The organism is Pseudarthrobacter sp. NamE2 (assembly GCF_005796205.1).
In the GTDB taxonomy this organism is placed as follows: Bacteria; Actinomycetota; Actinomycetes; order Actinomycetales; family Micrococcaceae; genus Arthrobacter.
The window spans coordinates 340,543-424,167 of sequence record NZ_VAHN01000002.1 but is presented as its reverse complement, the minus strand read 5'-3'; the positions used below and the strand labels follow the sequence as shown (position 1 = coordinate 424,167).

Genomic DNA, 83,625 nt, shown 5'->3' with positions numbered 1-83,625 from the left:
AGCGGCACCCGAAGATCCTGCAGCGGCGAGGGCGGCGTCCTCGGCATCAAGCCCGGCAAGGGCAGCAACGGTGGCATGAATAGCCTCCATACCTGTCCCCGTCCCCCCGCTGATTCCCATACCAACATCGTCCAACAGGGGTACGACATTCTTTGTCCCTGACTGCCCAAGGCGGCAGGCAGGAGAAAGCCGGCCCTCCGCCGTCGTAATCCAGGTGACCCAACTGGGGCACACGCCCCTTGCCGAGCGTGCCTGACCCCTATTGTCAGAGCCCCCTCGTAGTCTGGATGCACCTAGTTGAGGGGGTACGCCATGCACGTTCCGGTCTGTTCCATCGTCCCGCCGCATCTGCTGAGGCGCCTGGCCCGGCAGGATGCGCCAGAGTTTTCTGCAGCTGCAAGGGCTGCCAGGGAAGCCCTTGGACATGTTGCGTCAGTGCAGGCATCGCGGACCCAGGCGATGCCTGAGGTCCCCACAGGTGTGCGGCAGGCAAAGCCGGGGCCTTCCAACCGGACCATCTACGATGCGGCAGGCTCAGAGGTCCTTCCCGGAAAGCTTGTGCGCAAGGAGGGTGGGCCCGCAACAGGCGACACCGCAGCGGACGAAGCCTACGACGGCCTGGGGCATACCCACCGCCTGTACGCAGACGTCTTTGGCCGCAACTCCATTGACGGCCAGGGCCTGCGGCTGGATGCGACGGTGCACTTCGGGAAGCTGTACGACAACGCCTTCTGGGATGGCACGCAGATGGTCTTCGGTGACGGAGACGGCGAAGTTTTCGAGCGGTTCACCGCATCCCTGAGCGTCATCGGCCATGAACTCGCGCACGGCGTTACCCAGTTCTCCGCGGCACTCGCCTACCGCAACCAGGCCGGTGCCCTGAATGAATCGATGTCCGATGTGTTCGGCGCCCTGGTGGAACAGTATGTAAAGAACCAGTCCGTGACCGAAGCCAGCTGGCTCATCGGCGAAGGGCTCTTCACTGCAGAGGTTGAGGGCAACGCTTTGCGCTCCATGAAGGCGCCCGGAACAGCGTACGACGACGATGTGCTGGGTAAGGATCCGCAGCCGGACTCCATGGACTCGTACGTAAGGACCAGCGCGGACAACGGCGGGGTCCACATCAACTCCGGCATCCCCAACCGGGCGTTCTATCTGGTTGCCGAGTCCTTGGGAGGAAATGCCTGGGACTCCCCCGGCCTCATTTGGTACGAAACACTGACGGGTGGCTCCCTACCCACTACGGCAACCTTCAGCGTCTTCGCCCGTGCCACCGCCTCTGCCGCAATGGAGCTCTTCGGATCGGATTCGAAAGAGCATGACGCCGTGCGGCAGGCGTGGGAAACTGTGAAGGTCAAGCTATAGGTGACGCCTGGCTGCCGGATTCCACGCCGCCAGGCTGAATGGAAGCCCAGGAACCAGGCAATGAAGATCAGTGTGGAACGCACCGGCGGTATTGCCGCGATGACGCGGGTCTGGACAGTCGATGCCCGGTCAGAGACCGCCATCAGTCAATGGCAGCCAATCGTGGAAGCATGTCCTTGGGATGCTGTGCCAAGGACACCGCGGGCCGCCGCAGAGTTCGCGGGCAACCAGCCGGACCGCTTTATGTACTCCATCCGTGCCGGGGAACGCCGGGCAGCCCTCCCGGAACGGGCCGTGACCGGTCCCTGGCGCGTGCTGGTAGACCGGACCAGGGAGGCGGCCCAGCAGATGCGGTCCGCCCAGGGAGACGGCGGCAGTCCGGGCCACCCGGGCAGGAACGGCGGTCAGTAGCGCGGGCTGCGCGAACTGACACCGCCAGGCACGCAGGCAGGCAGGCAACCGGCCAGACCGAAGCGCCGGAGCTACCCCACTTCGGCCAGTTGGCCCCGGAATGCCCTGCGGTAGGACTGCGGGCTGGTGTCGAGGACCTTGGCAAAGTGGTGCCGCAGGAGGACGGTATGGCCGAATCCGGCTTCCCGGGCCACCTCATCGATATTGAGGTCCGTAGATTCAAGGAGTTCCTGCGCGCGGAGCACACGCTGCGAGTTGAGCCACGCGGCAGGTGTGGCTCCGGTCTCGGAACGGAATTTCCGGGCGAAGGTCCGGGGCGACATGTGCAACCGGGCGGCCAGGTCGTTGACCGAATGCTCGCGGTCCAGGTTCTGCACCATCCAGCGCAGCAGTTCCTCCATCGGCGCCGAGCCGCAGGTGGGCATGGGCCGGTCGATGAACTGGGCCTGGCCACCATCGCGGTGCGGCGGGACCACCATGTCCCGGGCGATGGCAGCGGCAACATGCGCCCCCAACTCGACCCGCACCAGGTGCAGGCAGGCGTCGATGCCGGCAGCGGTCCCGGCGGAGGAAATGATGTTGCCGTCCTGCACGTAGAGGACGTTCTCATCGACCTGGACCCCTGGATAGGCCTCGGCCAGCTCCCGGGAGTAGTGCCAGTGCGTGGTGCACCTGCGGCCGTCCAGCAGACCGGAGCGGGCAAGGGCAAAAGCCCCGGAGCAGATGGACATCAGCCATGCTCCCCTCGCATCGGCGGCACACAGTGCCTGGATCACTGACTCCGGCAGGTCGTCGTCGTGCCCGTACGGAGCCATGATCACAAGGTCCGCGTCCTCCGTGGCCTCCAGTCCAAGGCTGATGTTTATGGATAGCCCGGATTTCAGCTTGACGTCGCCCGGAATGGGGGTGCATACACGGAAATCAAAGGCCGGAACCCCGGTACCGCGGGTGGACCTGTCGATTCCGAAGACCTCGCAGGCAGTCCCGAATTCGAAGATGGAGAAGTTGGGGACCACAATCACGGCCACTGTTTTGAACATGCTTCCATTGTGGCAGGAATTTTAGCTTTTTGGTCATTTCTGCCACTGTTTGTCTGCGAGCGGCAGGAGAAGCATTGAGGCATGGAAATCTTCGCAGCCATCATCGTCATCCTGCTCCTCCTTGTCGGCGCCGCAACCGTCGCAGCGCTCCTTAACGACGGCCGGGGCCACACTCCCCGCGTCGATTCCCATGAGGAGTGGTCGGCGCTGGACCTTCCCAGCACCAGCTACACCTTCCGCATGTTCTAGCAATTCCAGGACCGCCGCAGGCAGTCGAACCGGGGGTGCCGGCCCCGCCGCAGTAGACTGTCTGCAGCCATGACTCTTCATATCTCCTATCCCGCAGAGCTGCCTGTCTCCGAGCGCCGCGAGGACCTGATGGCCGCCATTGCCGCCAACCAGGTGACCATCATTGCCGGCGAGACCGGCTCCGGGAAAACCACGCAGATTCCGAAAATGTGCCTGGAACTCGGCCTGGGCGAGAACGGGCTGATCGGCCACACCCAGCCACGACGGCTCGCAGCACGGACCGTGGCAGAGCGCATTGCCGAAGAACTCAACGTCGAGATCGGCCGGGAAGTCGGTTTCCAGGTCCGTTTCACCGGCGAAGTCAGCAGGGAAACCAAGGTCAAGCTGATGACGGACGGCATTTTGCTGGCTGAAATCCAGCGCGACAAGCTGCTCCGCAAGTACAACGCCATCATTATCGACGAGGCCCACGAGCGCAGCCTCAACATCGACTTCATCCTCGGCTACCTGAAGCGCATCCTGCCACAGCGGCCGGACCTGAAGGTCATCATCACCTCGGCCACCATCGACCCGGAGCGGTTCGCCAACCACTTCGGCACGCCGGACAACCCCGCCCCGATCATTGAAGTTTCGGGCCGGACCTATCCCGTGGAGATCCGCTACCGCCCGCTGACGCAACCGCGGGAAGACGACGAAGACCCCTCGGACGACGAACTCGAGGAAGACCGGGACCCGCTGGACGCTGTCTGCGACGCGGTCGACGAACTTGCGAACGAGGCCCCCGGCGACATCCTGGTCTTCTTCTCCGGCGAGCGAGAGATCCGTGACGCAGCGGACGCACTGCAGGCCCGCATCCAAAGCAACCGAAGGCTCGCCGGCACGGAAGTCCTTCCCCTGTTCGCGCGCCTCAGCCTGCAGGAACAGCACAAAGTCTTCCACCCGGGCAACAAGCGCCGGATCGTGCTCGCCACCAATGTGGCGGAAACGTCGCTCACGGTGCCCGGAATCAAGTACGTCATCGATACCGGCACCGCCCGCATCTCCCGGTACTCGCACCGCACCAAGGTCCAGCGGCTGCCCATTGAGCGCGTGTCCCAGGCATCGGCAAACCAGCGGTCCGGGCGCTGCGGCCGCGTATCTGACGGCATTGCCATCCGGCTCTACTCCGAGGAGGACTTCGAGTCCCGCCCCCAGTTCACGGACCCGGAAATCCTCCGCACCAACCTTGCAGCGGTCATCCTGCAGATGACCGCCATGGGTGTTGCCCGCGGCCCCAAGGACGTGGAGAATTTCCCGTTCGTGGAGCCGCCGGAGACGCGGGCCATCAACGACGGCGTCACGCTTCTCCGCGAACTCGGCGCCCTCTCCGCGCCCAAGGCAGAGAAAAGCGACGGCGACCGGGGGAATGGCAGCGGCCTCACCGCCGTCGGGCAGAAACTTGCGCAGCTGCCGGTGGACCCGCGCCTGGGCCGGATGATCGTGGAGGCCGGGAAGCGCAACTGCGTGCGCGAGGTCATGATCCTCGCGGCAGCGCTCACCATCCAGGACCCCCGCGAACGCCCCACGGACAAGCAGCAGCTGGCCGCCGAGAAGCACAACAGGTTCAAGGACGAGAACTCGGACTTCACGGGCTACCTGAACCTGTGGAACTACCTGCAGGAGAAGCAGCAGGAGCTGTCGTCGTCGGCGTTCCGGCGCCTGTGCCGGGCCGAATTCATCAACTACCTCCGCGTCCGGGAGTGGCAGGACCTGTTCACCCAGCTGCGCCAGCTCGCCAGGCCGCTCGGCATCACCCTGGACAACAAGCGCCTGGCAGACCCGGTGGGGAACCATGAAGGCATCCACATCAGCCTGCTCTCCGGGCTGCTGAGCCACATTGGCATCCTTGACGAGCGCAAGCGCGAGTACGCCGGCGCACGGGGCAGCCGGTTCGCGATCTTCCCCGGCTCCGCCCTGTTCAAGAAATCCCCCACCTTCGTGATGGCCGCCGAACTGGTGGAGACCAGCCGGTTGTGGGCACGGGTGGCGGCGAAATTCGATCCCGTGTGGGCGGAGCAGGTGGCGCCGCACCTGGTGAAGCGCAACTACAGTGAACCGCACTGGTCCACCCGGCAGGGTGCGGTGATGGCCTACGAGAAGGTGACCCTCTACGGGGTTCCCATCATCGCCCAGCGGCGGATCAATTACGGCAGGGTGGACCCCGTCGTGGCCCGCGAACTCTTCATCCGGCATGCCCTGGTGGAGGGTGACTGGCGGACGCACCACAAGTTCTTCCACCGCAACCGCGCGCTGCTGCAGGAAGTGGAAGAGCTCGAGGCGCGGATGCGCCGCCGCGACCTTTTGGTGGATGACGAAACCCTGTTCGAGTTCTACGACGCCCGCATCGGCCCGGACGTTGTTTCGGAGCGCCACTTCGACAAGTGGTGGAAGGACGCCCGGAAGCAGGGCCCAGACCTCCTGGATTATGACAAGTCACTGCTGCTTAGCGATGATGCCGAAGGCCTGGACGAATCGGCTTACCCCAAAACATGGCTGCACAAGGGCTTTGAACTCCCACTGAGCTACGAATTTCATCCGGTGGCCCCGGGATCCCCGCCCAATCCCTCGGACGGCGTTACCGCGGAAGTTCCCGTCCTCTTCCTCAACCAGCTCGAGGACGCCCCGTTCCGCTGGCAGATCCCCGGCCAGCGCGTGGAGCTGGTGACCGCGCTGATCAAGTCGCTGCCGAAGCAGATCCGGAAAAATTTCGTTCCGGCCCCGGACGTTGCACGCCATGCGGTGGCCGTCCTCGAGTCCGATTTTGATCCTGCCATCGACGAGCTCGAACCGTCGCTGGAGCTGGCTCTGCGCCGGATCCGCGGTGCCATCATCCCGCCCGGGTCCTGGAACTGGGATGCCGTGCCCCCGCACCTGCGCGTGAGTTTCAAGGTGGTGGACAGCAAGGGCAAGGTCCTGGACGAAGGCAAGGACCTCGCGGCCCTGCAGGAAAAGCTGGCGCCCGCCACGCGCCGGGCCATCGCAGAATCTCTGGGTGCCACGCCGTCATCGGCTGGCCCCGGCAGCCGGGCAGTGAAGGGCCAGGGGCCCAGGGACCAACGGGCCGGGAGGACCGACGACGGCGGGGCGCCACGGGCGGGGACACCCGCCCAAGAGCCGGGGGCCTCCGCCGCTGCCGGCTTTGTGGAGCGGGACGGCCTGACGGAGTGGAACTTCGGCACCATCGAACGCCAGGTCAGCAGCATGGTCAAGGGACACACCGTGACCGGTTATCCCGCCCTGCTGGACCAGGGCAAGTCCGTGTCGCTGCGGGTTTTCCAGAGCCAGGACGAGCAACTGGATGCCATGCGCGGCGGTGTCATCAGGATGCTGGCGCTGCGGGTTCCCTCTCCGGACCGCTATGTGCTGGAGCACCTGAGCAACACGGAGAAGCTGACGTTCAGCCAGAATCCGCACGGCTCGGTCTCCGCCCTCATCGCCGACTGTGTGCTGGCCGCCATCGACAAGCTCACCCCGGCTGAACTGCCCTGGGACCGGCAGTCCTTTGACGCGCTCTACGAGGTGGTCCGGGCGGAACTGATCGACACGGTGTTCAGCGTGACAGCCGTCGTTGAACGCATCCTGGCCGCTACCCGCCGGATCGAAAAGCAGTTGAAGGGTACCACCACCAGCCTGGCCCTCATCAGCGCGCTCAATGACATCAGGAGCCAGCTGGAGCAGCTGGTCTATCCCGGTTTCGTTGCCCGCACGGGCTACACCCAGCTCAGCCAGCTGCCGCGGTACCTTGCAGCCATCGAGAAGCGGCTCGAGCGGCTGCCCGGCAACGTACAGCGTGACGCCCTCAACATGGCCGTGGTGCAGCGGCTGGAGGACGACTACGACGACGCGGTGGCGGCACTGTTGCCCGGCAGGCGCGTTGGCCGTGAGTTGTCCCAGGTGCGCTGGATGATCGAGGAACTCCGGGTGAGCCTGTTCGCCGTCGAACTGGGAACGGCCTATTCGGTCTCGGAAAAACGGATCCGCGCCGTGCTCAACAAGGCCCTCGCGCCCGCCTAGTTTTACAAATCCTTCGAAAGGTACAAATGAGGATCACACTTGCCCAGGGACCGGCAGGGACTGAAATAGCAGGCCTCGGCCATGCCCAGCCGGTACGGGTCATGGACAACCATGAGCTCGAGGGCATGATGGAGACCAGCGACGAATGGATCCGGCAGCGAACCGGCATTGTCACCCGGCACATCGCCGCGGAGGGCGAGACCGTGGTGGACCTCGCTGTTCCTGCCGCCCGAATGGCACTGGCCGACTCGGGCATCCCGGCTACGGACATCGACCTCGTGGTGGTGGCCACGACGACGGCCGCCGAACGCTCCCCCAACACCGCCGGTCGTGTGGCGGACGCACTCGGGCTGGGATGCGACGGCCGCGGGCCGGCCATCATGGACGTCAACACGGCGTGTTCGGGCTTTGAGTACGCCCTCGGCGTTGCCGACCAGGCCATCCGCAGCGGAAGCGCCACCAACGCGATCGTGGTGGGGGCGGAAACCCTCTCAGCCGTTACTGACTGGACGGACCGCGCGACGGCGGTACTCGCAGCAGACGGTGCCGGGGCCGCCGTCGTCCGCCCCTCCGCCACGCCGCGGATTGGACCGGTGGTGTGGGGATCAGAACTTGGCATGGCCGATGCCGTCCGGATTTCCCCGCCTTCAGGGAGGTTCTGGCAAAACGGCCGCGAAGTGCTGCGCTGGGCCCTCACCAGGGCGCCGGAGCGTGCCCGCGAAACCGTGGCCCGCGCCGGCCTCGCTCTCGATGACATCCAGGTTCTCGCAGCGCACCAGGCCAACCTGCGCATCATTGAACCGCTGGCGGATGCCCTGGGAATGTCTGACCGGATTATCGTTACCGACGTCATCCAATCCGGCAACACGTCGGCGGCCAGCGTGCCCCTTGGACTGAGCAAGTGGTGGCACAGCGGCAGGATCCCGGCTGGCGTCCCTGCCCTGCTTTTCGGGTTCGGCGGCGGCTTTACCTACGCGGGCATGGTGGCGATGACACCGGGCCGGCGCTCCCTATGATGCGGGGACGAAGTCTCCCCAGCCCGCGTCCCGCAGGCCCTGCCGGAGCTTCTCGGCATTAGCGTCGAGGACTTCCGGGTCAGGGTTCTGGTCTGCCGAGGCAAAGTTGTAGTCCGCCATGCTCCTGGAGGGCCAGACGTGGACGTGCAGGTGGTTGATCTCGTAGCCCGCCACGATCAGTCCGGCCCGCGGCGCGTCGTAAATGTCCACCTGGACCGCACCGATCCGGCGGGCCACCTCCATCACCCTGGCCAGGGTCTCCGGCGAGGCGTCGGTCCAGCGGTCCACTTCCTCGGTGGGCACCACGAGGGTGTGGCCGTCCGCGAGGGGTCCGGTGGTGAGGAAGGCGGACACGTCGTCCTGCCGCCAGACAAAGCGGCCGGGAATCTCCCCGTTGAGGATCCTGGTAAAGAGCGTGGTCATGCGTCTGCCTCCTTGGCGGGTGCCTGCAAAGTTCTGGTGTCCAGCACGAACCGGTATTTCACGTCCCCTGCCACCATCCGGTCGTAAGCCTCGTTCAGCCGGCCGGCGCCAACCACTTCGATATCGGCCACAACACCGTGTTCGGCGCAGAAGTCCAGCATCTCCTGGGTTTCGGCAATTCCGCCGATAAGGGAGCCGGCGTAGGCCAACCGGCGGCGGATAAGCGAACGGGGGTTGACAGGAGGCATGTCCTCCGAGGGCAGCCCCAGCTGGAACAGCACACCGTCCACCCGCAGGGTGCGGAACAGCGGGTTCAGGTCGTGCGGGGCCGCAACTGTATCGATGATGACGTCAATGGTGCGGTTCGCGGCGGCCATCGCGTCCTCGTCCCGCGACAGCACCACTTCGTCGGCTCCGAGCTCCAGCGCGGCGGGCACCTTGGATTCGGACGTCGTAAACACGACCACCTTGGCCCCCATGGCTTTGGCCAGCTTCACGGCCATGTGGCCGAGCCCGCCCAGGCCCACCACACCCACAACGTCGCCTTCTTCGACGTCGAAGTGCCGCAGCGGGGAGAACGTGGTGACGCCGGCGCACAGCAGGGGCGCGACGGCGGCCGGGTCAAGGGAGTCCGGGACCCGCACCACATAGCGGTGGTCCACCACGATGGACGAGGAATAGCCGCCTTGGGTGATGGCGTCGCCGTTGCGGCGGTCCGTGGATCCGTACGTGCCGGTCATCCCGTTTTCGCAATACTGCTCCAGGCCGTCAAGGCAGCTTTCGCATTCGCGGCAGGAATCCACCATGCAGCCCACGCCTACCCGGTCGCCCACGGCGAAGGCTGTGACGCCGGAACCAACCCTGCTGACGGTGCCCACGATTTCGTGGCCCGGCACCAGCGGGTACGCCTGGGTGCCCCACTCGCCCCGGGCGGCATGCACATCCGAGTGGCAGAGCCCGCAGAACTCGATGGCGATTTCGACGTCGTCCGGTTTCGGTTCCCGCCTGGCAACGGTCAGCGGTACCAGGCCGCTGTCGGCAGAGGCGGCACCGTAGGCGGCCGCAAGGGTGCCGGCATCGGACACGGGAAGAATTGGCCTGGCGAGGGGCGGCGGCACGGGACGTCCTGGGGTCATAGTGCGACGCTACCCTTGCCCCCGGCATAGTTTCCACCCGGGGGGTGTGCCCCACCGGGTTCAGCACCCGTTGCCACGGGCAGGTCCGGGTTGTTGGACCACTGCGAGAACGAACCCGGGTACAGGGCTGCCCTGAACCCGGCAGCTTCCAGCGCCGCCACCTCATGGGCGGCCGTCACCCCTGACCCGCAGTACACGGCCACCGGAACGCCGTCACTAACTCCGAGCGCTTCGAACCTGCGCCGCAGCTCTTCCAGGGGCAGGAAACGGCCGGCGCTGTCCACGTTGTCTGACGTCGGCGCACTCACCGCGCCGGGGATGTGGCCGGCGCGCGGGTCGACGGGCTCCACCTCGCCGCGGTAGCGCTCCCCGGCGCGGGCGTCCAGCAGCAGGCCGGTCTCCGGCCAGGCGGCGGCAGCACCGGCGTCGAGCACTGGCATCTTCCCCTCTCCCAGGGTGACATTCCCCGGCTCGGCCGTGACCGCGCCCGCTTCCACCGGCAGGCCCCCGGCACGCCAGGCGGCCAGGCCGCCGTCGAGCAGGTAAACCTCTGGAAGCCCGGCATTCCGCAACATCCACCACACCCTGGCCGCAGCCATGCTGCCTGTGTCGTCGTACGCCACCACCGCATCGCCGTCGTTGATACCCCAGCGCCTGGCCACCGCCTGCAGGGCGCCCGGCTCCGGCAGCGGATGGCGCCCCCTTTCGGGCGACGCCGGCGCGGCGAGCTCGGTGTCGAGGTCCACGAAGACTGCTCCCGGCAGGTGTCCCGCGAGGTAGTGCCCGTGCCCGTCCGGATCCCCCAGGGCCCAGCGGACATCCAGCACAGCTGTCCGCTGCTGCCCGGCCAGGCGGGTGCGCAGGGTGGTCACGTCCATCAGGGGGTTCATCCGGCTCCTTCGCTCGTCAAAAGTCCAGCGGGTTCCACTCTAGGCCGGTCGCCGTCCCGCCGCCGGTAGGCTGGTTCGGTGATAATCGACGGCAGCGGCGGAAGTATTGACTGGGCAGGCCGCGCATGGCCGGACCGGGAGTGGGCGGACCAGGCAATCCGCACAATCAGGGCGGAGAACAACCGCTCGGCGGACACCCACCTCTACTCCGTCCCGCTGCCGGAGCACTGGGGCGTCCAGCTGTACCTCAAGGACGAATCGACACACCGCTCCGGCAGCCTCAAGCACCGGCTGGCCAGATCGCTGTTCCTGTTCGGTCTCGTCAACGGCTGGATCCGCGCCGATACCACCATCGTGGAGGCCTCCAGCGGCAGCACGGCGGTCTCCGAAGCCTACTTCGCACAGCTGCTGGGCCTTCCGTTCATCGCCGTCATGGCACGGACAACCAGCCGGGAGAAAATTGCGCTGATCGAACAGTTCGGCGGTTCCTGCCTGCTGGTGGACCACGCGTCAGATGTCTATGCGACGGCCGAGGAAGTGGCTGCCACAAGCAACGGGCACTACATGGACCAGTTCACCTACGCCGAACGGGCCACTGACTGGCGCGGCAACAACAACATTGCCGAGTCGATTTTCGGCCAGCTGGAGTTGGAAGATCACCCTGTTCCGGACTGGATTGTGGTGGGCGCCGGCACGGGCGGAACCAGCGCCACGATCGGCCGGTATCTGCGTTACCACAGCCACCCCACGCGGCTGCTGGTAGTGGACCCGGAAAACTCGGCCTTCTATCCAGGCTGGCTTGGCACCGAAAGCGCACCTGCGGGGCTGCCCTCCCGGATCGAGGGCATCGGCCGGCCGCGGATGGAACCAAGCTTCGTGCCGTCCGTCATCGACCGCATGGTCCAGGTCCCCGATGCCGCGTCGGTGGCCGCCATGCGGCACCTGCAGGACCTTGCAGGCCTTCACGCCGGCCCCTCCACCGGCACCAACCTGTGGGGCGTCTGGCAACTGGTTGCGGCCATGGTCGCGGAAGGGCGCCGCGGCAGCGTCGTCACCCTGATGTGCGACGGCGGCGAACGCTATGCAGGCAATTACTACAACGAGGCCTGGCTGGCTTCCCAAAGCCTGGACCCGCGGCCCTACCAGGGAGTGATCACGAAGTTTTTCGATACCGGGACGTGGGATTCGGACGCTTCTTAGACTTCCACCGACTCCCCGGGACGGACATGCACGTACTCCGTCCCGTACTTCGCACCGATCCTCTTGACGTGGCCCTCGACGATCTTGAGCCCGTTGTCATTGAGGAGTCCGTCATGGATCTGGAAGGCCCGCGGCGCCCGCACGCCGATGACGAAATCCAGCACTTCCGCCGACTTGCTCCAGGGCGCGTGGAGCGGAACCAGCAGGGTCTTGACGCTGATGCCATCGGGAATAATGAACGAGTCACCGGGGTGGTAGACGTTGTCGTCGATCAGGTAGCCGATGTTCGCCACCACGGGGATCTGCGGATGAATCAGGGCGTGCTGGCCGCCGAAGCTTCGGACCGCGAACCCCGCCACCTCGAGGGTGCTTCCCGGCTCCACGGCGTTGATCCGGGCAACGGCCTCCGGCGCCTCCGTCCGCAACTGGTCGGCGACTCCGGCAGGGGCAAACACCGCAAACTCCGCAGTGGTGCGGAGGGCACCCACCACGGCTTCGACGTCGATATGGTCGGCGTGTTCGTGGGTGATCAGCGCCGCCTCCGCGCCGGCCAGCGCTTCCGCTGTTTCCGAGAGGTTCCCCGGGTCCAGCGCCAGTACCCGGCCGTCCTTCTGCAGCCGCACGCAGGAGTGGGTGTATTTCGTCAGCTTCATAGCGCCAGCCTAGGGTCCGGCCCGGAACAGTGTCCACGAGGCCGGGGCTGGTAACCTGTATCTTTGCCACAATCCCACGGAAGCGAGGTCGCCCATGCCGCTCGGCGCCAAGGCTGACACCACCCCGCCACCCCGGGCCGGCGGTAAGGAACAACGCGTCACCAAGCAGCGCCGCGCCGTCAGCGCTGCCCTGGATGAGCTCAATGACTTTGTCAGCACGCAGGAGCTGTACCGGATCCTGCAGAACCAGGGCGTGTCGGTTTCGCTCGCCACCGCCTACCGCATCCTCCAGTCACTGGCCGACGAGGGCCTGGTCGATGTGCTGCGCAACGGCGAAGGCGAAGCAGTCTACCGGCGTTGCGCCGTCACCGGCCACCACCACCACCTGCTCTGCAGGAACTGCGGCAAAGCCGTGGAAGTGGAGGCCCCTGCCGTCGAAACCTGGGCAGCCCGCACAGCTTCCGAACACGGCTTTACCGAGGTGGCCCACACCGTGGAGATCTTTGGCCTCTGCCCTGACTGCACGGCTCTCAAGGCTGCCGGCAAGCTGTAGGCCCGGGCTATTGCGGCTGCAGGACCCGCCCGTTGATACCCCTGTCTGCCCGTACGGAGCCGATCACCCGGCACACCACGTAGATCAGGAAGGACAGGGTGGTGACGTAGGGGCTGATCGGAATGCGGCCGCCCAAGGCAAGCAGGATCCCGCCCACAGTTGCGGTAACGGCAAATACGACACTTAGAACAACCACCGCCACGGGAGAAGACGTTACCCGCAATGCCGCTGCCGCGGGCGTGATCAGCAGGGCAAGCACCAGGAGGGCGCCCACCACCTGGATCGAGAGCGCAACACTGATGCCCAGCAGCACCATAAAGGCGATGCCCAGTCGGCGCACCGGTACACCGCGGGCCTCTGCAAGTTCCGGATCCACGCTGGCGAAGTTCAGCGGCCGCCAGATAACCACCAGGGCTGCCATCACCACCAGGGCGGTACCCGCGAGGGCCTGAAGCTGCACGGTGTCCACGGAAACAATTTGTCCGGTGAGCAGGCCGAACTTGTTGGCGGCGCGGCCCTCGTACAGGGACAGGAACAGGATGCCCAGTCCCAGGCCGAACGGCATGATGACACCGATGATGGAGTTCTTGTCCCTGGCCTTGACGCCCATCACGCCCAGAAGCAGAGCCGCCGCCACGGATCCCACCAGTGACCCCATCACGATGTCCGCGCCGATCAGCAGCGCGAAGGCTGCGCCGGCAAAGGAGAGTTCGGAGATGCCGTGCACTGCGAAGGCCAGGTCCCGCTTCATGACGAACGTGCCCACCAGGCCGCCCAGCAGGCCGAGGACAGCGCCGGCCCAGACGGAATTCTGTACCAGGACCAGTAGCTCGCCATAGTTTTCGAAGTTGAAGATCGCCCCGAGGATGCCGTCCGCGTCCATCAGGCCGCTTCCCCTGCCAGCTCGTGCTGTTCGGCGTGATGGTGTGTGGTCGCGTCCGGAAGCCCCACCACAACTATCCGCCCATTGGCGTGGATGACTTCCACATGGCTGCCGTAAAGGTCGGACAGTACTTCGGTGGTCATGACTTCTTCCGGTGTCCCCACCTTGAACCTGCCGCCGGCCAGGTAAAGCACCCGGTCCACGTAGTCGATGATGGGATTGATTTCGTGGGTCACGAACACGACTGCGCTGTTCTGTTCGCGGCACTGCCTGTTGATCAGCGCGCTGACCGCCTGCTGGTGGTGCAGGTCCAAAGACAACAGCGGTTCATCGCAGAGGAGAACCTGCGGGTCGGTGGCAAGCGCCTGGGCAATCCGGAGCCGCTGCTGCTCGCCGCCCGACAACTGCCCTACGGGAACCTTCGCGTAGTCCGTGGCGCCCACCAGTTCGAGGAGTTCGTCAATCCTGCGGTTCGCCCTGGAAGAGGACAAACGCATTCCCCAGCGGTGGCCGTCCACGCCAAGTCCCACCAGGTCGCGGGCGCGCATCGGGGTGTCCGGGGCGAACGATTTCTGCTGCGGGATGTAGCCGATCAGGCTGCTGCCCCGCTCGACCGGCCGGCCACCGAGCTCGACACTCCCCGCGTGCAGTTCCTGCAGCCCCAGCAGGACCTTGAGGAAGCTGGTCTTGCCGCTGCCGTTTGGACCAAGCACAGCGAAGAACTCGCCCGGCTTGATGTCCAGGTCCAGGTTGTCCCAGAGCGTCCGCTTGCCGAACTTCAGGGACGCCCCGGTGAGGCTGACGACGGGTTTCAACTATTTGTTCTCCAGAACCTTGCTGATCTTGTCCACATTCTCCGTCATCCACTGCATGTACGTCTTGCCCTCGGGCAGCGTCTCGTTGAAATCCACCACGGGAACTCCCGCCGTTTCAGCCGCCTTTTTCAGCGCCTCGGTCTGGGGACCCTCGGTTTGCCGGTTGTAGGCCAGCAGGCGGACCGATCCGGATGCAACGAGGTCGGTGGCGGCCTTGAGCACAGCCGGCGGCACGTCGGAGCCTTCCTCGATCGCAGCAGTGTAGTCCCCCGGTGTGGCGTTAACCAGGCCTGCATCTTCCAGCAGGTAGAGCGGGACCGGTTCCGTCACAGCCACCGAAGCCCCCGCTGCCGTCCCCTTCAGCGCGTCGAGCCGTCCGTGCAGGCCCTCAAGGGCGGCCTTGAAATCCGCAGCGTTGGCGTCGAACGTCTGTGCGGAGGCGGGATCCAGCTCCCCCAGCCTGGCCGCAATATCTTCGGTGAGCTGCTCCATGGCGTGCAGGCTGTACCAGACGTGCTCGTTGAATTCGCCGTGGTCGTGGGCGTGCGCTTCCTCCGCAGCGGACTCGGTGGTGGCGGCTTCGGCGGAGGCCGCTTCCTCCTCCGGGTGGGCCAGCCCGGACAGCTCAACGGAGTTCAGGACCTTGCCGCCGTCGAGGTTGCTGTCCTCCGCGAGGGTATGCAGGAAGTCGTCGTAGCCGCCCCCGTTTTCGATCAGCAGGTCGGCCTTGGACACGGCAAGCCGGTCCTGGGCGGTCGCTTCGTAGGAGTGCGGGTCCTGGCTGGTCTTGGTGATGATGGCGGTGACGGTGACCTTGTCCCCTCCGATGGTCTTGGCGATATCGCCATAGACGTTGGTGGAAGCTACGACGTTAATGCCGTCAGCAGCAGGCGTCGACTCCGCCTGGGGGCTGCACGCGCTGAGCAGGAGGCCAAGCCCGGCGAGGGCGGCCACGGACGAACGGACAACGGCGGGACGGCGCACGTAGGAACCTCAGTTCACTGGGGAGGAAAAGCGACCCTCCAAGTTTATACGCAAATAGGAATCATTCCTATTTTGGTGCGCCTAAAAAGCGGTTTTCCTGCCGCCCACAGCCAGGAGAACCGTACTCACGCCCCGTTCGAATGCCCCAGGCGGCGGATCCCGGTGGCCTGGGTGGCGTCCCGGATCTCGCCCACGAGCTGCTCGATGACATCCTCGAGGAAAAGCACGCCCTGGGTGTTGCCGTCGGGGCCGATGACCCTCGCCAGATGCGAACCCGACCGCTGCATGACGGACATCGCCTTTTCGATTTCGTCATCCAGCGCGAGGTTGGCCAGCGACCTGATACGGCTCTCGGCGATGGGCCGCTCATAGGCCTGTTCCGGAATGGACAGCACGTCCTTGACGTGAAGGTAGCCGTAGAGCATGTCCTCGTCATCCAGCATGGGAAACCGGGAAAAACCGGTGCGGCTCACGGCTTTTTCGAACTCCACGGGGGTGGTTGCCGCTTTGAGCATCACAAGGTTGTCCAGCGGAACCATGATGTCCGCGGCGGTATGCTCGGAAAATTCCAGTGCGCCGGTGATCAGGCCGGCGTTGTCGTCCACCAGGCCGTGGCGCGTGGACTCCTGGACGATGGACTGGACCTCCTCCAGCGTGAACGAGGAATTCACCTCATCCTTCGGCTCGATCCGCAACAGCTTCAGGATGTGGTTCGCCGACCAGTTCAGGACGGAAATCACCGGATGGACAATGCGGGAGACGAATACCAGCGGCGGCGCCAGCAGCAGTGCCGCCTTGTCCGCCACGGACACCGAAATGTTCTTGGGAACCATCTCCCCGAATGTCACGTGGAGGAACGTCACCACCATCAGCGCGACCGCGAACGCCGCCACATCGGCAATTTCCATCGGCAGGCCCAACGACTTCAGCGGGACGGCCAGCAGGTGGTGGATAGCCGGCTCCGCCACGAGCAGGATCAGCAGGGAACACACCGTAATGCCCAGCTGGGCGCATGCCAGCATCAGGGACACGTTTTCCATGGCCTTCAGCGTGGTTTGCGCCCGCTTGGAACCGGCCTCCGCCAGGGGCTCGATCTGGCTGCGCCGGGCAGACATCACGGCAAATTCGGCCCCGACGAAGAACGCATTGCCCAGCAGGAGGACGCAAAGCCACAGGATTCCGGCCCAGTCGCTCATTGTTCGATCCTTTCGCCGGATGCGATGGCTTCGCTTGCTGTACCGGCCTCCACTTCCGGCCGCGCCGGCCGGAAACAGATCCTGTCGATGCGCCGGCCGTCCATGCGGGTGACGCTCAAGGTTCCGCCGCCTACCGGGACGGTGTCGCCCACAGCCCCAATCCGGCCGAGTTTGCTCATCACGTATCCGCCTACCGTTTCGTAGGCTGCCTCGTCGGGAACGGTCAGCCCGGGAATTTGTTCGGAGAGTTCGTCCGGACGGAGCAGCCCCGGGAAATACCAGTCTCCGGACGCGCTTTGCAGGAGTCCGGGGCGCACCCTGTCATGTTCGTCCGCGACCTCGCCCACGATCTCCTCCACCAGGTCTTCCAAGGTGGCGATTCCGGCGGTGCCGCCGTATTCGTCAAGGACGACGGCGAGCTGCAGGTTCCCATCGCGGAGTTCAGCCAGCAGGGCATCCAGGTGGATGGTCTCGGGGACGCGGAGCACCTCCGTCATGATGGCGCCGGCCTCCAGGTTCTGGCGGCGCTCCCACGGCACCGCCACCGCTTTCTTCACGTGGACCAGACCGCGGATGTCGTCCGCCGAGTCGCCAATGACCGGGAACCGTGAATAGCCCGTTCGCCGCGCCGCGGCAACGACGTCCGCAACGGGCTGGTCCGCGTCGATGGTCTCCACCCGGATTCGCGGGGTCATCACGTCTGCCGCCGTCCTGCCGGAGAAGTTCAGCGTGCGGGCGATAAAGTTGGCCGTACCGGGGTCCAGCGTTCCCATGGCCGCAGACCGGCGGACCAGCGAAGCGAGTTCCGCCGGCGTCCGGGCACCTGAAATCTCTTCCTTGGCTTCCAACCCGAAGACGTGCAGCACCTTGTTGGAGAAGCCGTTGAGCAGCACAATGGCCGGTTTGAAGACAGCCGTGAAGATCAGCTGGGGCCGGGCCAGTGCCCTGCCCACGGGGAAGGCCAGTGCAATGGCCATGTTCTTGGGCACCAGTTCGCCCAGCAGCATCGAAAGCAGCGTGGCAAGCACCATTGCCAGGGCCAACGAGATGGAGGCGACGGCAACGCCGGGAAGTCCGACGGCGGCCAGCGGGGCTTCCAGGAGTTGGGCCACCGAGGGTTCCATCACGTAACCGGTGAGGAGCGTGGTCAGAGTGATGCCCAGCTGGCAGCTTGAGAGCTGGGTTGAGAGGGATTTGAGGCACGTGAGCAGCGGGATTGCGCCCGTGTCTCCGTCGTCGACGGCGCGCTGGACGGTTGGCTGGTCCAAGGCAATAAGGGAGAATTCGACGGCAACGAAGAAGCCCGTTCCGGCGATGAGCAGCAGGCCCGCTGCAAGGAAAAGCCACTCCATTCAGCGTCCCGCCCGGTGAGTACGGCGCAGGCGGTGCTGCAGTCTGGGGTATCGGTCCGGCGGAGGATGGTCGGCGGAAACCGGCGTTCTTTTATTGCGGGCCGCAGCCGGACGGGCCGCAGGCTGGTGATGGGCGCGTGTTCGGGGTTTGCCGGCTCTGCGGGTGGACTGCGCGGCGCTGCTCTTTGCGCTCCGCTGACAGCCCCCAGGCCGGCACCTAGATTTACTGTCCATAAGGATTCCAGTCTACAGGAGCAGGTGCCGCGCCCCCGGCCGTTCACGGCGCCCCGAAACCCCTTGTTTTCCTGTCCTGGGACACTCCGGTTCCAGACGCTTCAAACCGCCATATTTGGCGGTTTGAACGTCACTTCATGATTTGGGTCACCCTTATTGGCAGTTGGCACAACATGGTTACTAGACTTGCAAAGGTCTGGGTTCAGAGGACGCAGAGACTGGTTCGAACGTAGTGCTGAGGCACCGTGGGGCCGGAGAGAAATCAAACTCATGGAAGAGGCGTATTTCAAGTGCCAGAGCAGCCAAGCCACCGTCTACCAGAGGAATTTGGCGGAAACGAGTGGCTCGTTGACGAACTGTACGAGCAGTACCAGCAGGACAAGAACGCTGTGGATGCCAAGTGGTGGCCGCTGTTCGAATCGTTCGACTCGGGCAGCAGTTCTTCTTCCAATGGAACGTCGGGACAGACCGCAGCCAATCCTCCCACCAAGGAGATCCCGGTCGTGAATGCGGCTCCTGCAGCCCCGGCACCGGCGCCGGCGGCAGCTCCTGCCGCTCCCCCGGCCGCGCCGGCTCCCGCACCGGCTGCAGCCCCGGCCCCCGTGAAGAAGGCTCCCGCGACTGTCGCCAAGGACGGCGGCAGGAAGACCGAGGCCGCAACGGGATCACAGCCGATCCCCGCGCAGCTGCCGAAGAACGTCAAGGCACCCACCGCACCGGAAGAGGACGTGGTGTCCGTCCTTCGCGGACCTGCCAAGGCCATCGCCACCAACATGGTCACCAGCCTCGAGGTCCCCACGGCCACCAGCGTCCGCGCCATCCCCGCAAAGCTGCTGATCGACAACCGCGTGGTCATCAACTCCAACCTCGCCCGCGCCCGCGGCGGCAAGGTCTCCTTCACGCACCTCATCGGCTACGCTGTCATCCGCGCGCTCTCCCAGTTCCCGTCCATGAACGTGTACTACGACGAGGTGGACGGGAAGCCCGTTGCCGTGCAGCCCGCACACGTGAACTTCGGCATTGCCATCGACATGCCCAAGCCGGACGGCACCCGCCTGTTGATGGTTCCGAACATCAAGAAGGCCGAGACCCTTAACTTTGCCGAGTTCTGGCACACCTACGAGGACCTGATCAAGCGCGCCCGCAACGGCAAGCTGACCCCGGAGGACCACCAGGGCACCACCGTCTCCCTGACCAACCCGGGCGGCATCGGCACCGTCCATTCGGTGCCCCGCCTGTCCAAGGGCCAGGCCGCCATCATCGGTGTCGGCGCCCTCGACTACCCTGCCGAATTCCAGGGCGCCAGCGAGAAGATCATCGCCCAGAACGCCATCAGCAAGGTCCTCACCCTGACCTCGACGTACGACCACCGCGTCATCCAGGGCGCCGGCAGCGGCGAGTTCCTCAAGCTGGTCCACTCGCTCCTGCTGGGCGCGCAAAACTTCTACGATGAGATCTTCGAAGCCCTCCGCATCCCGTACGAGCCGGTCCGCTGGAGCGCCGACAAGCAGGTGGACCCGGCCGACGAGATTAACAAGGTGGCCCGGATCCAGCAGTTGATCCACTCCTACCGCGTCCGCGGACACCTGATGGCGGACACGGATCCGCTCGAGTACGTCCAGCGCAAGCACCCGGACCTCGACGTCCTGACCTACGGCCTGACCCTGTGGGACCTGGACCGCGAATGGCCCACGGGCGGCTTCGGTGGCAAGCCGATGCTGAAGTTCCGCGACATCCTCGGGGTCCTGCGTGATGCCTACTGCCGCACCACCGGCATTGAGTACATGCACATCCAGGAACCAGCCGAGCGCAAGTGGTTCCAGGACCAGCTGGAGCACCCGTACTCCAAGCCCAGCCGGGAAGAGCAGCTTCGGATCGTCTCCAAGCTGAACGCCGCCGAGGCCTTCGAAACGTTCCTCCAGACCAAGTTCGTGGGCCAGAAGCGCTTCTCCCTTGAAGGCGGCGAGTCCCTGATTCCGCTGCTCGACGCGATCATGTCCGACGCCGCCGACGACGGCTTGGACGAGGTTGCCATCGGCATGGCCCACCGCGGCCGGCTGAACGTGCTCACCAACATCGCCGGCAAGACCTACGCACAGGTCTTCCGCGAGTTCGAGGGCACCCAGGACCCCCGCTCCGTCCAGGGCTCCGGCGACGTGAAGTACCACCTGGGCACCGAGGGCACTTTCACCTCGGACACGGGCAAGGAAACCAAGGTCTACCTGGCGGCCAACCCATCCCACTTGGAAGCCGTGGACCCGGTGCTCGAGGGCATCGTCCGCGCAAAGCAGGACCGCCTGGACCAGGGCGCGTCGTTCCCCGTCCTGCCCATCGTGGTCCACGGCGACGCTGCCTTCGCCGGCCAGGGCGTGGTTGCTGAAACCCTCAACCTGTCCCAGCTGCGCGGCTACCGCACCGGCGGAACCATCCACATCGTGGTCAACAACCAGGTGGGCTTCACCACGGCACCGTCCTCCTCGCGTTCCTCCACGTACTCCACGGATGTGGCCAAGATGATCCAGGCGCCCGTGTTCCACGTGAACGGCGACGACCCCGAAGCAGTGGTCCGCATCGGCCAGCTCGCCTACGAGTTCCGCCAGCGCTTCCACAAGGACGTTGTCATCGACATGGTGTGCTACCGCCGCCGGGGCCACAACGAGGGGGACGACCCCTCGATGACCCAGCCGCTGATGTACAACCTGATCGAAGCCAAGCGCTCCGTGCGCAAGCTGTATACGGAATCCCTGATCGGCCGCGGTGACATCACCGAGGAAGAAGCAGAGCAACTGCTCCGCGACTACCAGGAACGGCTGGAACGCGTCTTTGCCGAGACCCACGCAGCCCAGACCTCGCCGATCCCCATCGTTACGGCCGATTCGGCGGCTGTATCCGATATCGAGCGTCCCATCGCCCAGCAGTCGGACTCCGGCGCCAACGCCCCCGTGTCCACCGCAATCTCGGCTGAGACCCTGGCCCGGATCGGCAAGGCGCACGTCGAGGTTCCCGAGGGCTTCACGGTCCACGCCAAGCTGAAGCAACTGCTCGAGAAGCGCGAACAGATGTCCCGCGAAGGCGGCATCGACTGGGGCTTCGGCGAGATCGCGGCCTTCGGCTCCCTGATCATGGAAGGCGTGCCCGTACGCCTTGCAGGCCAGGACTCCCGCCGCGGCACGTTCGTGCAGCGCCACGCCGTGTTCCACGACCGCGCCAACGGGCAGGAATGGGTGCCCCTGGGGAACCTTTCCGAGAACCAGGCCAAGCTGTGGATCTACGACTCCCTGTTGTCCGAATACGCGGCGATGGGCTTCGAGTACGGCTACTCGGTGGAGCGTCCGGACGCACTGGTCCTCTGGGAAGCCCAGTTCGGCGACTTCGTCAACGGCGCGCAGACCATCATCGATGAGTTCATTTCCTCGGCTGAGCAGAAGTGGGGCCAGCGCTCCTCGTTGGTGCTGATGCTGCCGCACGGCTACGAAGGCCAGGGCCCGGACCACTCCTCCGCGAGGATCGAACGCTTCCTGCAGCTGTGCGCCGAAGAGAACATGATTGTGGCAAACCCCACCACGGCTGCCTCGCACTTCCATCTGCTGCGCCGCCAGGCATACAGCCGGCCGCGGAAGCCGCTGATCATCTTCACGCCCAAGCAACTCCTCCGCCTGAAGGCTGCCGCGTCTTCCGTTGAGGACTTCACCAGCGGCTCGTTCCGCCCGGTCATCGGCGAGCATGAGCAGCTGGATGCGAACGCCGTCGACCGCGTCCTGCTGGTGTCCGGCCGCCTGTACTACGATCTCCTGTCCACCCGGCAGAAGACCGGCGACAAGACCACCGCCATCGTCCGCGTGGAGCAGCTCTACCCGCTGCCGCACGCCGAGATCGAGGCCGAGCTCGCCAAGTACCCGAACGCCGAGGTTGTGTGGGCCCAGGACGAGCCCGCCAACCAGGGACCGTGGCCGTTCATTGGCCTGAACCTGCCGGACGCCGTGGACCGCCGTATCCGGCTGGTGTCCCGTCCTGCGTCGGCTTCCACGGCCGCGGGTTCCATGAAGCGGCACGCCGCGGAACAGGATGTGCTCCTGAAGCAGGCATTTGCACGGAAGTAAGCAGTAAGGCTGCCCGGCCGGACGTCGAAATACCAGACTCCGGCCGGGCAGTTCTGTTTAATGGAAAACAGTGCCGCCCCGTGCTGCCGCAGCGGCGGCGGCAGACGGTGGCCAGCGGCCAGGGACTGAAGTAAAGAGGATCGCGTGGAAGACAGGAAGCTGCGCATTGCAGCTGTAGGAGATGAACTGCTGGCCGGACTTGGCGATCCCAGGGCCCTTGGTTGGCTGGGCCGTGTCCTGGCCCGCACTCCACAGGACGGTGTGCTGCTGGAAAGCTACGCCCTCCCCTGCCCGCAGGAAGGTACCGAGGGCCTGGCCGCACGGTGGCTGGAAGAGGCCGGCCGCCGCTTCAGCCACCACGCGGAAAACCGCCTGGTGATCGGCCTCTCCGGGCGGGACATCGAGTTCGGACTGTCCACCGCCCGCAGCAGGCTCAACCTGGCCAACATCCTGGACTCCGCTTCTCAGAACCGGATCGAGGTCTTTGTCGTGGGACCGCCGCCCACCCTGGACCCCGCCCAGAACCGGCGGCTGGACGAACTCAATACCGCCTTCGCGGACGTCACCACGCGCCGCAAGCACCTTTACGTGGACACGTTCTCGCCCCTGCTGAACCATGAGCAGTGGCGCCAGGACCTGGCCGCGAACGCAGGAACACCGGGGCAGGCCGGGTACGGGCTGATGGCCTGGCTGGTGCTTCACCGCGGCTGGTTCCAGTGGCTGGGGATGGAAGCCCCGGCCTGATCCTTCCTCGCGATATATCTTGACCTGCAGATCAGGCCGGCTGTAACCTGACTGCTACACGCGATATATCGCCTTTTTCGGAGGTTCACATGTCCGACCAGAACTGGACCGTCAGCAGCCCGCAGACCATAGACGTCGACGGTGTCACCCTCCTCAAGCTGGGCATGGTGCACGGCCGGTTCGACATCGTCACGCATCAGGAGCCCGTCACGCGGATCGAAATCTCCGACGTCCATGGCGACCCGGTGGACGTCAGTGTAACGGCCGGGCGGCTGGAGATCCGGCACCAGCTTCATGGCGCCCAGGGGTGGTTCAAGAACCTGATGGGAACGGTGAACCACAACAGTGATAATTCGGCCGTCATCAGCATCGCGGTTCCTGCGGGCGTCGACGTGGAAGCCGGAATCGTCAGCGGTGACGGCCTGGTTTCCGGTGTCACCGGGCATACGCGCCTCAATACGGTATCCGGAGCGGTTATGGCTGACGGCACGGGAGGGGAACTGCACGTCAACACTGTCAGTGGAGAGGTGTCCGCGCGCAACCACCGCGGAGTCCTGACAGCCAAAAGCGTCTCCGGTGAAGTCACTGCGTCCGGGGAGTTCAGCAATGTCCGCGCCAGCACCGTCAGCGGAGACTTGAGCTTCGACCTGCACGGCTTCACCCGGGACTTCGGTTCCAATTCGGTTTCCGGCGACCTCACCATCCGGCTACCCCACGACGTCGGAGTGGACATTGTGGCCAAAACAGCCAGCGGCACCCTGGTGATCGACAACCAGCGCTACGCCCAGCTGGGCGGGAAAGTGGAGACCATCGCGGGCCCCGACAGCCAACTGATGCTCGTACGGACCAACTTCGTCTCCGGAACGACGTCGATCCTTCACCGCGCACCGACCGGTACCGCGGAAGCCGCGCTCTAGTGCCCCCGGTTTTCGCGCACGGTGCCCTGCGCCTTTACCTGCTGGCACTGCTCGAGTCCGGACCCAAGCACGGCTACGAGCTGATCAAGGCATTGAAGGACCGCTTCGGCGGTACCTACTCGCCAAGCGCCGGAACCATCTACCCCCGCCTGGGGAAACTCGAAGAGGAGGGCCTGGTGGCCACGGAGTCGGCGGGCCGCCGGACCAATTACCACATCACGGCAGCCGGACGGGCGGAACTGGACCGGCGGCGGGATGAGCTGGCGGGCGTGGAGGATGGCATCTCCGCCTCGGTGCGCCGGTTGGCGGACGGGCTCCGCAACGATATCCGCAGCAATATGCGGGGCATCCGGGCAGACCTTGCAGCCACGGCCGAGGCCGCGCGGAGCGCAGCCGGGACTGCGGAGTTCCGGGTCCCCGGCGGCCGCATACCCGCAGACGGCGTACGCCCTCTCAAGGATGCCGAGCTGATGCTCCAGGAATTCCGGGACGATCTCCGGACCGAGCTCCGCCGGCATGCGCGGAACCGGCCGCTGGATCCTGTCACCCTTGAAACCATGCGCACTGTCCTGGAGCAGGCCAGGCTTGCCATCCGGAACACGCTCACGTCCTAGGCCGGACCAACCACTCCGGACCAGCACCGCACAGGGCGGTGCAGGTCACGCGGCGGTTACCGGTTCGCGGGTGGTCTGAGGATGTGGGAGACTGGAGGGCAGCTCTTTTGAGTACCGAAAAGTAAGGAGGCCAGCTATGAGCAAGCGTGCACGCAAGCGTCGTGACCGTAAGCGTGGCGGCGCGAACCATGGGAAGCGCCCCAACACCTAGGCAAAGCCAGGGACTACGGTTCAAATGAAGGACCCCGGAAACCACTCGGTTTCCGGGGTCCTTCATTGTCCAAGCTCAATGTGCCGGCGGAAAAGCCTGCGGCGGCCCCTACGCATCCACGGACCGGATGGCATGAATCCGGTCCAGAATGGCGTGTTTCAGGTTTTCCGGGGCAGCTTCAGTGCAGGAGCGCTTGACCATGTTGCGGATGACGCATTCAAGGTCGTACTGCTCGGTGCACTCCGGGCACTCATCAAGGTGGTTCTTGATCTCCGTGATGTCCTCACGGGTCAAGGCGCCGTCAAGGTACTCGTAGATGCGTTGCATCCGGGTGTCGTCGCAATCGCCCAATCCCTGGCAGTCGCTCATTTCCTGCTCTCCTGTTGTGTGCTTGCAGCCGTTTCCTGTCCATCCGCGGCCGTTTTGAATCCCCGCTCGGCGGCATACTCCGCCAGCATGTCCCGCAACATGCGCCGGCCGCGGTGGAGCCGTGACATCACAGTGCCGATAGGCGTGTTCATGATGTCTGAAATTTCCTTGTACGCGAACCCCTCGACGTCGGCGAAGTACACCGCAAGGCGGAATTCCTCGGGGATGTCCTGGAGCGCGCGCTTGACGTCAGAATCCGGAAGGTGATCCAGCGCCTCCGCCTCCGCGGACCGGAGCCCGCTGGAGGTATGTGATTCGGCCCGCGCCAACTGCCAGTCCTCGATGGTGTCGGAGTTGGACTGGAGCGGTTCGCGCTGCCGCTTGCGGTACAGATTGATGTAGGTGTTCGTCAGGATGCGGTACAGCCACGCCTTCAGGTTCGTCCCCGGCTTGTACTGGTGGAAGGCAGAGAACGCCTTGGTATACGCCTCCTGGACGAGGTCCTCGGCGTCCGAAGGGTTCCGGGCCATCCGCATGGCGGCGGAGTACAGCTGGTCCACATACTGCATGGCATCACGCTCGAAGCGCAGGCGCCGTTGTTCCACGGTTTCAGTGGAAACATCCACCACCGTTTCAGGAGCCTCGGCTCCGTCCTGCGCCGCTTCAGCCGCTACGGATTCGGGCGCCGCGCCGGGTGCGCCCTTCGCTTCGTCGTTCGACGCCTCGTACATGGCCGACACGGCCGGATCCAGGGTGTTCATTGCCTTCAAGTCTACTGTCAGGCTCCTGGCACGCGCCGTACCGTACTCCGGGCCATCTGCCTCCGTCAGGCGGACAGCCACGGGGCCACCTGCATCAATTCCGTCCAATACCTGCCGCAAGGACCAGCTCCGACCCGTTTTCCGTGTTTTTGCACCGATCGCATACCTGCGGTTCAGTTCCATACTTTGGTTGCGGCCCAACCTTTCCCGGCCCGCTTTTCCATAACCCCTGCCCTTGGGCAAATATTCCCTAAAAGTGCAAGACTAGAACGGACTCCGCCCCCTATGACGCGGTTCGTCCAGCCAGGAGGAATTCCATGACCTTAGTCCGCACCCTCGCCCGGCCCATGCTGGCATCCAGTTTCGTTCTCGCCGGAATGGATAAGCTCAAAAACAACGACGACACCGCGCAGCAGCTCTCCCCCCTGCTCCGCAAGGCTGCGGCGTCACTGCCGTTCCAGGCAGACGAGAAGATGCTGGCCCGCGTAATTGGCGGAACCCAGGTAGGCGCCGGTGTGCTCTTCGGACTCGGAAAATTCTCCCGGCTCTCTGCTGCCGTGCTCACGGTCATCTCCCTGCTGAACACCTTCGTGGAATGGCGCAGCGCGGACATCAGCAGCAAGGAAGCCCGCGGATCACGCCGCAGCCAGCTGCTGAAGAACCTGTCGCTCAGCGGCGGGGCGCTGCTCGCCGCCGTTGACACTGCAGGAAAGCCTGGGCTTGCGTGGCGTGCCGAGCACCTGGCGGCTGACGCGCGGAAGAGTGCCTCCCACCTGGCAGCGGACGCACGGCGGACCACCAACAAGAAGCTTGCCAAGGCGGACAAGGCAGTACGCCGTGCCGTCGAGCAGACAACGGGGGCATAAGCACGCATGACCTCCGAAGCCGCCATCCGGGACGACGCCGGCTCCTCCGTTCCCAACTGGCCCGCACCCTTCGCATCGCGGCCTATTGACGCCACCGTCACAGTGCCCGGGTCGAAATCCCTGACCAACAGGTATCTGGTTCTCGCCGCGCTGGCGGACGGCCCGTCCCGTTTGCGGGCGCCGCTGCACTCCCGGGACTCGGTGCTGATGATTGAGGCCCTCCGCCAACTGGGAGCCACCATCACCGAGGTACCCGGTGACGGCGCTTTCGGCCCGGACCTCGAGGTGATACCGCTGGGACAGGACGCGGAGGCGGGGCTTACCAGGATCGACTGCGGGCTGGCGGGCACGGTGATGCGGTTCGTCCCGCCGCTGGCGGCACTTCGGAACGGCTCGAGCGTGTTCGACGGCGACCCGCACGCGCGCAAGCGTCCCATGGGAACCATTATCGAGGCGCTGAAGGCGCTGGGCGTTGCTGTTTCCGCCGAGGACGGCGGCGTGCCGGCGTCGCTGCCATTCGTCGTCGAGGGAACGGGGGACGTGCGCGGCGGTCACCTGGTCATCGACGCCAGCGCATCGTCCCAGTTCGTTTCGGCTTTGCTGCTGGTGGGCGCCCGGTTCACTGAGGGCCTGCACCTTGAGCATGTGGGCAAGCCTGTGCCCAGCCTGGACCACATCAACATGACCGTTGCTGTCCTGCGTGGCGCGGGAGTCCAGGTGGATGATTCTGTTCCCAACCACTGGGTAGTGTCTCCCGGTCCCATCCGCGCCTTCGACCAACGCATTGAACAGGACCTTTCCAATGCCGGCCCGTTCCTGGCGGCAGCACTGGCATCCCGGGGTACTGTCCGGATTCCGGGCTGGCCGGAGCAGACGCAGCAGGTTGGTGACCTCTGGCGCACCATTTTGGCCGACATGGGTGCTGAGGTGACGCTGAAGGACGGCGTCCTCACGGTGACCGGGGGCCGGGACATCAAAGGCGGCCAGTTCGCCGATACCAGCGAACTCGCCCCCACGGTCGCGGCGCTCTGCGCGCTGGCCTCGGGTCCTTCCCGGCTCACCGGCATCGCACACCTGCGGGGCCACGAGACCGACCGGCTGGCCGCCCTGGTGACGGAAATCAACCGCCTCGGCGGAGACGCTGAGGAAACCAGCGACGGCCTGGTGATCCGTCCCGCGAAGCTGCACGCCGGCGTCGTACACAGTTATGCGGACCACCGGATGGCCACCGCCGGCGCAATCCTGGGCCTGGCGGTGGAAGGAGTCCAGGTGCAGGACATCGCCACCACGGCCAAGACCATGCCGGACTTTCCCCGGCTCTGGACCGACATGGTTGCCCAGGGCAGCGGAGCCGGGCAGGAAGCCGGTACTGTGGCGGAGGGTTCGAGCGGTGGCGCGGCGCACTGATTCCTGGGACGAATCGGACGTCCGGATCCGGCCGAACAAAAAGGGGTCGCGGCCCCGGACCAAGGACCGGCCCAGCCACGACGACGCCGTCACCGGGCGCGTCATCACGGTGGACCGCGGGCGCTACACGGCGGTGGTGGGTGAGGACTCCGGCGACGAACGCACCGTCATCGCCGCCAGGGCCCGGGAGCTGCGCCGCTCGCCCGTGGTGGCCGGTGACTTCGTATCGCTCGTGGGGGACGTCTCCGGCGCACCGCACACCCTGGCCCGGCTGGTGAAGATCCAGGACCGGAAAACCCTGTTGCGGCGCAGTGCTGACGACACGGATCCGGTGGAACGGGTGGTGGTGGCCAACGCTGACCAGCTGGTGATTGTGGTTGCCGCCGCCAACCCCGAGCCGCGGACGGGCTTCATCGACCGGACCCTGGTGGCTGCCTACGACGCCGGCATCGAGCCGCTCCTGCTGGTCACCAAGGCGGATGTCAAGGATCCAACGGAGCTCCTGTCCAACTACACGCACCTGGACCTTCCGGTCATTATCAGCCGCACCGCCGACCTGCAGGCATCAGGCATCGACGCCCGCTCCGACGACGGGCTTTCCGCGAGGCTGGACAGCACCGCCGTCGCCGCCCTGCGCTCCTACCTGGACGGGAAGGTCACGGTGATGCTGGGGCACTCCGGCGTCGGCAAGTCCACGATGGTCAATGCACTGACTGGGGCGGAACGGGCAACCGGCGGAGTGAATGCGGTAACAGGGCGGGGCCGGCATACGTCGTCCTCCGCGCTGGCGCTGCGGCTGGCGGATGCACCTCCGGGCAGTTGGATCATCGATACCCCGGGCATCCGTTCGTTCGGCCTGGCGCACGTGGACCCTGACCGGATTTTACGGTCCTTTCCTGACCTTGCCCCGGGTACTGATGAATGCGAACGCGGCTGCAAGCACACTGCCACGGCCGTGGACTGCGGCCTCGACGCCTGGGTGGCCGGAGGCCACGCCGGACCCACCGGCGAGGCCCGGCTGGCGTCCCTGCGGCGGCTCCTGGGAGCGGATCCCCGGGAGGAAGCCCAGGAGACGAAGGAGCTTGGCAGTGTTAACTGACAGCACCGGCCTCCCAGCGGAAGCCTTCGCAGACGGTAGTTTGGAAGCATGATCCAACCCGCTTCGAGCTACAACGATGACCTGCGCCTGGCCCATGTCCTGGCCGACTCCGTGGATGACCAGACCATGAGCCGCTTCAAGGCCCTGGACCTCCGCGTGGAGACCAAGCCTGACCTGACGCCGGTCACCGACGCTGACAAGGCGGCAGAGGAAGCCATCCGCGGCCAGCTCTCCCGTTCCCGTCCGCGTGACGCTGTGCTCGGCGAGGAGTTTGGCAGCACTGGCCATGGCTCGCGGCGGTGGATCATCGATCCCATCGACGGCACCAAGAACTTTGTCCGCGGGGTACCGGTCTGGGCCACCCTGATCGCCCTCGTGGACGAGGGCGAGCCGGTAGTCGGCGTCGTCAGCGCACCTGCCCTCGGCAAGCGCTGGTGGGCCGCGACGGGCATGGGCGCATACATGGGCCGCTCACTTGCCGCAGCCACCCGGCTGCGGGTCTCGAATATCTCCAGCCTGTCCGATGCTTCCCTGTCCTACTCAAGCCTGAGCGGCTGGAAGGAACGCGGCAACCTGGACGAGTTCCTGGGCCTCACCGAGGAAGTCTGGCGCACCCGCGCCTACGGCGACTTCTGGTCCTACTGCATGGTGGCCGAGGGTTCGGTGGACATCGCCTGCGAACCCGAGCTCAACCTGTACGACATGGCGGCCCTGGTGCCCATCGTGGTGGAAGCGGGCGGGCGCTTCACCTCGCTGGAGGGCGAGGACGGCCCGTTCGGCGGCAATGCCCTGGCGACCAACTCCATCCTGCATTCCGAGGTATTGCAGCGGCTGAACCCAGGACTGGACGACCTGCTCTAGGAACCTTGGCAACCGAAGATTCGACGGTGGGCGCTTCCGAATGGAGGCGCCCGCCGTCGTAATCTTCGCTAAAACGCGCTTTTCCCTGCGGCGCGTAACAAACCGCTTAACAATTGCGCCGGCTTCATACCTGGCCGCCGCATGTTTTAGTCTCTTACTCAGGTCACGAGTGCCAGCGCAAAACCCCGGTTTGCTGGCCGGCAACCCTCCATTCGCGGTGGGGTGCCCCGGGTGACGACCAGGCCGGTCCGGAGCGGATGCGGCAAGCGCGGATTCCCTAATGCCGGAGTCCTGTCCTGAAGTGAGGTCTCTGTGACAACTGCCACCGTCTCCCCCAGCATCATTTCCGCTAACAACGGCTTCGACGAACGCCAGGCAATTGCGGGCCGCCCGCTCGCCGCCGTCACCGGCGCGGAAATCCAGGCTCCGTTGATCTCCGGCGGCCACGTCCGGTATGCCAACCTGGACTACGGTGCGTCAGCCCCCGCACTGTCTGTGGTGTCCGCCTACCTCAACGAGATCCTGCCGTTCTACGCCAGCGTGCACCGCGGCGCCGGCTATGCCTCGCAGATCAGCACGTCCGTGTACGAGAACGCCCGCAGCATTGTCCGGGAGTTCGTGGGCGGCCGGCCCGATGACTCCGTCATCTTCACCCGGAACACTACCGATTCCCTCAATCTCCTGGCGGGCTGCCTGCCCCTCGCGGACGGCCGCCCCGCAGGCGACGTCCTGTACCTGGATATTGAGCACCACGCCAACCTGCTGCCGTGGCAGGGCGTCCCGCACCGCAGCATCGTGGCCGCGGACACGATCGCCGGCACGGTCAATGCCGTCCGGGCGGAACTTGAGCAGGGCGGCGTGAGTCTGCTGGCCATCACGGGTGCCTCGAACGTCACGGGTGAGATCCTTCCGATCCGCGCCCTTGCGGCCCTCGCGCACCAGCACGGTGCCCGCATCGTGGTGGACGCTGCCCAGCTGGCACCCCACCGGCGGGTGGACATCAGCGCGGACGACGTCGACTACATCGCCTTCTCCGGCCACAAGCTGTACGCGCCCTTCGGTGCCGGCGTCCTGGTGGGACGTCCGGACTGGCTGGACGCCGGAACTCCCCACCTTGCCGGCGGCGGCGCCGTCAAGGAAGCAAAGCTCGACGGCGTCAGCTGGGCCACCGGCCCGGCCCGCCACGAGGGCGGCTCCCCCAACGTCCTCGGCGCAGCCACGCTGGCCCGCGCTACGCAGGTCATTGCCGGACTGGACCAGGACCGCTGGCACGCCCACGAATCCGCCATCCGCTCCTTCCTGATGGAGGGCCTGCAGCAGATCGAAGGCGTCACCGTCCACCAGATCTTCAAGGACACCAACGCGGAAACGGACACCATCGGGGTAGTCAACTTCTCGGTCGAAGGGTACGACGCCGGCCTGGTTGCGGCCTATTTGTCGGCTGAGCACGGCGTGGGCCTGCGTGACGGTCGGTTCTGCGCCCACCCCCTGCTGAAGCGGTTGGGACTGCCTTCAGGATCACTGCGCGCCAGCTTTGGCGTTGGCTCCCGGCTGGAGGACGCCGAGCGGCTCCTGGCCGGCATCGCAAAGCTGCGCCGCGACGGCCTCGGCTGGGACTACGTGGTTGACGCCGGCCGCTGGGTTCCGGCGAACGACACCCGAACCTACCCGCACTGGGCCCCCAACACTCCGGGCACCGCCGGCGCCGCACCCTGCATCGACGACTGAAGGCACTGGGCGCGCAGGGCGTCCCCGCCAGCGCATGCGGTAAATTCGATAGGTACCGCAGGGCGTTGACTGAAGGAGGCCGCACGTGGTTCGGGGTGGCCCCAAGCTTGGTCACGGGCGCCGCCGGGAGCTCGGCCAGAGCTTCCAGGACGGCGGCAAGCACTACCAGAGGGTCCGCCCTGGCTACCCCGCGGAAGCCGCTGAATGGCTGGTGCCGGCCGGGGCCCGTGATGCCCTCGATGCTGGTGCCGGAACCGGGAAGTTCACTGAACTGCTGCTGGCCCGCGGACTGGCCGTCACCGCCGTCGACCCATCCGCCGACATGCTCGACCAGCTGATGGCGCACTATCCGGACGCGACGGCTGTCCTGGGGACCGCAGAAGCGACCGGCCTGCCCGCGGCAAGCTTCGACGTCGTGACCGTGGCCCAGGCATGGCACTGGTGCGACCCCCTTGCCGCCAGCACCGAACTTGCCCGTGTCCTGCGTCCGCACGGCATACTCGGGCTGGTCTGGAACCAGCTGGACACCTCGGTGCCCTGGGTGCACCGGCTCTCCCGGATCATGCACGCCGGGGACGTGTACAAGCCGGACCACCGGCCGCTGGTGGGCACGGAGTTCGTGCAGCTTGAAGGCCATGTAACCCACTGGCAGGACGTGGTGGGCACCAACGACCTGATCGAGCTCACCAAGTCCCGCAGCTACTATTTGCGTGCCGGCGAGGCAACGCGGGCCAAGGTCCTAGCGAACCTCGACTGGTACCTGCATGAGCACCTGGGCCATTCGGAAGACGAGGATCTGGACCTGCCGTACCTCACGCTGTCCTGGCGGGCAGTCAAAGCATGAACTGCCCGGTGTTGCTGCAGCGCCAACCGGTAGGCTTGGATCTGTGAAGACCAGCGCGCCCTCCTCCTCGATCGAGGACTACGTCAAGGTCATCTACTCCTTCACGGAATGGCAGGACAAGCCGATCACGTCCTCCCAGCTCGCCCAGCGGCTGGGTGTGGCCAATTCCTCGGTTTCCGAGATGGTCCGCAAACTGAAGGACCAGGGCCTGGTGGACCACAAGCCCTACAGCGCCATCACACTCACCGAGGCCGGCCTGAGACTGGCCCTGGCCATGGTGCGGCGCCACCGGCTGATCGAGACGTACCTGGTCCAGCAGCTGGGGTACAGCTGGGACGAAGTCCACGATGAGGCCGAACTGCTGGAGCACGCTGTCTCGGACACGTTCATCGAGCGGGTGGCTGCAAAACTGGGTGATCCCAGCCGTGACCCGCATGGCGACCCGATTCCCACGGCTGACGGCAAGGTCCTGATGCCGCCGGCCCGCCTGATGGGAGAGCTGGACAACGGGCACACGGGCAGGATCACCAGGATCAGCGACGATAATCCTGACCTGCTCCGGTATCTGTCTGCTGAGGAGATCGATCTCGACGCCGAAGTCGAGGTCGTAGGGCGCAGGCCGTTCGGCGGCGCCCTGGTGGTGCGGATCCGCAATTCGGGCCGGACCCGGGACTACGACCTTGCGGACGAGATCACGTCCGCCCTGTGGGTCCGGAGCGACCACCCCCATCCCGGCTGCGTGCTGGATGAGGCCTGACATGCCAACTGCTGCATGAGCCCGCGCGGACTCCCCGGGTGGCGGGCCTGGCTTGCCGTTGCTGTTGGCGGCCTCCTCGGCACTGAACTGCGCTACGGGCTTGGGCTTGTGTTTCCTGACCAGCCAGCCAGTATCCCCTGGGCCACGCTTTTCATCAACGTCCTCGGCAGCTTTGTGCTCGCAGCGCTGACAACAGTCTGGATGGCGCGGCCGCGGACCGCCTTCTGGCTGAGGGCGGGCCTGGGCCCCGGCCTGCTCGGTTCCTTCACCACCTTCTCGTCCGTTGTGTTCGCCGCGGACCAGCTTGCGCGGGCCGGCCAGCACCTGGTCTGGCTTGGCTATCTGGGCCTCTCGCTGCTCCTGGGGCTGCTCGCTGCCGCTACAGGCTGGCGGCTGGGCAAGATCCTCACACGCGACCCGTTGGGCGTTTCGACGGTGGAGCGGCCGTGACTGTTGCCGTGCTGGTGGGTGTCTTTGGCGTCCTGGGGGCGTTGTTCCGTTTTGCCATCGACAGCTGGTTTGCCCACCACGCGTCCACCCGCCTGCTGCCGTCCGGGAAGGGGCATGCAGGACTGCATTGGCCTTGGGCAACTTTGGTGGTAAACGTGGCGGGGTGCTTCATCATCGGGGTATCCCATGGCCTGGCTGCGGGACTGGCGCTGGGGCCTGAATGGCAGACCGGGCTGGCCGCAGGACTGGCCGGCGGCCTGACCACCTTCAGCTCGTGGACCACTGCCACTGTGCGGTTGGCGAGCGAAGCGCGCTTCGGCGCGGCCGCCGTCAACCTTGCCGCGAACCTCTTCCTGGGGTTCGCCGCCGCGGCGGCTGGCATCGCGCTGACAACCTAGCCGCGGTTGCCACCGCTTGCTGCCGGTCGCTGATTTGGCGGCCTCCCGTATGGTGGAACGTGATGATTAGCAGACGTGACGCCGCCATTGCCCTTGATGTACCGCTGGAAATGGTCCAGCGGCATGGCCTTCCCAAGTGGATGACGGAAGCGGAGCTGGGTGCGATCCTGGACAATCCGCCACCGTGGCTTGTGCAGTCCCGTGCCAACCGTACGGGCAAACGTCCTGTGTGGGTTCATCTCGAGTGCGCAGTGTGTGGCTACGAAGAGGCGGCCCGACCCAAGAAGTGGTGGCCGGAATTCACCTACGTGGTCTGCCACCACCATGCCCCTGCCCAGGTGCCGGCGGCCCGGCGCGGGTTCGTGCGAAGCGAGTTTGACGGCGTCGGGTCGCGTTTCGTGGGCATCGTGGACGTCGCGGCGCCCGACGGCGGGCAGTAATTTCCCAGCCTTATTTTCCGTTACTGGTCATTTCCTCGGGCACCGCAACGAAATGGATTTCAGTACCCCCACGCAGCACCGCGAGGTCAAGCGGCTGGCCGATGGCGTCGGAGAAAAGCAGCCGCTGCAGGCTTTCTGCATCGCTGACGGGCCTGCCTCCGGCACTGAGGAGGATGTCCCCGGCCGCCAGGCCCGCCTTGTCTGCGGGCGACCCGGGCAGGACTTCCACAACGCGCAGGCCTTCCCGCTGCCCTGTCCTGATCACCGTACTCGGGTTGAGCCGGATGGGGGTGCTGACCAGCCCGAGGTAGGCGCGCCTCACTCGGCCGTCAGACAGCAGGGCGGAAATGATCCTGCGCGTGGTGGAGTTGATCGGAATCGCCAGGCCCAGCCCGGCACCTGCCACCGCAGTGTTGATGCCGACGATCCTGCTGTGCGTATCGGCAAGCGCGCCACCGGAGTTGCCGGGGTTGAGGGCGGCGTCAGTCTGGATGACGTCCTCAATGACCCTCCGGTTGCCGCCTGACCATACGGGAATAGCACGTCCCAAGCCGCTGACCACGCCTGCCGTCACTGATCCCGCCAGGCCCAGCGGATTGCCGACGGCCACGACGAGTTGCCCCACGCGCAGGGACTCTGCGGCGCCGAATTCCGCAGGCGGCACCCGGGGGCGCCTGCCGTGGACCACCGCCAGATCGGACAATGGGTCGGCGCCCACCAGTTCCACTTCCATCCTGCTGCCGTCCGCGAAGACGGCGTGCCCGCGCTGGGTCCCGGCCACCACATGCGAGTTTGTCAGAAGGTAGCCGTCCTCTGTGAAGAGGACAGCGGACCCGGCGCCGCCGCGCCGCCTTCCGTTCCGGCCCGGGGCTGTCATATCGATTGCTGCCACGTGCGGAGTGACGGCAGCCGCCACCCGCATGACCGTCTCCGAATACGAATCCAGCGCACCGTCGTCGTACTCCGGAGAAGCCTCTTCCCGCGCCCGTTCCATGGCGCACCTCCTGGTTGTGCCCGCCCGGCCGCACGCCGGGCCTTACCGATCTCAACGAGCACGGCAGGCCGGCTAGTCCCGAAAGTGCTACGCCGTGGGTGAACGGGCTGGTGCGGCCGGACATGGAAAAACCCCGGTCCGAAGACCGGGGTTTCCCGAGGTGGAGATGGGGGGAATTGAACCCCCGTCCGATGTCGTGTTGTCAGGGCTTCTCCGGGCGCAGTTTGCGTCGGATTTTCTCGGCCCCAGCCATGCTGCAAACAGCTGGCTGATCCGGGCCCAGTCACCTAAGAGTCCCGTTCACCCCGATGACGAGGGTAAACAGCAGTGGCTATCTAAATGACGCCAGGATCCGGGGCGATAGCAACCCCGGGCTGACGGACTGAACTACTGCTTAGGCAGCGAGTTCGAAGTCAGTGCGCTTAGATTCGGCACTTATTGGTTTGCAGAAAGCGTTAACGAGATAATTCTGCATCCTCGGCCCGCTTCACCTGTCGCGACTAACACCGTCGAAACCGATCATCCCCGTATTTTGTTACCAAACCGGCGGGCACCCCCACCGGACTATTTATAGTAACGCATGTTGTGCAGGATTCATTCCAACCCGGCCGGCTAGCCCCGACGGCGGTTGCGTTCCCGCATTTCCCGCTGGGCCTCGCGGTTGTCCTGCTGTTCGCGAAGGGTCTGGCGCTTGTCGTATTCGCGCTTACCGCGGGCAACAGCAATCTCCACCTTGGCACGGCCGTCCACGAAGTAGAGCTGGAGCGGAACGATCGTGTAACCGGCCTCCTGCACCTTGCGGGAAATCTTGATGAGTTCCTCGCGGTGCAGGAGCAGCTTGCGGCGGCGGCGCGCGGCGTGGTTGGTCCAGCTGCCCTGGTTGTACTCGGGAATGTGGATGGCTTCCATCCACAGCTCGTCGTTGTAGAAGGTGCAGAACCCGTCCACCATCGAGGCGTGCCCTTCGCGGAGGGATTTCACTTCGGTTCCCATCAGCGCAATGCCAGCCTCGTAGGTGTCCAGCACGTGGTAGTCATGCCGGGCCTTGCGGTTGGTGGCCACCACCTTACGGCCACTTTCTTTAGGCACGGAAAAGCTCCTCAGTCTTCAGGTCCGATGTCCTCCCGGCCGGTCCGGCGCGGAGTCATACCAGTGTACGGCAGGCCAATCCCCGGTTAGAGCAGCCCCATCGGGTCCACAGCGGTACCGTTCAGCCACGTCTCGAAGTGGGAATGGCAGCCGGTGGAGTTGCCGGTGTTTCCCGAGTAGGCGATCAGCTGGCCCTGCGATACCCTCTGGCCGTTCGACACCACAATGCTGGCGTTGTGGTAGTAGATGGTGTTCAGTGTGTTGCCCTGCACCACGCCGTGGGAAATCTTGACGCGCCAGCCGCCACCGTCCGCGGAGCTCCAGCCGGAGCTGAACACTTCGCCTGCCGCCGCGGCGTAGACCGGCGTACCGCAAGCCGCGCCGAAGTCGATGCCGGTGTGGAGGTAACCGCCCTTGCCGTAGAAGTCGATGGTGCCGGGCGGCGTGGCACGCCAGCCGAAACCGGACGTGATGGGTACGCCGCCGTTGAAGGGATGCCTCAGGCCAAAGGCCGACGGCGATCCCACAGGCGGCATGAAAGACTGCACCGGCGGGGGCGGCGGCGGCGCCTGCCCCTTGGCGGCTGCTGCTGCGGCGGCCGCGGCAGCAGCGGCAGCAGCTGCCGCTTCCGCCTTCCTGCGCTGTTCGGCCTCCCAGGCTTCGCGCAGCCTCCGGTCGCGCTCCTGGATTTCGGCGGCCACCGCGTTCTGACTGGCCTGGACACCGGCGAGCTGGGCCTGGATGCCGGGTTTGGCCGCCTGGAGTTCAGCGTCGAGGCGGGTGGTGTCAGCGATCAGCCGGTCCACTTCCTCCTTTTTCGCCGCAGCATCGTCGCGGGCGGCCTTTTCGCGTTCCAGCGCCGCGTCCGCCTTGGCCTTCAGGTCCCTGATCTCGGCTTCCACAGCCTGCAGCCTGGCCTCGGAATTCACGTTGGTGGCATTCTGCTGGGACAGCTTGTCCATGGCGGCGTTCTGGCTGCGCATGGCCTGGTCTGCGAGGTCCATGGTTTCGGTCAGGCTGCCGCCGCTGTTGGACCCAAAGAACAGCGACAGGTTGGACGGCACACCGCCGGACTTGTAGGCCTGGGTGGCGATCTGGCCGATCAGCTTCTTGGTGTCGGCGATCTTCTGCTTGTCCGTCTCAAGCTGCTGCGTGATCTTGGCCTTGTTCTGCTGTGCCATGTCCACGCGGGCCGAAAGGGCTTCCACCTCTTTAACTGCGCTGGCCACCCGGCCCTGCGCCTCGAGCAGTGCCTGCTGGGCGCCGGGCAGCTGGCCCTGGTAGATCACCAGATCGCTGGCTGCCTTGGCGATGCGGGAATCAACGAACTCCAGGGACTGCTGGACCCGGGAGGCTTCTGCTTCAAGCGCCTTTTGCCGGTCCTCCAATTCGTCAGCGAAAGCTACGGGCGTTGACGATGCCAGGCCGGCGGCCAGGACAACGGCAAGCACGCCGCTGAGGACACCTGTCCGGCGGGCCGCACCGCGCCGTTCACGGCGGGGACGCATGGAAGTCTGGTCAGTTACGTTCATGGCATTCCTTGTTGGTTTGCATACCTAGACGCGAAGGTACCGGCGCAAGGTCAAGAGAGACGAAATTCCGGCCAAGGATCCGCCAAGGATTATCAGTGCCGGGACCAGGATGAGCGTTTGCCCTGACGAGATGAAGGCGGTGTCCGGGTACTGCTGGGACATGTACTCCCCGAGGAAGAAGTGCGCAACAGCCCACAGGGTAGCGGACGCCAGGGCTGCGCCGATCACCGCGGCGATGACACCTTCCAGGATGAAGGGCAGCTGGATGACAGTCTTGGAGGCGCCAACCAGGCGCATGATGCCGGTTTCCCGGCGGCGGCTAAAGGCGGAGAGCCGGATGGTGGTGGCGATGAGCAGGATGGCGCAAACGATCATGACGGCGGCGATGCCCACCGCGACCAGCGAGGCGCCGTTCATGACAGAGAAAAGGCGCTCCAGGAGCTGGCGCTGGTCGATGACTGTTTCCACGCCGGGCTGGGAGGAGAAGGTTTCACTGATGATCTGGTACTTTTCCGGATCCTTCATGTTGATCCGGAATGATGCCGGCAACTGGTCCGGTGTCACGGAGTCAACGATGGGCGAGTTCGAGAACTGGTCCTTGAAGTGCTGGTACGCCTCTTCCTTGGACTCGAACTGGAAGTCGTTGATGTACTGTGCCACCGCCGGCGACTCCAGCAGGGCGTTCAGACTTTCCTGCTGCTCCGGGGTGACGGGCCCGCTTGCGCAACCCGCCGCCGTCGAACCTTCACTGCACAGGAAGATGGCCACCTGGACTTTGTCGTACCAGTAACCCTTCATCTGGTTGATCTGCATCTGCAGCATGCCGGCGGCACCCACGAAGGTGAGCGAGACGAACGTGACCAGGATGACCGAGACCACCATGGACAGGTTCCGGCGGAGCCCGCTGCCGATCTCGCTGAGGATGAACGCGAGCCTCATCGCTGCGCACCGCCTTCGGTGCCTTCGCTGCCTTCGCCCGGCAGGCCGGCGTCGGGTGTTTCCCTGCCGCTGGCGTCCTTGAGCCGTCGGGACTGCCCAACGATGGGAATCATGGAGGTGTAGAGGGCCTTGGCCTCGTCGCGGATGACCACGCCGTTCTTCAGTTCCACCACGCGTTTGCGCATCTCGTTGACGATGTCGTCGTCGTGCGTGGCCATGACCACGGTGGTTCCGTTCTGGTTGATCTTATCCAGCACGCCCATGATGCCCATCGAGGTGGTGGGGTCCAGGTTTCCGGTGGGTTCGTCGGCCAGGAGGATCCCGGGCCGGTTCACCACTGCCCTGGCAATGGCGACGCGCTGCTGCTCACCGCCGGACAGTTCGTGCGGCATGCGGTGCTCTTTGCCTTCCAGGCCTACCGTCTTGAGGACTTCCGGAACGGTATCCCGAATGACGCTGCGGCTCTTCCCGATGACCTGCATGGCGAACGCCACGTTGGCGAAAACATTCTTCTGGGGCAGGAGGCGGAAGTCCTGGAATACGACGCCGATACCCCGGCGAAGGCGCGGCACCCGCCAGCTGGAAATTTTGGCCACGTTCTGGCCGGCTACGTACACGGCACCGGAGGTTGCGCGGTCCTCCTTGAGGACCAGGCGCAGGAAGGTGGATTTTCCGGAACCGGATGCGCCCACAAGGAAGGCAAATTCGCCGCGGTCGATTTCAAGGTTGACAGAGTCCAGCGCAGGCCGGGCTTTCTGGTCGTACACCTTGGTGACATTTTCGAATCGGATCATGGCCCTAAATACCCTGCAGGGCATGGCTGATCCGTGTGATGCAGCCCAGTTCTGCAGCCGGTGCACGGGTCTTCGTTTGGGGAAAGTAGGGCCCCGGCCCCTTGACTATACGCACGATCGCCCGTCTTCCACACGGGTTTCACGGGGTGTGTCGCGGTTTCCCTCGGCGGGCCGGCCCCTTCGCGTTGGTCATCCCATGGGCATACGACAGGGTAAGAACTCCGGGAAGCGTGACAGGGCCTTGGCGCGGCAAAACTCTCACACATCGCCTGCAGGGATATCAGTCTCCGTAAGCATCTACGGGTATGCCGGGGCTGCAGGGCGCATACCATCAGTCTCTGCTTCCCAGCGACTGGCCAACTTATACCAAGGTTTCGCAGGGTTCACACAGGATCGGCTGAGCTTTGTCTGGATGGCAATTCTCCGGTCATAACCTGAAAAAAGCAGCAGCCCACAGCCGCACGCCGGGGCAACCGGAAAGGAATCTACCATCAAGCTCGCAATGCCCTTTTCCCGAATGACTACAGTCCTCCTGCTCTCCACCGTGGCGTTGGGATCGACAGCGACAGCGGCGACAGCGGTACCGGAGACACCAGGTTCCAGCGCCCCGGCGATGAACGAGAGCGGAAATTACTTAGTTCAGTTCGCACCAATGACAGATGTCCCAGCCGAGGCAGAGAGACTGAAGTCCCAAGGTATTGCCGTCAGGCGCACCTTTTCATCGGCTGTCCGCGGTGCAGCGATCAAGGCGACACCAGCGCAGGCGGCAGCACTAACCCGCTCAGGAAGGGTCACTGCCGTCGAGGTGGACGCCCTGGTCAGCACTTCTGAAACCCAGAAGCCGGCTCCGTGGGGACTGGACAGGATTGATCAACAGACGTTGCCGCTCTCGGGCTCCTACGGCCCGGCAAACTCCGGATCCGGCGTTAGTGCTTATGTGGTAGATACCGGCATCTACCCCTCCCACACCGACTTCGGGGGACGCGTCACAGCAGGTTGGACTGCGCTGGCTGACGGCCGCGGGTCAACGGACTGCAGCGGGCACGGGACCCACGTCGCAGGAACAATCGGCGGAAGTGTCCACGGTGTGGCAAAGTCCGTCACCCTCATACCCGTGAGGGCATTGGCCTGCGACGGTTCGGGCTACTACTCAGACGTAATCGCAGGACTCGAATGGATTGTTGGGAACCATGCCGACGGAACTCCGGCCGTAGTCAATCTAAGCATCGGCGGACCGGCCAGCAGTATGCTCGACGCTGCCGTCCAAAAGGTTATGGACGTCGGCATCACTGCGATCGTTGCCGCAGGGAACCGTACAACAGACGCCTGCACGGGTTCACCCGCGCGCACTCCGGCAGCTGTGACGGTCGCAGCGAGCGATTCTTCAGACCGTCAGGCCTCCTTTTCCAACTTTGGTGCCTGCGTGGATCTTTACGCTCCGGGAGTTGGCATCAGCTCCACTTGGCATACATCTTCGACGGCCACGGCGGCTATGAGTGGAACATCCATGGCCACACCCCACGTAGCTGGCGCCGCGGCGCTCCTCCTGGCAAAACACCCTCACCTGACCCCTGCCCAGGTGGCAGACGCGATAACTTCTTCTGCAGTAACGGGAGTCATTGCTGCCTCCAATTTAGGAACTCCCAACCGGCTGCTCCACATTGCACCGGCCGAATCTTCTCCAGTCACAGTGCGCCCGTTCATCGACGTCGACGCGAATCACGTGTTTGCGCCAGAAATTGAGTGGCTTGCCTCACGGCAGATCAGCAACGGCTGGACCGAGCCTGACGGAACCAAAACCTACCGCCCAACACTCGCAGTATCCCGCGACGTCATGGCCGCCTTCATGTACCGACTGGCAGGAAGCCCTGCCTATCTACCCCCGGCAAATTCCCCCTTCACCGACGTAGCCACCAACCACGTCTTCTACAAGGAGATATCCTGGCTCGCCTCACGGCACATCAGCAACGGCTGGACCGAGCCTGACGGAACCAAAACCTACCGTCCAACACTCGCAGTATCCCGCGACGTCATGGCGGCTTTCATGTACAGGTATGCAACGATGGCAACAGCTTCGTAAGCAGGAACAACATCCTGGTTTTGCTGAGCCAGGCTAGGACTTATCGGCGTTGCGGTTATCCGTCCGCCAGCGGATTCCGGCATCGATGAAGTCATCGATTTCGCCGTCGAACACCGCCGCGGTGTTGCCCACCTCGTGCTCGGTCCGGAGGTCCTTGACCATCTGGTACGGATTGAGAACGTAGGAGCGCATTTGGTCGCCCCACGAGGCCTTGACGTCACCGGCCAGCGCCTTCTTTTCGGCGTCCTCCTGTTCCTTCTTAATGAGGAGGAGGCGGGACTGGAGCACCCGCATGGCGGCGGCGCGGTTCTGCAACTGGGACTTTTCGTTCTGCATGGAGACGACGGTTCCAGTGGGTATGTGGGTCAGCCGCACAGCGGAGTCCGTGGTGTTCACGGATTGGCCGCCCGGGCCTGACGACCGGAAGACGTCGACGCGGATCTCGTTCTCCGGGATTTCGATGGAGTCGGTCTGCTCGATCAGCGGGATGACCTCCACTGCAGCGAACGAGGTCTGCCGGCGGCCCTGGTTGTCGAAGGGACTGATCCTCACAAGCCGGTGGGTACCCGCCTCGACGCTGAGGGTGCCGTAGGCATAGGGGGCCTTCACTTCGAACGTGGCGGACTTCAGGCCGGCTTCTTCCGCGTAGGAGGTGTCCATGACCGTGGTGGGATATCCGTGGCGTTCCGCCCAGCGAAGGTACATGCGCAGCAGCATCTCGGCGAAGTCTGCGGCGTCCACGCCACCGGCGCCGGCACGGATGGACACCACGGCCTCGCGCTCGTCATAGTCGCCGGAGAGCAGCGTGACGACCTCGAGTTCCTTGAGGGCCTTTTTGATTGATTCGAGTTCCGCTGCGGCCTCGCCCATGGAGTCGGCGTCGTCCTCGTCCTGGCCGAGCTCCACCAGCACTTCCAGGTCATCGATCCGGGATTCCAGCCTGGTAAGGCGCTCCAGCTCCGACTGGCGGTGCGAAAGCCTGGAGGTGATTTTCTGTGCCGCTGCGGGGTCGTCCCACAGGTCCGGCTCCCCTGCCCGCTCGCTGAGTTCGGCGATGTCTTCCTTCAGCGCCGCAACGTCGGTAACGCGTTCAATAGACTCGTAGGTCGCGCGGAGCGCGCGGATTTCAGCGGAAAAATCAATATTGGCCATGGTGGATTAAGCCTACGCCATCCGGGGAAAGCCCCTGGTCCCGCGTGTTCTCAGCGGGTGAGCCGCGAGCGGGCGGTGGACGCGGCTTCGATGGGGATGCCGCCCGGCACCAGGAAGTTCACCACGGGCGGGTGGACTACGGCGGTGAGGACAACGACGGCGGTGGATCCGTCAGGAGTTCCTGTCGCCCCTGCAACAGCCAGGGAGTCAAAGCGTTCCGACGCCGGGCTCCTGGCGACAAAGTCCGCCGCTACATTCCGGACCCGTGCAGGGTTGAGGACGGCCGACGGGCTGCCGCCCTGCGTTGTGACTTCGCCGAGTGTGTAGCTGTCTGCCGCCGCCAGCGAGGCGCCGTCCGCCAGTGACAACAGCCGCTTGTGTTCCAGGTAGACGGCGGAAATGCCGATCACGACTGTGGCGACCAGCAGGGCCAGCGCCACGTAGCCAAGGATCATCACCATCAGCTGTCCGTCTTCGTCTTTCTTTCCTGCTTTCACCGGAATCTGCCTACAAGTTGGGTGGCTGACGCGTCGACCTCTGTGGCGGATAACCGGAATCCATCGGCGAACGGGATGAATGGCAGGGGGATGGTCAGGTGCACCGTCGTAGTGACGGTTGTTCCGGCCGCCTGGCAGTCGCCCGGGTTGCAGCTGATGGCCAACGTGGCCTGGTCGGGGCTATGGCCGAAATCTTCGAGCGCGATGGCAACGGCCTGCTCCGCTGCCGCCTGTGCTGAAGCAGCATCCGGCTGGGCGACATAAACTTTCGCGGCCTGGTCCGCCGCGCCGACGACAGCAAAAGAACCACCCTGGACTTGGCCCACCGTGATGACGAAGTACACCAGCGGGACCATCAGCAGGAGGGCAAGGAAGGTAAATTCGACAACAGCACTCCCCCGTTCAGGGGCGTCCTCCTGCAGGCATAGCGCCTTCCGCAGCCGACCCTGAATCCGGCGTATTGGGTCAGGGTTGCAGGGCGGCATGGCCCTTCACCTCCAGCAGGTCCCGGGGACCGATCAGCCCGACAACAGGCATTGGCGCCCGCACTGTCACCTCGAGCGTCCGCAGCCCCTGCGTCTTGACTTCTCTGGTGGTCACCTGTTCGGCGAAACCCGGGTTCAAGGCTGTAGTGATTACTGCACGGGTACGTTCTTCCGCGTCGGCGGCACCCCGGTCGGCGAGGGTTCCGTAGCGCGCACCGGAGGCGGCCGCATCGATCAGGGTGTTGCGCACGTGAAGGACGAGGGTCAGTTGGATGATCGCCAGGAAGAACATGGTCAGCAACCCGCCCACCAGGACAAAGTCCACCACTGCCGACCCGGTTTCCCGCGAGCGGGGCATGGAGGTACTCCTCGTGGCTTCGCGGACGGGCTTGAACATCAGGCTAACTGCCCACCGTGTCCATCGCCTGGTTGAACATGGCTTCCAGAGCCGGACCGGCGAGCGCCAGGAGTGCCGCCACCAGGACGGCAGACATCAGCGTGATCATCACCCAGCCCGGCACGTCTCCGCGTTCGTGGTGATCGTTGGCCGGGCGGCGCGACGCCGCCAGGGCCAGGAGGATAAGCCCGCAGCGGATTCCCAGGTTTTTCATTCGTTCTCCCCTTTCTCAGTTCTTCGAAAAGTTGTTCGGTCTCGCGCGCCGGGCTTCTGCCACCGCATTGGTTCTCCCGCCGGCACTAAAATCCCAAACTGATGGCGGCGATTCCGGGAAAGACGGCAAAGACGACGGTCAGCGGCAACACGCCGAATACAAGCGGCACCATCATTGCTATTTCTTTCTTGCCGGCAGATTCCATGAGGTCCCGCTTGGCTGTGTCACGGACGTCCTGGGCCTGGGCGCGAAGCACGTCCGCCAAGGGTGTGCCCCGCTCTACGGCCACAACGATGCCGTCGACGAACCTGGCCAGCGGCGCGAGGTCGGTCCGCGCCGAGAACTCCTGCAGTGCGAGAACGAGCGGCGCGCCTGCCCTGGTCTCGGCGAGGATCCTCGAAAACTCTTTGGAGAGCTCCCCGTTGGCACTCCGACAGACCCGGTCCAGGGCACCGGTGGCGCTCTCCCCCGCGCCCACGGCAAGTGCCATGAGTTCGGCGAGGCTTGGAAATTCAGCCATCATCCGCGCTTCCCTGCGCCGGACCTGGACCCCAAGCCAGTAGTCGCGAAGCATGAAGCCGGTAACCGCACTTGCAATGACAATGAGGGCTGCGAAGACGGCGCTGAACCTTCCGCCTGCAACACCTACTGCTGTGAGGCCCAAGGCGGCTGCAAATCCCGCAGCAGCCCACAACAGTTGCTCCGCCCTGTAGTCGATGGGTGTCTTGTTGATGCCGGCCTGGGCGAGCCTGCGGACTGTTGCGCCCGGTGATGGGTTCAGCCTGGCCAACTTTGCAAGGGCATCGCGGATGACTGGACGCACGATCCGTTCGAGTGGCCCGAACGGCGTCAGCGCCTGCTCACCTGAGCGCAGGAGCCGTGATTCCACGTTTTGTGCCTTGAGTTGCGGCTCAATTCGTTCCGCAAACGTGGTGGCCCGCATGAACGGTGACCTGACCAGAACAAGCCACAAGCCAGCGCCCAGGACGATGCCGAGGATGACTGCCGCGGAAGAAACTGCTGTCATCGGAGCACCCTTTCGTCCTGGGGAAGGGCTCCGATCCTAAGCATGATGGAGTAGCAGACCAACGAAACCACCAGGCCGCCCAGCAGTACCGCCGCGCCCACCGGCGAGTTGTAGGCCTGCACCGCTTCCGGTCGTGTCGCTAGGAGCAGCATGACAATCCACGGGGCAGCGACCGCGAGCCGCGCAGCGTTGATGGTCCATGACTGGCGTGCTTCCAGTTCACTGCGCGTCCGCGCGCTTTCACGCAGGAACTCGCTGAGCGTACCCAGCAGCCTGCCCAGATCCGAACCGCCCACTTCCCTCGTCAGGCGCAGGGCTTCGACAATGCGGTCAGCGACCGGATCGGCAAGCCTGTGCTTCAGCTTGTTGAGCGATCCATCGAACTGTCCCCCGGCACGATAGTCCGCACCAAACTCCCTGAAGAAGGGCCGGAGCTCCTCCGGCCCCTTGTCTCCGAGCTGAATAAGCGCTTCGGGCAACGGCAGACCGGCACGGATCGCGGAACGCAGGTGGTCAACGACATCGGGCCACAGCTGCCGCAACAAAGCGGTTCTCCTTTTCGCCCGCCAGCGGAGGACGGTGATGGGAAGCCAGCCGGCGAAGAGTCCGAAGCACACCGCGATAGGCCAGGACTTGCTCACGGCATAAAAGACGAGGACAACGAGCAGCCCTACGCCCAGGCATGTTCCTGCCAAAGCCCCTCCGGAAACTTTTTCCACGCCGGCGGCTGTCAGAAGATCGCCCAGCCGGCTCGGCCTCTTCTCCCGCCTCTTCTGCTCGGGGGACTCCCAGAACGACCACCAGACCAGGAAAAGCCCGGCTCCGGTAGACAATCCGAGCAGTGCCGCCATCACCGCGCGTCCAGTAGTGCGGCGACGTCATAGCCGGCTCGCGCGAATTTCTCGGGCGCCGGCATCGCGTTTGCGCGTGGCTGCAAGACTCCATCAGCCATGGCAAAGACGAGTGATGATTCGATGATGCCGTTCTCCACCCTGCGGCCAAGGGACAGGATCTCGGTGACTTCCCGGCGCCCGTCAGGCTGCCGTGAGCAGTGCACCACCAGGTCAATACAGGAGGCGACGGTCGGAACGACGAAAGCGCTCGAAATATTCTCCCCGGCCAGCAGCGGGAGTGTGCAGATCTTCGTGACGGCGTCGTGGGCGGAATTTGCGTGGACAGTACACATCCCGGGAAGGCCGCTGTTGAGGGCAATGAGCATGTCCAGGCTCTCGGCTTCCCGCACCTCGCCGACCACCAGGCGGTCCGGGCGCATCCGCAGGGCTTCCTTCACCAAGCGCCGGAGCGGGATCTCTCCTTCACCTTCCAGGTTCGGCTGCCTGCACTGAAGCCCAACAACATCGCGCAGGGGAAACTGCAGTTCGAATATCTCCTCAACCGTGATCACGCGCTCTCTGCTTCCAATGCTTGCGGCAAGGCAATTCAGCATGGTTGTCTTCCCTGCTTGAGTCGCACCGGAAACCAGAATGTTGAGTCCGCTGGAAACAGCAGCACCAAGAAAGCGGGCCGCCTGCGGTGTGAGGGTACCGAGCTGAACCAGATGTTCAAGCCGGCTGGCTTTCACAACGAACTTCCTGATGTTGACCGCCCAGTGCCGGCGGGTGACGTCGGGAATGACTACGTGAAGCCTGGAACCGTCGGAAAGGGCTGCATCGACAAAGGGTGAGGACATGTCCAGGCGCCTGCCCGAGCTTTTGAGCATCCGTTCCACGAGGTCGCGCACCTGCTGTTCTGAAAGGCTCAGAGAGGTCAGCTCGGATTCGCCGTTGCGCGCTACGAATATCTCATTCGGCGCGTTCAGCCATATCTCTTCAATGGTGGGGTCGTCGAGCAATGGCTGCAGGACGCCGAAACCCGCGACGGCATCGAAGAGGAACCTGCGTGCCGAGTCGAGCGGCCCAAGCGGCGGAAGCGGAGCCATCAGCGCCCGCTCGTCGTAGTCGGTGACCGCGGCTTCAACGAGCCTGCGGACTTCCCCCGCCTGCTTCAGCGGGTCCAGGCCGCGTCGGCGGATAAGTTCGCGGACTTCGTCTTCAACTATTCCCAGAGCGTCCATGCGTGTTCCCCCAATAACTGCCGTCCCCAGCGAAAGCAGTTCAACTGGGCTTTAGCTTATGGAGGCATCAACACAGCAACAAGTCATAACGAGAAAATGTGGAAAAGTATCTCCCAAGGCTACCCGCCCCTGCAGTTGCAAAAGTCCAGCCCTCCGGCGGGGACTATTCGGACAACGCACCAACCTGGCTTTCACCGTGCTCAGGCCTGTTGCTGCTCTACGAGCTTATAGGGACACTCGTCCGACTTGGCAAACGGCGGTAGAACTTTGACCTTAGCCGCATTGCTGGAGCCTCAATAAGGCGAAAACTTGCCCAGGCGAGGGGCAGCGTCAATAGCAGACTCAACAAGATAAAAGCAATAACCGGAAGGTCCGGCCAACCAATTTCCAGGATATTTTGGACTGGTACACCGTAGATGTAGACACCATAGGAGAGGTCAGTCTTCGCCCCCAACCGGGTGAACGGCAACACGGACCCCAGCGTCATGATGACCAGGGCGGCCGGCATGGGGGCGAGGACGGAAGCGGTCCCTGTGAATAGAGCGATGACGAGAACTCCAACGGATACCACAACTGCCGGCACGATGTGGATACTGTTGGAGAAGAAATAGACCAGAGCTCCTGCGCTGAATGCAGCAATCAGAGGCGAGGTCATGGTTAGGACGTTAGTGGGAACATATCCTTCGGCCACTGCCAACGAGGTCACTGTGGCTACTCCAAAAGCCCCCGCGGAAAATCCCACGCGCAACCGCCTTGAGCCGAAACATCCAAGTATTCCCACGCCAACATAACAAGCCGCTTCCCAGAAAAGAGTCCAAAGGGCACCGTTCCAAATACCAGGGACAGGGGTATTCGGGACAGTTGTGCCAATGTTGAGTTGATTCACTACCGGTGGATAAAGCAGGAAGTTGCGTGCAACGTAAGTCAACGAATCCACGAGTGTAAACGATCCCGGTGAGCCAACCAGCAGGGATAGTGGGGCAAAGACGAAGGCCACCATCAGGAGACAAACGATAAATCCGGGGTAGATCCTGAGGAAGCGTGCAAGAAAGAAGGAAGACGCAGGCTGGCCGTTCAGGCGGCTTCGAGTGATCAGGTAACCAGACACGGCAAAGAAACCGAGGACTGCCCACTCACCGAGATGCTTTCCACCGGCTTCCGGCTCGGCTCCGATGTTCCCAATCACCCAAGAATGGGAAACGATAACGCACGCAGCCAAAAACAAGCGGATACCATTCAAGGAATTCCGGCCCGGATCAAAAAGCGCAGCCAGCGTTCCCTGCGTGATGGCGGACGCGGCAGGCGTGCTGATAGCGGACATATATACCTTCAAATTATGAGGAGGGGGCTGGACCAGCGGCTGACTAAAGTAGCAGGTCCACATAGAGTACGATCGCTGAGGCACTCATCCTTGGAGGCTCGCAGCCGCTGGTGATGCCATTTTTTCCTCTGCACTTTTCCCACAGATGGATTGACAGCCGATTCGGAGTTGGTATGAATTACCTAGCTCGACTCGAGGGAATCCCTGCACTGTAGCAATAGAGCCGCCTATGTGTCTGTTTACTCAGCTTTGCCTGCTTTTTCAAAACTAAGGCTCAAATATTGTTACCGCGTTAACATGTTTGGTCAAATTTTGTCACGGGACCCACTGTCGCTTCCCGCTGCACCGTAGCGGCAGCGCGGCCCGACGTCCACACGGATAAGCTGCCCCACTATTGGTCGTGCGGGCGCTGGCCTCGAGGGACAATCACAGAGCCGGGTCTGGACTGGTTCCCAGCAGGCTCTGCTGTTCCAAGCCAGCAATTGGCGCTGTGGATCGGAAATTGCTAATCGGCTGCAACGCGGGGGATGTTTCCCCGAGCAGCGCGTTGTCTGGCTTCTTGCTGCGGCAGCGTTACAAGCCGGTAGACGCCAAAAGCGGCAAGCGTGAGAAGCGCCACATATGCAAGCGCCAGGCCTTGCCAAGTGAACGGAGGCTGCCATGTGGGGTCGAACATTTCCGTCCAATTGACCCGTCCTTGCCCAGCGCCAACGGTGTAACGCCTGAGGCCCTCAAGAAAAATGTACGTATGCGCGAGCGCCAGTGCCGTGAGACTCCATCTGATAATCGAGATCGTCCACGGCGTCATGCGAAGAGGGGCAAAACGGGCGGCGACGCCGCAGGCAAGAAGCAACGCGGCAAGAACTGCCAGGATATAGCGCCCCTGCCAGATCCATCCCACTTGTTCGCTGGACGACGCCTGCAACGCAATTGGTGCCCCGAGGACCACCACTGCCAGAAATGCGACAGACCATCGACCGCGAACAGGTCTGGAAGTTAACCCCGCCATGAGGACGGCGCCCATCGCCAAAACCCATGTGTACACCACTGCGGGAGGCGGCGGTGTATCAAGCCACCCCAAGACGCCGACGTACTCCGGCACGTACACGAAAGTCCGATCGGCCATAGTTACTGCAGCCACGTCGCTGGGTATGGGCGCTCCGGCCAACAAACTGTCAAAGCTATTGGCCGTCACCACCCAAGCGAGCGCAAAAACAGAGGAAATTACCAAGACTCCCATCGGCGGCCACGCGCGGCGATACCGCAAAAGCCGAACGAAAGCAGTCGGTCTGTAGGCAAGCACAGCTGCGGTTACAACGACGGCCAGCCAAAGGAGGGAAACAGGCCTCGTATTGGCCAGCAAGGATCCTGCGGCGGCCAGATACCACATCTCCGCCCGGGCGTTCTCCAGTTCCTTGCTGCGCTCCAGGATTGAACAAAGGGACATGAATACGCTGGCAGCAGCGCTGATTTCGAGGGCATTGGGGTTGATACCCGCGGAGAGAAACAGGACGGCGGGCGTGATAGCAACGGCAGCCGCGAGAGTTGGAATCACAAAACGCCGGAGAGTCACAGCACCCGCGAAAACCGTGGCAAGGAAAAAAGCGGACAGCCATGTGCTGAGCAATCGCATGGCATAGAGTGCGGCTTCACCACTCAGACCTCGGCTGCCGATACCCACTATCCCGTAATAGACCGGGTTGTAGTTTCCTGCAGATGTTTGCGCTGGAGTTGGGCCCCGGTCAGTTGTATCCATGGAAGGCGCACAGTCAGCCGTAATATCCGGGCGGTGGGCGAAGCAAATACTGCTCTCAAGGTTGGCAAAGTAGCCCGGAACAGTAACTGTTAGGCGCTCACCCTGAACGCCCGTAGAAACACCGTTGAGTTGTCCCCTTGCCACTGCGGCTGCCTTCACTGCATGTGCAGGCTCGTCGGGTACTGACATCAGGGGCGATGCAAAGCACCAGACACTGCCCAAAAGTCCTATCAGCACCCACGCAATCAGCAGTACCTTACCCGGGGATGGCCGGTCGAAAATCTGCTGCGCAGCCAGCACGAAGCCGCTGGGTCGCATGAAGGGAGATTTAGGCATGATAGCTTTATGTTACTCGGAGGTCAGCTTCACAACGTCTGCAATCTCCATAATGCCGGGGAGAGGTACCAGCGCGAGTGCGACCTACACGAACAGAAACGTCAGTCAGCGAAGCACCGGAAGTCGCTTCAAACAACACACTTTTGAACAGGCTTTACCGCAACTCGGTGCTGAGATTTCTGTTCATTGGCGGGCTCTCATTCGCATTGGATTTGGGACTGCTGGTTGCCCTCCATGAATTATTCAACGTGGATCTGCTGATCGCCACACCTATCGCCTTCGTCGTTAGCCTGGTTTTCAATTTTTTCCTCCAGCGGATTTTCACTTTCCAAGCCGCCAACCACCATGGGATAAGTGCCGTCAAGTATCTGTCCTTGGTCGTATTCAACATTGCCGTAAGCGATGTTATTGTCGCCGGATTTGATGCCCTCGGCTGGTCTTACGTCATTGGCAAGGGAACTGCCACGGTCCTCACTACAATTTGGAACTACTTCCTCTATAAGGAATGGATTTTCAAGGGCAAACGGGAATCAGCCGGAGAAGCCTGAGATTCCACTCCTGGCACGCGTTTCTGTCAGGTAGTAGACGACGGGTGAGGCGCCCAGCTGAGCGCGGCAGCCAGGGTTCCTACTTGCTCGTAACTCCTTGCCCACTTTGCCGAACTGTCCGCGCGTCCCAACCAGTGGAGAACCTGCTGAAGAGCAGCCAGTTTCTCCCGGTGGTCCTGTCTGTACCTTGTTCACAACTGCAACATAAGAACCACTGGTTACATGTAGGTTCCCGATGCTAAGGTGAGCGCGTTAACCATCGAAGCAACACCTGTCCAGGTGCATTCCCTGGGGGGAAGATCCCGGGCAGCAACCAAAATGAGCGCTCAGCGGAGCGCCACATTGTCTCCGGAGCAAAAATGAAGCGGAACCCGTCTCAGTCCCGTCGCCCCGCATTGAAGTCTCTAGGAATAGCGCTCTTAGCTGCTTCCCTCGTGGCAGGTCCCGGTTTCTCGCCCGTGGCGTCCGCGGTCGAGCCTGCTCCGACGGCGACGGCTTCCCCCGGGCCAAGTGGCAGCCCGCAAGTGGAGGCGCCCGCGGAAGCCGTCCCGACGTCGTCTCCTTCCATTGCAGGAACAACAGAGGCGGAGCCCCAACCTACCCAGCCCTCACCGGAGACGACGCTTTCAATGGCTGAAGCAGTCGGCGTCGGTGGCGCCGAAATGGGGCAGCGCTCCGCCCGCGTCACCGCTGGATCCGACTCTTTCAGGCGTCTCAGCACCGAATCACTCGCGTCCGAAGGCACTTGGATGCCTACATTTGGCATCCAGGGGCTGGACGTCAGTGGCCACCAGCCGACTGTGGACTGGCAGCACCAGTGGAACATGGGGGCACGCTTCGCCTACGTCAAGGCAACCGAGGGGAACTACTACAAAAACCCCTACTACGGCTCCCAATACCAGGGCTCGCGCAATATCGGCATGATACGGGGGGCCTACCACTTCGCCATCCCTAACTGGTCCTCAGGAGCAGACCAGGCCCGATACTTCGTTCAAAACGGAGGCGGCTGGTCCGCTGACGGATACACCATGCCGCCTGTTTTGGACTTTGAATTCAACCCCTACGAAGGCCGAACCATCAACGGGTTCTACTTCGGCAACACCTGCTACAACATGTCGCCGGCGCAGCTCCAGTCTTGGGTGAAAGACTTCGGCAACACAGTCCGGTCATTGACCGGGCGGCTGCCGGTTATTTACACGAACACCAGTTGGTGGAACCAGTGCCTGGGCAACCCCGCAGGGTTTGGGGACTACCCCTTGTGGGTCGCGGCCTACCCCAGCGCCCCAACAAACAATGCTGGCCCGGTTCCGACGGCAAGCTGGAGCACCTACAGCATCTGGCAGTACAGCAGCACTGGTCCTTTTGCCGGGGACTCAAACGTGTGGAATGGGGATTACGCTTCGCTGCGAACGTTCGCGGGGGCACCGGCCCCAGGTGGCTCTTTCGATGGACTGGCACTGCAACGCAGCGGCTCCAGGGTAGACCTTGACCTTCGAGGCTGGGCGGTCGATTTCGCCAGGCCTTCCGTTTCGACGGACGTCCATGCCTACATTACCGCTCCGGACGGTACCAGGACCGGACATGCCTTTCCAGCCAATACGCCACGGCCAGACGTGAATGCAGCCTTTGGTGTGACAGGGCAGCACGGTTTTGAGCGGCGGATCCAGATTCTGAAGTCAGGAATGTACCAAGTCTGCGTATACGCGATCGGCGCCTTTAGCAACACGTATGTTGGCTGCAAGTCGATAGAGGCCCGCGGCGTGGAGCCGCCCATCGGTCATTTGGATGAAGCAAGGGAAGTACGGACGGCTGACAAAGTAACACTTTCACTTCGCGGCTGGGCGATCGATATTGCCAACCCGGGCACAGCCACGGAAGCCCATGCTTACATCACTGCACCCGACGGGACCCGCACCGGATATGCGATACGCGCGGACGTGTCCCGTCCGGATGTCGACCAAGCACTGCGTTTGGGAGCTAATCATGGATTTCAGCATGAGATACCCATAACAAAAAGTGGTGAACACACACTTTGTGTCTACGCAATAGGCCAGTACAGCAACTCAGAAATTGAATGCCGGAAAATCTACTTCGCCCCAGCTGCAGCTCCCATCGGCAGCCTGGACGAAGTGGCTCTGGCGAAGACTGCCACCACCGCCGGACTCTCCGTAAGGGGCTGGGCGTTGGATCGTGGAGACGCATCGCGATCCATTAACGTGCAGGTGAATGTGACGTCACCTGACGGTTCAACAAAAGCTCACCCCTTTACGGCCTCCCAATCCCGACCTGACGTCAACACTGCTTTGTCGGTGACGGGCAACCACGGCTTCACTGCTGTCATTCCTATTACTGCAGCAGGGGCTTACCGGGTATGCGTTTATGCAATTGCGCTTAGTCCCCTGGCCCCTGGAAACCCTCTCTTGGGCTGCCGTACAGTCGAAGCAGCGGCAGCGCCGGCTCCGGTGGGCAACCTGGACGTGGTGTCGGTCAACAAAACCAGCACCAGCGCTTCACTAAACGCCGGCGGCTGGGCCGTTGACAGGGCTGACTCCAGCCAGTCCATCCCTGTCCACGTGTACGTTAAATCTCCTGATGGCACCACGAAAAGCTATGCATTCACAGCATCGCAGCCTCGGTCAGATGTAAACGCCGCCCTCGGGGTGACCGGTAATCATGGCTTTACGACAGCCATACCCGTCAGCGCCCCAGGGGTCTACCAAGTCTGTGTTTACGCCATTGCACTCAATCCTTTGGCGGTCAGTAACCCGCTTCTCGGATGCCGTTCCGTTGATGCCGGCAAGAGCGGAACTCCAGTCGGTCATGTTGATTCTGTCGGGATCCGGACCGCTGGTGGAATCACGTCAATGGAGGCGACCGGCTGGACCTTTGACCCCGACGTTTCCGCTTCGTCCAACCCGGTTCACGCCTACGTAACCGCACCCGACGGTCAGACCACCGGCTACGCCTTCACCACATCGGTTGATCGGCCAGACGTCAACAAGGCGTTCGGCATAACCGGCATTCACGGATACTCCGTCAAGGTAAACGTGACCCAGCGGGGCACCTATACCATGTGCCTGTACGGTATCGGGATTTCACCGTTCTCGACTGGCCACACGGCCCTCGGCTGCAGGACTTCCACCTACTAGCTCCGGGGAAAGGAAAAGGGTGAAGCATCCGCTTCACCCTTTTCCTTCAAAATTTTCTCGCTTTCCGGCTGTTTCCACTAAAGCTTGTTCTCCGCCAGCAGTTCCAAAAGGTACGCACCATAACCGCTCTTGACCAAGGGCTCCGCCCGCTCCCTCAGCTCGTCATCGGTGAGGAACCCAAGACGCCAGGAAATCTCTTCGGGAGCACCAATCTTCAGCCCTTGCCGGTTTTCCACTGTGCGGATGAAGTTGGACGCGTCATTCAGGTCATTGACGGTGCCTGTATCCAACCATGCCGTGCCTCGCGGCAGTATCTCCACCTGCAACTTGCCCGCCGCCAAATAGGAGCGGTTGACGTCGGTTATCTCCAGCTCACCCCGTGGCGATGGCTCAAGGTTCTTTGCGATATCCACCACATTGTTGTCGTAAAAGTAAAGGCCGGGAACGGCGTAGTGGCTTTTTGGAGCGGCCGGTTTCTCTTCAAGGGACAGGGCACGGCCCAGGCTGTCGAACTCCACGACGCCGTATGCGGACGGATCCTTCACCCAGTAGCCGAAGACAGCTCCGCCGTCGATGTTCTTGAAGCGGCGAAGCTGCGTGCCCATACCCTGGCCGTAGAAAATGTTGTCACCCAGGACCAGAGCCACACTGTCGTCACCGATGTGATCTGCACCAAGGATGAATGCCTGGGCGAGACCATCGGGCGATGGCTGCTGCTTATAGGTGATGGAGACGCCAAAACGCGAGCCGTCCCCCAGGAGGCGTTCGAACTGCTCGGCGTCGTGGGGCGTGGTGATAACCAGGATGTCCCGGATACCTGCGAGAATCAGGGTGGACAGCGGGTAGTAAATCATCGGCTTGTCGTAGACCGGGACCAACTGCTTGCTAACGCCCAGTGTGATGGGATGGAGCCGGGAGCCGGTACCGCCGGCAAGTATTATTCCGCGCATGCCCCCATCTTTCCCTTCGCTAACAGCCGCAGCAAATCCGGTACCCTTGGGAATTATGCAGCGACTTCTTGTTACCGGCGGAGCCGGCTTCATCGGCTCTAATTTTGTCCACTATGCGCTAGAAAATACAGACTCCCATGTCACTGTGCTGGACAAGCTGACCTACGCCGGCAACCGGGAATCGCTGAAGGGCCTGCCCGAGGAACGGTTTACGTTCGTCGAGGGCGATATCGCAGACGCCGGTACCGTCGATCCCCTGGTTTCTGAATCGGACATCGTCGTGCACTACGCTGCTGAATCGCACAACGACAACTCACTGCACGATCCCCGCCCGTTCCTGGACACAAACATCATCGGTACCTACACGCTGATCGAGGCGGCCCGGAAACACAGCAAGCGCTTCCACCATATCTCCACCGACGAGGTCTACGGCGATCTGGAACTTAACGACCCGGAACGCTTCACCGAACAAACTCCCTATAACCCGTCCAGCCCCTACTCCTCCACCAAAGCAGGTTCCGACCTGCTGGTCCGGGCATGGGTCCGCTCCTTCGGGCTGCAGGCTACTATCAGCAACTGCTCCAACAACTACGGCCCTTACCAGCACGTGGAAAAGTTCATCCCCCGGCAGATCACCAACGTCATCGACGGGATCCGCCCGAAGCTTTACGGCAAGGGCGAGAACGTCCGGGACTGGATCCATGCCAACGACCACTCCTCCGCCGTCCTGACAATCATTGCCAAGGGCAAGATCGGTGAAACCTACCTCATTGGCGCGGACGGTGAGAAGAACAATAAGGACGTCGTCGAACTGATCCTCAAACACATGGGCCAGGCCCCGGACGCGTACGACCATGTGGTGGACCGGCCAGGCCACGACCTGCGTTATGCAATCGACTCCAGCAAGCTCCGGAACGAACTGGGCTGGGAACCGCAATTTTCCAACTTTGATGCCGGCATCGAGGACACCATTGCGTGGTATCGGGACAACGAAGACTGGTGGCGCCCTCAAAAAGCAGCTACCGAAGCCAAGTACAAGGAACAGGGCCAGTAGTCCATGTCTTTGGAGTTCTCTAAAAGGCTCGCTGCCCACGAAACACCCATTCCTGGCGTCGTTCTTTATGACCTTCCAGTCCACGGCGACAACCGGGGCTGGTTCAAGGAAAACTGGCAGCGGGAGAAGATGGTTGCCCTGGGTCTCCCCGACTTCCGCCCCGTCCAAAACAACATCTCCTTCAACGAGAAGGCCGGAACTACCCGCGGCATTCATGCCGAGCCCTGGGATAAATTCATCTCCGTGGCGACCGGCAGGATCTTTGGAGCCTGGGTGGACCTAAGGGAAGGGCCTTCCTTTGGGGCCGTCTTCACCGCGGAGCTGGACCCCAGCCAGGCGATCTTCATTCCACGCGGCGTGGGCAACGCCTTCCAGACCCTGGAGGACAACACTGCCTACACCTACCTTGTGAACGACCACTGGTCCGCCGATGCGCAGGGACAGTACACCTTCCTCAACCTCGCGGACGAGACAGCTGGCATCTCCTGGCCCATCCCGCTCGACCAGGCAGAGCTCTCCGATAAGGACAAGGCGCATCCGAGGCTAGGGAAAGTGTCCCCGATGCCAGCCAAAAAGACGCTCGTGGTAGGGGCGGACGGCCAGCTGGGCAAAGCGCTCCGCAATATTTATGACGGCGATCCATCAGTGGAGTTTGCATCCCGCCGTGAGTTTGATCTCACCAAGGCGGAGTCCTTCAATAACCGCAACTGGAAGAACTACTCGGCAATCATCAATGCGGCGGCCTACACCGCAGTCGACGCTGCCGAAACCCCTGAGGGCCGTGCGGCCGCTTGGGAGGTCAACGTCACGGCGGTGGCACTCCTGGCCAGGACCGCCGTCGAACACAACCTCACACTGGTGCATGTCTCGTCAGACTATGTATTTGACGGCGTCCGTGAGGTTCATGAGGAGAATGAGCCTTTTACGCCCCTGGGCGTGTATGGACAAACGAAGGCAGCCGGGGACGCGATCGTCAGCGTCGTTCCGCGCCACTTCATCGTCCGCACCAGCTGGGTCATCGGAGAAGGCAACAACTTCGTCCGTACGATGGCCAATCTGGCGGCCAAGGGTGTGAAGCCGTCCGTCGTGAATGATCAGACCGGCCGGCTCAGCTTCACTGCAGACATCGCTGCCGTCATCAGGCATCTGCTGGACACCGAAGCGGAATTCGGAACCTACAACTTCAGCAATGACGGACCGACCAGAAGCTGGGCTGACATCGCCGCGGACGTCTACGAACAGTCCGGCGCATCGAGAGGCGATGTCACTGGCATCACAACTGCGGAGTATTTCGCTGACAAAGCTGCTGCCCCCCGGCCCCTGAACAGCACCATGGATCTGGCAAAGATCCGCCGGACCGGCTTCGACGTGCCGGACGCCAACGAGCGGTTGACTGAATATTTGAAGTCGGACGTCGAAAAGCCATGAACAGTGCAGAGCAAACGCAGCGCACCCTGGTCATCATGCCGGCATGGAACGAATCCGAGGCCATCGGTAACACAATTCGGGAAGTCTTCGAGTTCGGACCGGCCTGCGATGTCCTTGTGGTGGACGACGGCTCGCGCGACAGTACTGCCCAAGTAGCGCGCGACGCAGGCGCCCTGGTAGTACAGCTCCCGTTCAATATGGGAGTGGGCGGGGCCATGCGGACCGGCTTCAAGTACGCGAAGATGCACGGCTACACGCAGGTCATCCAGGTTGACTCCGATGGCCAGCACGACCCGCGTGACATCAAGTCCGTCCTGGACGGCCTGCGGGAAGCCGACATTGTCATCGGTGCCCGTTTCGCGGATAAAGGCACCTACACGGTCCGCGGACCCCGGAAGTGGGCCATGAATGTCCTGGCCTGGACTATCTCGCGCATTGCCGGCACCCGGCTCACCGACGTGACCTCCGGCTTCCGTGCTGCAAATGCCAAAGCAATCCGCCAGTATGTGGACCACTATCCCGCCGAGTACCTGGGAGATACCATCGATTCCCTGGTGGTAGCGATCCGTTCCGGGTGCACCGTGCGCCAGGTGGGCGTCTCGATGCGGGAACGCCAAGGCGGAACACCCAGCCATGACCCCATCAAAGCTGCCGTCTATCTGGGCCGGTCAGCTTTTGCTCTTCTCTTCGCCCTGACGCGCAAGAAGAACGAACCGTCATCGAACTAGGAGTTCACATGGCCACCCTGGTTGGCTTTATCTTTGTGCTCGTCATCCTGCTTGTCATCTTCGAACTGCTGCGCCGGCGGCACCTGCGGGAGAAGTACGCCGTCCTCTGGATCGTCATCGGTATTGGTCTGCTGGTACTGGTCGCTTTTCCGCAGCTCCTTTTCTGGGCCAGCGGCATCCTCGGCGTCCAGGTTCCCTCGAACCTCCTCTTCGCAATGGCGCTGCTGCTGCTCGTTCTGGTCTGCCTTCATCTCTCCTTCGAACAGTCGCAGGCTGAGGACGAGATCAGGGTCTTGGCGGAGGAAGTTGGTATCCTCCGCCTGAAGATGCTTGAAATGGAGGCCCGGCAGCTGGAACTCCGTACCAAACCTCTCGAGCAGAGCCGGCGACCCGGCAACCCTCCCGAGACAGCCGCTTAAACAGCCCAGGTGGCTCCCCAGAACGGGAAGCCACCTGGTTTTGCGTTGGGGCAGGACTAGGAAACGACGTGCTTCAACAGCCTGGGCAGGGAGTCCGTTTTTCCGATGGCCAGCGCGCGTGCAACCAGGGTGGCCGCATTCAGCCTTGAAGTTGTATGAAATGCAGCAGCCCGCGAGGTGCCCAGCCAACCCAACTCCCGGAAGCGCTTTGCCTGGCCCTCAAAGAATGCCCGTTCCTCATCGAAGCGCCGTCCGTCAAGCGCCTTGACGGAGGAGTCGGATGCGGAGTGGCGGCGGTACAGAAAAGCCAAGGTGGGGTCCACCACCATGGAGCCGCCCTCGGCGGCAATGTCCAGCAGCAATGCAAGGTCCTGGACCACATGCAGGCCCTCTCTGAATCCAATCCGGCGGATGACATCGGTACGCCATGCGAGGGAGGGAAAGTACGCCCAGTCGGCGCGGACGAGGCTGGTCGCCATCTTCTCGCCCTGGAGGAGGGCCCGGTCCTTGGTCGAGGGAGCGTAAATCTTCTTGACAATGTCAACCAGCGGCGAGCAGGCGCGTCCCCGCTCATCGATGACCTGGACCCCTGGCTGGACGACGCTGGCTTCGGGAAATGCATCAAAGGCTTTGGAGACGACATCCAGGTAGTTCGGGAGCATGATGTCATCTGCACCCATGACCACAACGATCGGCGCCTCGGCCATCTCCAGGGCTTTACGGTAGTTGCCGTTCGCACCGAGATTTGTCTCGTTCTTGCGGTAACTCACCCTAGGGTCAGACATCGATTCGAACCAGCGCTGGGGTTCCGGGCTTGGGTAGCCGTCGTCCACCACGATGAGGCGCCAATCCTCGAACTGCTGGCTCATGACGCTCTGAGCGGCAAGTTTCATCAGGTCGACATCCCCATAGTAGGGAAGCAATACATCAATGGCCATGTGCCAGGTAGGTCCTTTTCTTGAATCAACACCGTTTTTGAAACGTCTGCCCGGAGATGAGCACCCCGTCAATGCTACCCCGTAGAATACGAAGGCTTTCTTTCGTGTTGACTGCCGGTCAAGAGTGACCGCGGGCATAAATGGAGGGCATCACCCGCCGACGATAGACTGAACCCTGCTGTCTGACAGTTCCCACACTTCGGTACGGTCTTTGTGGGTAAGCGAAAAGGAACATTAAAGACGTGACGCACCAGAGTGACGCCCGCGTGGTGGCCATCATTTCAGCTTTCCACCCGCCTGCAGACCTGCCTGTGAGGGTCCAGGCACTCAACGCGCAGGTACTTCATACCGTAGTGGTGGACGATGGCTCTGATGCAACGGGGAAAAACCCGGTGCTGCAGGAGTTGGAGGCATTAGGGTGCACCGTTATCCGGATGCCCGGCAACGTAGGAATCGCTGCCGCACTGAACAAGGGTATCGAAGCAGCCCTTGCAGCGTGGTCCCCCGATTTTGTGGTGACGCTGGACCAGGATTCCGCCTTGGATGAAGGCTACATAGCCGCCGCGCTGCACACCTATTTCGAGGCCAAGGCCCAGGGTGTGGAGGCCGGACTGGTGAGTGCAGAATCGCACAATGGATTGCACGTCCCGCTGCTCACCCGAAGGGCCGAATTCCCGGAAGCGTTCGACCCCTTGCAGTCAGGCGCCCTGATCCCCGTGACCACCCTTAAAGTGGTGGGTGTTTTGGATGAGCGCCTGTTTATTGATTGCGTTGATTCCGAATTCAACCTGCGCGTACGCTCTCATGGCCTGGCCACCCTGATCGGCAAGGGATGCAACATGACGCATGCCCTGGGCCATGCACAGCCCATGATGCTTTTGGGCTGGCATGTGAGCGTCCTGGGTGTGAAGCGTCACGTGCACTCCCACCCACCTTTTCGCGTCTACTACATGACCCGCAACAGCATTTACCTGTGGCGGCAATACGGGGCCAGGTTCCCCGGCTGGCTGGTCCGACGGCTTCGGTTCCAGCTGGAGAGCGACATCTTCAGGCTGCTGTACGGAGCCAACCGTAAGGGCCAACTGCGTGCCTTTGTCCGCGGATGTTGGGACGGCTGGCTGGGACGGCTTGGCAAGATTGATCCTGCGTTTAAACTGCGGATCAGCGCATGAACGCCAAACACGCCCCAAGGGTCTCTGTATGCATGGCGACTTACAACGGGCAGGACTATGTAACCGAGCAGATCCAATCCATCCTGGAGCAGCTGTCTCCCGAAGATGAGCTGATTGTCGTCGACGACGCGTCCAGGGACGGGACAGTCGATGTAGTACGAAGCCTGGGCGACCCCCGGATCGTGCTGCTGGCCAACCCGGAAAACAGGGGTTACGTCGCCAGTTTCGAACGGGCCATCACCGCCAGCAAAGGCGAATTCATCCTGCTGTCTGACCAGGACGATGTATGGCTGCCCGGACGGCTGGACCTTTTGGTGAACTCATTGCAGGACAAGAAGTTTGTGGCCAGCAATTTCAGCGTTTTTGGCGGCCCTGCGAACAAACTGCAGAAAGTTCAGTTGAAGCAGGCAGACGGCCCCCGCTGGATAGCCAATCTCATCACCACGTGGATCGGAGTGCGGCCCTACTATGGGTGCACCATGGCTTTCCGCGCGGCGGGCAAGAAACTGATCCTTCCCTTTCCGGCATTCCTCAATGAGACGCACGATCAGTGGATTGCCATCGTGGGGAACCTCCACCGGGATATGGCTCATGTTGAGACTGCCACGGTAGCCCGCCGGCTGCATGACCAGAACACGACCCCGAAGTCCCGGCGTCCTCTTACGGTGATCTTCCGTGCAAGGATCATGTTGCTCCGCGCTTTCCTTGTTGCCCTTGCCCGGAAGCTGGGGAAGCAGTGAGCGCCGCGCCACGCGCCGCAGCAGGAGCTTATGCAGCTTCCTTTGGTGCCATCGCCCTTGCCGCTTACAAGCCTGACGAACCGATGTTTGCCCGTCAGCTTCAATCAATCCAGGCGCAGACCCATACCCAGTTCGTGTGCCTCATATCGGTAGACGGAAATCCTGAGCCGGTGAGGGCGATGGTCCGGAGGGCGTGCGGTCAGGATGACCGCTTTCGTGTTCTTGGCTATGAGAATCGCCTTGGCTTTCACCACAACTTCGAACGCGCACTAAAAGAAGTACCCGCCGAAGCGCGGTGGGTTGCCTTAAGTGATCAGGACGACTATTGGTATTCGGAAAAGCTATCGACACTGCTCCCCCAGCTCGATGAAACTGCATTAGTGACGGGCCAGGCCCGGGTTGTTTCACCTGAGATTTCAGCCACGGACAGGGACCCGACAAAAGGCAATTTAACCGACAGAAGAAGCGTTGGGGCAGCTGACCTCATCGCTAACAATCAGGTTACGGGTTCCTTGTGCGTCTTTAGGCGTGAGGTTCTTAATCTCGCGCTGCCGTTTCCCTCCATGCCTACCCCCGCCCAGTATCACGACCACTGGATCGGCATCTGCGCGTTGGCAGTGGGTGGAGTGAAGGTGCAAAACCTCGTACTTCAGGACTACATACAGCACGGAGGCAATGTAGTTGGTGAATCCCGACAGCGCCTGTTGAGCTCAATCCGCAATACCTTCCGCTTCGTGCGCCGCTATGAAGGCAATGCCTCGCCGAGAAGTATCTGCAGGATTATCTATAAGACCGGGCTGGGGTGGCGCCAATTGATGGCCCAAACACTTAGGGATCGTCTTGCGCTAAGGGGAATCCCGCCCTTGGATGGCCTCGAACATGCACTCGCGGTTTACAGTCGCCCGCATTGCGCCGCCCTCATCCGGCTCCTCATCAGGGGGATGCGCGGTGGGAACGTACCCCCCATGAGGGTCCTGGAGATTCTCATGGGCGCCGCACTCAGGCGTTGGGGTAGCTAAGGCCAGGCAGCGAGCCTGTTTCGCTTATCCGATGGCAGGGAATCCAACAGTTCGCCTGGTCGTCGAGCCGTGGGTAGCCTAAGCAATCCTTCACTAAGGCCCCTAAGGCTGCTGGAAAGCCAGAGCGTCTTATTGCTGGCTACCCGGAACTGGCGCAAGGCCAGGACCAACAGCTCAGCAAGCCTGAAAATGGGGCGTTGCGTGAGTGACCAGGGTCGCGGGTTAAGGCGGGTGATCCACAACTGGTTTCGCAGGTAATAGTAAAGACGCCCGCCCATATCGAGCACACCGGCATTGTTAGGGTGCTTCATGCGGGCATTAACAACATGGACACCGAACGAAGCCCGGGCCAGGCGTTTGGTGTATTCGACGTCGTCAAACCAGATGAAGAAGTCGGCGTGTGGAAGGGGCATCGTAGCGGCGAGCTTCAGGTCTACCAGTACGCCCACAAAGGTAGCGTGAGCAAGAGCGATGCCCCCCAGCTTCTGGGCACGCAACTGCGCCAAGGGGTCTGTCGAAATCGTAGGCAGGTTACCCTGCACGATGTCCCCTTTGTCATCTTCGACAAGGGGGGCTGCGAATCCAGGTCGCGGTTCACTTTCCATCGCTTCCAGGAGTGGCGCCAAAGCATCTTTGCGCGGCTCCGCATCGTCGTCCATCAGCCATGCTGAACTGTGTCCGTGTTTGAGCGCAATCTCGACTCCCCAGGCAAACCCTCCTGCCCCGCCTAAATTGGCCCCGGTTTCAAAAAGAGTTATCCCGGGGTGATTTTGCCGGATGTAATCCGCGCTGCCATCGGTGGAGCCGTTTTCAACTACTATGATCTCGTCGAGCGGCCGCGTCTGTTCTTCCAATGCCTTCAGGCATTTTTTGAGGTAGTCCAGCCTGTTATAGGACACGACAACGGCTGCTACGGACATGGGCCATCCTGACTTTGCGGTGCGGGGTTACCCCTACAGCTTAGTCGAACCCCGTACGACCAAAGCGCGCCATCGACCGGCTGCAGCATTAGGCTTGAGCTTTTGGCGCTACCCTGCGCCCAGGTACGAAAGGTTGAATTCCGCCTCATGCAAGCAATCGTGGCCGCTCTCCTGAGGCTTGGTACTTTCGCTCTCACAGTTGGAGCCGGGACCATTGTCGGGCTCCTGGCAATCCCTGTCATCACCCGGATGGTCGGGGCTGACGCATGGGCTGTGCAGGTCCTGGTGCAGTCGCAGGCGACGTTGTTCGGGGTGCTGGTTGCGTTCGGGTGGGGGACGATCGGTCCGGGGTTGGTGGCATCAGCACCGATACATAAACGGCCGCAGCTCTTTTTGGATTCCTTGGTAACCCGCTGTTATCTCCTCCTTGTCGGTGCTCCGCTGATGGTCCTTTTGATGATCCTGCTCCGACCTGCAGAAGCGGTTTTCGTCTCCGTCGCCTCCGTAGCCTATCTCCTGCCGTTTGTGGGGGCTTCCTGGTACTTCGTGGGGGAAGGCCGTCCACTCCGGCTCTTCCTCTACGACGCACTCCCACAACTTCTTGGCACCGTTGTGGGCCTCATAGTCCTGGTTGCCACTACAAACTTCACGATGATGGTTGTTACACAGCTCATTTTCAACGTCGCTGCTGTTTCCGTCAGCGCCTTCGTGGTACTTCGCGGAGGACATGGCCTTGTCGCGGATTTTGCTGTACGTAACTCCCTCAAGCAAATGTCGAAGCAGCGCCATGGAGTTGTCACTGCGGCGACGGGAAGCTTCTACGTGAACCTGCCGATACTGGTGGTCAATACCTTCATCCCAACCCAACTGGACAGCTACGCGATAGCAGACCGGCTGTTCCGTTTTGCCGTAACAGCGTTCTCGCCCGTACTGCAGTTCGTTCAAGGCTGGATTCCGGAAGGCGGGGTCGAGTCCATGACGCACCGCATCAGGAGGGCCGCTCAGTTCGCCCCCGCTCTCGGACTGGCTGGTGGCACCGCCATGGTGCTGATGGGTCCGCTCGCCGCCCAGATTCTTGTCCAGGCACCTACAGAATTTGGGTTTGAGCTCAGCTCTCCCGTGGGTGTCAGCTTCGCAGCGGTTGCTGTTTCCCAGGTTATAGGACTGGCTTGCCTTGTGCCCATTGGCAGGGCAAGGCACCTGGCCTTGTCCACCGTGATCGGTGCCGTATTGGGCACGCCCCTGATAGTCATCGGCGCTTTCACCTTTGGCGTTGCTGGCGTTATTTGGGGCATGGCCATTTCCGAGGTGGCCGTCGCACTCTTCCAGCTACGGATCTTGAGGCTTCATCTCAAAAACGCGGTCTAGGCCAAAACGTGCCGGCCCCCGCCCTTACATGCCCTGCTGCCCAACAGAGCCCCTGCCCTTGCTACTGACTACACAATTGCAGCTTGTAGAGCCGTGCTTCGCCTTCCGAGTCCTCAAGAGTTGCCATGCCTGCAGCGATCAGGCGGTCCAGCCCCTTGTATCCGCTGTCCCTGCCGTGCACTTCGCGATGGCCGAAGTCCAAAATATATTCCAGCTTCAACCGCTCAACTGTTGGGCAGACATCGGGATCGTCCCTAGCAGGTGCAGGACCATTCAGAAGTGGAGCTGTTCCTTCAGGAACGGCACTGAGGATATGCAGTTGGACAAGTTTGCGATCGGCGAGGGCGTAAGCCAGGGAGCTGCCATTCCATGGGTTACCCACCAGTAGAGCATCTTCAGGAACCTCATCCGGTAAACGCTGAATCAACGCCAGTTCGTCAGTTGAGATCAAGGGCGAATCCTCAGATAACCGGTAGGACCCGGACATGGAATCCTCGGCCTGCCGGACATTTCCACGTTGTGTGGCAGCCGTCATGCCCATGGCCAGGATGATGCCGGCAATAACGGTGAGAGTTGCCGGACGGGAAAATACTGCCCTCAACACTGGCGCGTCTGCCAGTGGTTTCGCTGGTCGCCGCATCCCGGTTCTAAACATCGTCATCAAAAGGTCCCAAAGCGATACGGCACCGTGGCAGGCCAATGGCACAGTCACCAGCGGCAGAAGCGCGGCAAGCCTCGGTGGATCGTTGTACCAGATACCGCTCACAAACATCCTGAAGTCGTCGGCGGGGAAGGAGCTAACGACCAAGAAAAGGAACGCAGCCACTGCGTAAGTCCCCAACCACCACACCTGCCGGCCGGAGCGCATGGTGGCGTAAGCTCCAAAAAGCGTCAGAACCATGACGGCCCAAGCAACAGGACGCCCGATGGCTGAACTAGAGATTACTTCCCCAATTGCCTGCCCACTTGTTTCCACAGGGGGCCAAAAGGCTGCTTCAGCAGGCGGGCGGACGGCCTCCCAAAGACTCCGGACGACGACGACGGCGACCACCAGCGTGATGACCAACGCCACGATTGCCACAACACGTCCCCGACCCTGCCGCGACCTGATCACCGCCAGAAGGGCCCGGCCCCATGCATACATAGCAGGCGGCAGCATCAGTGCCATCCAGGCCATGGCGGCACTCGGGTGTGCAAGTGCAAGGCCGGGAAGAACGGCAAGCAGGAGAAGCACGGCCAGCACCCTGGATTGAGTTCGCACGGCAGCCAGTCCGAGGGCTTCCAATGCCACTGCGATCACCATCGGCAGCAGGGCTACTGCCAGGAAATTCGGGTAGAGGACGCCAAAATCAAGGAGGGACATGGGAAAAGCGCCGAAGGCGGCGGCAAGGATTCCGGCCGAAATGCTGACTGCTGTCCGTGGCCCCAGTATTGTCCGGGCAAGATATATACATCCGAGAGGCCAGACGACGGCTGCCACGATGATATTGATAACGTTCACAGACAGCGGGATGCCAGAGCCGCTGGTGCCAACGACAAGGGACACAAGATCATGCCAGGCAGCAGGATATGACGCCGCACCGGTCATTGAGTTCAGAGTGAGTGAAGAACCGGAACCGGTGTCCAGGATGTAGCGGACAGCATTCAGATGGAAGACGTTATCGAAGGTTTGAGAAAAGGACTCGGGCTGGCCAATTGCGTGTACGACACGACGGCCGATCAACACCGCAGCGATGCCAACCGCCGCGAGCGGTCCGAGGGCATCCATCCAGCCCGTCTTGCCGTGTGCAGAGGCACTTTCCGCTTTGCTTGTCCGTGCAAGGAGGACTGAGGCACCAAACGCTAGGGCTGCGACAACGAAGGTTAAAGCCAGGACGGGAAGCAGGGACCAGGACAAACCAGCAAAGGGGGCCGCAATGGCGGAAACCGCGATGATGGAGAGGCTGATGCCGGGTGCCAGTGCTACAGCGGGAACACCCCGGAGCCGGGCGGCGAAAGCAACGGCCAGCCCTGGAAGAAACAGCAACCCCACTCCAAGGACGAACTGTGGAACTGCATCAAACCAGGACAAGGGTTCTCCCTAAAACATCATGGACAGCCGACGTGCAAACCCTACGGCGCTGTCACTTCGGCAAAGTCAAAAAGGTTAGGCGCAGTAGCGGGCTCTGCCAGAGCAATACCTTCTAGGACCGAAGTAGCCTGACCGCCTCTTCGATTGGCCCGTCGTACAGCAGTTCCCCGTGGTTGAGGAGCACACCCCTTCGGCAGATGCGCGATACCAGGTCAAGGTCATGACTCACCACCACAAGCGTCTTGCCGTCCCGGGCGAGGTCCTCGATTTTGCTAATGCACTTCCTCTGGAACGGCTCGTCACCAACGGCCAGAATCTCATCGATGAGGAACACCTCAGGATCTGTGTGCACAGCCACTGAAAAGGCAAGACGCAGATACATCCCCGAAGAATAGAACTTGACCTCGGTATCGATGAACTGCCCGATTTCCGAGAACTCCACGATGTCATCAAAACGCTCGCGGATCTGCTTCTCGGTCATACCCAAAATGGCGCCGTTGAGGTAGACATTGTCGCGGCCGGAGAGGTCAGGATGGAAGCCGGCCCCAACTTCGATCAGCCCTGCGACCCGGCCCCGCGTTCTCACGGATCCCGAATCGGGCAGCATCACACCGGAGATGTGCTTGAGCAATGTGGACTTGCCAGAACCGTTAAGTCCCAGCAAGGCGACAGTCTCGCCCGTCTTGATGTCCAGCGTCACGTCTTTCAAGGCATGGAACTTCTCGGAAAGATCCCCTTTGCGGCCTTTGATCAGCCAGACAACCGCCTCCTTTATGGAGCGGGTGTGCCGGAGGACGAACTGCTTGCTGACAGCAGATACTTCAATTGCATTTACCACTCAAAGCTCCTGGGCAAAGCGGCCCTCAAGCCGACGGAAAGTCATTTGGCCCAACACCAGGATCAGTAGCGCTATCCCAAGCCCAACAGGTGTCCAGAGCACGAACAGGTTAGGCGGCATCGGCGCGGAACCATCCGTTGTCGAAAACCAGAACGCGTAGTGGAAAAGTTCCACTCCAATCGTCACTGGATTTGCCTGGTACACAGCAAACCACGCACTTCCAAGTTTCTCCTGAACCATGTTCCATGCGTACATGACCGGGGACGCCCAGGTCGCAATCATCAGCAACATGTCTACAAGATTTTCTGAATCGCGGAAGTAGACATTCACCGCGCCGAATAACAGTCCGAGCCCGGTGGCCAGCATTCCCACAATAGCAAAACCAGCGATAGCCGCCAGAATCTGGGCGAAGTCCGGGCGCCAGCCGGCAATAATACACCCAACCAACAGCACAACCATCTGTGGAAAGAAGTGGACAGCCGACACCCAGACGGAAGCCACAGGAAACAATTCCCTGGGAAGGTAGATCTTCTTGATCAGGTTGCCGTTATTGACAATCGACCGCGCAGCATTTCCCAATGCCTCCGAAAAGAAATTAATCAGCACAATGCCCGAAAACAGATATACCGCGTAATTGGTCAGCCCTTCAGGGTTCCTGGGGCTTCGCTCGAGGCCCAGGAAAACACCCAGAGCAATGTAAAACACAATGAACTGGACGGCAGGCTTTACGTAGGACCAGAGCAGTCCCAGAACCGAGCCACGGTAACGTACCTTGAGCTCCTTGCGGACCAGAAGCTTGAGCAGGAAGCCCGACTGCCGGATATCACGCAGGCCCCCGCCCAAGCCAGGAGTGGTTAGCTCTCCCTGAGCAACTGCGCTCATTTAACCTCGTTCTGGGTGTGCTGCTCGAACGTCCTCCTCCAGGACTCCATGGACGTCAGCTCGGAGACAGCGGCCTTGTATTTCTTGCTGAGGACGGGCCATTCCTTCAGGAGGGCTGAGTGCAGCCGGGCGCTTTCCGCCAGCATCTTACGGAGCCGTTTCGGATCCCGCCGATACCAGGAGGCTCCCGTTCCTTCTGCGTTCGAAACAACTGCGCTGTCATACTGGGCCATACGCCACCAGCGGTTGTCCTGATGTGCAACGGTGGTTTGTGGGCGCACGGCACTTGTGCCCTTGACCGGGCTGGCGAGTTGCCGGACGACAGTTTTTGCTGCCCACGGGAGAAGTGTGATTTTCGACGGCTTTGACGGGCCATGGCCACGCCGCGGCGGCTTATCCATTTTCGGCGCGGGGAAGTCCTCGGGATCCGGACGGAACACAGAATCCGAGTAGTCCGCCATCATCTGGCGAATCTGCGGCAGCTTCTTGTCGAGCAGATCGAGCAGCCCAGCCGGCCCGTTAAGCACGTCCTCCAGCGCCCACTGCCGGCCCTGGGCAGTTGCGTACTGCATCGACACCAGGTGCTTAACGTCGGCGTATTGCGATTCCTTGATGACGCGTCCGCCGAACTCATAGGGACTGTGGAGGAGCGCCGCCACTACCCGGTTGCGGGCATGGAAGTAGGCCTGCCAGCCAACCAGGTCGTCCTTATCAATCCACGAAACGTGCCAAACAGCAGAACCGGGAAGTGAAACGGTGGGATAGCCGGCAGCCTTTGCACGCAGCCCATATTCGGAGTCGTCCCACTTGATGAACAGCGGAAGGGAGAGCCCGATTTCGCGAATCACTTTGGTCGGGATGAGACACATCCACCAGCCGTTGTAATCGACATCGCACCGCCGGTGCAGCCATGACGTCTGGCGCAGGTTGGAGGTGAGGAAGTCATGCCCCAGGTACATGTCCTCGCTCGGAAGCGTGGGCTGGAACCGGTAAGGGTTAACAACCTCCCCAAAAGTATGCAGGACGGTCCTGTTGTAGAGGTCAAACATGTGGCCGCCCACCAGGGTAGGGGTCTTGCACCTGTCCGCAAAAGTCAGCAACCGAATGATGCTTTCAGGCTCTACCACTACGTCATCGTCCATCAGGAGGACGTAGTCGCTGCCATTTTCGACTGCTTCAAACATGCCCCGTGCAAACCCGCCGGACCCGCCGAGGTTAGCCTGGTTGATGATTCGGAGCTTGCCGCCCAACGACTTCTTGACGTCTTCGAAGCCTTCGGCGTCCGTGAGCTTCTGCGTGCCCTGGTCGACGATGAGTACTTCCTTGACGTACGCCAGCGCCTCGTCGGTCGCCGCGAGCAGCCGCAGGTTGTTGAGGCAGAATTCCGTCTTGTTCAGTGTGGTGATCTGAAGCGTGACGGAACCAGGTGTTGTGGCAACGGCAGGCCCCTGCCATTCCGCATCCAGCATGACCAGCGGCTCGGATCCTGCGACAAGGTCGAACCAGTACCACCCGCCGTCGCCAAAGGGAGCAAGGGTGAGCTCGAAATGGTTTTCCGCGATTCCCTCAACCCTGCGCGTGTCCACGCGCTGCAGGGAACCCCGCGCATTGGACTTGTACACGATGACGGAGCCCGCGCCCTGGGTGCGGACCTGCAGGCGGACTTTATCGACCGTCGTCCAGCGCCTCCAGTAGCTTGCAGGGAAGGCATTGAAGTAGCTGCCGAAGGAAACTCTTTCCCCCGACCTGACCGACGTGGAAAAGCGTGAGAGAAAGTCCTCTACGTGCGCTTCCTTGCTGGGACTGCTGATGGTCCGGGCCTTCGTGGGCTTGCCGTCCCGATCCCCCACGGTCGAGAGCTGAATGCCGGTTGCAGTACCCATGTCCATGTACAGGGGCACCGTGTCCATCTGGCTGGCGCTGGGCAGAATCACCCGCTGCAGGGTTTGCCACCCGCTGTGGCTGTCCGCTGTCTCGACCTTTGCGGCGTTTTGCTTCTTGGTGTCCGTGGTTACGCTCATGCGTCCACGCCTCCACTTTCCAGCTTGACGCCGCTTTCGAAGTGCGGCCGGATCTTGTTGTCGAACATGCTCAGCGCCGAACCGATGGCCATGTGCATGTCCAGGTACTTGTATGTCCCGAGGCGTCCGCCAAAGAGGACGTCCTTTTCTGCTGCGGCGAGGTCGCGGTACTTGAGCAGGCGCTCCCGGTCCGCTGCGGTATTGACCGGGTAGTACGGCTCGTCACCCTTTTCCGCAAAGCGCGAAAACTCCCGCATGATGACTGTCTTCTCAGTCTGGTAGTCCCGCTCCGGGTGGAAGTGGCGGGGCTCGATGACACGGGTGTAGGGGACGTCGTCGTCGTTGTAGTTCACAACTGAAGTGCCCTGGAAGTCCTCCATGTCGAGGACTTCTTCCTCGAAGTCGATGGTGCGCCAGGAGAGGTCGCCTTCGGCGTAGTCGAAGTAGCGGTCAACGGGACCGGTGTACACCACGGGGATCTTTCCGACCACCTTGTTCTTGCTGTACTCGTGCGACTCGTCAAAGAAGTCAGTGTTCAGGCGCACCTCGATGTTCGGGTGCTCCGCCATCTTCTCAATCCAGGCCGTGTACCCGTTGGTGGGCAGACCCTCGTACTTGTCATTGAAGTACCGGTTGTCGTAGTTGTAGCGCACGGGGAGCCGCGAGATGATGCCGGCAGGCAGATCCTTCGGGTCCGTCTGCCACTGCTTGCCGGTGTAGTGCTTGATGAACGCCTCGTAGAGGGGACGGCCGATCAGCTGGATGCCCTTGTCGTTCAGGTTCTGCGGATCGGTGCCTGCCAGCTCGCCGGCCTGTTCCTGGATCAGTTCACGGGCCTGGCCCGGGGTCATGTTGGCCCGGAAGAACTGGTTGATGGTAGCCAGGTTGATCGGCAGGGAGTAGACCTCGCCCTTGTGCACGCCGTAGACCTTGTGCACGTAATTCGTGAACGTGGTGAAGCGGTTAACGTACTCCCACACGCGCTCGTTGGAGGTGTGGAACAGGTGGGCACCGTAGCGGTGCACCTCAATACCTGTCTGTTCTTCCTTTTCGCTGTAGGCATTACCGCCGATGTGGTGGCGTCGGTCGATGACAACGACCTTCAGCCCGAGCTCCGAAGCGGCCTTTTCTGCGATTGTCAGGCCGAAAAAGCCAGACCCTACGATGACAAGGTCAGCGGTCACAAAATCTCCTGGTTTGATTGCGGGCAGCGCAATGATGTGCATTGTCTGCTGCTCTAGCCTACCCGAGGCAGCATGCAGCACGTCGAATCAGGGCTCTCCCACAGGTGGGACAGTCGGTCGGGAGTTACTGGCTAAGGGGTAAGGCTTGAGGCAGTAGATCCTAAGCCGTAACGGCAGCGCGGATCCCTCGAAGCAGTCGTACAGCGGTGTTGCCAAAGCTGGGGATGGACGTTGATTCTTCGGCCTGGATCTGTGGGTAGAGCTCCCGGGCCTCATCCAGCTTTTGCTCGATCCTTGCTCCCAAGCGGGCCGAAAAGGTGGCAGTGCCTGTTTCGGGAACACCTGTGACGGAACTGCCTGCTGCCAGGGTTATGTTCGAGGACCAGCCCGTCCCCAATCTGAGCAACGAACCATGCTTCACGTCGTAATAGCCTTCCTTTACGCTGATCGCGGTGCCAACGGCGCCCGCAGCCGCGCCCATGAAATGCAGATGGAAGCGTGTTGTCAGCCAGGACTGGTTCGGTTTAAGCGGGAGCCCGTCCCGCCAGACGGAGATGAAGGGAATGAACGCCTCCGGGCTGAGCAGGTCCCGAAGGGCATCGTATCCGGCCCAGTCCACTCCCGGAATGGCTTCTACGTACTAGACGGTTTTGCCTTCGGCCACGGCTGCCTCCACCACTCCTCGCGCCCGTTCCAACGTCTCCTCGCTTTGCCCCTTTGTCTGGAGGTCATTTTGCAGGCACACCACGAGATCAGCACCCCCACGGGCTAGTCCCTTCCGGAGTTCGTGCTCTGCTGCAAGGAAGGCATCGTCCAGGCCCAGAGGAAGGCCCAGGACCGAGGCGGACTCTTCGTCGCGGACTGTTACGTGGTCAAAGCTCCGTAGCAGTCCTATCAGATCACGGCCTTCGGCGCTGTACGTGCCTGTGAGCAGTGGAACTACCGAAAGTCCGGTGGCATAGAGCTTCGCGCCGGTAAGGGATCGAACAGCGGCCGCACCGGCAATTACGCCTGCATTTGCGGGCCAGAGGCTGTTGAGATATCCACCGCCAAGAACATGGATGCTTTCCATGGATCGAAGGCGATCAATGCCGAGATCATAAGCTGGAGACCCGTAGTTCCTCACAAGATGAACCACCCTGTCCATCACAAAGCCCGGACCGGTGGAGGCGGCCTCCCAGCAAGCCCGCCACAGAGTGTTGGTGGTGTGCAGGCGGGGATGCATCCCATGGAATAGTTCCGTGGCCAGTCCAGGGTTCGGGCAGTCGAGCCATACATCCGTCTCGGGCCGAGTCTCTGCTAAATACCTGAGCCATCCCGCGGCGATAAGTTCATCACCGTAGTTTGGGTTTCCAGCAGGAGAGATCAGGTAGAAAGACATGGGCCACTAGCTTACCAAGCCCGCGCTGCTGCCCCTCAGGGTCTTGTCAAAGGCACAACTCTGTTTGTCAATCCGAGTTTACAGAAGCCAGCAAACACTGGACCATTAGTGATGGCATTAGTGATCAGCTCCAGCCGGCTTGGTCTCACCGCGACTCGTGTCATGATCCTGAAGGACCTACTATGCAAGCAGTCTTCCGCCGCCTGGCCGTGTGCTTGGGTATCACCCTTTCAGCCCTGTTCTTCCCGCAGTTGCCCGCTATGCCGGCGGTAGGGCAGCCCCCTTCCCCGCCTGTTGATGTGAGACCCGAAGCTTTGAGCAGATCTTTGCCACTCGGGTTCGATCCGGAAGATCGGTTCATCGTAAAGTTTGAAGCAACATCGCACGGGAAGAAACCGAGCCGGACGGAGCGGGGCAACGCTTATCGCCAGGCAGCGCGCAAACTGGGCATCGGCGTCCATGAAGTAAGGGAGGCTAACGGGAACCTGGCTGTCGTAAGGTCGGCCACTCAGCTCAGCGACATTGAAGCGAAACGATTCATCGCCGAACTCGCGGTTTCGCCCGGTGTTGAGTATGCAGAAATTGATACATTTTTTCGACCGGCTACCACCCCCGATGACCCCCTTTATCAACTGCAATGGGACCTTTTCGAGGATCGCGGAGGTATCAGGGCTCCTGGTGCCTGGTCCCGCTCCAACGGATCCGGGCAGATTGTCGCCGTTATCGACTCCGGAATCACTGCCCACAGCGATTTGACAGAACGTACTGTCCCGGGCTTTGACTTCATCACGGACCCTGCTATGGCGCATGACGATGACGGCCGCGATGACAATCCTCAGGACGAGGGTGACTGGTGCGGCAGCACGAGCTCGTCCTGGCATGGGACACATGTCACGGGGACCGTAGCTGCCGGAACCAACAATGGTGTTGGAATCGCAGGCGTCGCGTATGGGGCAAAGGTACAACCCATCCGGGCCATGGGTTCATGCGGCGGATATATGAGCGATATTGCCGACGCAGTCACCTGGGCTGTGGGGGGAACGGTCACGGGTGTTCCGGCAAACCCGACGCCAGCGAGGGTGGTAAACCTGAGCATTGGTGCCACCGCGACGTGCAGCACCACACTCCAGAACGTGATGACCTACGCGGCTACCAAAGGAGCGGCAGTAGTGGTGGCAGCCGGCAACGAGGCCCAGCCGGTCGCCAACTCCGCACCTGCCAACTGCAACAACGTCATCTCCGTTGGCGCCACCGACAGGGAAGGCGCACGCGCCCCCTACTCGAATCACGGCCCGGGATTGGATATCAGTGCGCCGGGGGGATCAATGGACAGTCACGGCTCCAACGGCATTGCCTCCACCTGGAACAGCGGAACAACCACGCCCGGATTAGAAAGTTATGCGTATCTGCAGGGCACGTCCATGGCAGCCCCGCACGTGGCAGGTGTCGCGGCCCTGATGCTCGCCGCCGACCCTACACTAACGCCGGGCCAGATAGAAACAACCCTGAAAAGTACCGCACGGCCCGTGCCGGCAGGTTGCAGCACCGACGAGTGCGGCGCAGGCATAGTGGACGCAAACGCCGCCCTTGACGCTCTGCCGCTGTCTTCACCTACGCCTGCGCCCGCTCCCCAGACCCTCACCACCGGCACGCCTGCGCTCGCCCCTACAGCAGCCATCGGACAAACCCTTAGTGCCGACGAGGGCTCGTGGGCTCCCACTCCCGTTACCTTCTCCTACCAGTGGACCAGGAACGGGACGGCTATCCCACTGGCCACCAATCGGGATTACACCGTGAGGCAGGTCGACTTGGCCCAGGAAATCGCCGTCATCATCACAGGCTCGAAGCCCGGCTACACACCAGCCTCCATCAGCTCGCCACCCGCTACGATCCGCCCATTTACTGACGTCGAAAACAGCCACGTCTTTCACAAGGAAATCGCCTGGCTCGCATCAAACGGCATCAGCAACGGCTGGAACGAAACCGACGGAACAAAGACCTACCGGCCCACCATCGCCGTATCCCGGGACGTAATGGCCGCCTTCATGTACCGACTGGCCGGGAGTCCTGCTTACAGCCCGCCCGCAAATTCACCCTTCACCGACGTAGCCACCAGCCACGTCTTCTACAAGGAAATCGCCTGGCTCGCCTCAAACGGCATCAGCAACGGCTGGAACGAAACCGACGGAACAAAGACCTACCGGCCCATCATCGCCGTATCCCGGGACGTTATGGCTGCCTTCATGTATCGCTTTGCCACAACGGCAGCTAGGTCATAGACACGTCCCTTCGGCAGGAATCCGTCAATCCTTGTAACGCGTTTCGGTCTGCGGGCACATACGCTCCTGTCTCCTACCGCAATGGCTGTCCCGCCGCGTGCCACGCACCCTGGCGTCTTGTCACAAACCGTCGGAATCTCCGCACTGGTGGAGATACTGCTCACCAGGACATTTTCGAAACTGGAGCTGTCGAGGCTTGTATGCAGCGGACATAGACGGGGGTTGGTGACGGCAAACCAGCACGAGGTTGCGTTGTCCACATAGGGCAATCCGCAGGTCTGGCGGCACGTTCTGAGAGCTAGCTTGGATGCACAGGCATTAAGGATCTGCATCCATGACACTGCATTGCACACTGGTTCGCGGCCCTGAGTCGCATCTGCCGGCCGGACCGCTCGAACTGACCATTGACGCTCCGGAAGGTGCTTCGGGAGCCGATGTCTGTGAGCATCTCGAGGAAAAGTTCGGCACAGGTTCAATCACCGTTAATGGTGAGGACCTGCGGTCCCTGCGCCTTGGGACGGCACCGTTCGTGAACGGCGCAGTACTGCTCGACGGCGGCGCGGCACCTTTGCGCCGGAAACAACGGAACCGGCGCCCAGAGAGCACATCGGCCGCCCCGCTTGCGCTGGCTGTCCACACGGGTGCGGGCGCCGGCATCGTCATGCCTTTGCGGCGGGGCGTCTATACGCTCGGCCGAAGTGACGCGACCGTTGTTATTGCGGACGCGGAACTGTCCCGGCACCATGCCCGTCTTGTAGTGACGGACAAAGACATCTTCATCGAAGACCTGGACAGCGCGAACGGCACATACGTTAACGGCGAGCAAGTCCGGAATGCGGCTGTAACCACCGGTTCATCGATCCGGTGCGGAAACACGACCATGTCCCTCATGTTCACCGATGTTCCGGACATAGCTCTCATCAGGGCGGGAGCGCCGGTCAAGGAACCTATCGCCATCCCGGGCCGGAACGCGCCCAGCGGCAGAGGAGCTCTTCTCGTCACCGCGGCCTTGCCGCTGGCCATTGGAGTCGGCCTCGCTGTGTTCACCGGTATGTGGATGTTTCTCGCATTTGCTGCAACTTCCGCCTTCGCCCTCCTGATCCCCCTCCTCGCCGGCAGGCGCCAGCAACGGGAGTTCGCTGCAGCGGTGAAGGATGCCGTACACCAGGACCGGGAACGGCGCATGGCCTCCGGCCCTTCCCTTGCCACCCTCGTACTCGCCTTGGGACAAGCCAAGCGTCCACCACCGCAGCTGCCGGAAGAGGGCGGCGTATGCCTGCGGCTCGGACAGGCAAATCAATCGGCCAACATCACTATCAACGGCGGGACCACGCCCGTGAATCTGCCGAGCGCCGGAGAGGTCCCCGTCCTCTTTAGCCTGTCCGGTACCCGGACCGTGTTCCAAGGAACCCCGCATGTGCTCGACGGGATGATCAGGTCGCTCCTGATGCAAGTGTCCGGCTACCCGCGTTGCCGCCATATGCGGGTTGTTGTTCACGGGCAGCCCGGGAACCTTCCCCTGGCCGCACGCTATCTCCCGCAGGTGACGCTCACGGCGACGGCCGATGCTTGCCGCCAGGCGCTGACACAGGCAGTGAACAGCAAGCACAGCCAAGGTGTGCTCGTCCTTCCTCGGGCCCCCGCTGATGCGACCACAACAGCGGCACTGGTCGGGCTTGCAATCCAGAACGGGTGGCACGTGCTGGAATTCCAGGCGAACGGATCGAAAGCGCGGCCGGCGGATGTCACCCTGTCAGAGAACCGTTCAACCCTTCGACGGCGGGAGGGAAACGTGGTCTTCGTCCCCGACCTCGCACCTGTGGGCGTTTTCAACGCTTGCTGCCGCCAACTGGCTGCTGTCCCCTATCCGGCGGGCAGCGCTGAGCCGAATGTCCCCACCGCCTGTGGTTTGGAAGAGCTGCTGACTCTCTCGGCAGTGCAAACTGCTGCCCGCTGGGACGCGAGCGCGGTCAACGACGGACTTGCCGCGCCACTGGGCCGCTGGGCCGTCGGCACCACAATGCTGGACCTGCACGCCGACGGGCCGCACCTGCTGGTGGCCGGAACCACCGGGTCCGGCAAGTCCGAGCTGCTCCGCACCCTTACCCTGGGTCTTGCCCTCAGTTATCCGCCGGACCGGGTCAACTTCCTCTTTGTCGACTTCAAGGGCGGCTCGGGGCTCGGTCCCTTGACAGGGCTGGTCCACTGCGTGGGACTGCTCACAGACTTGAAAAGCGGGGAGCTTGAACGGACACTCATCTCCCTGCGCGCCGAAATCAAACTCCGGGAGGAAGCCCTCGCTGCTGCGCGGGTCCCGGACCTGGCCGCTTACCGTTCCACGGGGGCTGCGAAAGGTTTCGCGCTCCCCCACCTGGTCATCATCATCGATGAATTCCGAATGCTCGTAGATCACTCGCCTGAAGTGCTCCGCGAACTGTTGCGGATTGCCGCCATCGGCCGGTCCCTCGGTATCCACCTGGTGATGGCAACCCAAAGGCCGCAGGGAGCCCTGACGGCGGACATCCGCGCCAACGTCACCACCAGCATCGCCCTGCGGGTCCAGTCGGAGATGGAGTCGGTCGACATCATCGGCACCAAAGCAGCATCAGCCATCAGCATCGGGACGCCGGGGCGCGCCTTCCTGGCCCGCGGCACGGAACCGCCCCAGGAATTCCAGGCAGCAACAACGGGGCGGGTCCAGGCTACGGCAGATGCCGACGACATCTCCGTGCAGCTGGCCACTGACTACCTCATATCCGGCCCGTCCCACGGAGAGAGCGACGGACTACCAACACCAGTGAACGCTTCCACTCCCATGGTCACCCTGATCTGCGACACCTGGGCAGCCAGGCAGGGAGCTCCACCACGCGCTCCCGTTGCCCCGCCCCTGCCGCAGGATATCGAGGAGCCTCTGACGGATTATGAGGCCAGCAGCGTATTTCATGCTCGAGAGCGGAAGTGGACGCTACAGCTGGGCCTGATGGACTTGCCCGATGCACAACGCCTGGAGCCACTGACATGGGGTCCCGTCAGAGACGGACACATCGCACTGATAGGTGCGCCCGGCTCCGGCGCCGGCGACGCGTTGCAGCTCGCCGTGCGGCGCCTGCTGGCCCAGCCAAGTATGGTTTTCTGCTATCTCCTGGACAGTACCGGAACGTTCCACTCCGCGGCCGGACATGCACGGGTGGGTGCAGTCACCGGCCTGCACGAACTTCGACGCGCGGTCCGGGTCCTGGAACGGTTGGCGGAGGAACTTGCCCACCGGCTCAGCCGTCCCGATCACGATGCCGTACCGCTGGTCCTCATGGTCTCCGGATGGGGTTCCTGGGTGTCTGCCTTCAGGGCGGGGCCGCTGGCGCCCGCGGAAGACCTCGTGCACGATCTCGTCAGGGACGGGGCGCGGGCCGGGATTACCGTAATGATCAGCGGAAACCGGGAACTGGTGCACGCAAGATTCAGTGGAGCCCTTCCCAACCGGCTCTACTTCCCTGCAGACTCAAACGACGACAGCAGGCTGGCATGGCCCCGCATGCCCTCCACTGCGGCCGTAAGAGGCAGGGCGGTGGCTTTTGGGCCGGTTTCGCATGGTGGCCCGGCGGTTTGCCAGCTCTACCGCCCGGCCACAGGCCACGACCAGTACGATGCACTGGCGGCCGCCAGCGCAGGGCACCAAGACGAAAAGTCCCCTTTCCGGGTGGAACCGTTGCCGGAACGAATCACCACAGCGGAGATCAACGGCCTGGCGGGCGGCCCCAGCGGCGCCGCTGCACCAGATATGGCAGGGCACAGGCAAGCACAGCTGGACTTGCTCATCGGAGTGGGCGGTGACGAACCGGCGCCCGTTTCCTGCCGGTTGCAGGCAGGAGCCGTACTCGCAGTCCTCGGCAGTCCGGGCAGCGGCAAAACCAATTTCCTCACGAGCCTGCAGGCCCTGCATCCCGGGCGGCGCTGGCTCTCCCCCCGTGCCGAAGACACCGGCGACGACAGAGCCATGCCGTGGGCTGAGACCCTGGCAGCAGCGCGTGCGGGCCGGCTGGCCAAAGATACGGTACTCCTCGCCGATGATGCAGACCTGATGTCACCCACAACGCTGCGCGACTTGGGCGAACTGCAGGAGCTGGGCATGGCGGTGATCCTGACAGCGGCCTTCAGTCCCCTGCTCTTGCAGCGCGTCCCGCTGATGATGCGCGCCCGCGCGAGCGGCACCGGAATCTTGCTGTGCCCTCGCACTGTTTCTGATGGGGACGTCTTTGGGGTGCGCTTCGAAGTGGAGCCGTCGCCGCCACCGGGCCGTGCAGTCCATATCACCGGCGGCCGTGCCACTGCCATCCAAACTCCCTGGGGTGGCAGCGAAAGGTCCATAGGTGTGCGAGGATCACGGGCCCAGGCATTCCAGCTAAAGAGTGGGCGGAGCACTTCCCGTGCGTGACGCGAAGCTGATCACCTTGCTGTGGAACAGGAGAATGATCGCGGCGACCGCCGGCACCAGCATGGCCAGGCCGGCCACAACAAGACCCCCCGTCATCGTCGGAAATCCGATGGTCAACACAAACAGCTGGGCCACAAGGGCTGCCGCCCGGGTCCAGCGGTAGCCGCGATGGAGAAACACCGCGACGGAGTAGAGCCAGGCCGCGAATGCAAGCAGCAGCACCAGCGTGAAGACAGCTCCCCATAAGGACAGGACCGGACTTCCCGTCAGCAGCTGGTAGCCGTACCAGCCGGCAGCAACCAGCAGTGCCGTGGCTTCCGCAGCGACAATGAGTGCCACGACCAACACCGGTGCGGGCGCTCCACGCGTTGCGCCGCCGCGGTCACGGGGCCCTGGCCGCGGTTCATCCGGAGGGAATGGAGACTGGGCAGGGTTTTCCGGGGGTCTTGACACACTGGCACCCTACCGGACATAGTCGGACATTGGTGAAGGCGGGTGCGGCCAGTGTGATGTATCGCTCAGCGTTCAGGGGATATAAGGCGTTATTACCCCTTGTTTACACAGCGTTAACATGACAGGCTTGATTCAGATGACCAAGGGGGCCCTGCCGGGCCCTTTTCCTTTGTAGCTACTAGTGAATTATTTCACAAAGGGCTCTTCCCAGAAATGGAGCAATTGATCAGCATGGATTGGCGTAACCGCGCAGCGTGCCTGGATAAGGACCCGGAACTGTTCTTCCCCGTCGGAAACACCGGGCCCGCCCTCCTGCAGATCGAGGAAGCCAAAAGCGTCTGCCGCCGGTGCCCGGTAGTGGACACCTGCCTGCAGTGGGCACTCGAGTCCGGCCAGGATGCCGGTGTCTGGGGTGGCATGAGCGAAGACGAGCGCCGCGCCCTGAAACGCCGGGCAGCCCGCGCACGCCGCGCTTCCTGATCGCGCGAAAAGCAAACCGACAGCCCCTGCCGCAACCTTACAGTTGCAACAGGGGCTGTCAGTTTAAGCAGTTACTTGCCCGCCAGGCTCAGCCGGATCCGGACGGCAGTGCCGCCGCCCTCGCGCGGCTGCCACTGAATGGTCCCGCCCAGTTCGCTGGTCACCAAGGTCCGCACGATCTGCAGGCCAAGGCCCTCAACGTGTGGTGTCTCGGGTAGGCCAACGCCGTCGTCGGCAATGGTCACGGTGAGTTCTTCGCCGTCTTCCCCTTCTGAGCGGTCGGCGACCAGCCACACCGTGCCGGCGCGGCCCTCAAGGCCATGTTCGACGGCGTTGGTTACCAACTCATTGATGACCAGTGCAAGCGGCGTCGCCAGATCGCTGGGCAGCTCACCGAAGGTTCCGGAGCGCTCCGTCCTGACCTGCTGCGAGGGCGACGCCACCTCCGCGGACAGCCTGAACTGGCGTCCAATGAGCTCGTCGAAATCAACACTTTGCGTCAGCCCCTGGGAGAGGGTCTCGTGGACCAGCGCTATGGTTGCCACCCGGCGCATTGCCTGCTCCAGGCCTTGTTTGGCCTCCTCGCTGACCATGCGGCGGGACTGCATCCGCAGGAGCGCTGCCACGGTCTGGAGGTTGTTCTTCACCCGGTGGTGGATTTCCCGGATGGTGGCGTCCTTGGTCACCAGCTCCATCTCGCGGCGCCGCAGCTCGGAAACGTCCCGGCACAGGACCAGGGCGCCGAAACGCTGCTGTTCGTCGCGGAGCGGAATGGCCCGCAAGGACAGGCTGACGCCGCGCGATTCGATTTCACTGCGCCACGGCATCCTGCCGGTGACCACCAATGGCAGTGTCTCGTCCACCATGCGCCGGTCCTTCAGCAGGCTGGCGGTGACCTCCGCGAGGGAGCGGCCCTCCAGCGATTCCCCGTCGCCAAGCCGCCGGAACGCAGAGACGCCATTGGGGCTCGCGTACTGCACCACGCCCTCGGCGTCGAGCCGGATCAGCCCGTCCCCAACGCGGGGCGCACCCCGACGTGATCCCGTGGGTGAGGCGAAGTCGGGCCACAACCCAAGCGTCCCCATGCGGAGGAGGTCATAGGCGCACTGTCGGTAAGTCAGCTCCAGGCGCGATGGCATCCGGGAGCTGGACAGGTCCATGTGGGTGGTGACCACGGCAAGCGTCCGGCCGTTGCGGACCATGGGCACCGCCTCAACGCGGAGTGCCATGTCGCTGCTCCAGTTGGTCTCGCTGGACCGCTCAATGGCGCGGCTGTTCCAGGCCTTGTCCACGAGCGGGCGCAGGTCCGACCGGATCCCCTCGCCCACAAAGTCCCCATGGAACACCGTGTGCGTGGTGGAGGGCCGGACGTGCGCCAGCGCGACGTACCCATAGTCCGGGTGGGGAAACCACAGTGCCAGGTCGGCGAACGCCAGGTCCGCGACCATCTGCCAGTCCCCCACCA

At 62.8% G+C, this 83,625-nt stretch carries 75 protein-coding genes, 1 other RNA gene and 1 riboswitch (1 of these 77 only partly in view); of the genes, 36 read left to right on the top strand and 40 right to left on the bottom strand.

What is annotated here, in order from left to right:
- Positions 1 to 312 precede the first annotated feature (312 nt).
- The gene (locus tag FDW83_RS04885) at positions 313 to 1,365 is read left to right on the top strand and encodes a M4 family metallopeptidase (RefSeq protein WP_138136450.1); all 1,053 of its coding nucleotides are present in this window, start codon (positions 313 to 315) and stop codon (positions 1,363 to 1,365) included.
- A 60-nt stretch (positions 1,366 to 1,425) separates the two neighbouring features.
- The gene (locus FDW83_RS04880; RefSeq protein WP_138136449.1) at positions 1,426 to 1,776 is read left to right on the top strand and encodes a protealysin inhibitor emfourin; all 351 of its coding nucleotides are present in this window, start codon (positions 1,426 to 1,428) and stop codon (positions 1,774 to 1,776) included.
- 71 nt (positions 1,777 to 1,847) lie between these two features.
- On the opposite strand, the gene FDW83_RS04875 is transcribed toward FDW83_RS04880, so the two are convergent.
- Positions 1,848 to 2,816 carry a GlxA family transcriptional regulator gene (locus FDW83_RS04875; protein WP_138136448.1) on the bottom strand — a complete coding sequence of 323 codons (969 nt, stop codon included), beginning with the start codon at positions 2,814 to 2,816 and terminating at the stop codon, positions 1,848 to 1,850.
- An 81-nt stretch (positions 2,817 to 2,897) separates the two neighbouring features.
- Here FDW83_RS04875 and FDW83_RS19070 point away from each other — a divergent pair, with 81 nt between their 5' ends.
- The 3 genes from FDW83_RS19070 (at position 2,898) to FDW83_RS04865 (ending at position 8,134) form a co-directional block, all read left to right on the top strand.
- Entirely contained in the window at positions 2,898 to 3,065 is a 168-nt protein-coding gene (locus FDW83_RS19070) for a hypothetical protein (protein ID WP_171027447.1), read from the top strand.
- Between the two features lie 69 nt (positions 3,066 to 3,134).
- Positions 3,135 to 7,118 (top strand): ATP-dependent RNA helicase HrpA, encoded by a 3,984-nt coding sequence (gene hrpA, locus FDW83_RS04870; protein WP_138136447.1) that lies wholly within the window; start codon positions 3,135 to 3,137, stop codon positions 7,116 to 7,118.
- A 26-nt stretch (positions 7,119 to 7,144) separates the two neighbouring features.
- Positions 7,145 to 8,134, top strand: coding sequence for a beta-ketoacyl-ACP synthase 3 (locus FDW83_RS04865; RefSeq protein WP_138136446.1), 990 nt, complete (start codon positions 7,145 to 7,147; stop codon positions 8,132 to 8,134).
- Here FDW83_RS04865 and FDW83_RS04860 read toward each other — a convergent pair.
- Genes FDW83_RS04860 through FDW83_RS04850 form a run of 3 tightly spaced genes read right to left on the bottom strand, consistent with a single transcriptional unit; the run spans position 8,129 to position 10,583 of the window.
- Positions 8,129 to 8,557: an HIT family protein gene (locus tag FDW83_RS04860; RefSeq protein ID WP_138136445.1), complete on the bottom strand. Its 429-nt coding sequence runs from the start codon at positions 8,555 to 8,557 to the stop codon at positions 8,129 to 8,131. The genes FDW83_RS04865 and FDW83_RS04860 overlap by 6 nt on opposite strands.
- Positions 8,554 to 9,693, bottom strand: coding sequence for an NAD(P)-dependent alcohol dehydrogenase (locus tag FDW83_RS04855; RefSeq protein WP_138136444.1), 1,140 nt, complete (start codon positions 9,691 to 9,693; stop codon positions 8,554 to 8,556). The genes FDW83_RS04860 and FDW83_RS04855 overlap by 4 nt, the downstream gene beginning before the upstream one ends.
- Complete coding sequence (locus FDW83_RS04850) at positions 9,690 to 10,583, bottom strand: sulfurtransferase (protein ID WP_138136443.1); 894 nt, start codon at positions 10,581 to 10,583, stop codon at positions 9,690 to 9,692. The genes FDW83_RS04855 and FDW83_RS04850 overlap by 4 nt, the downstream gene beginning before the upstream one ends.
- Before the next feature lie 78 nt (positions 10,584 to 10,661).
- Here FDW83_RS04850 and FDW83_RS04845 point away from each other — a divergent pair, with 78 nt between their 5' ends.
- The gene (locus FDW83_RS04845) at positions 10,662 to 11,783 is read left to right on the top strand and encodes a PLP-dependent cysteine synthase family protein (RefSeq protein WP_370281162.1); all 1,122 of its coding nucleotides are present in this window, start codon (positions 10,662 to 10,664) and stop codon (positions 11,781 to 11,783) included.
- Here FDW83_RS04845 and FDW83_RS04840 read toward each other — a convergent pair.
- Complete coding sequence (locus FDW83_RS04840) at positions 11,780 to 12,436, bottom strand: MBL fold metallo-hydrolase (protein ID WP_138136442.1); 657 nt, start codon at positions 12,434 to 12,436, stop codon at positions 11,780 to 11,782. The two genes, FDW83_RS04845 and FDW83_RS04840, sit on opposite strands and share 4 nt — an antisense overlap.
- A gap of 94 nt (positions 12,437 to 12,530) precedes the next feature.
- Here FDW83_RS04840 and FDW83_RS04835 point away from each other — a divergent pair, with 94 nt between their 5' ends.
- Positions 12,531 to 12,989: a Fur family transcriptional regulator gene (locus FDW83_RS04835; RefSeq protein WP_138136441.1), complete on the top strand. Its 459-nt coding sequence runs from the start codon at positions 12,531 to 12,533 to the stop codon at positions 12,987 to 12,989.
- 7 nt (positions 12,990 to 12,996) lie between these two features.
- Here FDW83_RS04835 and FDW83_RS04830 read toward each other — a convergent pair whose 3' ends face one another.
- The 5 genes from FDW83_RS04830 to FDW83_RS04810 all read right to left on the bottom strand — a co-directional run bounded on the left by FDW83_RS04830 (position 12,997) and on the right by FDW83_RS04810 (position 18,219).
- Complete coding sequence (locus FDW83_RS04830; RefSeq protein ID WP_138136440.1) at positions 12,997 to 13,872, bottom strand: metal ABC transporter permease; 876 nt, start codon at positions 13,870 to 13,872, stop codon at positions 12,997 to 12,999.
- On the bottom strand, positions 13,872 to 14,687 hold the full coding sequence (locus FDW83_RS04825) for a metal ABC transporter ATP-binding protein (RefSeq protein WP_138136439.1): 816 nt from the start codon (positions 14,685 to 14,687) through the stop codon (positions 13,872 to 13,874). The genes FDW83_RS04830 and FDW83_RS04825 overlap by 1 nt, the downstream gene beginning before the upstream one ends.
- Positions 14,688 to 15,671, bottom strand: coding sequence for a metal ABC transporter solute-binding protein, Zn/Mn family (locus FDW83_RS04820; RefSeq protein WP_138136438.1), 984 nt, complete (start codon positions 15,669 to 15,671; stop codon positions 14,688 to 14,690).
- Between the two features lie 125 nt (positions 15,672 to 15,796).
- A complete protein-coding gene (locus FDW83_RS04815; protein WP_138136437.1) occupies positions 15,797 to 16,867 on the bottom strand; it encodes a hemolysin family protein in 1,071 nt (356 codons plus the stop codon).
- Positions 16,864 to 18,219, bottom strand: a complete 1,356-nt coding sequence (locus tag FDW83_RS04810; protein WP_138136436.1) for a hemolysin family protein — start codon at positions 18,217 to 18,219, stop codon at positions 16,864 to 16,866. Before FDW83_RS04810 ends, FDW83_RS04815 begins: the two co-directional genes overlap by 4 nt.
- 524 nt (positions 18,220 to 18,743) lie before the next feature.
- Between FDW83_RS04810 and FDW83_RS04805 the strand changes: the two genes are divergently transcribed.
- The 5 genes from FDW83_RS04805 (at position 18,744) to FDW83_RS19720 (ending at position 25,039) form a co-directional block, all read left to right on the top strand.
- Positions 18,744 to 22,553 carry a multifunctional oxoglutarate decarboxylase/oxoglutarate dehydrogenase thiamine pyrophosphate-binding subunit/dihydrolipoyllysine-residue succinyltransferase subunit gene (locus FDW83_RS04805; RefSeq protein WP_138136435.1) on the top strand — a complete coding sequence of 1,270 codons (3,810 nt, stop codon included), beginning with the start codon at positions 18,744 to 18,746 and terminating at the stop codon, positions 22,551 to 22,553.
- Between the two features lie 144 nt (positions 22,554 to 22,697).
- The gene (locus FDW83_RS04800; protein WP_138136434.1) at positions 22,698 to 23,297 is read left to right on the top strand and encodes a GDSL-type esterase/lipase family protein; all 600 of its coding nucleotides are present in this window, start codon (positions 22,698 to 22,700) and stop codon (positions 23,295 to 23,297) included.
- 89 nt (positions 23,298 to 23,386) lie between these two features.
- On the top strand, positions 23,387 to 24,214 hold the full coding sequence (locus tag FDW83_RS04795) for a DUF4097 family beta strand repeat-containing protein (RefSeq protein ID WP_138136433.1): 828 nt from the start codon (positions 23,387 to 23,389) through the stop codon (positions 24,212 to 24,214).
- Positions 24,214 to 24,828: a PadR family transcriptional regulator gene (locus FDW83_RS04790; protein ID WP_138136432.1), complete on the top strand. Its 615-nt coding sequence runs from the start codon at positions 24,214 to 24,216 to the stop codon at positions 24,826 to 24,828. The genes FDW83_RS04795 and FDW83_RS04790 overlap by 1 nt, the downstream gene beginning before the upstream one ends.
- A gap of 136 nt (positions 24,829 to 24,964) precedes the next feature.
- Positions 24,965 to 25,039, top strand: a complete 75-nt coding sequence (locus FDW83_RS19720; RefSeq protein WP_369299106.1) for a 50S ribosomal protein bL37 — start codon at positions 24,965 to 24,967, stop codon at positions 25,037 to 25,039.
- A 108-nt stretch (positions 25,040 to 25,147) separates the two neighbouring features.
- Here the strand turns inward: FDW83_RS19720 and rsrA are convergent, their stop codons facing one another.
- On the bottom strand, positions 25,148 to 25,408 hold the full coding sequence (gene rsrA / locus FDW83_RS04785; RefSeq protein WP_138136431.1) for a mycothiol system anti-sigma-R factor: 261 nt from the start codon (positions 25,406 to 25,408) through the stop codon (positions 25,148 to 25,150).
- A complete protein-coding gene (locus FDW83_RS04780; protein WP_138136430.1) occupies positions 25,405 to 26,169 on the bottom strand; it encodes a sigma-70 family RNA polymerase sigma factor in 765 nt (254 codons plus the stop codon). Before FDW83_RS04780 ends, rsrA begins: the two co-directional genes overlap by 4 nt.
- A 317-nt stretch (positions 26,170 to 26,486) precedes the next feature.
- Between FDW83_RS04780 and FDW83_RS04775 the strand changes: the two genes are divergently transcribed.
- The 10 genes from FDW83_RS04775 (at position 26,487) to FDW83_RS04730 (ending at position 35,019) form a co-directional block, all read left to right on the top strand.
- Positions 26,487 to 27,035 carry a DoxX family protein gene (locus FDW83_RS04775; protein ID WP_138136429.1) on the top strand — a complete coding sequence of 183 codons (549 nt, stop codon included), beginning with the start codon at positions 26,487 to 26,489 and terminating at the stop codon, positions 27,033 to 27,035.
- Between the two features lie 6 nt (positions 27,036 to 27,041).
- Positions 27,042 to 28,442 (top strand): 3-phosphoshikimate 1-carboxyvinyltransferase, encoded by a 1,401-nt coding sequence (aroA, locus tag FDW83_RS04770; protein WP_138136428.1) that lies wholly within the window; start codon positions 27,042 to 27,044, stop codon positions 28,440 to 28,442.
- Complete coding sequence (gene rsgA / locus FDW83_RS04765) at positions 28,426 to 29,541, top strand: ribosome small subunit-dependent GTPase A (protein ID WP_138136427.1); 1,116 nt, start codon at positions 28,426 to 28,428, stop codon at positions 29,539 to 29,541. The genes aroA and rsgA overlap by 17 nt, the downstream gene beginning before the upstream one ends.
- Positions 29,542 to 29,589: 48 nt before the next feature.
- Positions 29,590 to 30,402, top strand: coding sequence for a histidinol-phosphatase (gene hisN / locus FDW83_RS04760; protein ID WP_138136426.1), 813 nt, complete (start codon positions 29,590 to 29,592; stop codon positions 30,400 to 30,402).
- A gap of 161 nt (positions 30,403 to 30,563) precedes the next feature.
- Positions 30,564 to 30,677, top strand: a riboswitch (SAM riboswitch).
- A gap of 37 nt (positions 30,678 to 30,714) precedes the next feature.
- Positions 30,715 to 32,130, top strand: coding sequence for an aminotransferase class V-fold PLP-dependent enzyme (locus FDW83_RS04755; RefSeq protein WP_138136425.1), 1,416 nt, complete (start codon positions 30,715 to 30,717; stop codon positions 32,128 to 32,130).
- A gap of 85 nt (positions 32,131 to 32,215) precedes the next feature.
- On the top strand, positions 32,216 to 32,974 hold the full coding sequence (locus tag FDW83_RS04750; RefSeq protein ID WP_138136424.1) for a class I SAM-dependent methyltransferase: 759 nt from the start codon (positions 32,216 to 32,218) through the stop codon (positions 32,972 to 32,974).
- Positions 32,975 to 33,017: 43 nt separating this feature from the next.
- Positions 33,018 to 33,731 (top strand): metal-dependent transcriptional regulator, encoded by a 714-nt coding sequence (locus FDW83_RS04745; protein ID WP_138136423.1) that lies wholly within the window; start codon positions 33,018 to 33,020, stop codon positions 33,729 to 33,731.
- Positions 33,732 to 33,746: 15 nt separating this feature from the next.
- Positions 33,747 to 34,181: a CrcB family protein gene (locus tag FDW83_RS04740; protein WP_138136422.1), complete on the top strand. Its 435-nt coding sequence runs from the start codon at positions 33,747 to 33,749 to the stop codon at positions 34,179 to 34,181.
- Positions 34,178 to 34,579 (top strand): CrcB family protein, encoded by a 402-nt coding sequence (locus FDW83_RS04735; protein ID WP_138136421.1) that lies wholly within the window; start codon positions 34,178 to 34,180, stop codon positions 34,577 to 34,579. The genes FDW83_RS04740 and FDW83_RS04735 overlap by 4 nt, the downstream gene beginning before the upstream one ends.
- A gap of 62 nt (positions 34,580 to 34,641) precedes the next feature.
- Entirely contained in the window at positions 34,642 to 35,019 is a 378-nt protein-coding gene (locus tag FDW83_RS04730; RefSeq protein ID WP_138136420.1) for a hypothetical protein, read from the top strand.
- 10 nt (positions 35,020 to 35,029) lie between these two features.
- On the opposite strand, the gene FDW83_RS04725 is transcribed toward FDW83_RS04730, so the two are convergent.
- The 6 genes from FDW83_RS04725 to ftsE all read right to left on the bottom strand — a co-directional run bounded on the left by FDW83_RS04725 (position 35,030) and on the right by ftsE (position 40,367).
- A complete protein-coding gene (locus tag FDW83_RS04725; protein ID WP_138136419.1) occupies positions 35,030 to 36,013 on the bottom strand; it encodes a S1C family serine protease in 984 nt (327 codons plus the stop codon).
- A 158-nt stretch (positions 36,014 to 36,171) separates the two neighbouring features.
- Positions 36,172 to 36,540, bottom strand: a transfer-messenger RNA (tmRNA) gene (gene ssrA / locus FDW83_RS04720).
- An 85-nt stretch (positions 36,541 to 36,625) separates the two neighbouring features.
- The gene (smpB, locus tag FDW83_RS04715; protein ID WP_138136418.1) at positions 36,626 to 37,102 is read right to left on the bottom strand and encodes an SsrA-binding protein SmpB; all 477 of its coding nucleotides are present in this window, start codon (positions 37,100 to 37,102) and stop codon (positions 36,626 to 36,628) included.
- Positions 37,103 to 37,188: 86 nt separating this feature from the next.
- Complete coding sequence (locus FDW83_RS04710) at positions 37,189 to 38,634, bottom strand: M23 family metallopeptidase (RefSeq protein WP_138136417.1); 1,446 nt, start codon at positions 38,632 to 38,634, stop codon at positions 37,189 to 37,191.
- Between the two features lie 24 nt (positions 38,635 to 38,658).
- Positions 38,659 to 39,573: a permease-like cell division protein FtsX gene (gene ftsX / locus FDW83_RS04705; protein ID WP_138136416.1), complete on the bottom strand. Its 915-nt coding sequence runs from the start codon at positions 39,571 to 39,573 to the stop codon at positions 38,659 to 38,661.
- On the bottom strand, positions 39,570 to 40,367 hold the full coding sequence (gene ftsE / locus FDW83_RS04700) for a cell division ATP-binding protein FtsE (protein ID WP_138136415.1): 798 nt from the start codon (positions 40,365 to 40,367) through the stop codon (positions 39,570 to 39,572). The genes ftsX and ftsE overlap by 4 nt, the downstream gene beginning before the upstream one ends.
- Positions 40,368 to 41,019: 652 nt before the next feature.
- Here ftsE and FDW83_RS04695 point away from each other — a divergent pair.
- Positions 41,020 to 42,447 (top strand): S8 family serine peptidase, encoded by a 1,428-nt coding sequence (locus FDW83_RS04695; protein WP_370281161.1) that lies wholly within the window; start codon positions 41,020 to 41,022, stop codon positions 42,445 to 42,447.
- Between the two features lie 33 nt (positions 42,448 to 42,480).
- On the opposite strand, the gene prfB is transcribed toward FDW83_RS04695, so the two are convergent.
- The 10 genes from prfB to FDW83_RS04645 form a co-directional block, all read right to left on the bottom strand.
- On the bottom strand, positions 42,481 to 43,599 hold the full coding sequence (gene prfB, locus FDW83_RS04690; RefSeq protein ID WP_138136413.1) for a peptide chain release factor 2: 1,119 nt from the start codon (positions 43,597 to 43,599) through the stop codon (positions 42,481 to 42,483).
- A 50-nt stretch (positions 43,600 to 43,649) separates the two neighbouring features.
- Entirely contained in the window at positions 43,650 to 44,060 is a 411-nt protein-coding gene (locus FDW83_RS04685) for a pilus assembly protein TadG-related protein (protein WP_138136483.1), read from the bottom strand.
- A 32-nt stretch (positions 44,061 to 44,092) separates the two neighbouring features.
- The gene (locus FDW83_RS04680; protein ID WP_138136412.1) at positions 44,093 to 44,581 is read right to left on the bottom strand and encodes a hypothetical protein; all 489 of its coding nucleotides are present in this window, start codon (positions 44,579 to 44,581) and stop codon (positions 44,093 to 44,095) included.
- A complete protein-coding gene (locus tag FDW83_RS04675) occupies positions 44,562 to 44,939 on the bottom strand; it encodes a TadE family protein (protein ID WP_240720846.1) in 378 nt (125 codons plus the stop codon). The genes FDW83_RS04680 and FDW83_RS04675 overlap by 20 nt, the downstream gene beginning before the upstream one ends.
- A gap of 43 nt (positions 44,940 to 44,982) precedes the next feature.
- Entirely contained in the window at positions 44,983 to 45,192 is a 210-nt protein-coding gene (locus FDW83_RS04670) for a hypothetical protein (RefSeq protein WP_138136410.1), read from the bottom strand.
- Between the two features lie 85 nt (positions 45,193 to 45,277).
- The gene (locus tag FDW83_RS04665) at positions 45,278 to 46,219 is read right to left on the bottom strand and encodes a type II secretion system F family protein (protein ID WP_138136409.1); all 942 of its coding nucleotides are present in this window, start codon (positions 46,217 to 46,219) and stop codon (positions 45,278 to 45,280) included.
- Positions 46,216 to 47,070 carry a type II secretion system F family protein gene (locus FDW83_RS04660; protein WP_138136408.1) on the bottom strand — a complete coding sequence of 285 codons (855 nt, stop codon included), beginning with the start codon at positions 47,068 to 47,070 and terminating at the stop codon, positions 46,216 to 46,218. Before FDW83_RS04660 ends, FDW83_RS04665 begins: the two co-directional genes overlap by 4 nt.
- Entirely contained in the window at positions 47,070 to 48,293 is a 1,224-nt protein-coding gene (locus FDW83_RS04655) for a CpaF family protein (protein WP_138136407.1), read from the bottom strand. Before FDW83_RS04655 ends, FDW83_RS04660 begins: the two co-directional genes overlap by 1 nt.
- Positions 48,294 to 48,510: 217 nt before the next feature.
- Complete coding sequence (locus FDW83_RS04650; RefSeq protein WP_171027446.1) at positions 48,511 to 49,614, bottom strand: acyltransferase; 1,104 nt, start codon at positions 49,612 to 49,614, stop codon at positions 48,511 to 48,513.
- Positions 49,615 to 50,119: 505 nt separating this feature from the next.
- Entirely contained in the window at positions 50,120 to 51,706 is a 1,587-nt protein-coding gene (locus FDW83_RS04645) for a DUF2142 domain-containing protein (protein ID WP_138136405.1), read from the bottom strand.
- A gap of 143 nt (positions 51,707 to 51,849) precedes the next feature.
- Here FDW83_RS04645 and FDW83_RS04640 point away from each other — a divergent pair, with 143 nt between their 5' ends.
- Positions 51,850 to 52,254 (top strand): GtrA family protein, encoded by a 405-nt coding sequence (locus tag FDW83_RS04640; RefSeq protein ID WP_240720845.1) that lies wholly within the window; start codon positions 51,850 to 51,852, stop codon positions 52,252 to 52,254.
- Positions 52,255 to 52,613: 359 nt separating this feature from the next.
- Entirely contained in the window at positions 52,614 to 55,403 is a 2,790-nt protein-coding gene (locus FDW83_RS04635) for a lysozyme (protein ID WP_138136404.1), read from the top strand.
- Between the two features lie 77 nt (positions 55,404 to 55,480).
- On the opposite strand, the gene rfbA is transcribed toward FDW83_RS04635, so the two are convergent.
- Positions 55,481 to 56,353 (bottom strand): glucose-1-phosphate thymidylyltransferase RfbA, encoded by an 873-nt coding sequence (gene rfbA, locus FDW83_RS04630; protein ID WP_138136403.1) that lies wholly within the window; start codon positions 56,351 to 56,353, stop codon positions 55,481 to 55,483.
- A 55-nt stretch (positions 56,354 to 56,408) separates the two neighbouring features.
- On the opposite strand from rfbA, the gene rfbB reads away from it, so the two are divergent.
- From rfbB to FDW83_RS04610, 4 genes are read left to right on the top strand one after another with little or no spacing between them, the layout of a single operon-like run.
- On the top strand, positions 56,409 to 57,407 hold the full coding sequence (gene rfbB, locus FDW83_RS04625) for a dTDP-glucose 4,6-dehydratase (protein WP_138136402.1): 999 nt from the start codon (positions 56,409 to 56,411) through the stop codon (positions 57,405 to 57,407).
- 3 nt (positions 57,408 to 57,410) lie between these two features.
- Positions 57,411 to 58,835, top strand: coding sequence for a bifunctional dTDP-4-dehydrorhamnose 3,5-epimerase family protein/NAD(P)-dependent oxidoreductase (locus FDW83_RS04620; protein ID WP_138136401.1), 1,425 nt, complete (start codon positions 57,411 to 57,413; stop codon positions 58,833 to 58,835).
- Positions 58,832 to 59,563 carry a glycosyltransferase family 2 protein gene (locus FDW83_RS04615; protein WP_138136400.1) on the top strand — a complete coding sequence of 244 codons (732 nt, stop codon included), beginning with the start codon at positions 58,832 to 58,834 and terminating at the stop codon, positions 59,561 to 59,563. Before FDW83_RS04620 ends, FDW83_RS04615 begins: the two co-directional genes overlap by 4 nt.
- A gap of 8 nt (positions 59,564 to 59,571) precedes the next feature.
- On the top strand, positions 59,572 to 59,982 hold the full coding sequence (locus tag FDW83_RS04610) for a DUF2304 domain-containing protein (RefSeq protein ID WP_138136399.1): 411 nt from the start codon (positions 59,572 to 59,574) through the stop codon (positions 59,980 to 59,982).
- A 56-nt stretch (positions 59,983 to 60,038) separates the two neighbouring features.
- Here FDW83_RS04610 and FDW83_RS04605 read toward each other — a convergent pair whose 3' ends face one another.
- On the bottom strand, positions 60,039 to 60,920 hold the full coding sequence (locus FDW83_RS04605; RefSeq protein WP_138136398.1) for a glycosyltransferase: 882 nt from the start codon (positions 60,918 to 60,920) through the stop codon (positions 60,039 to 60,041).
- A 242-nt stretch (positions 60,921 to 61,162) separates the two neighbouring features.
- Here FDW83_RS04605 and FDW83_RS04600 point away from each other — a divergent pair, with 242 nt between their 5' ends.
- From FDW83_RS04600 to FDW83_RS04590, 3 genes are read left to right on the top strand one after another with little or no spacing between them, the layout of a single operon-like run.
- Positions 61,163 to 62,092, top strand: a complete 930-nt coding sequence (locus tag FDW83_RS04600) for a glycosyltransferase (RefSeq protein ID WP_240720844.1) — start codon at positions 61,163 to 61,165, stop codon at positions 62,090 to 62,092.
- The gene (locus tag FDW83_RS04595; RefSeq protein ID WP_138136397.1) at positions 62,089 to 62,832 is read left to right on the top strand and encodes a glycosyltransferase; all 744 of its coding nucleotides are present in this window, start codon (positions 62,089 to 62,091) and stop codon (positions 62,830 to 62,832) included. Before FDW83_RS04600 ends, FDW83_RS04595 begins: the two co-directional genes overlap by 4 nt.
- Positions 62,829 to 63,851, top strand: a complete 1,023-nt coding sequence (locus FDW83_RS04590) for a glycosyltransferase (protein ID WP_240720842.1) — start codon at positions 62,829 to 62,831, stop codon at positions 63,849 to 63,851. The genes FDW83_RS04595 and FDW83_RS04590 overlap by 4 nt, the downstream gene beginning before the upstream one ends.
- On the opposite strand, the gene FDW83_RS04585 is transcribed toward FDW83_RS04590, so the two are convergent.
- The gene (locus FDW83_RS04585) at positions 63,848 to 64,771 is read right to left on the bottom strand and encodes a glycosyltransferase family 2 protein (RefSeq protein ID WP_138136396.1); all 924 of its coding nucleotides are present in this window, start codon (positions 64,769 to 64,771) and stop codon (positions 63,848 to 63,850) included. The genes FDW83_RS04590 and FDW83_RS04585 overlap by 4 nt on opposite strands.
- Before the next feature lie 147 nt (positions 64,772 to 64,918).
- Here FDW83_RS04585 and FDW83_RS04580 point away from each other — a divergent pair, with 147 nt between their 5' ends.
- Positions 64,919 to 66,139: a lipopolysaccharide biosynthesis protein gene (locus FDW83_RS04580; protein WP_138136395.1), complete on the top strand. Its 1,221-nt coding sequence runs from the start codon at positions 64,919 to 64,921 to the stop codon at positions 66,137 to 66,139.
- 61 nt (positions 66,140 to 66,200) lie between these two features.
- Here the strand turns inward: FDW83_RS04580 and FDW83_RS04575 are convergent, their stop codons facing one another.
- The 7 genes from FDW83_RS04575 to FDW83_RS04545 form a co-directional block, all read right to left on the bottom strand.
- Complete coding sequence (locus FDW83_RS04575; protein WP_138136394.1) at positions 66,201 to 68,210, bottom strand: DUF6541 family protein; 2,010 nt, start codon at positions 68,208 to 68,210, stop codon at positions 66,201 to 66,203.
- A 112-nt stretch (positions 68,211 to 68,322) separates the two neighbouring features.
- On the bottom strand, positions 68,323 to 69,048 hold the full coding sequence (locus FDW83_RS04570) for an ABC transporter ATP-binding protein (RefSeq protein ID WP_138136393.1): 726 nt from the start codon (positions 69,046 to 69,048) through the stop codon (positions 68,323 to 68,325).
- Entirely contained in the window at positions 69,049 to 69,930 is an 882-nt protein-coding gene (locus tag FDW83_RS04565; protein WP_138136392.1) for an ABC transporter permease, read from the bottom strand. It abuts the gene before it with no gap.
- Positions 69,927 to 71,951: a glycosyltransferase gene (locus FDW83_RS04560; RefSeq protein WP_138136391.1), complete on the bottom strand. Its 2,025-nt coding sequence runs from the start codon at positions 71,949 to 71,951 to the stop codon at positions 69,927 to 69,929. The genes FDW83_RS04565 and FDW83_RS04560 overlap by 4 nt, the downstream gene beginning before the upstream one ends.
- Positions 71,948 to 73,135 (bottom strand): UDP-galactopyranose mutase, encoded by a 1,188-nt coding sequence (gene glf, locus FDW83_RS04555; RefSeq protein WP_138136390.1) that lies wholly within the window; start codon positions 73,133 to 73,135, stop codon positions 71,948 to 71,950. The genes FDW83_RS04560 and glf overlap by 4 nt, the downstream gene beginning before the upstream one ends.
- 160 nt (positions 73,136 to 73,295) lie before the next feature.
- A complete protein-coding gene (locus tag FDW83_RS04550) occupies positions 73,296 to 73,754 on the bottom strand; it encodes a hypothetical protein (protein ID WP_138136389.1) in 459 nt (152 codons plus the stop codon).
- A 21-nt stretch (positions 73,755 to 73,775) separates the two neighbouring features.
- On the bottom strand, positions 73,776 to 74,516 hold the full coding sequence (locus FDW83_RS04545) for a polysaccharide pyruvyl transferase family protein (RefSeq protein WP_138136388.1): 741 nt from the start codon (positions 74,514 to 74,516) through the stop codon (positions 73,776 to 73,778).
- A 182-nt stretch (positions 74,517 to 74,698) separates the two neighbouring features.
- Here FDW83_RS04545 and FDW83_RS19370 point away from each other — a divergent pair, with 182 nt between their 5' ends.
- Together FDW83_RS19370 and FDW83_RS04535 are read left to right on the top strand one after the other, a co-directional pair.
- Positions 74,699 to 76,795, top strand: a complete 2,097-nt coding sequence (locus tag FDW83_RS19370) for a S8 family serine peptidase (protein WP_370281160.1) — start codon at positions 74,699 to 74,701, stop codon at positions 76,793 to 76,795.
- A 334-nt stretch (positions 76,796 to 77,129) separates the two neighbouring features.
- Complete coding sequence (locus tag FDW83_RS04535) at positions 77,130 to 81,227, top strand: FtsK/SpoIIIE domain-containing protein (protein WP_138136387.1); 4,098 nt, start codon at positions 77,130 to 77,132, stop codon at positions 81,225 to 81,227.
- Here the strand turns inward: FDW83_RS04535 and FDW83_RS04530 are convergent.
- A complete protein-coding gene (locus FDW83_RS04530) occupies positions 81,195 to 81,566 on the bottom strand; it encodes a hypothetical protein (RefSeq protein ID WP_138136386.1) in 372 nt (123 codons plus the stop codon). The two genes, FDW83_RS04535 and FDW83_RS04530, sit on opposite strands and share 33 nt — an antisense overlap.
- Before the next feature lie 345 nt (positions 81,567 to 81,911).
- On the opposite strand from FDW83_RS04530, the gene FDW83_RS04525 reads away from it, so the two are divergent.
- Complete coding sequence (locus FDW83_RS04525) at positions 81,912 to 82,160, top strand: WhiB family transcriptional regulator (RefSeq protein ID WP_003804966.1); 249 nt, start codon at positions 81,912 to 81,914, stop codon at positions 82,158 to 82,160.
- 71 nt (positions 82,161 to 82,231) lie between these two features.
- Here the strand turns inward: FDW83_RS04525 and FDW83_RS04520 are convergent, their stop codons facing one another.
- On the bottom strand, positions 82,232 to 83,625 hold the 3' portion of the coding sequence (locus tag FDW83_RS04520) for a sensor histidine kinase (protein ID WP_138136385.1). The gene runs 73 nt beyond the window's last position; the window shows 1,394 of its 1,467 coding nt (coding positions 74-1,467); its start codon lies off the right edge, out of view; its stop codon occupies positions 82,232 to 82,234.

Bases quoted from the DNA above. Each gene is read 5' to 3' on its own strand.
- FDW83_RS04535 (WP_138136387.1), top strand. From the start codon at position 77,130: ATGACACTGCATTGCACACTGGTTCGCGGCCCTGAGTCGCATCTGCCG.
- FDW83_RS04860 (WP_138136445.1), bottom strand. From the start codon at position 8,557: ATGACCACGCTCTTTACCAGGATCCTCAACGGGGAGATTCCCGGCCGC.
- FDW83_RS04675 (WP_240720846.1), bottom strand. From the start codon at position 44,939: ATGCCCCGCTCGCGGGAAACCGGGTCGGCAGTGGTGGACTTTGTCCTG.
- FDW83_RS04605 (WP_138136398.1), bottom strand. From the start codon at position 60,920: ATGGCCATTGATGTATTGCTTCCCTACTATGGGGATGTCGACCTGATG.
- FDW83_RS19070 (WP_171027447.1), top strand. From the start codon at position 2,898: ATGGAAATCTTCGCAGCCATCATCGTCATCCTGCTCCTCCTTGTCGGC.
- FDW83_RS04620 (WP_138136401.1), top strand. From the start codon at position 57,411: ATGTCTTTGGAGTTCTCTAAAAGGCTCGCTGCCCACGAAACACCCATT.
- FDW83_RS04730 (WP_138136420.1), top strand. From the start codon at position 34,642: ATGATTAGCAGACGTGACGCCGCCATTGCCCTTGATGTACCGCTGGAA.
- FDW83_RS04680 (WP_138136412.1), bottom strand. From the start codon at position 44,581: ATGCCGCCCTGCAACCCTGACCCAATACGCCGGATTCAGGGTCGGCTG.
- rsrA (WP_138136431.1), bottom strand. From the start codon at position 25,408: ATGAGCGACTGCCAGGGATTGGGCGATTGCGACGACACCCGGATGCAA.
- FDW83_RS04685 (WP_138136483.1), bottom strand. From the start codon at position 44,060: ATGGTGATGATCCTTGGCTACGTGGCGCTGGCCCTGCTGGTCGCCACA.
- FDW83_RS04615 (WP_138136400.1), top strand. From the start codon at position 58,832: ATGAACAGTGCAGAGCAAACGCAGCGCACCCTGGTCATCATGCCGGCA.
- FDW83_RS04585 (WP_138136396.1), bottom strand. From the start codon at position 64,771: ATGTCCGTAGCAGCCGTTGTCGTGTCCTATAACAGGCTGGACTACCTC.
- FDW83_RS04840 (WP_138136442.1), bottom strand. From the start codon at position 12,436: ATGAAGCTGACGAAATACACCCACTCCTGCGTGCGGCTGCAGAAGGAC.
- FDW83_RS04565 (WP_138136392.1), bottom strand. From the start codon at position 69,930: ATGAGCGCAGTTGCTCAGGGAGAGCTAACCACTCCTGGCTTGGGCGGG.
- FDW83_RS04595 (WP_138136397.1), top strand. From the start codon at position 62,089: ATGAACGCCAAACACGCCCCAAGGGTCTCTGTATGCATGGCGACTTAC.
- hisN (WP_138136426.1), top strand. From the start codon at position 29,590: ATGATCCAACCCGCTTCGAGCTACAACGATGACCTGCGCCTGGCCCAT.
- rfbB (WP_138136402.1), top strand. From the start codon at position 56,409: ATGCAGCGACTTCTTGTTACCGGCGGAGCCGGCTTCATCGGCTCTAAT.
- FDW83_RS04815 (WP_138136437.1), bottom strand. From the start codon at position 16,867: ATGAGCGACTGGGCCGGAATCCTGTGGCTTTGCGTCCTCCTGCTGGGC.
- aroA (WP_138136428.1), top strand. From the start codon at position 27,042: ATGACCTCCGAAGCCGCCATCCGGGACGACGCCGGCTCCTCCGTTCCC.
- FDW83_RS04650 (WP_171027446.1), bottom strand. From the start codon at position 49,614: ATGTCCGCTATCAGCACGCCTGCCGCGTCCGCCATCACGCAGGGAACG.
- FDW83_RS04660 (WP_138136408.1), bottom strand. From the start codon at position 47,070: ATGGCGGCACTGCTCGGATTGTCTACCGGAGCCGGGCTTTTCCTGGTC.
- FDW83_RS04835 (WP_138136441.1), top strand. From the start codon at position 12,531: ATGCCGCTCGGCGCCAAGGCTGACACCACCCCGCCACCCCGGGCCGGC.
- FDW83_RS04545 (WP_138136388.1), bottom strand. From the start codon at position 74,516: ATGTCTTTCTACCTGATCTCTCCTGCTGGAAACCCAAACTACGGTGAT.
- FDW83_RS04740 (WP_138136422.1), top strand. From the start codon at position 33,747: ATGAGCCCGCGCGGACTCCCCGGGTGGCGGGCCTGGCTTGCCGTTGCT.
- FDW83_RS04855 (WP_138136444.1), bottom strand. From the start codon at position 9,693: ATGACCCCAGGACGTCCCGTGCCGCCGCCCCTCGCCAGGCCAATTCTT.
- FDW83_RS04710 (WP_138136417.1), bottom strand. From the start codon at position 38,634: ATGAACGTAACTGACCAGACTTCCATGCGTCCCCGCCGTGAACGGCGC.
- FDW83_RS04830 (WP_138136440.1), bottom strand. From the start codon at position 13,872: ATGGACGCGGACGGCATCCTCGGGGCGATCTTCAACTTCGAAAACTAT.
- ftsE (WP_138136415.1), bottom strand. From the start codon at position 40,367: ATGATCCGATTCGAAAATGTCACCAAGGTGTACGACCAGAAAGCCCGG.
- FDW83_RS04810 (WP_138136436.1), bottom strand. From the start codon at position 18,219: ATGGAGTGGCTTTTCCTTGCAGCGGGCCTGCTGCTCATCGCCGGAACG.
- FDW83_RS04610 (WP_138136399.1), top strand. From the start codon at position 59,572: ATGGCCACCCTGGTTGGCTTTATCTTTGTGCTCGTCATCCTGCTTGTC.
- FDW83_RS04865 (WP_138136446.1), top strand. From the start codon at position 7,145: ATGAGGATCACACTTGCCCAGGGACCGGCAGGGACTGAAATAGCAGGC.
- FDW83_RS04775 (WP_138136429.1), top strand. From the start codon at position 26,487: ATGACCTTAGTCCGCACCCTCGCCCGGCCCATGCTGGCATCCAGTTTC.
- FDW83_RS04635 (WP_138136404.1), top strand. From the start codon at position 52,614: ATGAAGCGGAACCCGTCTCAGTCCCGTCGCCCCGCATTGAAGTCTCTA.
- FDW83_RS04645 (WP_138136405.1), bottom strand. From the start codon at position 51,706: ATGCCTAAATCTCCCTTCATGCGACCCAGCGGCTTCGTGCTGGCTGCG.
- prfB (WP_138136413.1), bottom strand. From the start codon at position 43,599: ATGGCCAATATTGATTTTTCCGCTGAAATCCGCGCGCTCCGCGCGACC.
- FDW83_RS04880 (WP_138136449.1), top strand. From the start codon at position 1,426: ATGAAGATCAGTGTGGAACGCACCGGCGGTATTGCCGCGATGACGCGG.
- FDW83_RS04850 (WP_138136443.1), bottom strand. From the start codon at position 10,583: ATGAACCCCCTGATGGACGTGACCACCCTGCGCACCCGCCTGGCCGGG.
- FDW83_RS04525 (WP_003804966.1), top strand. From the start codon at position 81,912: ATGGATTGGCGTAACCGCGCAGCGTGCCTGGATAAGGACCCGGAACTG.
- hrpA (WP_138136447.1), top strand. From the start codon at position 3,135: ATGACTCTTCATATCTCCTATCCCGCAGAGCTGCCTGTCTCCGAGCGC.
- FDW83_RS04725 (WP_138136419.1), bottom strand. From the start codon at position 36,013: ATGGAACGGGCGCGGGAAGAGGCTTCTCCGGAGTACGACGACGGTGCG.
- FDW83_RS19370 (WP_370281160.1), top strand. From the start codon at position 74,699: ATGCAAGCAGTCTTCCGCCGCCTGGCCGTGTGCTTGGGTATCACCCTT.
- ftsX (WP_138136416.1), bottom strand. From the start codon at position 39,573: ATGAGGCTCGCGTTCATCCTCAGCGAGATCGGCAGCGGGCTCCGCCGG.
- FDW83_RS04560 (WP_138136391.1), bottom strand. From the start codon at position 71,951: ATGAGCGTAACCACGGACACCAAGAAGCAAAACGCCGCAAAGGTCGAG.
- FDW83_RS04795 (WP_138136433.1), top strand. From the start codon at position 23,387: ATGTCCGACCAGAACTGGACCGTCAGCAGCCCGCAGACCATAGACGTC.
- FDW83_RS04695 (WP_370281161.1), top strand. From the start codon at position 41,020: ATGACAGATGTCCCAGCCGAGGCAGAGAGACTGAAGTCCCAAGGTATT.
- FDW83_RS04580 (WP_138136395.1), top strand. From the start codon at position 64,919: ATGCAAGCAATCGTGGCCGCTCTCCTGAGGCTTGGTACTTTCGCTCTC.
- FDW83_RS04670 (WP_138136410.1), bottom strand. From the start codon at position 45,192: ATGAAAAACCTGGGAATCCGCTGCGGGCTTATCCTCCTGGCCCTGGCG.
- FDW83_RS04655 (WP_138136407.1), bottom strand. From the start codon at position 48,293: ATGGACGCTCTGGGAATAGTTGAAGACGAAGTCCGCGAACTTATCCGC.
- rfbA (WP_138136403.1), bottom strand. From the start codon at position 56,353: ATGCGCGGAATAATACTTGCCGGCGGTACCGGCTCCCGGCTCCATCCC.
- FDW83_RS04665 (WP_138136409.1), bottom strand. From the start codon at position 46,219: ATGACAGCAGTTTCTTCCGCGGCAGTCATCCTCGGCATCGTCCTGGGC.
- FDW83_RS04780 (WP_138136430.1), bottom strand. From the start codon at position 26,169: ATGAACACCCTGGATCCGGCCGTGTCGGCCATGTACGAGGCGTCGAAC.
- FDW83_RS04875 (WP_138136448.1), bottom strand. From the start codon at position 2,816: ATGTTCAAAACAGTGGCCGTGATTGTGGTCCCCAACTTCTCCATCTTC.
- FDW83_RS04885 (WP_138136450.1), top strand. From the start codon at position 313: ATGCACGTTCCGGTCTGTTCCATCGTCCCGCCGCATCTGCTGAGGCGC.